At 60.5% G+C, this 115,343-nt stretch carries 100 protein-coding genes, 3 tRNA genes, 1 other RNA gene and 1 riboswitch (2 of these 105 only partly in view); of the genes, 48 read left to right on the forward strand and 56 right to left on the reverse strand.

Translation table 11 applies throughout. The annotated features are described in order from the left end of the window. Together BM234_RS00815 and BM234_RS00820 are read right to left on the reverse strand one after the other, a co-directional pair. On the reverse strand, positions 1-268 hold the start of the coding sequence (locus BM234_RS00815) for a GH1 family beta-glucosidase (RefSeq protein ID WP_092059699.1). 1,055 nt of this gene lie to the left of the window's left edge; 268 of the gene's 1,323 nt are visible here — the first part of the coding sequence; its start codon is at positions 266-268; its stop codon lies off the left edge, out of view. Between the two features lie 10 nt (positions 269-278). Beyond that, the gene (locus BM234_RS00820; RefSeq protein ID WP_092059701.1) at positions 279-1,310 is read right to left on the reverse strand and encodes a LacI family DNA-binding transcriptional regulator; all 1,032 of its coding nucleotides are present in this window, start codon (positions 1,308-1,310) and stop codon (positions 279-281) included. A 261-nt stretch (positions 1,311-1,571) separates the two neighbouring features. Between BM234_RS00820 and BM234_RS00825 the strand changes: the two genes are divergently transcribed. From BM234_RS00825 to BM234_RS00845, 5 genes are all read left to right on the forward strand, one after another. Further along, entirely contained in the window at positions 1,572-2,924 is a 1,353-nt protein-coding gene (locus tag BM234_RS00825; protein ID WP_092059703.1) for an ABC transporter substrate-binding protein, read from the forward strand. Positions 2,925-2,987: 63 nt separating this feature from the next. Then, complete coding sequence (locus tag BM234_RS00830) at positions 2,988-3,968, forward strand: carbohydrate ABC transporter permease (RefSeq protein WP_092059705.1); 981 nt, start codon at positions 2,988-2,990, stop codon at positions 3,966-3,968. Positions 3,969-3,978: 10 nt separating this feature from the next. Then, positions 3,979-5,130, forward strand: coding sequence for a carbohydrate ABC transporter permease (locus BM234_RS00835; protein WP_092059707.1), 1,152 nt, complete (start codon positions 3,979-3,981; stop codon positions 5,128-5,130). A gap of 21 nt (positions 5,131-5,151) precedes the next feature. Continuing rightward, on the forward strand, positions 5,152-6,798 hold the full coding sequence (locus BM234_RS00840) for an alpha-glucosidase family protein (RefSeq protein ID WP_092061260.1): 1,647 nt from the start codon (positions 5,152-5,154) through the stop codon (positions 6,796-6,798). A gap of 21 nt (positions 6,799-6,819) precedes the next feature. Continuing rightward, complete coding sequence (locus tag BM234_RS00845; RefSeq protein WP_092059709.1) at positions 6,820-7,914, forward strand: ABC transporter ATP-binding protein; 1,095 nt, start codon at positions 6,820-6,822, stop codon at positions 7,912-7,914. Positions 7,915-7,921: 7 nt separating this feature from the next. Here BM234_RS00845 and BM234_RS00850 read toward each other — a convergent pair whose 3' ends face one another. Then, positions 7,922-8,476 (reverse strand): LOG family protein, encoded by a 555-nt coding sequence (locus tag BM234_RS00850; RefSeq protein WP_092059711.1) that lies wholly within the window; start codon positions 8,474-8,476, stop codon positions 7,922-7,924. Between the two features lie 83 nt (positions 8,477-8,559). Here BM234_RS00850 and BM234_RS00855 point away from each other — a divergent pair, with 83 nt between their 5' ends. Beyond that, positions 8,560-9,843, forward strand: coding sequence for a LysM peptidoglycan-binding domain-containing protein (locus BM234_RS00855; protein WP_092059713.1), 1,284 nt, complete (start codon positions 8,560-8,562; stop codon positions 9,841-9,843). A gap of 68 nt (positions 9,844-9,911) precedes the next feature. After that, positions 9,912-11,711, forward strand: coding sequence for an ABCB family ABC transporter ATP-binding protein/permease (locus BM234_RS00860; RefSeq protein ID WP_092059715.1), 1,800 nt, complete (start codon positions 9,912-9,914; stop codon positions 11,709-11,711). On the opposite strand, the gene BM234_RS00865 is transcribed toward BM234_RS00860, so the two are convergent. The 4 genes from BM234_RS00865 to BM234_RS00880 are packed head-to-tail and all read right to left on the reverse strand — an operon-like array spanning position 11,708 to position 15,937. Continuing rightward, positions 11,708-12,916, reverse strand: coding sequence for a beta-ketoacyl-[acyl-carrier-protein] synthase family protein (locus BM234_RS00865; RefSeq protein WP_092059717.1), 1,209 nt, complete (start codon positions 12,914-12,916; stop codon positions 11,708-11,710). The two genes, BM234_RS00860 and BM234_RS00865, sit on opposite strands and share 4 nt — an antisense overlap. Positions 12,917-12,929: 13 nt before the next feature. After that, positions 12,930-13,187, reverse strand: coding sequence for an acyl carrier protein (locus BM234_RS00870; RefSeq protein WP_092059719.1), 258 nt, complete (start codon positions 13,185-13,187; stop codon positions 12,930-12,932). A gap of 28 nt (positions 13,188-13,215) precedes the next feature. Beyond that, positions 13,216-14,310, reverse strand: coding sequence for a UDP-3-O-(3-hydroxymyristoyl)glucosamine N-acyltransferase (gene lpxD / locus BM234_RS00875; RefSeq protein WP_092059721.1), 1,095 nt, complete (start codon positions 14,308-14,310; stop codon positions 13,216-13,218). 31 nt (positions 14,311-14,341) lie between these two features. Further along, positions 14,342-15,937, reverse strand: coding sequence for a L,D-transpeptidase family protein (locus BM234_RS00880; RefSeq protein ID WP_092059722.1), 1,596 nt, complete (start codon positions 15,935-15,937; stop codon positions 14,342-14,344). A gap of 328 nt (positions 15,938-16,265) precedes the next feature. Here BM234_RS00880 and mepK point away from each other — a divergent pair, with 328 nt between their 5' ends. Further along, entirely contained in the window at positions 16,266-16,826 is a 561-nt protein-coding gene (gene mepK, locus BM234_RS00885; RefSeq protein WP_092059724.1) for a peptidoglycan L,D-endopeptidase MepK, read from the forward strand. Positions 16,827-16,950: 124 nt separating this feature from the next. On the opposite strand, the gene urtE is transcribed toward mepK, so the two are convergent. From urtE to BM234_RS00950, 13 genes are all read right to left on the reverse strand, one after another. Beyond that, positions 16,951-17,646: an urea ABC transporter ATP-binding subunit UrtE gene (gene urtE, locus BM234_RS00890; RefSeq protein ID WP_092059726.1), complete on the reverse strand. Its 696-nt coding sequence runs from the start codon at positions 17,644-17,646 to the stop codon at positions 16,951-16,953. A gap of 2 nt (positions 17,647-17,648) precedes the next feature. Further along, complete coding sequence (gene urtD / locus BM234_RS00895; RefSeq protein WP_092059728.1) at positions 17,649-18,389, reverse strand: urea ABC transporter ATP-binding protein UrtD; 741 nt, start codon at positions 18,387-18,389, stop codon at positions 17,649-17,651. Beyond that, positions 18,386-19,645 (reverse strand): urea ABC transporter permease subunit UrtC, encoded by a 1,260-nt coding sequence (gene urtC, locus BM234_RS00900; protein ID WP_092059730.1) that lies wholly within the window; start codon positions 19,643-19,645, stop codon positions 18,386-18,388. The genes urtD and urtC overlap by 4 nt, the downstream gene beginning before the upstream one ends. Position 19,646: 1 nt before the next feature. Continuing rightward, positions 19,647-21,608, reverse strand: coding sequence for an urea ABC transporter permease subunit UrtB (gene urtB / locus BM234_RS00905; protein ID WP_092059732.1), 1,962 nt, complete (start codon positions 21,606-21,608; stop codon positions 19,647-19,649). A gap of 121 nt (positions 21,609-21,729) precedes the next feature. Next, a complete protein-coding gene (gene urtA, locus BM234_RS00910; RefSeq protein ID WP_092059734.1) occupies positions 21,730-23,016 on the reverse strand; it encodes an urea ABC transporter substrate-binding protein in 1,287 nt (428 codons plus the stop codon). 491 nt (positions 23,017-23,507) lie between these two features. Continuing rightward, positions 23,508-25,295 (reverse strand): ABC transporter ATP-binding protein, encoded by a 1,788-nt coding sequence (locus tag BM234_RS00915; RefSeq protein ID WP_092059736.1) that lies wholly within the window; start codon positions 25,293-25,295, stop codon positions 23,508-23,510. Further along, entirely contained in the window at positions 25,292-26,251 is a 960-nt protein-coding gene (locus tag BM234_RS00920; RefSeq protein WP_092059738.1) for an acetamidase/formamidase family protein, read from the reverse strand. Before BM234_RS00920 ends, BM234_RS00915 begins: the two co-directional genes overlap by 4 nt. A 4-nt stretch (positions 26,252-26,255) precedes the next feature. Next, positions 26,256-27,875 (reverse strand): ABC transporter substrate-binding protein, encoded by a 1,620-nt coding sequence (locus BM234_RS00925; RefSeq protein WP_092059740.1) that lies wholly within the window; start codon positions 27,873-27,875, stop codon positions 26,256-26,258. Between the two features lie 33 nt (positions 27,876-27,908). Beyond that, the gene (locus BM234_RS00930; RefSeq protein WP_092059742.1) at positions 27,909-28,829 is read right to left on the reverse strand and encodes an ABC transporter permease; all 921 of its coding nucleotides are present in this window, start codon (positions 28,827-28,829) and stop codon (positions 27,909-27,911) included. After that, positions 28,829-29,704 (reverse strand): ABC transporter permease, encoded by an 876-nt coding sequence (locus tag BM234_RS00935; protein ID WP_092059744.1) that lies wholly within the window; start codon positions 29,702-29,704, stop codon positions 28,829-28,831. Before BM234_RS00935 ends, BM234_RS00930 begins: the two co-directional genes overlap by 1 nt. Then, positions 29,697-30,290: an ANTAR domain-containing response regulator gene (locus BM234_RS00940; RefSeq protein WP_092059746.1), complete on the reverse strand. Its 594-nt coding sequence runs from the start codon at positions 30,288-30,290 to the stop codon at positions 29,697-29,699. The genes BM234_RS00935 and BM234_RS00940 overlap by 8 nt, the downstream gene beginning before the upstream one ends. Continuing rightward, complete coding sequence (locus BM234_RS00945) at positions 30,287-31,384, reverse strand: transporter substrate-binding protein (protein ID WP_092059748.1); 1,098 nt, start codon at positions 31,382-31,384, stop codon at positions 30,287-30,289. The genes BM234_RS00940 and BM234_RS00945 overlap by 4 nt, the downstream gene beginning before the upstream one ends. Positions 31,385-31,668: 284 nt before the next feature. Beyond that, entirely contained in the window at positions 31,669-32,676 is a 1,008-nt protein-coding gene (locus BM234_RS00950) for an AraC family transcriptional regulator (protein WP_092059750.1), read from the reverse strand. A gap of 191 nt (positions 32,677-32,867) precedes the next feature. On the opposite strand from BM234_RS00950, the gene BM234_RS00955 reads away from it, so the two are divergent. Together BM234_RS00955 and BM234_RS00960 are read left to right on the forward strand one after the other, a co-directional pair. Beyond that, positions 32,868-33,332, forward strand: coding sequence for a (2Fe-2S)-binding protein (locus tag BM234_RS00955; protein WP_092059752.1), 465 nt, complete (start codon positions 32,868-32,870; stop codon positions 33,330-33,332). Between the two features lie 4 nt (positions 33,333-33,336). Beyond that, on the forward strand, positions 33,337-35,520 hold the full coding sequence (locus BM234_RS00960) for a xanthine dehydrogenase family protein molybdopterin-binding subunit (RefSeq protein ID WP_092059754.1): 2,184 nt from the start codon (positions 33,337-33,339) through the stop codon (positions 35,518-35,520). 41 nt (positions 35,521-35,561) lie between these two features. On the opposite strand, the gene BM234_RS00965 is transcribed toward BM234_RS00960, so the two are convergent. The 3 genes from BM234_RS00965 to BM234_RS00975 all read right to left on the reverse strand — a co-directional run bounded on the left by BM234_RS00965 (position 35,562) and on the right by BM234_RS00975 (position 37,485). Next, complete coding sequence (locus BM234_RS00965; RefSeq protein WP_245752421.1) at positions 35,562-36,110, reverse strand: TetR/AcrR family transcriptional regulator; 549 nt, start codon at positions 36,108-36,110, stop codon at positions 35,562-35,564. A 51-nt stretch (positions 36,111-36,161) separates the two neighbouring features. Then, positions 36,162-36,809: a DsbA family oxidoreductase gene (locus BM234_RS00970; RefSeq protein WP_092059758.1), complete on the reverse strand. Its 648-nt coding sequence runs from the start codon at positions 36,807-36,809 to the stop codon at positions 36,162-36,164. 112 nt (positions 36,810-36,921) lie between these two features. Continuing rightward, the gene (locus BM234_RS00975) at positions 36,922-37,485 is read right to left on the reverse strand and encodes a carboxymuconolactone decarboxylase family protein (RefSeq protein WP_092059760.1); all 564 of its coding nucleotides are present in this window, start codon (positions 37,483-37,485) and stop codon (positions 36,922-36,924) included. A 229-nt stretch (positions 37,486-37,714) separates the two neighbouring features. On the opposite strand from BM234_RS00975, the gene BM234_RS00980 reads away from it, so the two are divergent. Further along, positions 37,715-38,467: a DUF1353 domain-containing protein gene (locus tag BM234_RS00980; RefSeq protein WP_092059762.1), complete on the forward strand. Its 753-nt coding sequence runs from the start codon at positions 37,715-37,717 to the stop codon at positions 38,465-38,467. Between the two features lie 102 nt (positions 38,468-38,569). Here the strand turns inward: BM234_RS00980 and BM234_RS00985 are convergent, their stop codons facing one another. From BM234_RS00985 to BM234_RS01035, 11 genes are all read right to left on the reverse strand, one after another. Then, entirely contained in the window at positions 38,570-38,914 is a 345-nt protein-coding gene (locus BM234_RS00985; RefSeq protein WP_092059764.1) for a cupin domain-containing protein, read from the reverse strand. A gap of 1 nt (position 38,915) precedes the next feature. Beyond that, complete coding sequence (locus BM234_RS00990; RefSeq protein WP_092059766.1) at positions 38,916-39,920, reverse strand: quinone oxidoreductase family protein; 1,005 nt, start codon at positions 39,918-39,920, stop codon at positions 38,916-38,918. A 21-nt stretch (positions 39,921-39,941) separates the two neighbouring features. Further along, the gene (locus tag BM234_RS00995; protein ID WP_092059768.1) at positions 39,942-40,820 is read right to left on the reverse strand and encodes a beta-keto acid cleavage family enzyme; all 879 of its coding nucleotides are present in this window, start codon (positions 40,818-40,820) and stop codon (positions 39,942-39,944) included. Continuing rightward, positions 40,820-41,566, reverse strand: coding sequence for an SDR family NAD(P)-dependent oxidoreductase (locus BM234_RS01000; RefSeq protein WP_092059770.1), 747 nt, complete (start codon positions 41,564-41,566; stop codon positions 40,820-40,822). Before BM234_RS01000 ends, BM234_RS00995 begins: the two co-directional genes overlap by 1 nt. Further along, positions 41,559-42,509, reverse strand: coding sequence for a dioxygenase family protein (locus tag BM234_RS01005; RefSeq protein WP_092059772.1), 951 nt, complete (start codon positions 42,507-42,509; stop codon positions 41,559-41,561). Before BM234_RS01005 ends, BM234_RS01000 begins: the two co-directional genes overlap by 8 nt. 7 nt (positions 42,510-42,516) lie before the next feature. Then, the gene (locus tag BM234_RS01010; RefSeq protein ID WP_092059774.1) at positions 42,517-43,299 is read right to left on the reverse strand and encodes a glutathione S-transferase family protein; all 783 of its coding nucleotides are present in this window, start codon (positions 43,297-43,299) and stop codon (positions 42,517-42,519) included. A 4-nt stretch (positions 43,300-43,303) separates the two neighbouring features. Further along, positions 43,304-44,359, reverse strand: coding sequence for a branched-chain amino acid ABC transporter permease (locus BM234_RS01015; RefSeq protein ID WP_245752423.1), 1,056 nt, complete (start codon positions 44,357-44,359; stop codon positions 43,304-43,306). Further along, positions 44,356-45,234, reverse strand: coding sequence for a branched-chain amino acid ABC transporter permease (locus BM234_RS01020; protein WP_092059778.1), 879 nt, complete (start codon positions 45,232-45,234; stop codon positions 44,356-44,358). Before BM234_RS01020 ends, BM234_RS01015 begins: the two co-directional genes overlap by 4 nt. 13 nt (positions 45,235-45,247) lie before the next feature. Further along, positions 45,248-45,976 carry an ABC transporter ATP-binding protein gene (locus BM234_RS01025; protein ID WP_092059780.1) on the reverse strand — a complete coding sequence of 243 codons (729 nt, stop codon included), beginning with the start codon at positions 45,974-45,976 and terminating at the stop codon, positions 45,248-45,250. Next, a complete protein-coding gene (locus BM234_RS01030) occupies positions 45,976-46,719 on the reverse strand; it encodes an ABC transporter ATP-binding protein (protein WP_092059782.1) in 744 nt (247 codons plus the stop codon). The genes BM234_RS01025 and BM234_RS01030 overlap by 1 nt, the downstream gene beginning before the upstream one ends. 69 nt (positions 46,720-46,788) lie before the next feature. Next, on the reverse strand, positions 46,789-48,069 hold the full coding sequence (locus BM234_RS01035) for an amino acid ABC transporter substrate-binding protein (RefSeq protein ID WP_217645935.1): 1,281 nt from the start codon (positions 48,067-48,069) through the stop codon (positions 46,789-46,791). Between the two features lie 419 nt (positions 48,070-48,488). Between BM234_RS01035 and BM234_RS01040 the strand changes: the two genes are divergently transcribed. Continuing rightward, a complete protein-coding gene (locus BM234_RS01040) occupies positions 48,489-49,529 on the forward strand; it encodes a LacI family DNA-binding transcriptional regulator (protein ID WP_092059786.1) in 1,041 nt (346 codons plus the stop codon). A 132-nt stretch (positions 49,530-49,661) separates the two neighbouring features. Here the strand turns inward: BM234_RS01040 and BM234_RS01045 are convergent. The 5 genes from BM234_RS01045 to BM234_RS01065 all read right to left on the reverse strand — a co-directional run bounded on the left by BM234_RS01045 (position 49,662) and on the right by BM234_RS01065 (position 54,460). Continuing rightward, positions 49,662-49,736 (reverse strand) — tRNA-Glu (locus BM234_RS01045). A gap of 91 nt (positions 49,737-49,827) precedes the next feature. Further along, positions 49,828-51,567 carry a single-stranded-DNA-specific exonuclease RecJ gene (gene recJ, locus BM234_RS01050; protein ID WP_092059788.1) on the reverse strand — a complete coding sequence of 580 codons (1,740 nt, stop codon included), beginning with the start codon at positions 51,565-51,567 and terminating at the stop codon, positions 49,828-49,830. Positions 51,568-51,581: 14 nt separating this feature from the next. Then, positions 51,582-52,556, reverse strand: a complete 975-nt coding sequence (glpX, locus tag BM234_RS01055) for a class II fructose-bisphosphatase (protein WP_092059790.1) — start codon at positions 52,554-52,556, stop codon at positions 51,582-51,584. Between the two features lie 255 nt (positions 52,557-52,811). Continuing rightward, positions 52,812-54,098, reverse strand: a complete 1,287-nt coding sequence (locus tag BM234_RS01060; protein ID WP_092059792.1) for a homoserine dehydrogenase — start codon at positions 54,096-54,098, stop codon at positions 52,812-52,814. A gap of 83 nt (positions 54,099-54,181) precedes the next feature. After that, entirely contained in the window at positions 54,182-54,460 is a 279-nt protein-coding gene (locus BM234_RS01065; RefSeq protein WP_092059794.1) for a hypothetical protein, read from the reverse strand. 102 nt (positions 54,461-54,562) lie between these two features. Between BM234_RS01065 and BM234_RS01070 the strand changes: the two genes are divergently transcribed. From BM234_RS01070 to BM234_RS01085, 4 genes are all read left to right on the forward strand, one after another. After that, on the forward strand, positions 54,563-55,063 hold the full coding sequence (locus BM234_RS01070; RefSeq protein WP_092061262.1) for a hypothetical protein: 501 nt from the start codon (positions 54,563-54,565) through the stop codon (positions 55,061-55,063). Between the two features lie 91 nt (positions 55,064-55,154). After that, a complete protein-coding gene (locus BM234_RS01075) occupies positions 55,155-56,585 on the forward strand; it encodes a Glu/Leu/Phe/Val family dehydrogenase (RefSeq protein ID WP_092059796.1) in 1,431 nt (476 codons plus the stop codon). Between the two features lie 199 nt (positions 56,586-56,784). Then, positions 56,785-57,090 (forward strand): hypothetical protein, encoded by a 306-nt coding sequence (locus BM234_RS01080; RefSeq protein ID WP_092059798.1) that lies wholly within the window; start codon positions 56,785-56,787, stop codon positions 57,088-57,090. Positions 57,091-57,164: 74 nt separating this feature from the next. After that, on the forward strand, positions 57,165-59,507 hold the full coding sequence (locus BM234_RS01085; RefSeq protein WP_092059800.1) for an ATP-dependent helicase: 2,343 nt from the start codon (positions 57,165-57,167) through the stop codon (positions 59,505-59,507). 335 nt (positions 59,508-59,842) lie between these two features. Here the strand turns inward: BM234_RS01085 and BM234_RS01090 are convergent, their stop codons facing one another. Then, positions 59,843-60,061 carry a DUF1127 domain-containing protein gene (locus BM234_RS01090; protein ID WP_092059802.1) on the reverse strand — a complete coding sequence of 73 codons (219 nt, stop codon included), beginning with the start codon at positions 60,059-60,061 and terminating at the stop codon, positions 59,843-59,845. Between the two features lie 828 nt (positions 60,062-60,889). On the opposite strand from BM234_RS01090, the gene mraZ reads away from it, so the two are divergent. From mraZ to mraY, 7 genes are read left to right on the forward strand one after another with little or no spacing between them, the layout of a single operon-like run. Beyond that, on the forward strand, positions 60,890-61,393 hold the full coding sequence (mraZ, locus tag BM234_RS01095) for a division/cell wall cluster transcriptional repressor MraZ (protein ID WP_092059804.1): 504 nt from the start codon (positions 60,890-60,892) through the stop codon (positions 61,391-61,393). A 3-nt stretch (positions 61,394-61,396) separates the two neighbouring features. Beyond that, positions 61,397-62,389: a 16S rRNA (cytosine(1402)-N(4))-methyltransferase RsmH gene (gene rsmH, locus BM234_RS01100; protein ID WP_092059806.1), complete on the forward strand. Its 993-nt coding sequence runs from the start codon at positions 61,397-61,399 to the stop codon at positions 62,387-62,389. Further along, positions 62,389-62,736: a cell division protein FtsL gene (gene ftsL / locus BM234_RS01105; RefSeq protein WP_092059808.1), complete on the forward strand. Its 348-nt coding sequence runs from the start codon at positions 62,389-62,391 to the stop codon at positions 62,734-62,736. Before rsmH ends, ftsL begins: the two co-directional genes overlap by 1 nt. Continuing rightward, entirely contained in the window at positions 62,733-64,514 is a 1,782-nt protein-coding gene (locus tag BM234_RS01110; RefSeq protein WP_092059810.1) for a peptidoglycan D,D-transpeptidase FtsI family protein, read from the forward strand. Before ftsL ends, BM234_RS01110 begins: the two co-directional genes overlap by 4 nt. 28 nt (positions 64,515-64,542) lie before the next feature. Next, complete coding sequence (locus BM234_RS01115) at positions 64,543-66,039, forward strand: UDP-N-acetylmuramoyl-L-alanyl-D-glutamate--2,6-diaminopimelate ligase (protein ID WP_092059812.1); 1,497 nt, start codon at positions 64,543-64,545, stop codon at positions 66,037-66,039. Beyond that, entirely contained in the window at positions 66,036-67,481 is a 1,446-nt protein-coding gene (locus BM234_RS01120; protein ID WP_092059814.1) for a UDP-N-acetylmuramoyl-tripeptide--D-alanyl-D-alanine ligase, read from the forward strand. The genes BM234_RS01115 and BM234_RS01120 overlap by 4 nt, the downstream gene beginning before the upstream one ends. Beyond that, on the forward strand, positions 67,482-68,564 hold the full coding sequence (gene mraY / locus BM234_RS01125; RefSeq protein WP_092059816.1) for a phospho-N-acetylmuramoyl-pentapeptide-transferase: 1,083 nt from the start codon (positions 67,482-67,484) through the stop codon (positions 68,562-68,564). 8 nt (positions 68,565-68,572) lie between these two features. On the opposite strand, the gene xrtE is transcribed toward mraY, so the two are convergent. From xrtE to BM234_RS01135, 3 genes are all read right to left on the reverse strand, one after another. After that, entirely contained in the window at positions 68,573-70,165 is a 1,593-nt protein-coding gene (gene xrtE, locus BM234_RS01130; protein ID WP_092059818.1) for an exosortase E/protease, VPEID-CTERM system, read from the reverse strand. 100 nt (positions 70,166-70,265) lie between these two features. After that, positions 70,266-70,469 (reverse strand): VPEID-CTERM sorting domain-containing protein, encoded by a 204-nt coding sequence (locus BM234_RS17200; RefSeq protein WP_139226753.1) that lies wholly within the window; start codon positions 70,467-70,469, stop codon positions 70,266-70,268. A gap of 135 nt (positions 70,470-70,604) precedes the next feature. Further along, the gene (locus BM234_RS01135) at positions 70,605-74,264 is read right to left on the reverse strand and encodes an SdrD B-like domain-containing protein (protein WP_092059820.1); all 3,660 of its coding nucleotides are present in this window, start codon (positions 74,262-74,264) and stop codon (positions 70,605-70,607) included. A gap of 441 nt (positions 74,265-74,705) precedes the next feature. Between BM234_RS01135 and murD the strand changes: the two genes are divergently transcribed. Continuing rightward, the gene (gene murD / locus BM234_RS01140; RefSeq protein WP_092059822.1) at positions 74,706-76,115 is read left to right on the forward strand and encodes a UDP-N-acetylmuramoyl-L-alanine--D-glutamate ligase; all 1,410 of its coding nucleotides are present in this window, start codon (positions 74,706-74,708) and stop codon (positions 76,113-76,115) included. Here murD and BM234_RS01145 read toward each other — a convergent pair. Together BM234_RS01145 and BM234_RS01155 are read right to left on the reverse strand one after the other, a co-directional pair. After that, positions 76,112-76,726 (reverse strand): hypothetical protein, encoded by a 615-nt coding sequence (locus BM234_RS01145; RefSeq protein WP_175501170.1) that lies wholly within the window; start codon positions 76,724-76,726, stop codon positions 76,112-76,114. The two genes, murD and BM234_RS01145, sit on opposite strands and share 4 nt — an antisense overlap. 182 nt (positions 76,727-76,908) lie before the next feature. Then, positions 76,909-78,300 (reverse strand): diguanylate cyclase, encoded by a 1,392-nt coding sequence (locus BM234_RS01155; protein WP_092059828.1) that lies wholly within the window; start codon positions 78,298-78,300, stop codon positions 76,909-76,911. A gap of 80 nt (positions 78,301-78,380) precedes the next feature. Here BM234_RS01155 and BM234_RS01160 point away from each other — a divergent pair, with 80 nt between their 5' ends. Then, positions 78,381-78,665 (forward strand): DUF3572 domain-containing protein, encoded by a 285-nt coding sequence (locus BM234_RS01160; protein WP_092059830.1) that lies wholly within the window; start codon positions 78,381-78,383, stop codon positions 78,663-78,665. A 298-nt stretch (positions 78,666-78,963) separates the two neighbouring features. Here BM234_RS01160 and rlmB read toward each other — a convergent pair whose 3' ends face one another. Continuing rightward, entirely contained in the window at positions 78,964-79,746 is a 783-nt protein-coding gene (gene rlmB, locus BM234_RS01165; protein ID WP_092059832.1) for a 23S rRNA (guanosine(2251)-2'-O)-methyltransferase RlmB, read from the reverse strand. Positions 79,747-79,877: 131 nt separating this feature from the next. Between rlmB and BM234_RS17400 the strand changes: the two genes are divergently transcribed. Continuing rightward, positions 79,878-79,961, forward strand: a tRNA-Tyr gene (locus tag BM234_RS17400). Positions 79,962-80,125: 164 nt separating this feature from the next. Here the strand turns inward: BM234_RS17400 and BM234_RS01170 are convergent. The 3 genes from BM234_RS01170 to BM234_RS01180 form a co-directional block, all read right to left on the reverse strand. Then, positions 80,126-80,200, reverse strand: a tRNA-Gly gene (locus BM234_RS01170). A gap of 80 nt (positions 80,201-80,280) precedes the next feature. Continuing rightward, on the reverse strand, positions 80,281-80,946 hold the full coding sequence (locus BM234_RS01175) for a YrbL family protein (RefSeq protein WP_175501171.1): 666 nt from the start codon (positions 80,944-80,946) through the stop codon (positions 80,281-80,283). A gap of 142 nt (positions 80,947-81,088) precedes the next feature. Beyond that, the gene (locus tag BM234_RS01180) at positions 81,089-84,523 is read right to left on the reverse strand and encodes a pyruvate carboxylase (protein WP_092061264.1); all 3,435 of its coding nucleotides are present in this window, start codon (positions 84,521-84,523) and stop codon (positions 81,089-81,091) included. 143 nt (positions 84,524-84,666) lie between these two features. On the opposite strand from BM234_RS01180, the gene dnaG reads away from it, so the two are divergent. The 4 genes from dnaG to BM234_RS01200 all read left to right on the forward strand — a co-directional run bounded on the left by dnaG (position 84,667) and on the right by BM234_RS01200 (position 90,118). After that, positions 84,667-86,613: a DNA primase gene (dnaG, locus tag BM234_RS01185; protein WP_092059836.1), complete on the forward strand. Its 1,947-nt coding sequence runs from the start codon at positions 84,667-84,669 to the stop codon at positions 86,611-86,613. A 114-nt stretch (positions 86,614-86,727) separates the two neighbouring features. After that, a complete protein-coding gene (gene rpoD, locus BM234_RS01190) occupies positions 86,728-88,704 on the forward strand; it encodes an RNA polymerase sigma factor RpoD (RefSeq protein ID WP_092059838.1) in 1,977 nt (658 codons plus the stop codon). 129 nt (positions 88,705-88,833) lie between these two features. Continuing rightward, positions 88,834-89,586, forward strand: a complete 753-nt coding sequence (locus tag BM234_RS01195; protein WP_217645936.1) for a Stf0 family sulfotransferase — start codon at positions 88,834-88,836, stop codon at positions 89,584-89,586. Positions 89,587-89,707: 121 nt separating this feature from the next. Next, on the forward strand, positions 89,708-90,118 hold the full coding sequence (locus tag BM234_RS01200; protein ID WP_092059842.1) for a secondary thiamine-phosphate synthase enzyme YjbQ: 411 nt from the start codon (positions 89,708-89,710) through the stop codon (positions 90,116-90,118). Here the strand turns inward: BM234_RS01200 and rnpB are convergent. From rnpB to BM234_RS01215, 3 genes are all read right to left on the reverse strand, one after another. Beyond that, an RNA gene (gene rnpB / locus BM234_RS01205) (RNase P RNA component class A) lies at positions 90,118-90,510 on the reverse strand. The genes BM234_RS01200 and rnpB overlap by 1 nt on opposite strands. Before the next feature lie 43 nt (positions 90,511-90,553). Continuing rightward, positions 90,554-91,345 carry a tryptophan synthase subunit alpha gene (trpA, locus tag BM234_RS01210; protein ID WP_092059844.1) on the reverse strand — a complete coding sequence of 264 codons (792 nt, stop codon included), beginning with the start codon at positions 91,343-91,345 and terminating at the stop codon, positions 90,554-90,556. A gap of 80 nt (positions 91,346-91,425) precedes the next feature. Then, positions 91,426-91,932 carry a hypothetical protein gene (locus BM234_RS01215; protein WP_139226755.1) on the reverse strand — a complete coding sequence of 169 codons (507 nt, stop codon included), beginning with the start codon at positions 91,930-91,932 and terminating at the stop codon, positions 91,426-91,428. 202 nt (positions 91,933-92,134) lie between these two features. On the opposite strand from BM234_RS01215, the gene rpsF reads away from it, so the two are divergent. The 6 genes from rpsF to BM234_RS01245 all read left to right on the forward strand — a co-directional run bounded on the left by rpsF (position 92,135) and on the right by BM234_RS01245 (position 95,831). Beyond that, positions 92,135-92,488: a 30S ribosomal protein S6 gene (rpsF, locus tag BM234_RS01220; RefSeq protein ID WP_092059847.1), complete on the forward strand. Its 354-nt coding sequence runs from the start codon at positions 92,135-92,137 to the stop codon at positions 92,486-92,488. 26 nt (positions 92,489-92,514) lie between these two features. Next, positions 92,515-92,742, forward strand: a complete 228-nt coding sequence (rpsR, locus tag BM234_RS01225) for a 30S ribosomal protein S18 (protein WP_005982441.1) — start codon at positions 92,515-92,517, stop codon at positions 92,740-92,742. A gap of 10 nt (positions 92,743-92,752) precedes the next feature. Then, positions 92,753-93,385 (forward strand): 50S ribosomal protein L9, encoded by a 633-nt coding sequence (gene rplI, locus BM234_RS01230; protein ID WP_092059849.1) that lies wholly within the window; start codon positions 92,753-92,755, stop codon positions 93,383-93,385. Between the two features lie 136 nt (positions 93,386-93,521). After that, positions 93,522-94,619 (forward strand): redox-regulated ATPase YchF, encoded by a 1,098-nt coding sequence (gene ychF, locus BM234_RS01235; RefSeq protein ID WP_092059851.1) that lies wholly within the window; start codon positions 93,522-93,524, stop codon positions 94,617-94,619. Positions 94,620-94,756: 137 nt separating this feature from the next. Further along, positions 94,757-95,182, forward strand: coding sequence for a BrnA antitoxin family protein (locus tag BM234_RS01240; protein ID WP_092059853.1), 426 nt, complete (start codon positions 94,757-94,759; stop codon positions 95,180-95,182). A gap of 88 nt (positions 95,183-95,270) precedes the next feature. Continuing rightward, positions 95,271-95,831 (forward strand): hypothetical protein, encoded by a 561-nt coding sequence (locus BM234_RS01245; protein ID WP_092059855.1) that lies wholly within the window; start codon positions 95,271-95,273, stop codon positions 95,829-95,831. A gap of 119 nt (positions 95,832-95,950) precedes the next feature. Here the strand turns inward: BM234_RS01245 and carB are convergent, their stop codons facing one another. Further along, positions 95,951-99,316 carry a carbamoyl-phosphate synthase large subunit gene (gene carB, locus BM234_RS01250; RefSeq protein ID WP_092059857.1) on the reverse strand — a complete coding sequence of 1,122 codons (3,366 nt, stop codon included), beginning with the start codon at positions 99,314-99,316 and terminating at the stop codon, positions 95,951-95,953. A gap of 321 nt (positions 99,317-99,637) precedes the next feature. Between carB and aspS the strand changes: the two genes are divergently transcribed. Further along, the gene (gene aspS, locus BM234_RS01255; protein ID WP_092059859.1) at positions 99,638-101,491 is read left to right on the forward strand and encodes an aspartate--tRNA ligase; all 1,854 of its coding nucleotides are present in this window, start codon (positions 99,638-99,640) and stop codon (positions 101,489-101,491) included. Positions 101,492-101,548: 57 nt separating this feature from the next. Here the strand turns inward: aspS and BM234_RS01260 are convergent, their stop codons facing one another. Beyond that, positions 101,549-102,154, reverse strand: a complete 606-nt coding sequence (locus tag BM234_RS01260) for a flavin reductase family protein (protein WP_092059861.1) — start codon at positions 102,152-102,154, stop codon at positions 101,549-101,551. 81 nt (positions 102,155-102,235) lie between these two features. Here BM234_RS01260 and BM234_RS01265 point away from each other — a divergent pair, with 81 nt between their 5' ends. Next, a complete protein-coding gene (locus tag BM234_RS01265) occupies positions 102,236-102,721 on the forward strand; it encodes a GNAT family N-acetyltransferase (protein WP_092059863.1) in 486 nt (161 codons plus the stop codon). 56 nt (positions 102,722-102,777) lie between these two features. Beyond that, positions 102,778-103,539: an EcsC family protein gene (locus BM234_RS01270; protein WP_092059865.1), complete on the forward strand. Its 762-nt coding sequence runs from the start codon at positions 102,778-102,780 to the stop codon at positions 103,537-103,539. Positions 103,540-103,541: 2 nt separating this feature from the next. Here the strand turns inward: BM234_RS01270 and BM234_RS01275 are convergent, their stop codons facing one another. Further along, positions 103,542-104,762 (reverse strand): urate hydroxylase PuuD, encoded by a 1,221-nt coding sequence (locus BM234_RS01275; protein ID WP_092059867.1) that lies wholly within the window; start codon positions 104,760-104,762, stop codon positions 103,542-103,544. A 98-nt stretch (positions 104,763-104,860) separates the two neighbouring features. Between BM234_RS01275 and BM234_RS01280 the strand changes: the two genes are divergently transcribed. Beyond that, complete coding sequence (locus tag BM234_RS01280; RefSeq protein WP_092059869.1) at positions 104,861-105,781, forward strand: LysR family transcriptional regulator; 921 nt, start codon at positions 104,861-104,863, stop codon at positions 105,779-105,781. Here the strand turns inward: BM234_RS01280 and uraH are convergent. Beyond that, positions 105,766-106,125, reverse strand: a complete 360-nt coding sequence (gene uraH / locus BM234_RS01285; protein WP_092059871.1) for a hydroxyisourate hydrolase — start codon at positions 106,123-106,125, stop codon at positions 105,766-105,768. The two genes, BM234_RS01280 and uraH, sit on opposite strands and share 16 nt — an antisense overlap. A 155-nt stretch (positions 106,126-106,280) precedes the next feature. Here uraH and puuE point away from each other — a divergent pair, with 155 nt between their 5' ends. The 8 genes from puuE to BM234_RS01325 all read left to right on the forward strand — a co-directional run. Further along, positions 106,281-107,693, forward strand: a complete 1,413-nt coding sequence (gene puuE / locus BM234_RS01290; RefSeq protein WP_092059873.1) for an allantoinase PuuE — start codon at positions 106,281-106,283, stop codon at positions 107,691-107,693. Further along, positions 107,690-108,508: a bifunctional allantoicase/(S)-ureidoglycine aminohydrolase gene (locus tag BM234_RS01295; RefSeq protein WP_092059875.1), complete on the forward strand. Its 819-nt coding sequence runs from the start codon at positions 107,690-107,692 to the stop codon at positions 108,506-108,508. Before puuE ends, BM234_RS01295 begins: the two co-directional genes overlap by 4 nt. Next, positions 108,505-109,002, forward strand: coding sequence for an ureidoglycolate lyase (locus tag BM234_RS01300; RefSeq protein WP_425439208.1), 498 nt, complete (start codon positions 108,505-108,507; stop codon positions 109,000-109,002). Before BM234_RS01295 ends, BM234_RS01300 begins: the two co-directional genes overlap by 4 nt. Positions 109,003-109,039: 37 nt before the next feature. Further along, positions 109,040-110,455 (forward strand): uracil-xanthine permease family protein, encoded by a 1,416-nt coding sequence (locus BM234_RS01305; protein ID WP_092059877.1) that lies wholly within the window; start codon positions 109,040-109,042, stop codon positions 110,453-110,455. Between the two features lie 227 nt (positions 110,456-110,682). After that, a riboswitch (cobalamin riboswitch) is annotated at positions 110,683-110,878 on the forward strand. Between the two features lie 143 nt (positions 110,879-111,021). Beyond that, on the forward strand, positions 111,022-112,902 hold the full coding sequence (locus tag BM234_RS01310; protein WP_092059879.1) for a TonB-dependent receptor plug domain-containing protein: 1,881 nt from the start codon (positions 111,022-111,024) through the stop codon (positions 112,900-112,902). A 43-nt stretch (positions 112,903-112,945) separates the two neighbouring features. After that, a complete protein-coding gene (locus BM234_RS01315) occupies positions 112,946-113,704 on the forward strand; it encodes an ABC transporter substrate-binding protein (RefSeq protein ID WP_175501173.1) in 759 nt (252 codons plus the stop codon). Further along, positions 113,701-114,684, forward strand: coding sequence for a FecCD family ABC transporter permease (locus BM234_RS01320; protein WP_092059883.1), 984 nt, complete (start codon positions 113,701-113,703; stop codon positions 114,682-114,684). Before BM234_RS01315 ends, BM234_RS01320 begins: the two co-directional genes overlap by 4 nt. Further along, a protein-coding gene (locus BM234_RS01325) for an ABC transporter ATP-binding protein (protein WP_092059885.1) crosses the window boundary here: on the forward strand, positions 114,681-115,343 show its 5' portion. The gene runs 90 nt beyond the window's last position; only the first 663 of its 753 coding nucleotides appear in the window; the start codon lies at positions 114,681-114,683; the stop codon falls past the right edge of the window. Before BM234_RS01320 ends, BM234_RS01325 begins: the two co-directional genes overlap by 4 nt.

A 115,343-nucleotide genomic window follows, 5' to 3' on the forward strand; every position in this document is an offset into this window, starting at 1 on the left:
CGTCGGGCTGTACCCGCGCCCAGCTTGTGGAGAAGCGGTAGCAATCGAACCCTGCGGCGGCGAGCAGGTCAAAGTCTTCCTCGTAGCGGTGATAGTGATCGCAAGCGAGGTTGCCATTCTCTGCACGGACAACATTTCCCGGCGTGTCTGCGAAATCATCCCAATGGGTTCGTCCTGCGCCGCCAAACTTGTGACCTTCGATCTGATAGCTGGAGGTCGCGGCACCAAAGAGGAAATCCTTCGGGAAATCGCTACGTGTGAAGTTCATGGGAAATTCCTTACAAAGACGCGGGGGCCGGTCCGGTCGATTGGCCCAGTACGAACTCGGCTTCGAGCATGGTGGTTTGCAGCGGAAGGTCGGGGGAGCTGAGGCTCCGAAGGATCATCTCGGCACAGGTGCGCCCGGCCTCGCGCACGGAAGATTTCGTCGCCGTGAACATAGGTACGTTGCTGCCGTTGCGGAGATAGGAGAGATCGTCATCGTGAGTGATCAGGGAAATGTCCCGCGCCAATTCCAAGCCGGCCTCGTGGATGGCGCGGCGCGCGCCCACCGCTGAGATCATGGATGAACAAAGCAGGGCGGTAGGACGTTCGGATGAGGCGAGCAGGGGGCGCAGCGCTTCGTAGCCATACATCTCCGTCATCTCCCCGCTGCACATCAGCGCAGTATCAGGTTCAATGCCCCGCCGTTGATGCGCATCGAGAAAGCCCTGCCGTCTGCGCTGGGCAAAGTCCATGTCTTCCAACCCGTTCAAAAGGGCGATCCGGCGATGGCCCAAATCAATGAGGTATCCGGTGGCCCTGTCGAAAGCGCGGCGGTTGTTGATGTCCAGCCAGCTATACGGCCCCGGAGTGTCCGACGCGCGTCCGTGCACCACGAAGGGGAGGCCGATCCGATTCAGCATCTCGATCCGGTTGTCGCCCGCCCGCGGTCCATGAACGATGACGCCATCGACCGCGCCCTTGCTGAACAGTTCGGAATAGACGGCTTCTTCGTCGCGGGGGCCGACAACCGACAGGATGAGATCGTATCCGTTGCGTGAATAGGTCTCCCCCGCGCCGGCGATGAAATCGGCAAAGACCGGATTCATCATTTCATGCTGGGTCCGCAACGGGATCACATGCCCGATGGCCATCGAACGCCCCGTCGCGAGCGATCTTGCGCGCCTATTGGGGCTGTACCCGTGTTCACTGGCTGCGCGCTGAACCCGCTCTCGTGTGTCTCTGTTGACTTCGGGATAGCCGTTCAGGGCACGGCTGACCGTTGTCTGGGAAAGCCCGAGATGTGTTGCGAGTTGCTTGAGGTTCATATTTGAGGGGCCAAAGCGCTTTCAATTTCGCTTGGACGGTAAACAGAAGCGCAAGCGAGGTCAAAACGTTTGCGCGCGAGAAATGCCCAAGTCCACTGGGGAGACCGCAAATTGAATTTTGCCCGTGACCCCTCGAACCGATTGACAGGCGTTTACGGATCAACAAGGTTGATATGTATCCAAAGCGCTTTGATGGTTGATTCCGTTGGCGCGAGGGTAAACAGTTCTCGCAACGTGGGTTGCGTTCTAGGGAGGAACCACATGACTTATCGTTTATACGCCACGGCCGCGGTTATCGCGCTGGCCGGGGGAGTAGCTGGCGCGCAGGATTTGAAATTTCCGGTCGGCGAGAGGGATTTCACCTGGGATAGCTACGAAAGCTTTGCCGCCGAACATGACTACAGCGGCGAAACCCTGACGCTCTCCGGTCCGTGGACAGGCGCCGACAAGGCACTGGTAGATAGCGTACTTGCGTATTTTGCCCAAGCGACCGGCGCGAATGTCACCTATTCCGGCTCCGACAGCTTTGAAAACGATTTTGTCATCGCAGCACAGGCCAACACGCCTACCGACATTGCAATCTTCCCCCAGCCGGGTCTCGCCGCTGATATGGCTGCGCGTGGCTATCTGGTCCCCTTGGGCGAAGACACAGCAGAATGGGTCAAGGAAAACTATGCCGCTGGCGAAAGCTGGGTCGATCTGGGCACCTTTGCGGGCGAAGACGGATCCGAGGCGATCTATGGTTTCTTTTACAAAGTCGATTTGAAATCCCTTGTCTGGTTTGCCCCCGAGGCGTTTGAGGAGAACGGCTACGAGGTTCCCGAAACGATGGAGGATCTCAAGGCGCTTTCCGATCAGATCGTTGCCGACGGGGGCACCCCTTGGTGCATCGGGCTGGGTTCTGGTGCCGCGACGGGCTGGCCGGCCACCGACTGGGTCGAGGATCTTCTGCTGCGGACGCAGCCTCCCGAAGTCTATGACGGTTGGGTCTCCAACGAGATCAAGTTCGACGACGAACGTATCGTCGCGGCCATCGAGGAGTTTGGCGAATTCGCTCTGAATGGCGACTATGTCAACGGTGGCACCGAAGCGGTGGCAAGCACGGATTTCCGCGACAGCCCCGGCGGCCTGTTCACCTTCCCGCCCGAGTGCTACATGCATCGCCAGGCGTCCTTCATTCCGACCTTCTTCCCCGAAGGCACCGTGATGGGTGAGGATGCGGATTTCTTCTACTTCCCTGCCTACGAGAGCAAGGATCTCGGCAAGCCGGTACTGGGTGCGGGCACGCTTTTTGCGATCGCCAACGACAAGGAAGTTGCACACGGGCTGATCGATTTCCTCCAGACGACAATCGCGCATGAAATCTGGATGGCGCAGTCGGGTTTCCTGACACCGCTGAAGGCAGCCAACCCGGATATCTATGCGACCGATACGCTTCGCGGACAGGGCGAAATCCTGACCAACGCGACGACCTTCCGCTTTGATGGGTCGGACCTGATGCCGGGTGAAATTGGCGCGGGGGCCTTCTGGACCGGCATGGTCGATTATACCACCGGCAAGGATGCAGCCACCGTCGCGGCGGATATTCAGGCCCGCTGGGACCAGATCGACTGAAACGCTTTTCGGATCGCGGGCACCAGCCCGCGGTCCGGATGACACGAGGAGGGAGAGCTGGCCATGAGTCCCATTCTGCAAGGGATCATCACGATCATCATCGGCGTCGGGGGATGTGTCGGATATTTTTTCCTTTCAAACCTGATCCTCGATACCTTAATCTATCCCGCGCGCGGCAAGAACATTGCCAGCAACATTCGCAGGGCCAACATGGTTCGGCCGTGGCTCTTTCTGTTTCCGGCTATCTTCGCACTCAGCCTGTATCTGGTTTATCCCGTAATAGGCTCCTTCCTGCGCTCGCTCTACAACAGATCGGGCAACGAATTCATCGGCTTGCAAAACTACGTCGAGCTTTTTGCTTCTCCGGAATTTCGCACCGCCTTCCTGAACAACATTCTCTGGGCGCTCGTGGTGCCGGCCGGAGCGACGGCGTTCGGCTTGCTCGCCGCGCAGCTGACCGATCGTCTTTCTTGGGGAAACATCGCCAAGTCGCTGATCTTCATGCCGATGGCGATTTCCTTTGTGGGGGCGTCGCTCATCTGGAAGTTCGTCTATGCCTATGACGCCGATATCGGGCTCATCAACGCCATTCGTGCCGGGCTCTTCGGGTCTGAACCCGTGGATGTGATGCAGATTCCGTTCTGGAACAACTTCTTCCTGATGTTCATTCTGGTGTGGATCCAGACAGGGTTTGCGATGGTCATTCTTTCCGCCGCCTTGCGCGGCATTCCCGAAGAAACCATCGAGGCCGCGATCATCGACGGGGCCAATCCGTTTCAGATTTTCTTCAAAATCAAGGTGCCGCAGATCATGGGGACAATCGTGGTCGTCTGGACCACGATCACCATCCTCGTGCTCAAGGTATTCGATATCGTCTACACCATGACGGGCGGCAACTTCGGAACAGAGATCCTGCCGAGCTACATGATGTCGTTCATGTTCCGCGACGACGGCCGAGCAACGGCCATCGCCTTCGTCATCATGCTTGTCGTCCTGCCCGTGATGGTCTGGAACATCCGACAGGCCCGGGCCGAGCAGCGCTGAGGGAGAAGACATGGATAATATCGCAGGACAAAAAACCGGCCTTGCTTGGGCCACCCATATCTCGGTGCTTCTGCTGGTGCTTATCTGGCTCATCCCGACGGTCGGTTTGCTGATCTCCTCTTTTCGCGACCGGGATCAGATTTCGGCGTCTGGCTGGTGGGAAGCGCCCTTTGCGGTCGAATTGACCGCCCGGGGACGCACAAGCGCCGAGGCAGTGCCGGAAGGGGGCGGCTTTGTCATTACAGGGAACATCTTCGACGACGAAGAGGCGGCCTCCTATTTCGGCGCGTCACCCGGCGCGGTCGTCGCTTTCGGCACCCGCGGCGCGGCCCCTACGGAGTTCGAAGCGGGCACGGTGGCGGATCTCGGGGATGGAGAGAGCCTGTCTATCAACCCAGATGGCACCTATCGCTGGGTCACCCCCGAGGAACCGGGAAGCCGGGGTCAGAGGGTCTATTTTGCGGCAAATTCTCCGCCAAAGTTCACGCTGGACAACTATCGAACGGTGCTGGCAGCGGATAACATGGACCGGGCCTTCATCAACACGCTGACGGTCACGATCCCCGCCACGGTTATTCCAATCCTGGTCGCGGCCTTCGCCGCTTATGCGCTGGCGTGGATGGAGTTTCCCGGACGGGGGCTTTTGATCGCGGCGGTGGTCGGTCTGCTTGTCGTTCCGCTGCAACTGGCATTGGTTCCTATGCTCAATTTCCACAACGCGATCGGTGTGGGCCAGAGCTTTGTCGGCATTTGGTTCGCACATACCGCCTTTGGGATGCCGCTCGCGGTCTATCTGCTTCGCAATTACATGATTGGCTTGCCGCGTGACATCATCGAATGCGCCAAGGTGGACGGCGCCACGGATTTTCAGGTTTTTACGCGGATCGTGCTTCCCCTGAGTTTTCCCGCCCTCGCAGCCTTCGCAATCTTTCAGTTTCTGTGGACATGGAACGACCTGCTTGTGGCGAAGGTGTTTTTGCCATCCTCGGATGAGGCAAAGGTCATGACGGTCAAGATCGCCGATGACCTGCTCGGCTCTCGCGGCGGGGACTGGGGTATTCTGGCGACGGCGGCCTTCGTGTCCATCGCGGTGCCGCTTGTCGTCTTCTTCACGATGCAACGTTTTCTGGTACGGGGCCTGCTCGCAGGCTCTGTCAAATAAGGACCGAACCTTCTCATGACGATGACTTCTACGGATCTGGGCTCCGGGCCCGCGCCCGATCAGGACTGGTGGCGCGGCGCGGTGGTCTATCAGGTCTATCCCCGCAGTTTTCAGGATAGCAACGGCGACGGGATCGGAGATCTTTCCGGGATTATCCACCGCATGGAGTATCTGCGTACGCTCGGGGTGGATGCGATCTGGATCTCGCCCTTCTTTCGCTCGCCGATGCGGGATTTCGGGTACGATGTTTCCGATTACCGCGATGTCGATCCGATGTTTGGCACGTTGGGGGATTTTGATGCGCTGGTTCACCGTGCCCATGAATGCGGGATCCGTGTCATCATAGATCTGGTGCTGAGCCATACCTCCTCGGATCATCCGTGGTTCAAGGAAAGCCGCTCGGGGCGCGACAATTCCAAGTCCGACTGGTACGTCTGGGCCGATCCGAAACCCGATGGCACTCCGCCCAACAATTGGCTTTCGATCTTCGGCGGGTCTGCATGGGAGTGGGACGGGGAGCGGATGCAGTACTACCTGCATAACTTCCTGACCGAGCAGCCCGATCTCAACTTCCACAATGAGGACGTGCAGCAACAGCTTCTGGATGTGTTTCGCTATTGGCTCGACCGGGGAGTCGACGGGTTTCGCCTCGATACGGTCAACTTCTATTTTCATGATCAGAAACTGCGCGACAATCCACCCCTCCCTCCCGAGTTGCAAAACGACAGCACGGCACCGTCGATCAACCCCTATAATTTTCAGGATCATCTCCACGACAAGACGCAGCCGGAGAACCTTGAATTTCTTCGCAAACTACGCGCGGTTATGGATGAGTATCCCGCGATTACCTCGGTTGGCGAAGTCGGCGAGAGCCAGCGCGGGATGCAGGTGCAAGCCGAGTATACCAAGGGTCATGACCACCTGCATATGTGCTACGGCTTTGATTTTCTGTCGAATGCTTTCCCCACGCCCGCGCGCATCGCAGAAGTGCTAGAGCGTTTCGATGTCGAAGCGCCGGATAGTTGGGCCTGTTGGGCGTTTTCCAACCACGATGTTGTGCGCCATGCCTCGCGCTGGAATCTGGGCCACGAACTGGTGCGGACATATGCCGCGATATTGATGAGCCTGCGCGGCACCGTCTGCTTGTATCAGGGCGAAGAGCTTGGCCTGACGGAAGCTTACGTTCCATTTGAGGATCTTCAGGACCCCTATGGCAAACGGTTCTGGCCAAAATTCAAGGGGCGCGATGGGTGCAGGACTCCGATGCCGTGGGTGCAGGACAACGCAAATGGCGGTTTCACGGATTCCAAGCCTTGGCTGCCTGTGGCGGTAGAGCATCTTGAGCGCGCCGTGACGCGTCAGGATGCAGATCAGAACTCCACACTCACGTTTTATCGCAACATGATTGCCTTTCGGAATGCCCACGAGCCCATTCGCAAGGGCACGATCCGCTTTGTCGAAAGAGGCCCCGATATGCTCAGCTTTGTGCGTGAATATGAGGGAAACCGTGTCTTCTGTGCGTTCAACCTCTCGGGCAAGGCGCAGCCTTTGGATTTGCCGGAGGGAGATTGGATGCGCGATCAGGGTGCGCCCTTCACGATCAGCGAGACGGAGCGCGGCATGCACTTGCCGCCCTATCAGGCCTATTTCGGCGTGGCAGCCGAGTAAAAACAAGAACGGGAGGGCGCGATGGCCGATCTGAAACTCAAGGATGTCGCAAAGGTCTATGGCGGCAAGGTCGAGGTGCTCAAGAATATCGACCTCGAAATCACCAAGGGCGAACTCGTGGTTTTCGTCGGCCCTTCGGGTTGCGGCAAATCCACTCTTCTGCGGATGATCGCGGGGCTGGAAAAGATCAGCTCTGGCACGTTGGAAATTGACGGAATGGTGGTCAATGACGTGCCCCCGTCGCAACGCGGCATTGCAATGGTGTTTCAGTCCTACGCGCTCTATCCGCACATGACGGTGCGGGACAACATGAGCTTTGCGCTGAAACTGGCCAAGAAGAGCAAAGAGGAGATCGAGGCCGCTGTTGGGAAGGCCGCGCGCATTCTTCAACTCGATCCCTATCTGGACCGGCTTCCCAAGGAATTGTCCGGTGGGCAGCGACAGCGCGTCGCAATCGGACGCTCGATCGTGCGCGATCCCAAAGTCTATTTGTTTGATGAACCCCTCTCAAACCTCGATGCGGCCCTGCGCGTGGCGACACGGATCGAGATCGCCAAGCTGAAGGAGCAGATGCCCGACAGCACGATGGTCTACGTGACCCACGATCAGGTCGAGGCAATGACGCTTGCCAGTCGGATTGTTGTCCTCGCCAACAAGGGGATCGCGCAGGTCGGCACCCCGTTGCAGCTTTACGAACGGCCGGAAAACGAATTCGTGGCGCAGTTCATCGGCTCTCCCGCCATGAACCTGCTGCCCGGTGAGATCGTGAAGACGGGTCCGCGCACCACGGTCCGCCTTTCGGGTGGTGGTCTTGCCGAAGCCGATGTTCCGACGACCGAAAAGGACCGCGGCTTGCAGGTCAACGTCGGGGTCCGCCCCGAAGATCTGATCGCGGCCGCCGCAGAAGAGCCTGCACTGTATGAAGGCACGGTCGATATCCTTGAGGCGCTCGGTGAGGTGACCGTGCTCTATTTCGTGCCCGAAGAGGGGCGCGATCCGGTTATAGCGAAGCTTCCGGGCATCCATGACAACCTGCGAGGAAATCAGGTGCGCCTGAAAGCGGCCCCGGAAAAAGTTCAGATATTCAACAACGGTCGATCCTTGCACTATCGCTGAGGCGAGGTCACCGCTCCGCTGCGGTGTCCAGCACCTCAAAGAGCGCGTCGACCGTACTCACCACGCTGAACAGGTTCAGCAAGGAGGAATCCGCGAAGCCTTCGTCGACCACATGGTTGACGAGGGACACAAGAGGTTGCCAGTAGCCTTCGGTATCAAGCAGGAGGATCGGCTTTTGGTGCAAGCCAAGCTGCGCCCACGTCAGGACCTCGAAAAACTCGTCCAGCGATCCCGCCCCGCCGGGCAGCACGACAATCGCGTCACAGTTCATGAACATGACTTTCTTGCGCTCATGCATCGTCTCCGTGACGATGAAGCGCTTCAAGTCCGTCTTTCCGACCTCACGTTCGAGAAGGTGGATGGGGATGACGCCGAAGGTATCGGCGCCCGCTTCTTGTGCTGATCTCGCGACCGCGCCCATGAGACCGATGTCGCCCGCACCATAGACAAGGCGCCAACGACGCTCCGCGATTTCCTTACCGACTTGCGTGGCAGCGATCTCATAGGTGGGGCGGGCGCCGGGGCGTGAACCGCAAAAGACACAGACAGAGAGGGAAGCCATCGCGAAATTCCTTTGCTTTTGACCCTTGTTAGCTCTGTTGATACCTTCTCTCAACCACCCATAGAGAGGGGATCCGGCGCCCGATGCGGACGGGAAATACGACTTTACGTGGCATGATGCTTGGCGCAGGCGGGGCACTTCTCTGCGGTATTGTCGCTCTCTACGTCGTGGATGCGTTGCGTCAGGTCGGAAAAGGGGATGCCGAAGCAAACGGAGTGGACCTGGCCCAAGATGGCCTTGCGCTTGTGACCCCAGAAGCCGGTGCTGCCGGTTCAACAACATCGGGGGCGCGGCTGGGCGCTGAGGCTGAGCACCCCCCCGTCGTTACCATGATCGAGATAGAGCCGCCGCGTTTCGACGAAGTGCGGGTGGAGTCTGACGGGCAGGCCGTCATTGCTGGCCGCGCCGAACCGGGTGCACGAGTGGAAATCCTATTGGACGGGGCCCCCGTCGGAGAGGCCGAAGCCGACCCCGGCGGACAGTTTGCTGCGCTTCTCGATCTGCCTGTCGGACAAGCGCCTCAGGTTTTGGGGTTGTCATCGACCGGTGCTGAAGAGACGACGTTCTCCGAGGCGGAGGTCATCCTCGCGCCCCGCGCGCCAGCGTCCGAACCCGCGTCCAACGACGCAGCACAGATCGTCGAGGTGGAGACCGCGGCGCAGGATCCACAGGAAAAACCCGCGATCGCGGTCGCCACGGCGCAAACGGAGCCAGAGGAAATCCAAGCCCCCCCGCCCGAGGCTCAATCGCCTACTGCGGTTGTATCCTTGCCCGACGATAGCGCGCTCGTTCCGCCTTCGGCACCCCCGCTTCCCGATGCTGATCTGGCGGCACCCGTCCTTTTGCTGTCGGACGACAGCGGCGTGCGGGTCCTTCCCGGCTCGCTCGATCCAGTTGCACAGGTGGCGCTCGATGCAATTGCCTATTCATCAACCGGCACATTGATCCTGTCCGGGCGGGGGACCGAGGCGCAGGGGCGGGTCAACGTCTATATCGACAACAGTCCCATAGCTTCTGCCAACATAGGGACCGCTTCCGACTGGCGCTCTGAACTCGATGGAGTTGCGCCCGGGGTCCATACCCTGCGGGTCGACCAGATCGACCCGGCCGGGAAAGTCGTCTCTCGTGTGGAAATGCCATTCCTGCGCGAAGCACCCGAAGACCTCCGCCGTACGCTCGCGCAAAGCGATGGGGCCGCTCCGGTCCGGCGTCTCGCCACAGTTCAACCCGGCTCTACCCTGTGGGCGATTGCGCGGCGCTCTTATGGCGAGGGGACGCAGTTCGTGCGTATTTTCGAAGCCAATCGCGGGCAAATACGGGATCCCGATCTGATTTATCCGGGACAGGTCTTCGACATTCCGCGTTAGCCTCGCCTCTGGCCTTTCATGCATATGCGGCCTATGCCTGCTCCCCGCGAACCAGCCGGATATCCTCCATGCCAGACGCTACCCCAGCCGAACTCGAACGTCGCTCCAATCTTCGCACGATCCGCGAGGTGGTGCCTTATCTCTGGCCGAAAGAGCCGCGATGGGTCCGTGTGCGGGTGGTACTTGCGCTGGTGCTGCTGCTGGCGGCGAAACTTGTCTCGGTTGTGACCCCACTCATTTACAAAGGTGCCGTGGACAGTCTCGAAGGCGTCTCCGACCTAATGCTCGGCGCCGTGGGGCTGACAGTCGCCTATGGCGGGGCGCGCCTCATGAACGTTGGTTTTCAGCAGGCTCGCGATGCGGCGTTCTCCCGCGTGGGCCAACGCGCCTTGCGCCAATTGGCGCGGGAAACCTTTACCCACATTCACCGCCTGTCACTCCGGTTCCACCTGACGCGACGGACCGGAGGGCTTTCGCGGATTATCGAGCGCGGCGTAAAGGGCGTGGATTTTCTTTTGCGTTTCATGTTGCTCTCGGTCGGTCCGCTGATCCTTGAGTTGTTGCTCGTCGCAATCGTCCTCTTCGTGCTTTTCGACTGGCGCTATCTGGCGGTCGTGTCGGGCACAATCGCACTCTATGTCTGGTTCACCTTTCGGGTTACCGAATGGCGCGTTCAGATCCGTCGCCGCATGAATGCCGAAGACACGGACGCCAATCAGAAGGCCGTCGACAGCCTGCTGAATTACGAGACGGTCAAATACTTCGGTGCCGAAAACCGAGAGGCAGATCGCTATGATCGTGCGATGCAGGGTTATGAAACGGCGGCGGTGCAAACGGCAAATTCGCTCGCCATTCTGAATACGGGGCAGTCGCTTCTCATCACGGCGGGGCTTGTCGCGGTCATGGTCATGGCCGCGCTCGGGGTGCAGGACGGCAGCCTGACAGTCGGCGATTTCGTCATGGTCAACGCCTATATGATCCAGATCACCATGCCGCTGAACTTCCTCGGGACCGTCTATCGCGAGATACGGCAAAGCTTGGTGGATATGCGCGAGATGTTCGATCTTCTCGGGCAACCCTCCGAAGTGCAGGAACGCGAGAACGCGAAGCCAATCACCGTACCGGCGGGAGAGATCGTCTTTGACAACGTCCGCTTCGCCTACGATCCCGAACGCCCCATTCTCAAGGGGATCAATCTGACGGTGCCTCCCGGCCAGACCGTCGCAATCGTCGGGGCGTCAGGATCAGGGAAATCCACAATCGGTCGTCTGCTGTTCCGGTTCTACGATGTCACCGGGGGCGCCATTCGGATCGACGGTCAGGATTTGCGCGATGTAACTCAATCAAGCTTGCACGACCAAATCGGGGTGGTGCCGCAAGATACGGTCCTGTTCAACGACACCATCGGATATAACATCGCTTATGGCCGGGGCGGCGCGACCGAAGAGGACGTGATTGAGGCGGCCAAGGCGGCGCGCATCCACGACTTCGTCATGCGACTGCCTGAGGGCTATGACACCGCCGTGGGAGAAAGAGGACTCAAACTCTCTGGCGGAGAGAAACAGCGCGTGGGGATCGCGCGTACCTTGTTGAAGAACCCGCCGATCCTGTTGCTCGATGAGGCGACCTCCGCACTCGACACGCAGACTGAACAGGAGATCAAGGTAGCGCTGGACCGCGCCGGTGAAGGGCGAACGGTGCTCATCATCGCGCATCGTCTTTCCACCGTTGCCGAAGCCGATCTGATCGTCGTTCTCGAAGATGGTGAAATTGTTGAGCTAGGCACCCACGGGGAGCTTTTGCAGCTACAGCGGCGCTATGCTCAACTCTGGGCGAACCAGGCTGCGGAGCGGCGCGAGGCGTCCTAGACCTTTCGCAGCGCGATCACTGCATTGAGGCCGCCAAAGGCGAAGGCATTGGACAGTGCCACATCGACCTTGGCCTCCCGCGCCTCGTTGGGGACCACGTCAAGGGCACATTCGGGATCCGGCTCTTCGTAGCCGATGGTCGGCGCCACGATTCCGTCGCGCAGGGCCATGATACAAGCCAGAAGTTCTACCGCGCCCGTCCCGCCGATCAGATGCCCGTGCATCGACTTGGTGGAGGAGATCATCAAGCGGTCCGCATGATGGCCGAACACATCGGCCACGGCTGCGCATTCCGTCTTGTCATTCGCGGCGGTTCCGGTGCCGTGAGCGTTGATATAGCCCACGTCTTCGCGGTTGATCTGCGCATCGGTCAATGCACCACCGATGGCGCGCGCAGCCCCCTGCTTGGACGGCATGACGATATCCGCAGCATCGGAACTCATGGCATAGCCGATGACTTCGGCGAGGATTTCCGCGCCGCGTTGCTTGGCATGCTCATATTCTTCGAAAACGAAAATGCCCGCGCCTTCGCCCTGTACCATTCCGTTGCGGTTCGCGCTGAACGGGCGACAGGCATCACGGCTCATGACCCGCAGCCCTTCCCATGCTTTCACGCCACCAAAGCACAGCATGGATTCCGATCCGCCGGTGACCATGACCTTCGATCCGCCCGCACGTATAATTTGAAACGCTTGCGCTATCGCGTGATTGGAGGAGGCACAGGCCGTCGAGACGGTGTAGGAGGGGCCCTTGAGATTATACGCCATGCTGACATGGCTGGCCGCGGCATTGTTCATCAGCTTTGGCACGACAAAGGGATGAACCCTGTTCTTTCCCTCCTCGTAGACTGAGCGATAATTTTCGTCCCACGTACTCACCCCGCCGCCCGCTGTACCCAGAACCACGCCGCCATGGGCCGCGAGATCACCGATGAACGTAAGCCCCGATTGCTCTATGGCTTCTTTCGCGGCCAGCAGGGTGAACTGCGTGAACCTGTCATAAAGGGAGATTTGCTGGCGGTTGAAGATCGTTTCCGGGTCGTAGTCCTTGACCTGTCCGCCAATGCGGATCGAAAGCCGTTCCACGTCTCGGAATTCGAGATCGCTGATGCCGCAACGGCCTTCGCGCATGGCCTCGAGCGTGGCAGGTACGCCGACGCCGAGCGCATTGATCGTGCCCGCGCCCGTGATGACTACACGTTTCATGCGTTGGAACCCGTCAAACCCGCTCGTGAATCAATTTCTCAATCCCTGCAACGATTGTCGCCACGGAAGAGATGTCGAAGTCGCTTTCTTCGGGGGCGTTCGCGTTGAAGGGGATTGAGATGTCGAAGGCCTCTTCGATGGCAAAAATGCTCTCCACCAAGCCGAGGCTATCGATGCCAAGATCCTCAAGCGTGCTCTCCATCGTCACATCCGAAGGATCCAGTACCGCCTGCTCGGCGACAATTGCGACGACCTTGTCCTTGACGTTCATAGCTAGGGTCCCTCGTTTTGGGCGTGATTTATTCGCTGTCGTCTGGGTTGAAAACTGATTTCTTGAGCGTCGCGACGTCGCGCAACATCCGGGGAAGACGGCGCAGCGCCTTGTAGCTTTCGATATGCTGCTTCATTTGTACCGCCGGATATCCCAGCATGACGCGCCCCGACGGGACCGATGACAGAACCTTGGTCGCACCACCGGTGATGACATTGTCGCCAATACGCAGGTTGTCCGATACGCCGGTCTGGCCTCCCAGAACGACGTTGTTCCCGATAATAGAACTGCCCGCGATGCCAACCTGAGCACAGATCAGGCAGTCGCGTCCGATGACAACATTGTGCCCGATCTGGGCCAGGTTATCGATCTTCGTGCCAGGGCCGACAGAGGTGTCGCGGATTGTCCCGCGGTCGATGCAGACGTTCGCGCCGATTTCCACATCGTCCCCGATTTCGACACTGCCCAAGGAGTGGATGCGAGCCCAGCTTTGCTCTTGTGCGGCGCCTGCGTCGCCAAGCGTTTCCCGGACACGCTCCACCGCTGAAACCTCCGGGGTGACAAAGGAAAACCCGTCAGAGCCGATGACCGCGGCGGGTTGTACGATCACGCGATCCCCAAGCCGCACACGCGCGCCCACTCTGGTGCCCTCACGCAGAAAGCAGAGACTACCGATTTCTGCATCACGCCCGATGAAACACTGCGGGCCTATGACGGTACCCGCACCAATGCGGGCACCTGCGAGAATGACCGCCATGGGGCCGACTGATACGCCCCTCTCCAACACCGCCGCCGGATCGATGAAGGCGCTTGGATGGTGGCCGTCTTCCCAGCCTTGCCCGAGGTCCATCATGGCGCTCAGCGCGGCCAAGGCATAGCGCGGACGCGGGGCCGTGATGGCGGCGGCAAGGCCAAGGGATTGCCAGTCGGCGCCGTCCCAGAGCATGGCCGCACGCGCGGCACCCTGGCTGATCTGTCCGGCGAAATCTGGCTTGATCGCGAGCGCGAGTTGACCGGCGCTCGCCATGGCCGGTTCGGCGACACCTTCGACCTCGATTCCCACATCACCATGCGCTTTCGCGCCAAGCGCGGCGGCAATGTCGCGGATCGTGTAGGCGGTCATCAGCGCGCTCCCATCCCGGTTGCGCGGAGGCTTACCCCTGAACGGCTCTCAGCACCACCCCTTCGTTGGCCAGTGCACGCCAGATTTTAGCATCCCGCCCATAGACGTCGCGACGGTACTGCATCGGTCCCTTCGCTTGGGTGTAGGCGGTGCGGTAAATAATGTGCACCGGCACCGGTTCCTTGAGGTTTACGCGCTTTTCACGACCGGTATTGAGGATGGACTGGAAGTATTCCTGCGGGTTCGACGTCTGTTTCGCCAAGAGTGCATAGGCAAATTCCATAGGATCGGCGAGCCGGATGCATCCATGTGAAAAGGCGCGCGACTCTCGCGAAAACAGGCTTTTTGCAGGCGTGTCATGCAGGTAGATGTTGTAGTGGTTGGGGAACATGAATTTCACCAGCCCAAGGGCGTTGCCCTGGCTCGGAGGTTCCCGCATCGAGAAGGGAAAGCTCGACTGAGTGAACTGGGTGAAATCGACCGCTGAGCGGTTGATCTGACGGCCACTCCTGTCGGTGATCTCCAGGTGCCGAACCGCATTTGGGTTCTTTTGCAGCATCGGCAGGTATTCTTTGGTCGCGATCGAACGCGGCACATACCAGCTTGGATTGACGACCATGAATTCCATGACGTCGGAGAATTCCGGGCTGCGCCGATCGCTTGTGTTGGCTCCGATGACCGAGCGCGTCTCGAAGGTAACCGCATTGTTGTCGATGATCCGCGCTTTGAAATCCGTGAGGTTCACAAGAACATGGCGCTGCCCCCGAGGGCGATTCAGCCATCGTTCCCGCTCCATCGCGACGATCACCGATTGAAGCCGCACTTCGGTGGAGGTGTTGATTTCCGCCAGTGTTCCGGAGCCGGCGACGCCGTCTTGGCTCAACCCGTGAGCGCCTTGAAAGGCCACCACCGCAGCGGTGAGCGCGCTATCGTAATTCGGCGAAGCGCTCCGCTGCATGAAGCCCATCTCGGTCAACCTGTCGCGGAGTGCCACAACAGCGGGGCCACTCATGCCCGGTTCAAACTTGCTACCAGCCACCTTAGGTCCCCAACCGCCGCGGGCGAGCAGCCGTTCCAGGCGCATTTTTTCCTTCATCAGCCGCGCGTATTCCGGCGTGCGAGGGGCAAGCGCGTTGAAGAATGCGCGCGGACTGCTTTTCGCAAGGTTCGTCAGATAGGAGACGCGCGCACGATAGGGGACTTCGCGCTTGATCCCGTCGTCGATGCGAGAGGGCGTAAGGATCCCAGTCTGCAGGCCGCGGGCATAAGTGAGATAGAGCTTGGACATCTCGACTTCGAGGGCGCCGATCTCTTCCGGTGTCGTCGCGGCGCGCATTCGGGCGGTCAACTGTCCGGCGTCGAACTGCGCCGCAGGCAGGCCATGGTCGGACGCGCGTTCAAAGGCGTCGATCAGCGCAGCCCGGCGCGCTTTATCGTCGGCTCCGGTCCAGATCCCCTCATAGCCGTTGGCCTGATAGAACGCGGCAATGTCGCGATCGCTTGCCGCAGCGGTCGCGAGCGATTGGCTGAATGCCGAAACCTGCGCGCCGGCAGTACCGGGCAGGGCCGTCGCAGCGGACAGGCAAAGAGCAAGGCAGGCATTTGACCACCGGAAAGACAACTTCATACGGGACCTCGGTTTGTTCCTGTCTGGTGCAGTACACGTAGTCTCTTGTGCCCGCTGGGCAATTGTCTACTCACAATGCTGACAAAGCGTTTCCCGTTGCTTCGAAGTTACAGCTTGTCCGCCGTTCCCCGCGAATGGGCGGTAGTCCGCCACCCAAGAACCCTGCATTTTCAGCAGGATTTCGCCGATTAGGAATGTATTAGGGAACCTTCTGCAAAGTCGCGCTTGGCGCTGGAATCAAGTTGTGGCACATCCTTAGAAGTGGGGATGACAAGAACGCGCCGCCAGAAAATTGCGGCCTAGGCAGAAAGCAACAGGATACGCGCGTATGAAGACGTCAAGCATCACGCGAAGAGCGCTATTAGGCGCGTTTGCGGCAACCACGATCACAGCAGCACCAACTCTCACCAACGCCGCAGGCTTCCTCCGAGGAGCGGGCGATATTCGGCGCCTTCGGATGTATTCCGGCAGGACGGGGGAGAACATCGATACGATCTACTGGATCGAGGGCGAGTATATCGGTGATGCGGTGAAGGAAATCTGGCACTTCATGCGCGATTGGCGCACCAACTCGGTGAAACAGATCGACCTTCGTACCATCGATATCATGGCCGCGTCGCACAATCTTCTGGATGCCACTGAGCCTTACATGCTGCTTTCCGGTTATCGCAGCCCGCAGACAAACGCTATGTTGCGTGCCCGCTCAAGCGGTGTGGCCAAGAATTCCTTGCACATGCAGGGGCAGGCAGCAGATCTCCGGCTCGCATCACGCTCTGTTGGCCAGATGGCGCGGGCGGCTCAGGCATGCAATGCGGGCGGCGTGGGGCGGTATTCGCGTTCCAACTTCGTTCACATGGATTGCGGTCCCGTGCGCACCTGGGGCGCGTGAGGTCCATATAAGCTTTGAAATTAGTGCCGAACCGGCGCGAAATCCCAAGCCGAATAGTACTGCGATGGACGCCAAGCGCGCCTGCTACGCACAGGCAAGAGCGCAAAGGTAGTCGAGAGCCTCTTTAAACCGAGACGGCGGAAAGCAACTCTGCGCGATCCAGTTCGGCCTTTCTCCCTGCCATCTTCACGGATCCCCTTTCCAGAACATAGAACTGGTCGGCGATGTCGTAGGCAAAGCTGAAATACTGCTCCACCAGAATGATAGCCATGTCCCCGCGATCCCGCAGGTAGGCGATGACCCGTCCAATCTGCTGGATAATGTTGGGTTGAATCCCCTCTGTCGGCTCATCTAGCAAGAGAACCTTGGGCTTTGTGATCATCGCGCGCGCAATGGCCAATTGCTGCTGCTGCCCCCCGGAGAGATCCCCACCCCGACGAGGCAGGAACTCCTTGAGGATCGGAAACAGCTCGAAGATCTCTTCAGGGATCTTGTGCTCCGGCCTCGGAAGGCAGGCATAGGCGGCCTCGAGGTTTTCCTGCACCGTCAGAAACGGAAAAATGTCGCGCCCCTGCGGGACATAGCCAACGCCCTTCTGTGCGAGCACGTGAGCAGGTGCCCGCCCGATCTGTTCCCCCGCAAGAGCATAGGTTCCACCCGACCGCGGGTGGGTGCCGGACAGTGCCTTGAGCAACGACGTCTTTCCCACGCCGTTCGTCCCCATCACACAGGTGATTTCCCCCGCGCGGGCTTCCATGTCGATCCCATGGAGGATCTGACTCCCGCCATAGTGCAATGTCAGCTTTTCGGTCGTCAGCATCTTCAGCGCCCCAGATAGACGTCGATGACGTCTTGGTTTTTCGTCACATGATCCAGCGACCCTTCGGCCAAGACCGAACCTTCATGCAGGACAGTGACCTTGCAATCGAGCCGCCGTACAAATTCCATGTCGTGCTCCACCACCACAACAGCGCGCGTCTTGGCGGCCTCTTTCAGCAGGTCCGTGGTGTGCTCCCGTTCTGCCGGGGTCATCCCGGCGGCGGGTTCATCCACCAGCAACAGTTTTGGTTCCTGCGCAAGAAGCATTCCAATTTCGAGCCATTGCTTCTGGCCGTGGGAAAGCTCGCCCGCCGGGCGGGGGAGGGAGGCCCGCAACCCGATGCTTTCAGCAAGGGCCGCGACCTTCTCCCGATCCCTTTGGTCCAATCGGTAGAGAAGGGCCGCGATGGGGCCGCGCTTGTTCTTGAGCGCCATCATCAGGTTGTCGAAGACCGTCTGATCCTCAAAGACGGTGGGCCTTTGAAATTTGCGGCCGATCCCAGCCTGCGCAATGCGGCTCTCGCTCATCTTGAGAAGCGATGCGCCCTTGTCGCCATAGACTATGCGCCCTTCGTCGGGCCGGGTCTTGCCTGTTACGATGTCCATGAAGGTGGTCTTGCCTGCGCCATTGGGGCCGATGACTGCGCGCAATTCCCGCTCGCCTATCTGGAAGGAAAGGTTGTTGATCGCCTTGAAACCGTCGAAGGTTTTTGAAACGCCGGATACTTCCAGAAGCGTGGTCATTGGCCCGTCTCCTCTTCGCGTTTGCTGCCCTGATCCGGTCCCAAATCCGCGCCGTGGCGATCAATCAGGTGTCGGTGGAACAGAAGGTCAAACAGCCCGCCAATGCCCTTGGGGGCAAAGAGTGTCACGAGGACAAAGGACAGGCCGAGCAGAACGGTCCACCAATCCACCCACTTGATTGTATAGAACCCGAGGTTCACATCGGGCGCTTGCCCGCCGGTGAACCACGATGACACCAGCGACACGAACGCCGCGCCGATGACCGCGCCGTAGAGTCGTCCACGCCCCCCGATCGCGACCCAGACCGCAAGATAGATCGAGGCGATTGGCGCGATTTCTGCCGGGTTGATGATACCGGCTTGCGGGTAGTAGAGCGCACCCGCGATTCCCGCGATCACGGCGGTCAGCGTGAAGATGAAGAGCTTGTAGCCTTCAACGGAGTAGCCGAGGAACCGCACCCGTGCCTCGTCATCGCGTATGCCGCGAATGACATTGCCGAACTTGCCCGAGATGACCCAGTTGGCAAGGAGATAGCCAAGCGCAAGCGCCAGCGCGGAGGCCCAGAAGAACCAGACCGAGATGATCGATTGCGGCATATCATCCAGCCCGGGAAGGTTCTGAAGCCCGGAGAGACCATTGTTCCCCCTCAGGCCGCTGTCATTCTGAAACAGGTAGAGCGATAGGGCGAGTGTCATCGCCTGCGTCAGGATCGAGAGGTACACGCCGGTTACGCGGCTTCGAAATGCGAGCCAACCGAAGACGAGCGCAAGCAGACCCGGCACGATGATCACGGCAAGCAGTTGCAGCGGCAACGAATGGGCGAAAACCCAGATCGAGGGCAACTCCGAGGCCCCGACCACGCCGAAAATCTGCGAGGCGATGGCGTCGGATACCTCCTGCGATGTCGGGGGGAGTGTGGCGCTGGTGAGGCTTTCCATGACGATGAGTTCAGTGCGCGCGTACATCAGCCACATGCCGATGGCATAGCCGCCGATCCCGAAGAAGGCGAAGTGGCCGAGACTCAGGATGCCGCAATAGCCCCACACAAGGTCCATCGCGATGGCGACAAGACAAAGGCACAGCGTTTTGCCCAGTGTCTTGACGAAGGAGGTGCTGAGCGCTCCGGTGCCCGCGCCTTCGGAGAGGAGCGTCACCCCAAGGGTAAAGAGGCCGAGCAGCGCGAGAAAGACCAACACCGACGGATTCGCCGCGAGGAAAAAGCGGGGGCGTTTGTTCGAGAGGGGAATGTCGGTCATCTCAAGCCTCCGCCGCGCGGCCCTTGAGGGCAATGATGCCCTTGGGGCGGAATTGAATGAACAGAATGATGAACAGGATCATGTAGGTCTGTGCTGCGAGTGTGTTCGACGGGTTGAACCATTCGATGCTCTTTTGCAGGAACCCGATCAGTCCGGCGCCCAGAAGCGTGCCCCAGATATTGCCAACCCCGCCAACGACGACCGTCATGAAGCTCTGAACGATATAGTCGGCTCCTAGCTCTGAGGTTACCTTGGCATAGAGTCCGATGGCGACGCCGGCGATCCCGGCGATCCCGGAGCCAAGCCCGAAGGTCAGCATGTTGATGCGGTCAGGATTGATCCCCATGGACGCTGCCATGCGCGGGTTCTGGGTCACGGCGCGAACCTCAAGGCCGAGACGCGTACGGTTCATCACCAGCAGGAAGAGGCCGAGGAAAATGAGCGCGAGAACAAAGATCGCGATACGAATATAGGAGATGGAGACGACATCGTTGAACGAAAGCGCCCCGCCAAGCCAATCGGGGGCGGTCAGAGGCCGGGCCTGTGTGCCGAAGATGTTCTTGGCCAACTGCTGAAGCGCGATGGAAATCCCGAACGTGGCGAGCAGCGTCTCCAGGGGGCGGTGATAGAGCCAGCGGATCACAAGCCGTTCCATCGCGACGCCGGCGGCGAATGTCACGGCAAAGGCCAGCGGAAGTGCGACGATGATCGAGAGCGTGTAATCCGGGATGAACTGTTGCACCACATAGCCGGTGTAGGCGCCCATCATGATGAATTCGCCATGCGCCATGTTGATGACGCCCATGACCCCGAAGGTAATGGCCAACCCGATTGCCGCGAGAAAATAGATGGAGCCGAGCGACAGCGCGTCGAGCACGAGATCGAAGAACTGGTTCAGGCTGACCGTCCGGTCAATGGAACGGAGCGTGTCGAGCGCCGCGCTGATGATCTCGGGTTCGTCCAGCGTATAGCGTTCGAAGAAGACATGGGCCGCAAGCGCGTCGTCAAGATCGCTCTCGGTTGCCACGGCATCGACGATGCCCGCTTGAGCAAGGTTGGCATAGGCTTGATCCCGTGCGGCGTTGGTATCCAGTTCAGCGATGGCCACGCCGCCCACCATGCCATTGTCAATGTTCGCTTCCAGCGCGGATTTCTGCTCCGCCCTGTCGATCAGCGGCGGCGCAAGATCGGCCCGCACGAGGAGGGTATATGCATCTTCGGCGCTCAGGGTGTCCTTTCCGGGGCGGATCTCCCGTGCCACATCCTCAGGCAAGACCTTCGCCGCCCCGAGTTCCGTGGTGACCAGCGGGTTGAGCGCTCCGCGCACATCGACGCCCAGATCGCCAGCGAAGCTGCGGATGGCGGCAACCCGCGTGGCCGTATCCTCGCCGAAGCGCACCTCAAGAAGGCGCACGAGACGTTCCTTGCGGGCGCGGATTGACGTATCTTCTTCGTCCACTATGGCGGCCCGCAGCGCGGTTAGGTGAGAGGCTTCGGGATCACGCGATATGGAATCGAGGCCAGAAAGGCGTACCTGCGGGTCAGGGTCGGAAAGCTGGAACCGGACGAGCGCGGCGCCGATCATATTGCGAATGCCGCTATTGGGCTTGAGCTGCGCCATGTCGTCTTCGGGCACGACGTCCACTTCCGAAACTTGGTCCAGATCAAAGAGGCGAAGCAGGTCTTCTCCCGCAGGATCTTCGCCAGCTTCTTCGGCATAGAAGAACAGCCCGTCCGCCTCGCGCTGCCAGAGTTCCTTTTCCTGCCAGCGCCGGAGAACCTCGGGCGCTTGCGGCAAACCGCTCGCGGCAATGGCGTCAATGGCCGGTCCGATGGTTCTTCGGGAGCTTTTCTCGATGGCGTCCCGGTGCTCCTGCAAGACCTGCTGGATCGAGGAGGGTTCCTGCGCCGCAGCGATGAAAGGCGCCACCGAAAGCGCCAGCAAAAGGAGTGCTGCTTTCATTAAACGGGCCAAGACCGTCCTCGCTTCTTTACTTTGAATGCGTTGTTTGGGCGTGCACGAGGCTCTTTCGCCTAGGTGCGAGTGTGGGAAAGGGGCGCATGACGCGCCCCTCCCGCCTGCATCAGTAGTTGGATTTCATCTGAACGCAGGTTTCGGTCTCGGTGTTGTACATGCCGCAACCGAGGTCTTTCCAATCGGACTTCAGGACCGCCGATTCCGGCAGGAAGTCCGTCCAGGCGTCGCCGGGAACTTCTTCTGTCTGGCTGAGGATGTCGAATTGGCCGTCTTCGGTGATTTCGCCGATGAGGACGGGCTTCGCGAGGTGGTGATTGGTGCCCATGATAGCAGTGCCGCCCGTGAGGTTCGGATATTCCTGCCCCCACATCGCTTCGCGAACGGCGTCGACATCGGTGGTTCCGGCCTGCTCGACGGCATTCACCCACATGTTGAAGCCGATGAAGTGCGCTTCCATCGGATCGTTGGTCACGCGCGCTTCGTCGCCGATGAAGGCGTGCCAGCTTTCGATAAACTCTTCGTTTGCATCGGTGTCGGCCGACATGAAGTAGTTCCACGCCGCGAGGTGACCGACGAGGTTGGTCGTATCAAGCCCCGAAAGTTCTTCTTCACCCACGGAGAAGGCTACGACGGGGATATCTTCGGCGGAAACGCCTGCCGCCGCCAATTCCTTGTAGAACCCGACATTGGCATCGCCGTTGATCGTCGAGATTACGCCAACCTTCTTGCCATCCGCCCCGAGGGCAACGACGTCGGCCACAATCTTGGACCAATCGGAATGTCCGAAGGGCGTGTAGTTGACGAAGATGTCCTCTTCGGCAATCCCCTTGTCCTTCAGGTAGCTTTCCAGAATGTTGTTCGTGGTGCGCGGATAGACGTAGTCGGTCCCGAGAAGTGCGAACTTCTCGACGCCAAGCTCTTCGAGGAAGTAATCCGTTGCCGGGATAGCCTGCTGGTTCGGCGCGGCGCCGGTGTAGAATACGTTGCGGGAGCTTTCCTCACCCTCGTACTGGACGGGGTAGAAAAGCAGGCCGTTGAGCTCTTCGATCACGGGCAGCACCGATTTCCGGCTCACACTTGTCCAGTTGCCGAACATGACGTCGACTTCGTGCACACTCAGCAGTTCGCGTGCCTTTTCAGCGAAGAGGGGCCAGTCCGACGCGGGGTCAACCACCACGGCTTCGAGTTCACACCCGAGAACGCCGCCCTTTTCGTTTTGCGCTTCCACGAGCATCAGCATCGTGTCCTTCAGCGTCGTTTCCGAAATCGCCATGGTCCCGGAAAGCGAATGCAGCACGCCCACCTTGATCGGGCAATCCTGCGCCATCGCTTGTCCCCCGGCGACCAGCGCAGCCAGTGCGGCGCCGATCTTGAGATACCCTGTTGTCGTCATTTTTATCATTCCCGTCAGTTGCGCCCCGCAAAGGGTCGGGTGCATCCATTCCGGTCATCCCGGCCCCGATGCTACGCTCTCCCCCGGCACGCATGTTGCACCAGCGCGGTGCGGACCCTGTCCCCAGGCAGCGCCCCGCAAATTGCGGTCCCCGTGCGGCGTCGCGTGGGGTCCGGAGGCGACTATTCTCTGAGTTGCTCGTACCAGAAAGCGATGGGGGGTAACGGTCTGGGGTTTGGGTGGAGTGTGCTTAAAAAATATACTCGGCGCGGGTGCCTGCCTATAATGTGACCTTCCGTGGAAGTCTGAGTCGTCTGAACGGGTCACGGTTTGCCGAAAACTTCTGCACGAGAGGGAGCCTCGGACCTCGCGTGTGATTGGAGCAATGAGCGTTGTGCCGTAGCAATCGGAGGGTCGAACCCCATCGAGCATGAGCTGTGGGAGCTCGCCGAGACATTGCTGCGAGGCCCCTTCGTACCACCAGCGAGGCGTTACGAGAGGGCCGCCACCAGATGGCCCGCGCCGATATCGCGCAGCGCGAGTTGCGCGGGGGGATCGCCAAGAGGCCGGATCGGTGAAGGTTGCGCGCCCGCAGGTCGGATATGGGGCCGCCCCTTGCGCGCGGGGTCCGGAATAGGGACCGCATCGAGCAAGCGTTGGGTATAGGGATGGCGGGGATCGCCAAATACCTGATCGCGGGTTCCCATCTCGACAATCTGTCCAAGGTACATGACGGCAAGGCGGTCGACGATATTCTCCACCACGGCCATGTCGTGGCTGATGAAAAGGTAGGAAACCCCCATCTCCTCGCGCAACTCCTCCAGAAGTGCGAGAACCCGCGCCTGAACCGACACATCAAGCGCCGAGACGCTTTCGTCGCAGATAATCAGCTTCGGCTTGAGCGCGAGGGCCCGCGCGACGCAGATCCGCTGGCGTTGCCCGCCGGAAAACTCATGCGGATAACGGGACATCTGATGGGGGGTGAGCCCAACGCGGTCAAAAAGTTCCGCTGCGCGCGCGTGCCGCTCGGCGGCGGTGCCGACCCCGTGGATCAGCAGCGGTTCGGCCACGGCTTCGCCCACGGTCATGCGCGGATCGAGTGCGGCCATGGGATCCTGAAAGACCATCTGTATGTCGCGGCAGATTTGCTTGCGCCCCTGCGCGGTGAGCGAAGACAACTGCTGTCCCGAAACTTCGATATGTCCGTCATGCCGGACGAGGCCGGCAAGCGCCTTTGCTATGGTCGACTTGCCGCAGCCGCTTTCGCCCACAAGACCGAAGATCTCTCCGGGGCGAATATCGAAGCTGACGCCTTCGACCGCGTGTACGCGATGTGTCGGTCGACCAAGAAAATTTGCCCCGAGATCGAAGTGGACTTTGGCATTCACGAGGCGTGCAACAGGAACTTGCGCCGCGGGAGGTTGAGGCGCGCCGCGTTTGGCTCCGGCGCCGAGGCGGGGCACTGCCGCAAGCAGATCGCGTGTATAGCTCTTTGCGGGCCGCGCGAAAACATCCAGGACTTTGCCGGACTCCACCATACGCCCGGATTTCATCACGACCACCCGATCGGCACATTCGGCGACGACGCCCATGTCGTGGGTAATGAGGATAATCGCGGTGCCGGTCTCCTGCTGCAGGTCACGGAGAAGGTCGAGCACCTCCCGCTGTACAGTCACGTCAAGCGCGGTGGTCGGCTCGTCAGCGATGAGAAGGGCGGGCCGCATCGCGAGGGCCATGGCGATCATCACGCGCTGGCGCATCCCGCCGGAAAGTTCATGGGGATATTGCTTCAGGCGCCGCTCAGGCTCTGGGATGCGGACACGGGCGAGTGCTTCGATGGCTTTGGCGCGGGCATCGCGGCGGGATATGGTTTCATGCGCCAGTATCGCTTCGGACAGTTGGGCGCCGATGGTGTGCACCGGATTGAGCGAAGTCATCGGCTCCTGGAAGATCATGGCCACCTTCGCCCCGCGCAGGGGGCGCATCTGAGCTTCGGGGAGGGCGGGCAGGTCGATCCCCTCAAGATCCGCATGGCCTGAAGTCACGGCGACGTTGTTGGGTAGCAGCCCCATGAGGGCGAGTGACGTGATGGATTTGCCCGAGCCGCTTTCCCCCGCGATGGCGAGCGTTTCGCCAGCATGGAGATCAAAGCTCAGGTCCGAAACGAGCGGACGGACGGTGCCCCGATCACGCACGGAGACGGTCAGGTCGCGGACACAGAGCAGCGGGGTGGCCGCCCCCGAAAGGGGGGCGGCGATGGGTTTTGCGCCGACGATCATTCGAAGACCGACCGAGGAAAGTAGAAGGAGACGACCCAGTTGGGCGCATCCACGATCTCGGAGATCCGCAGATCGCCGCAGGTGGACACAAGCATATAGGCGTCGACCGCTGACATGCCCTGTTGCGCACAGAGCAGATCGACCATGCCCGCCACCGCGTCGCGCGCGCCTGACATGAGATCGGGGCCAACGCCCGTGGTGACCTCATAGCCCTTGGTGTCGAGATGGCGCGTGACGGGGCCCGGCGTGGTGAAGCGCGGCATCTTGAGGTTTGCGCCCTTCACAAGATCAAGGGTCAGGGTCACGTCCATCGGGCTTTCGATCGCCGTGCCACAGACTTCGCCGTCACCCTGCGCCGCATGAGTGTCACCTACGGAGAAGAGCGCCCCGGCTACCTCGACAGGCAGATAAAGCTCAGTCCCGGTTGAGATGTCGCGGATATCGAGATTGCCCCCCGTCCGCCGTGGCGGAACGATGGAGTGCAGCCCCGGTTCGGCCTGTGCAACGCCGATCGTGCCGGTGAAGGGCTTGAGCGGCACCTTGCCCGTCGTGCCCCAGAGAGCGGGGTCCATGGTCTTGGCGTCATATTTCCAGATGGTCAGCGCCGGATCGGTGAACTGGTCAGCGAGTAGGCCAAAGCCCGGAATATTCGCCGTCCAGCCCCAGGCGCTGCCCTCTTGCTCTCGGGGGGCGAACCCCTCAAGCGTGATCTTGAGTGCATCCCCCGGCTCCGCCCCGTCAATGAAGATCGGGCCGGAGACGGGGTTGATCTTGCCGAAGTCGAGCGCCTCGACATCGGAGACGTTGCTCGACGGGCCAAGCTGGCCCGCCGAAGAATCCATGCAGTTGAAAAGGATCGTGCTCCCCGGCGCCACGGTTTCGATCGGAGCAATGGAATTGTCCCAGCCGAAATGGTGCTGGGCGCCGTGGATCGTATAGTCGCAGTGCTTGCACATGGAATTACTCGGTCACAAAGACATAGTCATAGTTCACTGGGATGGAGACCGGATCGACATAAAGCGCGTCTTCCCCGCCCATGCGTTCGGACTTCATTGTGTAGCGCTGTTCGTTGAAGACCGGGACCCACGGCGCCTGTTCCATCACCTTCTGATAGACCTCCGACCACATCTCGAGCCGTTCCGGAGCGGACGGGTCGGTGAAGCTGTCGGCTTCGGTTGCCATGGTGTCGATGCTCTCGTCGCAGAACTTGGACCAGTTCCAGCCGCCTTCGCCTGCACCGGCACAGCCAAGGATGGGGCCGTAGAAGTTGGATGCGTCGGGGAAGTCCGCGATCCAGGCCATGCCGCCGGACCAGATCATCGGGGCCTGGCCCGCGCCGCCGGCTTCGATCACGTTGGCTTGGGCAAGGCTGCGGATCTCCACGTCGACACCGATCGCCTTGAGGTCCTGCTGGATCGCTTGGGCAATACGCGGGTTCGGATCGGTGTTCATCACGTAAAGCTCGGTGGTGAACCCATCCTCAAGACCCGCCTCGGCAAGCTTGGCCTTGGCACCGTCCACGTCGAAGGCGTAGCCTTCGTAACCCTCGGTATAGCCGGGCATTGAGGGCGGGAGCGGTTGGGTCGCGGGCACAGCGCGGCCGTTGATGATCTGGGTGATGCGCTCCTTGTTGATCGCCATGTTGATGGCCTCGCGCACCGGCAACTGATCCAGTGGTTCCATGCCAACGTTCAGGGTGATGTAGCCGGTGTGCAACTGCCCACCCTCGACCACGCGGCTCGCCTGTGCGGGATCGCCCATGACTTCCTGGAACTTCGCGGGGGGGATGCCGTCGCCGGGTACGTCCACCTCACCCTGTTGCAGCCGCAGAAGGGCGACGATCGGTTCTTGCCCGACCTCGAAGGTCACGCCATCAAGATAAGGCACGCCGTCGCGCCAGTAGTCGGCGTTCTTTTCGAAGACGAGGCGCTGACCGATGGTCCATTCCCCAAGCTTGAAGGCGCCCGTGCCAACTGGATGCTTGCCGAAGTCGGTGCCCCATTCCTCAATCGCTTCCTTCGGCACGACAGAGGCAAAGTTGAGCGCGGCAACGTGCAGGAACGTCGCGTCGGGGCGCGACAGGGTGATCTTTACGGTGAGCGGGTCGATGACTTCCACGCCAGAAAGACTGTCGGCCTCGCCGCTTGAGATTTCGTCGAACCCGGCGATGGAGGCGAAGAAGCCCGCGCCCGGCGATTGGGTTTCAGGGTTGGTCACGCGGTCGAGGGAGTATTTCACGTCCTCGGCGGTCATCTCGCGGCCGTTGTGGAAGGTCACGCCGGAGCGCAGCTTGAAGGTAAAGACAGTACCGTCCTCGCTGACATCATAGCTTTCGGCAAGGCCGGGGCGCAGCTCGGTCGTGCCGGGGACATAATCCATCAGCCCGTCGAAAAGCGACTTGATCATCGACCAGTTCTGCCAGTCGTAGCCGATGGCAGGATCGAGCGTGGCCACGTCGTCCTTGTAGGTGACGGTGATCATCCCGCCGGGCGTGGCGTTGGGATCGGGAGTATAGCCTTGGGCAAAGCTCGGAAGCGCAGTGGCTGCGAGCATGGCGGTGGAGAGGAGCAGTTTTTTCATTTTTGAGGTCCCTGTTGGTGGTTGGTAATTGCTTCACCGCAGCTTGATGCGCGGGTCGATAAACGGTGTGACGAGGTCGGCAATCAGGTTGCCGAGCACGATTGCTGCGGCGGAAACCATCGTGACGCCCATGATGATGGGGATGTCGACGCGTTGGATCGCCTGCCATGCCAATTGCCCGATGCCGGGCCAGCCAAAGACGCTTTCCACCACGACGATCCCGCCCATGAAGATGCCGATATCGATGCCGATCATGGCGATGATCGGCAGAATCGCATTGGGAAGCGCATGGCGCAGAAGAACGCGGCGGCGGCTCAATCCCTTGGCGCGGGCGGTGCGGATATAATCCTGGCGCAGCACGTCAATCATGGAGGAGCGCATCATGCGGCTGTACCAGCCCGAGCCCATGATCCCCAGCGTGAGAGCGGGCAGCACAAGATGCGCGAATGTGCCGTAGCCGCCAATTGGAAACCAGCCGAGCCGTACCGCGAAGAGGTAGAGCAAGAGCAGGCCCACGACGAACTGCGGCGCCGAGACGGCCACGAAACTGGTCACCATCAGGCCTTGATCGAGCGGGCGTCCGCGATAGATCGCGGCGACAATCCCGAAGGTCAGGCCAATCAGCAACTCGCAAGCGATGCCCCCCGCCATCAGCAGGAGAGACGCGGGAAGGCGCGCGGCGATAAGAGAGGAAACCTCTGTTTTTTGTAGATAGCTGCGGCCCATATCGCCTTGTACGAGGCCGGTGAGATATCTCCCGTACTGCACGAGCATCGGCTGATCCAAGCCAAGTTGCTCGCGAATGTTCTCGACCGTTTGGGCGGTGGCCGAGCGGCCCGCGATCTGGCGCACAGGATCGGCGGGCAGCACATAGAGCAGCAGGAAGGTGATGAAGCTCACCCCCAACAGGATCAGCGCCGATTGAACAAGCCGCCGGAACAGATAACCAGCCATCAGTCAGCCCCCCGCTGTGTCGGGTCGAGCACATCGCGCAGTGCATCGCCCACCAGGTTGAACGCCAGTGCAAGCAGCAGGATCGCGGCACCGGGGATAAAGACCAGCCAGGGCGCGGCCTGAAAATATGTCTGGTTCTCGAAGATGATGTTGCCCCAGCTTGGGGTCGGGGGCTGCACGCCCACCCCGAGGAAGCTGAGCGTCGCCTCCAGCAGAACAGTGACGGAGATGCCCAGCGTGCCCCAGACAATCAGGGTCGGCACGAGATGCGGCAGGATATGCCGGAAAAGGATGCGCGTGCGGGAGGCACCGAGGGTCTTTTCGGCGGCGATGAATTCACGCTCCGCTAGCGACGTGGTTTCGGTATAGACCACGCGGGCCGTCTGAACCCAGTTCACCAGCGCAATGACCATGGCGACGATCCAGAGCGAGGGCTGGAAGATTGCGGCGAGGCAGATCGCGAGCAGCAGTGCCGGGAATGCCATCATCAGGTCGGTGAAACGCATGAGCACCGCGCCGAACCAGCCGCGGATGAACCCGGCGAGCACGCCGACCAGCGTGCCGATCACCAGCGCCACGCCATTGGCGACGACCCCGATGATCAGGGACGTTCGCGCGCCGTAGAGTATCCGGCTGAACAGATCGCGCCCCAGAAGGTCGGTGCCCATCAGGAAATCGCCGCCCGGCGGCATGGGTTCACCGAACAGCGTCAGCCCTTCGAAGAGTTGCTCGTCTGGAGGAAACGGCGCGATCAGAGGGGCGAAAACGGCACCTCCCACCACGAGAAAGATAATCGCGAGGCCGAACAGCGCGAGCTTGCGGCGCAAGAGCCTTCGCAACGGGCCTGCGTGCGGTATTGCGGTCGCTTCAACCATTGTCGGTCTCCTCGCCGGGGGCGGGGGCCACGATCCGTTCGGCAGCCTCTTCGAAGCTCACGCGCCATGCCATGGCCAGCCCGCGTAGCTGGGCATATGCCTCGTCCTCGGACTTTCCACGTGTGGCGAGCATGGCAACGGCGCGCACGACCGTCTGACGTTGACCAAGTCGCCGTCGGAGCGCCTCGATCTCACAAGCCAGTTCGGCGCGCGCATCGAATGTCGCGCGGGCGATCAAGAGGGCTGAGTAAGCGCCTCCATCCCCGACGGGTTTGAGGATCTGGGCATCGGCCCCGAAATTCATGAGCCATTCGATCCGGCCTGGAGCTTCGGAACCTACGAGCGCGATCATCGGCATCGGGGCCTCCCCCGGAGCCCAGGGAAACTGATCCTCATGGGCGGTATCCACGTCAATGAAGAGATAGTCGGCGGCGCGCGCGGACGGCGGCAACTCTGGCCAGTGGCAATCTACGTCCAACCCGATTGCCTCCAACTGGCGGGTGAGCGCGCTTACGGTCGGGTGCGGCCGATGCAGGATTGCGGCCCGCGCCCCGCCAAGGTCAGGTATGCGAAGCTTCCGTCTCATTTGACGACCCGAAGTGGCGCCGGGACGGCGATGTCGCGTGTCAGATAGGGGTCGCCATCGCGCGGGGGCGCACTCCGCAAAAGGTGGAAAGCCCCTTGCCGAACCTGTGCGATCGCGACGGGCAGGCGGCTGTGGTGGGTCCGCGCGCTCAACCCCATCTGCGCAGCTTCCGGCCGTGACAGCAGCAGTGATAACGGGAGCTTTTCACCACCGGGGTTGCCCGAGAGAAGATGCGCCAGCATCATCACGGAGGCATGGGCGGCGGCCTCAAGTGAGGAGATGAAATCATCCCGTCCGAAGTTTCCGGGCATCGGTTGCGGCAACCCGCGGAACCAAGGACCGGCAGAAATCAACCCCTCGGCAGGAGCGCCAATCGCGGGCAGTTCGCATTCCGTGAGATTGCACGACAGAACGGGGCAGTTGGCCGCGCCAAAGAAGGGATCGCGATGGCGCAATTCAGCCATGGCGGCAAGGAACGCATATTGCGAAGGACCAATAAGCTGGTTCAAAACGAAATCGGGCTTGAGGTCGGCAATCTCCTCGACGATCCGGCCCACTTCGGTTGACCCGAGGGGCAGGTAGCGCTCCCCAAGCACAGAGCCGCCTCCGCGAAGCACGATCTCCCGGGCAAGGCGGTTCATTTCCCAGCCCCAGATATAGTTTGACCCCGTCAGATAACCGCGCATCCCGTACTGCGAGAAGGTGTATTCCATGAGGGGGAGCAAATGCTGATTGGGGCAGCCGTGGGTATAGACGATGCGGTCGGAGGCTTCGAAACCCTCATAGGGGGTCGGATACCACAAGGCGCCGTCCATACGCTCCAATGCGGGAATGACTTCCTTCCGGCTCCAAGAGGTGGTGCAACCGACCACATGGCGCACATCTTCATCCCGCAGAATTTCCTCGCACAGGGGAGCGTAGGCATCGACGTTCCCACCCGGATCACGTTCGATCGGGTCAAAGGCCACATCCAGAGTCGGATCCCCATTGACCTGCGCGATCCCTTTCAATGCGCCAGCACGGCTGGCCTCGCCGAGCAGCGAGTAGGTGCCGGACCGTGAAAATAGGATGCCAAGGCCGATTTTGCGCTTCAAAGCGGTCTCCCAGAACGAAAAAACCCCGCAGATCCCTACCTCCCCAAATGGGGCGCTGCGGGATCGCGGGGCGTGAATGCCAACTATGTTCGTATGTCAGGCTTTTCCGGGCGAGGGCCCACTGTCAACCTCCCGCATGGGATTTCTCAGGTCCGTTTGCGTGCAGGCTCGACAGCTGCACATATTTTGGGCTTCGTTCTGCGAGAGGTTGTGTGGGGTCGACCAGCGGTCTTCCATAGGGGGCCTGAAGGGCGCTCCCATTGAGAAGGGTTCCGTCGCGCGTCTCAGGAAACGGGATCGGCCTCGGACATTTCCCGCGCCTGCGCAGGGGTCATCCCGGTCCAGCCGTGAAACGCGCGATAAAATGAGTTTGGATCTCGATAGGCGAGGAGATAGCTGGTCTCCTCCGCGCTGAGCTGCTTTTCCCTCAAGTAGGTCAGGGCTAGTGATGCGCGGGTTTGCTCAAGGATCGCTTGGAACGACGTGCCGGTTTCCTTGAGTTTGCGTTGCAGGCTCCGTTTGCTCAGGCCCAATCGCTCGGCAACCCTATCGGTTGAGATCTGGCCCGAGGGCAGCAGTTCGGTCACGCAGCGTTGCACGCGCTGAACGATGCCGCCCTCCTGTTCCAGACAGGACAATCGGCTGAGCAACTCTCGTTCGATCAGAGCGTAAAATTCCGTATCGGCGGAGATAAGTTTGCGCTGCGCATCGTGTGCGGAGAAGGACAGCATGGTTCGCCCGCCCGCGCGGATGGGTACGCCGACAAATGCCTCATAAGCCTCGCTGACCCGAGAAAGCTCCGGAAGCTCAACCGCCAGAGGCACAATGCGATGGGCAGTAAAGGTCCGGACGAATTCCAGAAAGAAGATGATCTCGGTCGCGGCCATGATGTCAGGCACAGGCGCAGGTCCTTCGGGATGAAAGACGACGTCGAGCCTGCTCTCTTGCTCGGTGATCTCCAGACGGATGGGTGCAACAAGTGGTTTGAAAAGCGCAAGCCTTTGCAGGCCCGTCTGAACATCCGGACTGCTGGAGAAGGCGAGCAAGGCCGGTTGGAACGGACCCCGCGCTGCGCCTTGTCCAAGTCGAAGCGGCAGGTCTGCATCGCCGTATTCTGCCTCGAACGCTTCCCATAGGGCAAAGTAGGTTTGAGCATCGACGCCTTTGCCCTCGTTCTCAAAAAAATCTGCGGACCGGCCGATCCTCGCGAGGACACGCCCAGGGGAGACATCGAGCAGGGTGCAAATCTGAAGCCAGACGGCGGCGACGGGAAAGTGGCTTGAAGCTGACATAAGTGTGATCGTTCCGAGGGAGCGCGAATGGGCCGGACTTTGCACTGCGTAGCGGGCCGGTCACGTGCATTGGCTTGCGTGGCGCAATTTGCTGAATAATTGGCGCGAATTGCAAGTTTTTTATTGGAGGCATGCGGCGTATTCTGGGCGGGAATTGCGGCCACAGGCCGGCAGCCGATGGAGATACTCTGATGACACGCGAGTTGAAGATCAACGGAAAGACCATGGTGGTCGAAGCCGAAGAGGGCACTCCCCTGCTTTGGGTGATCCGTGATGAGTTGAAGATGACAGGGACCAAGTTCGGTTGCGGCGTCGCTGCTTGCGGGGCCTGCACTGTTCATGTGGACGGCCAGCCGATGCGTTCGTGCCAAACCTATGTCGAAGACGTCGAGGGGGCTGAGATCACAACCATCGAAGCCATGTCGGGCGACCGCGTGGGTGCCGCAATCCAGCAGGCATGGACGGAGCTTGATGTGGTGCAGTGCGGCTATTGCCAGTCGGGACAGATCATGTCCGCGGCAGGTTTGCTCGCAGAGAACCCCAAACCCTCCGCCGATGAAATCGACGCCTACATGTGGGGCAACGCCTGCCGCTGTGCCACCTATCAACGTATTCGCGCGGGCGTGCAGCGCGCCGCCGAAATTCTGGAGGGTTGATCGTATGACCATGACCACATCCCGCCGCGGGTTTCTTCAGAGTGCTGCTGCGGGGGCCGCCGTATTGCTCGTAGGTGTTCGCGCCGATGGTGTTCTCGCCGCCGGAACGGACACGGCGCAGGACCTCAACCCCTTCGTTCGCATCAGCGCGGACGGCCGCGTGACCGCAATCGTCAAGCATTTCGAGATGGGGCAGGGGCCGACCACCGGGCTCACCACGCTGATCGCCGAAGAGCTTGGCGTCACGATGGAGCAGATCGACTATGCGTTCGCTCCGTCCAACCCCCAAGTCTACAACAACCTGCTTTTCGGACCGTTTCAGGGCACTGGCGGCTCGACCGCCATGGCTAACAGTTATGAGCAGTACCGCAAGGCGGGGGCCGCCGCGCGGGAAATGCTGATCGCAGCAGCCGCGCAGGAGTGGGGCGCCGAGGCAGCGGAACTTGATATCGTGGATGGCCAGATTGCCGGTGCGGGGCAAAGCGCACCGCTTTCCGATTTCGTGACTCGCGCCTCCGCGATGACAGCCCCTACGGAGCCGCGCCTTCGCCAACCCGAAGAGTGGCGTCTCATCGGCAAGGAGGGCGCCGTTCGCCGGAAGGATACCCCGTCGAAGATCGATGGCTCAGGTCTCTTTGCGATGGATATCCAACTCGACAACCAGCTCGTGGTTGTAATCTCTCATGCGCCGCGCATGGGTGCCAAGGTTGCCGGTTTTGACGCGAGCGGTGCCGAAGGCATGCGCGGTTTCGTCATGGCAAAGGCGTTGCCAGATGCGTCTGGGGTTGCGGTCTATGCTGAGAGCACATGGGCCGCGATCAGCGCCCGCGATATGATCAGTGTCGATTGGGACATGAGCAATGCCGAAAACCGGTCTTCGGATCAGATCCGGGAGGAGTTGCTTGCCGGGGTAAACGGTGAGAGCACCTATCAGAATTGGGGGGATCAGGCCGCTACCGCCGCCAATGTGGACGGCGCAGCCAAAGTGATCGACAAGACGTTCTATTTCCCCCTGCTGGCCCATGCCCCGATGGAGCCGCTCACCTGTACCATAGAGCCGAGGGAAGATGGGGGCGCGATCCTGCATGACGGGGCCCAGTTCCCAACCTTCGGGCATATGACCCTATCGCAGGTACTGGACCTGCCGATGGAAAAGGTGGAGGTCCGCACGGTTCTGGCGGGTGGGTCTTTCGGTCGGCGCGCCAATCCGACTGCAGACTATAACCTCGAATGCGCCATGGCCTTTGCGATGACGGATCGCACCCGCCCGGTGAAGCTGGTCTGGACTCGCGAGGACGACGTTCGCGGCGGATACTACCGGCCCGCTTTTGCCCACCGCGTCCGGGTCGGGCTGACCGAAGAGGGCAAAATCCTCGGCTGGGATCATCGCATTGCGGGTCAGTCGATCATGAAGGGCACTTCGATGGAGCAGATGTCCGTAAAAGACGGGGTGGATCATTCCTCTGTCGAAGGTGTGGCGGACCGCCCCTATGCGATCCCCGGTATGGCCGTTGGGCTAACCGATCATGAAAAGGCGACCTCTGTGCTTTGGTGGCGTTCGGTCGGGCACACGCACACGGCTTATGTCATGGAAAGCATGATGGACCTTATCTCAGAGGAGACGGGAGTGGATCCCGTGGCTCTGCGCCTGTCGCTGCTGCCGGGTGAAACCCCGGCGCAGACCCGGATGGCGGGCGTGCTGCGCCGCGTGGCGGACATGACCGATTGGGATGCGGGGGCACCCGAGGGGCGTGCGCGGGGGCTGGCTGTCCACCATTCGTTCGGCTCCTTCGTGGCGGAGGTCGTGGAGATTTCCGGCGGAGAGGCGGAGCCGGTCAAGATCGAGAAGGTCTTTGCCGCCGTGGACTGCGGAGTGCCTGTCAATCCCGATGTGATCCGCGCCCAGATCGAAGGCGGAATCGGCTATGGGCTGGGCCATGCCATGCGCAACGAAATCACTCTGACAGAGGGCGAGCCGGACCAGTACAACTTCCCGGACTATGAGCCGCTGCGGATCTCCGATATCGGCGGGATCGAGGTCGCAGTCTTCCCTTCAATGGAGGCACCGACCGGCGTTGGCGAGCCGGGCACTCCGCCGTCCGCTCCCGCACTGGCGAATGCGATTGCGCGGGCCGGGGGCGAGCGTGTGACTGAACTACCCATGTTGACGCAGGTTGATTTCGTCTAAAAAAGGTCGCGCCGCTTTTGCCATAAGAGATGAAGGCGGCGCTATTTGACGCGGAGCGCTTCGATGGCGCCTGCCATGTCTTCGGCAAGCGCTTCGATCTCATCTTGCGGGCTCCCGAGATGTAACTCGAACCGCAGGGCGGAAACATAGGCCTGAAACAAATGCGCCAAACGCGAGGTATCGACGTCTGTCGCGATCTCGCCCTGCTCCTGCGCAGCGTCGAAAGCCGCAGAGATTTCGGAGCGCATCGCAGAAAAATATGCCTTAGACTGCTCCGCGATCGCGGGCTCCGTGTTGCGTGTCTCAACGAATGATTTGACGATCATGCACGCTTGTCGCGTGCCGTCTTCGGGTGACAGCAAAGCATAGGCACGAAGGTGATCTGCCAGCCCCTGAAGCGGGGAGGACGCCTCCGAAATCTGGGCGCGAAACTGCTCGCGGAACGTCTCGAAATAGCGTTCAAGCGCGAGCAGATAGAACGCTTCCTTGCTCTGGAAAGCGGCATAGATACTGCCCGGCTTCATCGCAAGCGTGCCTTCGAGGTCCTTGATGGAGGTCGCGTGATACCCTTTGCACCAAAAAAGTGACATCGCCGAATCCAACGTCTTGGCGCGATCGTATGGGGCGGCACGCGCCATGCCTCAGGCGTCTTTCTCGGTCAGTTGACGCAGGATGCTTGCGTAGGTGTCGCTGCCTTGCGCGCCGGTCACGAGATGCTGGCCGGCAAATACGATGGCGGGCACGCCGCGCACGCCCTGCTGCAGCCAGAAGTGCTCATGCTCCCGCACCACATCCGCAAAGCGCCCGTCGGCAAGCACCGCTTGAGCCTCGTTGCGATCCAGCCCGGTCTCGGCGGCGATGTCCAACAGCACCTCTGTGTTAGAGAGATCGCGGTTGTTGGTGAAATGTGCCGTGAAAAGAGCGAGTTCGAGATCGTGTTTCCGCCCTTGTTCGCCCGCCCAGTGCAAAAGTTGATGCGCGGCAAAGCTGTTGTGCATGCGCATATCCCCGGAAAACCGGAAGTCGATCCCAAGATCTGTGCCGAGAGTGGTCATCTGGGCGCGGTTCTGTGCGGATTGCTCTGGTGTTGCTCCGTATTTCTCGGCGATGTGCTCGCGCATGTTCTGGCCTTCGGGCGCCATCTCTGGGTTTAGCTCAAACGGGTGCCAGTGGATTTCATGGGCGACACCCTCGGAGTCGAGCGCGCGTTCGAGTTGCCGGAAGCCAATGATGCACCACGGGCACATTACATCCGAGATGATATCAATGCGAAGCGGCGTCTGAGTCATCTGTGGTCCTTTCTCGGCCTTGGTACGGCAGATATCGTGTTACCGGAGCCTAGATCAACCTGAGGCCCGGTTGGAGTGGGTGCGGCCCCCATTGGGGGACCGCAATCATGGGTCACGCTGCTTTGTCGGCCGGAGACCATGCAAACTTCTGGAACACCTTGTCCACCGGCGTTTCTGCCACGTGGTTGGTATAGTTCGACATGACTTTCTGGCTGTAGCCGAGGATCACTTCGAGGATGTTGCGTTTGGTAAACCCTGCGTCGAGGAACGTGTCGACATCTGCCTCCGACAGGTTGCCATGCTGCCGCACGAGCTTGAGCGTAAAGGACCGCAACGCCTCGAGCCGTTCATTCGGCAGCGCGGTTCCCTCGCGCAGTGCGTCGGTGATCGCATCATCCACATTCATGCTTTTCGCGATCCCAGTATGGGCCGGGACGCAGTAGTGGCAGGCGTTTTCCACGTTTACCGTTTGCCAAACGACGGTCTTCTCATCCGCATCGAAGCTCGAATTCAGGAAGAGCTCATGCACACGTTGGTAGGCTTCAAGAAGCTCGGGCGACTCGGCCATCACGGCATGCAGGCCTGGAACAAAGCCGAATGCTGATTTGGACGTTTCGAGAAGCGGCTTGGCGGCATCGGGTGCAGTGTCTTCGGTGTGTAGAGTAAAGTCCGTCATGGGATCTCCTTGTGAGTGGCAAGTCGTTTGGTCACTCGGCCATCGCGGCTAAGCATGAGGGGGAGATAGGTACTTTGAGCGATCACTCAATGGGGACGTTTGAGTGAACACTCAAACGTGAGGCGCGCGTTAGGCTGTCCGGGTACTTTCGTGAGGGGAAACCCGAAGGAGCGGAGGCTGCTGGAACGGCCGTGTTGACCCGCGAGCGCCGCGCAGAAGATCATGGCTTATGATTCGACGTATTAGCCCTTTGATCCTCGTCGCCGCGTTTGGGCTCCTTTTGGGTGGTTGCGCGGTGGTGGACTACGACAATGTCCCGCGCGGAAATTTCGAAGGGGAAGCAGTCGTTGTCTGGGTCGGTCCGGGCCAAGATTCCAATGTCGGGGATGGCAGGTTTCTCTACGTTCCCGTCGAAGGAAACGAATTGGTTTTCTGGCGATCGGGTGCTGATGGAAAGACCCGTGAGATCCGGCCAGAGGCCTTCTATACCGATGGCGGATCCGTGCCGCGGTCCGTGCAGTCTCTGCGGGGCTTCAACGCATGGGGCTATGGCCCCGCATATGTGATCCACGACTGGATTTTTCGCGCACGCAAATGCTTGAACGACGAAGCGATTGCCGCAAACCTCATCACGGATGAAATGCGCAAGATAAATGGGATGAGCTTTCGCGAGAGCGCGATCATCATGGCAGAGACGATCCGTACCTTGGTTGACGATTATGAGATTGACGGCGGGCATGAGCTATCCGGACCGATCATATCCAACGTCACCGCCGGGCCGCTGACCCACGCATATTGGACTGCAAAAGGCACCTGCGCGAGTGAGGATCTGACCGCAAGCCACCGCGCGGTCGTCGAAGAGCTTCAGGGCCGGCGCTCTGCCCTTCGTACCCGCTCCCCGCTTGACGCGGCAAAGGGTGCCGAGTTGATGCAGGCCGGCAGCGCGGCTTATCGGGTCATTGGAACCTTCAGCTTCGAGTGACGTCGCCAAGGGCCGGGGTCGGCAAGCGCGCGCCCTCGATGTCCGGCGGTGCGAAGAACGCCCGAGGCGCGACTCAGCGAACAGGCGGATTACCGGGAGAGTCTAGGACGCGGACGTTTCCTGCATCACCAGAAGGATCGTCGCGGGAAGCGTGGTGTCATTTCGCAATTCACGTCCCTCACCCGGCGCGATCAGGCAGGAATCGCGGGGGGAGAGTACTGCCTCGTCACTACCGTTGCTGATGGTGACCAGTCCTTCGACCACGAAATAGAGCTTCTCCTGATCAGAGGCCTTCAGGGAGGTACGCCCCCCCGGAAGCAGGTGCGACAACGCCATCCACATGGATTTAGCGCCGGTGGCCTCTTTTCCCTGAAGCCGCAAGCAGGCCATCCCGAAGTGTCCGGGCGCGTCGTACGGCTGCGCCTCTGTGATACGTGTGATCTCCATTTCAGGGCCTCAGAATGACGCGGTCGCTCGTAGAGCGCAGCACCGAGGCATAGGCCGTCGCTGCATCCTCAAGCCCATAGATCGCGGCCGGGTTGATCGGAAACGGTTTGAGCAATCCGGTTTCGAATTTCGGCTTGAGCTTGTCGAAGATCTTGGCCCCGTAGACGCTGTCGAGCGCCAAGGTGTCGATGCCGATGAATTTGTGACGCCCGCGAAAGAAGGTGAAGATGTCAAAATCCACAGGTCGCTCGAAGGTGGAAATGAGGATCTGTCGCGCTTGCTTGGCCATCACGGCGTTGCCCAATTCGAAGTAGGGGCTACCGACGGTATTGAACACGATGTCGACTCCGTGGCCGCCCGTCTTCTCCCGGATCAGCGCCGCGACGTCCTGCGAAGACTGGTCGAACATCTCGACCTCGCCGCTGGCATGGCCCAAAAAGGTCGACGGCTTGTAATCAACGCAGAAGACGCGTGCGCGGGCCAATGTCGCAAGCTGCACCGCTGCTTGGCCGACTTTGCCGTTGGGGCCGCAGATCAGAACATTGTCCCAAGGCTGCACCCCGCCCGCCTCGCGAAACCCTTCGAACGCGGTGATGAAGGGCACCCCGATTGAGCCAGCTTCCTCGAAGCTGAAGTTTTCGGGTTTGGCGCGGACTGCCGCTTGCGGCAATACCATCCAGCGTGCGTGACTTCCGTTTTGCGTAATACCCAACTCACCGCCGCCGCCCCAGACTTCGGTTCCTATCAGCGAGGCGGGTCCTTCGCGCACAATGCCGCCGAAATCCCGCCCCGGTGTACGCGGCCAGACCGCGTGAGGCATATGGCCAAGCGACGCCTTTACGTCGGAGGGATTGACCCCTGCGGCGACGATTTCGACAAGGACCTGACCGGGACCGACGACCGGTTTCGGCGCGTCGTGCAAGATGATCTTGAGGTTGTCGAGGTCGGGAGATTTCTCATCGACGCGAAGCGCCGGACCAGAGTTGAGCGAAGTCTGCACATCCATTCGTGTGTCTCCTGTATTGTTCTAAGCTGCGAGGCCGAGCAGGGCGCGGGCCTCGTCCGGGGAAGCGGGACGGGCTCCGAGCTTCACGATCAGATCGCAAGCGCGTTCGGTCAGCTCGCCGTTGCCCGCGGTCAGCTTGCCCTTGGCGATGTAACTTGTGTCTTCCATGCCTATGCGGACGTGTCCGCCCAGAAGCCAAGACTGCACCAGCATGGGAAAGGCCATTCGGCCGATCCCGAAGCCCGTCCAGGTGCTTCCCTGCGGCAGCATCCGCGCCGCTACGGAAAGTGCGTCCGCTGTGGCCGGGAGTCCGTATTTGACGCCGGTTACGATCGAGCACATCAAGGGACCGTCAAGCGATCCATCGCCAAGCATGTCACTGGCAAGCCCGATGTCTCCGGTATCGAAAAGCTCGATCTCTGGCTTCACGCCCGCGTCGCGGATGATCTCGGCCATGATCCGTGCGTTCCGCGGGGTGTTTATGACCACCTGGCCGCCGGAGTTCATGGTGTTGAGGTCCAACGTGCAAATATCGGGCTTGAGCGCAGTGATGTGCTCCACCCGCCGCTCCGGCGCCACCAACGTTGTGCCAGTGCCGGCGATGGCCGGATCGTCGTCAGACGGAACATAGCGCCCACCCGGTCCAGTCGTGAGGTTCAGGATCAGGCTGGAATTACTTGCTCTGATCAGATCAACGACCTCGCGATAGAGAGAGAGATCCATCGACGGGCGCGCGGTGACGGGGTCCCGCACGTGGATATGGGCGATTGCCGCCCCTGCGTCCGCGGCCTCAAGGCACGCGGTTGCGATCTCTTCGGGTGTCGCCGGGAGATCGGGATGGTTCTCGCGGGTGGCAAGGTTGCCTGTCACCGCGCAGGTTACAATGACGCGCGATTGCATCAGAGGGCCCTGCCTGCGTCTACCGCGATGCGGATACCGGTGCTGAGCGGCATGTGCGCCACGGCGGCATAAATCGTATCGGCCACATGCTCAGGGGTCGCTACCTTGCCCAACGGCGTCGCAGCGCCTGCCTTGGCTATCTGTTCTTCGGTGCGTCCCGGGACAAATCCGGTCGACACCATGCCGGGCGAAACCGAGAGAACGCGGATTTCGGGGGCAAGGGCAAGGCTGAGCGTGTGCGTCATGGAATCGAGCGCGGCCTTGGCGCCGCAATAGGCTACGGATGAGCCAAACCCCTTGTAGGCTGCAATCGAAGAGACGTTGATGATCACCCCGTCACCAGTGGCCTTCAGCAGGGGCGCAAAGGCCCGGATCGTCGCAAAGACACCGCGCCAGTTCGATGCGAAGACCTCATCAATGATCTCGTCCGACAGACCGACAAGATCCCCATGGGCAACGGGTGTGGTCGTCCCGGCGGCATTGACGAGGATATCTGCGTGGCCGATGCGCTCCGAAACGTCCCGCGCAAGGGCATCGATACTGGATGTGTCCATGACATCGACCTGATGCACACTGTGACCTTCGTCGGGCAGTTCGACCGCGAGTTTATCCGCCGCGTTTCGGTTGCTGCGATAGCCGATCACGATGCGGGCACCGTTCCTTGCAAGCACGTGGCATGTGGCTGCTCCGATGCCGCCCGATCCACCGATGACCACTGCGGTCTTTCCCTTGAGGCTATCAGTCATGGTGGTCCGCCTTCGCTTTGCCGGAGATCGGCGGGATCGGGAACGTCGGTGTTCCGGGTTTCAGGATGAAGTCGTAATCGCACGTGAAGAAGGGCAGTTCGGCGTCCGGATATTCGGGGTCTGGTTCCTTGCGCTCGACAAGATCCCCGCAAATCTGCCTCTTGGCCCCGAACACCACATCAGCCGCCATCATCTCTTCGGTGTCGGTGAAGATTTGTGTGATCAGCGTCTTGTGGCCGGGGGCCGAAACGATGAAGTGCACGTGTGCGGGCCGCATCGGATCGCGGTTCTGCGCAAGCAAAAGATCACCGGCTGGCCCGAAGGTCGGAACGGGATAGCCCGCAGGGCGGACCGAACGAATGAGGTACCGCCCGTCCGGTCCTGTGGTCTGAACCCCGCGCAGGTTATAGTCCGCCTGCTCAGGGTCCTGATTTTCGTAAAGTCCAGCGGGCGAAGCTTGCCAGATATCAAGCTTTGCACCCTCGATCGGAGAGCCGTCCACATCCACGACGCGCCCGCGCAGGAACAGCGTCGCCCCCGGCGTATCAGAGCGCGCTATTGTCCCGCCAAAGGCACAGACGGGGCTCTCCCCACGATAGAACGGCCCGAGAAGCGCCGACATCGTCTCACCCTGCATCCCGTCATTGTTGATCAGGTCGATCAGGGTGGAGATGCCAAAGACATCCGCCGCGAGAACCGTTTCATTGTGGGTTTCATCGGTGGTCTGGCCCAGCCGGGTGATCCAGCGAAGCCCGCTTTCAAACTCTTCCTCCGTGGGGCGCGTCTCGCGCACAAAGTCGTGCATGTGACGGACAAGGGAGGTCATCAATTCCTTCAGGCGCAGGTTGTCAGTATCCTGCATCGCGTTGAGGACCTTGGGTGTGACCTCCGCTTCCTTGGAGATGATGAGGTTGGAGAGTGCTTGATCTTTCTCATTTGTCATGGCGCACCTAGTTCGACAGTTCGTGCGCGGCTGACTTGCCTTGCGCGAGATGGGGGTATTTTTCCGTCAGCAGCGAACCGTGGTAGTAGGTCTTGCCGAATGGGGCGCTGGCCCGGATGGCTTCCAGCCAAGCGGAGATGGAGGGTTTGTCGGACCACATCTCGTCGAGGTTGATGTCGGCCATGCGAACCACGACGGGCATGATCGCGATATCGGCAAGCGTCATCTCGGGGCCCATGAGCCATGGCCCCCCGCTCGCGGCGATCCATTGGGCCATCCGATCAATGCCCCGGCGCAACCGCCCGTTCGCCTCGTCCATTTCCGATTGGGCAAACCCGGTCCGACCCATTTTCAAGAGGAACTCACGGCGAAGAGGTTTGCTGTCGGCAAGAGCCTGAAACGCCTCTTCGGTCATGCTTTGGAAGTGGGGCAGAAAGGCGAGGTTGTAGGACGGAACGCGTATTGCGGGCGTCGGGACTTCGTCGATGAACCGCATCATCGACCGCATCTTGGCGATCTCTGCGGGATCGGTCGGTCGAAGCGGTGCCACGTCGGGGCGGATGTCTTCGAGATACTCCATGATCACGGCGCTATCGATTACCGAAACACCATCATGGACAAGGGCGGGAACAACTCCGTTGGGATTGATCGCAAGGTATTCGGGTTTGAGTTGGTCGCCGCTGAAGAGGTCGAGCTTGTGCTCTTCGAATTCTGCGTTCTTCGCGTGAAGCGTAAAGCGAACGCGCTGCGAGCAGGTCGATTGCGGGGCGTTGTAGAGCGTGAAACCCATTTTTTCAGTCCCAGTTCAGGATGCGCGGAAGTTTGTGGTGCTTGGCGAGCGTGCCGACGATTCCTTGTGGAAAGAACAGCAGCACGATGACCATCAGCAGACCTGTCGCGAGAATATTGATCTCCGACGCGCCCAGGGTCGCCACGAAGAGTTCATTGAAGGCGATGATCATGATCGCCCCGATGACGGGCCCGGCGATGGTGCCCTTGCCGCCGAGAATGCACATCAGCACCATGTTCACGCTGACAAGAATGATCAGGAAGATGTTGGGGCGAATGTAGGTGAGATATTCTCCCCAGATCGCACCTGCCATTCCGACAAGCGCGCCCGAAATAGCAAAGGCGAGAACCTTGTAGGTACGTGTGTCGATGCCCGCGCTCTCTGCCTTGATCTCATCCTTGGAAATCGCGCGCAGCCCGAGGCCGAATTTTGAGTGTTTGATCTTGTAGGAGAGCCAGACGGAAAACGCGGCGAGTACCACGAACGCGTAGTAGTAGGGCAGTTTTGCCCACTCTACCGAAAGGTCATTCGCAGGAAGCGCAACGCCATTCGCCCCGCCCACAAACTTCCAGTGATCAAAGAGGATCCGTGCAATCATCACCAGCGCCAGGGATGAGATGATGAAGCTGGGACCCCGGGTTTTCAGCGTGACGCGCCCGATGAGGTAGCCCACCGCCGCGCAAAGCAGGCCGGCGAAGGGTGCCATGAGGATCGTCGAGATCCCGTAGCGGGCAAGGATCATACCCGCAAAATAACCCCCGATGGCAAAGAACACGTTGTGCCCGAGGCTGATGTACCCGGTGAACCCACCCAAGATATTCCAGCCCGAAGCCATCGTGACATAGCAGGCGGTGAAGAGCACGAGGTGCAGCACATAGTTGAAGTTTCCGATGACCTGCAGAGCCGGTAGCGCGAGCAGGAGCAGCAGAAGAGCGATAGGAAACCAGATCGCGCGCGCCTTGTCAGACTTTGCGGCCAGTTTTTCATTGTGTGCGCGGCGCGCCTCCAGAACTGAGGAGGCCGCATCGCCGGTGAGAGTTTCGGAAACGACGGACATCATGCAAGCTCCGGTTTTTCACCAAACAGCCCCTGAGGACGGATCAGCAAGATGAGGAAAAGCGCGAGGAAGAAGGTCATCGTTGACCAGGTCGCGCCGACATAGGCCCCGACGAAGGCGGCGACGACGCAGAGCATGAAAGACGCGATGACCGTGCCGAGGATGGAACCCATCCCCCCGAGAACGACCAGAGACATCAGCACCGCGACCCATTCCCAATGCTTGGCTGGAAAGAATGAGAAGACGAAGGAGACCAGTGATCCCGCAGCCCCGGCAAGCCCGATCCCGATAGCAAAGCTCATGATGCAGACGAGGTTCACGTTGACGCCCAGCAACTCTGCCGCCTCCCGGTTCTGCGTCGTTGCACGAATGGCGTTGCCGAAGCGGGAGTACTTCAGGAAGAGGGCCAGCGCGGAGATGATGAGCAACGAGACGATGCCGGCATAAAGTTGTCCCGTGGGGATGAAGATATTGCCGATAAAGATCGCGTCTGTGGCATAACTCGGGGACGTGACCCGCTGTGTATTGGTGAACATGCCGCCCAATGCGCCCTCGACGATCATGGCCGTCGCAAAGGTCAGCAGGACGGTCATCTCGGAGTATTTCGCGGACCGCGCCTCCCGCTCAAAGACCAGCTTGTAGAGCAGCACGCCAATCGCCGCGAGGATAATGGCCGCGACCGGCAACATCACAAGCGGATCGATCCCCCACAGTTTGAAGGCCCAGTAGGTTGCATAGGCGCCCGCAATGATCAGGGAGGGGTGCGCGAGGTTGACGATGCGCATGACGCCGAAAACGAGGCTCAGGCCCGATCCCATCAACGCAAAGACACCGCCCAGGGCGAGCCCCAGAATGAGTGTTTGAATGATCTGTTCCATGGTTGCTTCCCGGTCAGGCGGCTTTCTTGCCGCCGAGGTAAAGTTCCTGAATGCGCGGGTCGGCCATCACCTCTGCGGCGGGGCCTTCAAAGAGGGTACGCCCGAGGTCGAGCACGACTCCCCAATCGGCGTTCTTTAGCCCCATCAGCGCGTTCTGCTCGACCAGCAGGATCGTGATCCCTTCGGAGGCCATCACTTTCATGATGTCGAACATTTCTTGAACGATCTTCGGCGCGAGCCCGAGCGATGGCTCATCAAGCATGACGATATCGGGCTTGACGATGAGCGTTCGCGCCATTGCAAGCGTTTGCTGCTGGCCTCCGGACATCGTACCCGCATGTTGGTCGCGGCGTTCCCTGAGGATGGGAAAGCGCTCTTCAATCTCGTCGATAGCGCGTTCCAGCCCGCTTTTGTCGGCTAGCGAATAGCCCCCCATCCGCAAGTTCTCACGAACGGTCATTTTGGGAAACAGGGCCCGTTCCTGTGGGACGAAGCAGATCCCCTTGCGCAGAATCTGATCGGGTCGCAGTCCCTTGAGGCTTTCGCCCTTGAACTTCACATCGCCCTTGCGGATCTTGAGCATCCCGCAGATCGCCTTCAGCAGGGTCGATTTGCCAGCACCGTTTGGCCCGATGATGCAATGGACCTTTCCGGGTTGCACCGTCAGATGGGCCCCATCGAGAATGGCAGGCCCGTCGCCATAACCTGCTGTGAGGCTTGAGACATCGAGTAGCTCGGGCATCAGACTGCCTCCTCCAGAACACCGCCCAGATACGCGTCGAGGACAGCGGGGTTTTCACGAATTTCCGCGGGCGCGCCGTTGGCAATCACCCGGCCTTGGGCCATGACCACAATCCGGTGGCTGAGCCGCATGATCAGTTCCATGTTGTGTTCGACGATAAGTACTGTGAGCCCTTGATCGTTGAGCTTGCGGATATGTCCGACGATCTCTTCGAGCAGCGTCGGATTCACCCCACCCGCAGGCTCATCGAGCAGGATGATCTTTGGATCGCTCATGAGAAGCGCCGCCAGATCCATCAGCTTCTTTTGCCCATAAGAGAGATTGGAGCCGTCTTCGTAGGCAATTCTCGTAATTCCGAGGAAGTCGAGAATACCCATGGCCTTGTCGATTTCATCTGAACTCATCGCGGGTTTCATGAGATCACGCCAGCCGCCGATACGTGACTGACAGATCACGTTTTCCAGTACGGTCATATCAGCGAGGTTTCGGCTGATCTGGAACGTCCGGCTCAATCCGCGTTGCGTGATCTGATGGGGGCGAAGTTTGTCGATGCGCTCACCGTCCAGCCATACGGAACCCTTCGTGGGCATCGCGGTGCGGCTGATACAGTTGAAGGCAGTTGTCTTCCCGGCACCATTCGGCCCGATCAGTGCGGTGATCGAACCTCGTTCGACGCCGAAATTGCAATCGTCGACGGCCTTGATCCCACCGAAGTATTTGCACAACCCCTTGATCTCGAGCATTGGCCTGACCTTTCGTTAGTTGGGATTGGCCCCGGATTTGGTCTTCCCCAAACCGGGGCCGGTGTCAGATCAGAAGCTGCCTTTGGGGTAGCTCATCGCGCTTACGCCCTCGAATTCGTCCGTGGGGTAAATGAACTGGAGTTCTCCGTCATTCCACTGGGTCATGAGGAATGGCTTTTCGACAGGCAGGCCGCGATCATCCCAGGAAAAGCGCCCCAGAATTGTACGCACCGCGTCTTCCTTGGTGCGGGCGTCGAGCCAGTCTCCCATCGCGGCATTGTCGGTTGTTCCCGCGCCGACCATTGCCTGTTCGATACCCTGACAAACTGCGAAGGGAATTGCGCTGTCTTCATCAGGGGGGGACCCATAGGCGGCTTCATAGGCGCCTACGAAATCCTGATTTGAAAACTCCGAACCGGCAAGGAGCGATTGGAAAGGCGCATCCGAGTGCCACGAAGTGTGAACCAGTACACCCTGAGCCGAGTCTCCGGTCCCTTCTAGGTATTCGGCTTGCGTGCCTTGGCTGAAATAGACCATCTGCGGAGTCGCGCGAACGGTATCGAAGGCACGGGTCAGTTGTACCGCTTCCTCGGCCGAAGCTGTGAGCCCGATGATGAGATCCGGTTCGGTTTGGCGCACTTGGTTGGCAAGGTTGAGCCAGTCGTTGAAACCTTCTTCGGGCCAACGCTCCGAATAGACAACTTCAAGTCCCAGTTCAGCAAGGTAGCCGGGCGACAGGTCCGCGACCTCGCTGCCGTCCGCCGGGTCAGTGACGATTTCTCCCATCAGACCAGACCAGACGCCGTTTGCGAAAAAGTCATCTGCGGAAATGATCGCAACCGTTTTGGGAGCCTCTTCAGCCGGGACGAGGTCTCGGACCACACCCGCGAGGGAAGCCCCGACATATTCAGCGGCATTCGGCTGGAAATAAAAGATATTGTCGTGTCCCTGCTCGTAGATACGCAAGGCACCGCCAGCGGGAAGCGCATGCACCATCCCGTTGCGCGCAAGTATATTGGCCACAGGGAAGGACAGCCGGGAAGAGAAGGTTCCATATACGGCTTCGACGCCGTCGACGTTCAGGAACCGCTCATACTGGTTGATCGCAGTTGCCGGGTCGGAGCGGTTATCAGAAACGATCAACTCGACCTCACGGCCCAGTATACCGCCTCGTTCGTTGATGAGATCAACGCAAAGCTCGTATCCTTGTTGGTGCTTCTGTCCGGCGATCGAGAAGCTGCCGGTAAGGGGCAGGGATGCGCCGATCTTGATGGGGCCGTCCTGCGAGAACGCAGGTGCGCCGAGGCTCGCGACAATGGACGCAAGACCGAGGGCTAAATTGGTTTTCATATCTTTCCTCCTCATTGGCTTCATCGCGCAATCGTTTGCGCTTTGTTGGAAGTTCGGGCCTTTGGCCTCTCAACTCCTGCCCGCGTTTGTCGCGGATCTGTGAAACGTCTTTTCGTTCGGCGCGGGATCACCCGGACTTCGAGTATATGATGCGCCTGCGGTTTTCAGCGCGAGAACGGGTGCTCTACCTTACCCATGCGATCCCCGGCCAATTTATAGCCGTCGCGGACCGCCTGCGCGCGCCTAGTCAAAGGATCCCCCCTCTTCGAGATCGCATCAGACGTCCTCCAAACGTATTAATGCAATCGATTGCATTAACGGTAGACAGCGTTCTCCCCTACGTCAACGAAAAATACGCAATCGTTTGCACGCTAACTAAACCTGAACTATCATCCCAAAGCAGATGAGTGAGAGGTTTCATGAATAAACGCGCGACCTTGAAGGACATAGCACGCGAAACTGGGGTGCACGTCTCCACAGTCTCGCGCGCGCTCGATCCCAAGCGTGATACGCCCCTGAGCGAGGATGTCGTCGTACGGGTGCGGGATGCCGCAGAGAGGCTCGGCTATCGGCCGAACCGAATCGCATCTAGCCTGCGCACGCGGAAAACGATGACGATCGGCGTGGTGATCCCGGATATCACGAACCCGATTTTCCCCCCGATCGTGCGTGGCATCGAAAGCGTGATGGAGCCGAGAGGATACGCCTCGATCATCGTGAATACCGACAGTCAGAGGGGGAGGGACAAGCGTCTGATCGAGATTCTCCTGGATCGAGGAGTGGACGGCATCATTCATACTGCGGTGCTGCTGGAAGATCCCACAATCGTCAAAGTGGCGCGGTCTGGCCTGCCCGTCATTACGCTTAACAGGAAAATCGAAGGGACAGGCATTCCCTATCTTATCAACGATGAGGAGGATGGGATCAGGAAAGTCTTCTCGTTATTGTACAATCATGGACATCGCAGGATCGCGCATCTCGCTGGTCCGCTGGAACTCTCCACCGGTCAACTTCGCCTAGATGCTTTCCGCAAGGCCGCCACCGACATGGGGCTCGATAGTGGAGCGCTCGCCATCGCCGAGGCTGAGCAATTCGACGAGCAAGGCGGACGCGAGGCCACCGCCAAAATCTTGGCCCAAGATCCCCACACAACAGCAATTCTGTGCGCCAATGATCGGTTGGCGCTCGGAGCGATCGATCATTGCGCTGCTGTCGGGCTTGCCTGCCCGGATGATATTTCGGTGACTGGCTTTAACGACATGCCGTTTCTCGACATGATACCGCCGCGGCTCACAACCGTGAGAATTCAGCAATTTGAGGCAGGGGCCGCTGCTGCGGGGCTTTTGGTGAAGATGTTGAGTGGGCAAGGGGGGGATGTACCGGGTGAAACAATACTTCCCGTTCAACTGATGGAACGGGACAGTGTTTCGGCACCTAGGGCGGACGGAATTCGCAGTTGAGGCTCTAGATTGTGATGTTCTCTCGAAGGGGGAGTGTCATCAAATGCATTCCACAGTTCGAAGAAAACTGAGAGAAACTTGCTTGAGTATCTGAGGTCTAGCCATCCGGCCCTTGATCAGCGCGTCATGAAGTGGCAGCCCGTAGGGGAATCGAACCCCTCTTTCCAGGTTGAAAACCTGGCGTCCTAACCGATAGACGAACGGGCCAAGCGCTGTCGTGAGGCGCGTTCTAGGCAAAGCAGCAGGGGGGCGCAAGAGGATTTTTCAGGCTTGAGAGATAAAATTTTCCTGCCGGGGTTCATGCGGGAGATGCGTCTTCGAGGCGAAGCTGTGGGCTGCGCCGACCGTTCCACAAATTGATCTCCAACCGCCCGGCAAGGTGGAACCGCGCGCCGCCATGGTTATCGAGGGCCGGGCCGAGCGGGCCGTCGAAGGCGCCGAATGCGATCGCATCGATCTGGGGGCCATGCCCATCGCCGAAACGTACCTTCAGATGGTTCTCGCCGACGCGGCGGCAGGAATGAATTCGGCAGTCCGGGAAGGCGAATCTAGGGGCTGGGGCAGAAGCCCCGAAAGGGCCCGCCTCTTCCAGTTGTTCGATCAGCTCAACCGACGTCGCACCGGGCATGAGCGCGCCGTCGAGCAGCAGGTCGCGCGGACCCAAGGCCCCTGCGCCTTGCTTGTCCAGCAACTCCGCCAATCGCGCCATCGCCGCATCGAGGTTTTCTCGTGCGACCGTCAGACCTGCCGCCATTTTGTGACCACCGCCCTTGAGAAGAAGACCCTCGCTTGCCAATCGTTGGATTTGGGCCCCAAGGTCGATACCGGTCACGGATCGGCCAGAGCCTTTGCCCTCGTTCCCTTCAAGGCCAATGACGATGGCAGGGCGGTTGGTAGCTTCTTTCAGGCGGCTGGCGACGATGCCGACCACACCGGGGTGCCATCCTTCGCCTGCTGCCCAGACCAGCGGTGCATCAAGCCCTCGTTCTTCAGCCTGTGCCATCGCGGCGGCGCGTACCGAGGTTTCAATCTCGCGGCGCTCGCGATTCAGCTCATCCAGCTTCTCCGCCATGGCCTTGGCTTCATTGTTGTCCGCCGTGGCCAGAAGGCGTGCGCCGAGATCGGCCTTGCCGACCCGGCCGCCAGCGTTGACGCGCGGCCCCAACAGAAACCCCAAATGATGGCAGGTCGGGGCCTGATCCAGCCCGGCAACGTCGGCCAGAGCGACAAGGCCCGGCCGTTTTCGCTGGGCCATGACCTTGAGGCCCTGTCGAACAAAGGCGCGGTTTATGCCGATGAGCGGAGCTACATCGGCCACTGTGGCAAGCGCGACGAGGTCGAGAAGGGAGAGAAGATCCGGGCCGCTGGTGCCTCCCTCTCGCAACTGGCGGTTTGCCTCCACGAGCATGAGAAAGACCACGGCAGCAGCGCAAAGATGGCTCAGATCGCCGCTCTCGTCCTGTCGGTTGGGGTTGACCACGGCAAGCGCGGGGGGGAGGGTTTCTGCCCCCAGATGGTGGTCGAGCACGATCACGTCGGTGCCTTTGGCGGCGCCGATGGCCTCATGGCTGAGGATGCCGCAATCCACGCAGATGATCAGATCGTGCCCATTGGCCAAGGCGCGCATGGCAGTCGGATTGGGGCCGTAGCCCTCGTCGATCCGGTCGGGCACATAGAGCGTGGCCGTGCGGCCCATGTCCCGAAGCCAGCTCAACAGCAGCGCGGCGGAGGAGCCTCCATCAACGTCGTAATCGGCAAAGATGGCGATGCGTTGGCCCGTCCGGACTGCGTCCAGAAAGCGGGTGGTGGCGCGTTCCATGTCGCGCAAGCCGCGCGGGTCCGGCAGGAGATCGCGGATCTGGGGCGAGAGGAATGCACCGGTTTCCGCACTGGAGATTCCGCGCTTGGCGAGCAGGCCCGCCAAGGCGATGGGGAGCGTGGTTTCCTGCGCGAGCGCTTCGGCCAGCCGTGTTACTTCGGCGGTCGGCCCAAGCCATCGCCGACCCGTGATCGACGCCTCAACATCCAGAAAACTCACGCAAATCCTCCGCCTTATTGCGGCATGTCTGTCGGGTTGCGATATATCATACGCCGCACCGAGCCTGTCTTGGAACGCATCAGCAAGGTCTCTGTCGTGGTGTAGCCGGGCTCCCGCTTGATGCCGGGGAGCAGCGATCCGTCCGTGACGCCGGTGGCGGCAAAGATGACGTGATCCGTCACGAGATCGTCGCGCAGATAGACCCGATCAAGGTCGGTGATCCCGGCCTTCGCGGCGCGGCCCCGTTCGTCGTCGTTGCGGAACAAGAGGCGTCCAAAGATCTGTCCGCCCATGCATTTCAGCGCGGCCGCGGCCAGAACGCCTTCGGGCGCGCCGCCGGATCCCATGTACATATCGATGCCGGTCACGGCGGGTTCTGCGCAGTGCATCACACCGGCCACATCGCCGTCGGTAATAAGGCGGATGGCCGCGCCGGTCTTGCGCACTTCGGCGATCATCTCATCATGGCGGGGGCGTTCGAGGATACAGACGGTAATGTCGCTCTCGGAGCAATTCTTGGCCTTGGCGAGCGCATGCACACGCTCAGAGGGGCTCATGTCGAGGGTCACGACGCCGTCGGCAAAGCCAGGGCCGATGGCGAGTTTATCCATATAAACATCAGGGGCATGCAGCATTGAGCCGCGCGGACCCATGGCGATCACGGTGAGGGCGTTGGGCATGTCCTTGGCGGTCAGCGTCGTGCCTTCGAGCGGGTCGAGCGCGATGTCCACACCGGGGCCTGTGCCACTGCCGACTTCCTCACCGATATAGAGCATGGGGGCCTCGTCACGCTCCCCCTCCCCGATGACCACAACCCCTTTGATATCGAGCTTGTTGAGCTGTTCGCGCATGGCGTTGACGGCGGCCTGATCGGCGGCTTTCTCGTCGCCGCGGCCTACCAGCTTGGCGGAGGCGATGGCGGCGGCTTCGGAGACGCGGGCGAGGCCCAGCGACAACATGCGGTCATTGAAATCGAGGGGTTTGCTCATCACGGGGGTCTCCTGCCTTACTCCGGTGGTCAAGGGTTAAGGGGGGCAGGGCCGGATCACAAGCGTGATTGCGCTAAAGGCGGGGGTTAGCGTGATCTTGTGCCGCCGAACGGGGCGCGGCGGCGAATCGATGGGCGCATCAGGTAAACAAGGGAAAATGCCCGATCGGGGCGGTATGACATGCGTATGACTTTTGTATGACTCGTGTATGACACGATGTATGCCGCGGCCCCGATTAACAGGGCGCGCGGGGGATCAGACCTCTTCGATGCGCAGGGCCACCGGCGTATCGGCCACCACGTCCAGAGCGGTGATCGCATCAAGCGCCAGCGCCAGCGGCTTGGGTGTCGTGCGATGCGTGACGATGAGCACCGGGGCGGCGCTGCTTTCATGGCTGTACTGGCGCATGCGGTCGATGGAGATGCCCGCCTCGCCGAGTTTGGTCGCAACCTTGGCCAGCGCGCCGGGTTTGTCGTCCAGCGTCATGCGCAGGTAGTAGGCGGCGGGCGAGGTGCCCATCGCGGGGGCCGCTTTGACGAGGCCGGTGGCGGGGCGTCCGAAGGTGCTGAAGCGGATGCCGCGCGCGATGTCGATCACATCGCCCATGACGGCGGAGGCGGTGGGGCCTTCGCCCGCGCCCGCGCCGCGCAGCACGATCTGGCCCACGTGGTCGCCTTCGATCACGACCATGTTGGTGCCGCCTTCGAGTTGGCCGAGCGGGGAGGTGTCCGGCACGAGGCAGGGCGACATGCGCTGTTCCAGACCGCGGCCTGTCATCTGGGCCACGCCGAGCAGCTTGATGCGATAGCCCATGTCGGAGGCCTGCTTGATATCCTCCTTGGTGATGCGGTGGATGCCTTCCAGCGCGACGGAGGCGAAATCGACCTGAACGCCGTATGCGATGGCGGCGAGCAGAGACAGCTTGTGCCCCGCGTCGATCCCGCCGACGTCAAGCTCCGGATCGGCTTCGAGATAGCCCAGCTTGTCGGCCTCGGCAAAGACTTCATCATAGGGCAGGCCCGCGCTCTGCATCCGGGTGAGGATATAGTTGCAGGTGCCGTTCATGACGCCCATCACCCGCGTGATCTCATTCCCGGCGAGCCCTTCGGTCAGGGCCTTGATCACAGGAATGCCGCCCGCGACGGCCGCTTCGAAGCGGATCACGGAGCCGGCCTGTTCGGCGGCAAGGGCCAGCGCGTGCCCGTGGTGGGCGAGCATGGCCTTGTTGGCGGTGACCACATCCTTGCCTGCGGCGATGGCGGCCTCCGTGGCGGCCTTGGCCGGGCCGTCGCTGCCGCCCATGAGCTCGACGAGCACATCGACGTCGGGGCGGGTGGCAAGGGCGACGGGATCGTCTTCCCAATCATAGCCCGAGAGCGAGACGCCGCGATCCTTGTCGCGGTTGCGGGCAGATACGGCGACAATCTCGATCGGACGGCCAGACCGTTCGGCAAGCAGGTTTGCCTTCTGGCGCACGATCTTGATGACGCCGGCACCGACCGTACCAAGACCGGCAATGCCGAGGCGGAGCGGTTCACTCATCGGGGGACCTCCGGAGGGGGGGGACATTCAGGGTTGGGGCGGCATGTAGCGGGTTCGGCAGGGGGGTGCAATCCGCGCCGGGATCAGGGCTGTACGGCCGTGCTCAGACGGTCGCGGGTGGGCGTGTCGATCACCGGGCCGCGCAGGGCGCCGGCGCGGGCCTCCAGCGCGGCGCGGCGTGCGGCGAGGCTTTCGCGCTCTGCTTCGGGCTCAGAGGCGGGTGTGCCGGTCAGAAGCTGGTCGAGGGGCAGCAGGTCGGGATAGGGCGCGGAGGCCACATCGGGGCCGATCCGTGCATCCAGTTCGGGCACATTGGCGCAGGCCCCCAGAGCGAGGCAGGCGGCAAGCAACAGGCATCTCATTGGCGGTCCCCCTTCGTGCCGGGCGCAGTGTAGCCTTGCACGCGGGGCTGGCAAGCGGGCGGTTCCATGCTATCGGGCACGGTGATCAACGAGGGAGCGACGATGGAAGACGATGTTTTGGCGATTGTGGCACCGTCACCGGTGCGTCGCGCGCTCGGGGTCGGGATGTTCTTCGGGCTTGGGGTGCTGTTGGTGGTGATCGCGCTTGGCCAGAATTTCGGCGGGTTCGGTTGGCAGGCCTTTACGCTGCTATGCGGCGCGGGGGCGTTGGCCTTGGGGGAGAAGATGCGGCGCGCGACGCGCAACCATGTCATTTTGCGGCCCGAGGGGCTGTTTGATGCGCAGGGCCGCGAGATCGCCCGGCTCGACACCATTGCGCGGGTCGAGAGGGGGGTCTTTGCCTTCAAGCCGTCCAACGGGTTCACCATCGTCACCAAAGTGCCGCAGGGCGCGAATGCCTGGGCGCCGGGGCTTTGGTGGCGGCTTGGGCGGCGGATCGGGATCGGCGGGGTCACCCCGTCGGGGCAGGCCAAGTTCATGGCCGAGATGATCGCCGAATTGCTGGTGATCCGCCCCGGAACGGAGCCCGAGCCGCGGCCGTAAACTTCGGCGCGCAGGGGGTGGTCACCCTCGCGCGGTCGGACTACCGTGGGGGAACTGACGCCGAAGCGGCGCAATTCCGGGAAGGATAGTCATGGCCCAGCATCAAGAGCCGAGTTTCCGCCAATCCGTAGACATGATGTTCAATCGCGCTGTGTCGCTGATGGACCTTCCGCCGGGGCTCGAGGAAAAGATCAGGGTCTGTAACGCGACCTATACGGTGCGTTTCGGTGTGCGCCTGCGGGGACAGATCCACACCTTCACCGGCTATCGTTCGGTGCATTCGGAGCATATGGAACCCGTCAAGGGCGGTATTCGCTATGCGCCCGAGGTCCATCAGGACGAGGTGGAGGCGCTTGCCGCGCTGATGACCTATAAATGCGCGCTGGTCGAGGCGCCGTTCGGTGGCTCCAAGGGGGGGCTTCGGCTCAACCCGCGGGACTATGACGAGCATGAGCTTGAACTGATCACCCGGCGCTTTGCCTATGAGTTGATCAAGCGCGACCTGATCCACCCCAGCCAGAACGTGCCTGCGCCCGACATGGGCACCGGAGAGCGGGAAATGGCGTGGATCGCGGATCAATACGCGCGGATGAACACCACCGACATCAACGCCCGTGCCTGTGTCACCGGCAAGCCGCTCAACGCTGGCGGGATCGCCGGGCGGGTCGAGGCAACGGGGCGGGGTGTGCAATATGCCCTGCGCGAGTTCTTTCGCCACCCCGAGGATGTGGCCAAGGCGGGCCTGTCGGGCAAGCTCGATGGCAAGCGGATCATCGTGCAGGGGCTCGGCAACGTGGGCTATCACGCGGCGAAGTTCCTTGCCGAAGAGGACGGGGCGCGGATCACTGGGATCATCGAACGGGACGGGGCGCTGCTCGACGAGGACGGGATTGATGTGGAGGCCGTGCGCCAGTGGATCGTGCGCCACGGAACCATCACCGGATATCCCGACGCGGCGCATCACGCCGAAGGGGCGGCTGTGCTGGAATCGGCCTGCGACATCCTGATTCCGGCGGCGCTGGAAGGGGTCATTCACACTGGCAACGCGGCGCGGATTCAGGCGCCCTTGATTATCGAGGCGGCGAACGGCCCGGTGACGGCGGGGGCGGACGATATCCTGCGCAAGAAGGGCACGGTGATCATCCCCGACATGTATGCCAACGCGGGTGGTGTCACGGTATCCTACTTCGAATGGGTCAAGAACCTCAGCCATATCCGTTTTGGCCGGATGCAACGCCGTCAGGAAGAGGCGCGCCACCAGCTTGTCGTGGATGAGTTGGAGCGGCTCTCGGCGGATCGGGGGCTTGGGTGGACTCTCTCGCCGGGGTTCAAGGAACGCTATTTGCGCGGGGCCGATGAGCTTGAGCTTGTACGCTCCGGGCTCGATGACACGATGCGGATCGCCTATCAGTCCATGCGGGAGACATGGCACGGACGGGAGGATGTCGAGGATCTGCGAACAGCCGCTTATCTCGTGAGTATCTCCAAGGTGGCGGCGAGCTACCGGGCCAAGGGTCTTTGATCCATGCCCCGGGGCGCGGCGGGAAACCACGCGCCCCGGCGGCTGAATGCGCCTTAGTAGGCTGGCCAAGGCCCGCAGGGGTGCGCCGACCTCTCACCTTTACCCTGACAGACTTATCCTGACGGTGGGAAATTTCCCCGGGTTGGTCATCTGCGGCGAATCCCACTAAGGGAAGCGGGCCAAAAAGGGAGAAGTACCGATGATCCGTTTTCTGATTCCCCTCATCGCCGCTACGAGTTTTGTGCCCGTTGCGGTCGCCGCCGCGCCGGATAGCTGTGCGATCCAAGGGGATATCGTCGGACAGGCCCGCACGCTGCGTCGGGGTGGAACCGATGAAAAGACCACCTCAGCCCGTATCTCGGCGGAATTGTCCGGAGCAGGGGCGGCGTTTCGTCCGGCCGTACCATTGTTGGTCGATTGGGTGTTTTCGCTTCCCGAGGGACAACTCGCGGCGGACGTGGCTGAAGAGTACGAAGCGACCTGCCGAGCAGAGACGGCGGGCTGAACCGGCGGGCGAAATCGCGGAACATTCGCGGAACATCTCTTTTCCTCAGGCGTCCAAACCGTTAGGGTCAAGGCATGAGCAACTTCGACGATACCGATGCATTCGAGGGCGCGTCCCTTTCCGCGCGTGCGATGGCCGCTCGGCCCGCGCGCTATATGGATGGCCTGAATCCCGCCCAACGTTCTGCGGTAGAGGCGCTTGACGGGCCGGTCCTCATGCTGGCGGGGGCCGGTACGGGCAAGACCAAGGCGCTAATGGCTCGTCTAGCACACCTTATTACTATGGAACGAGCTCGCCACGATCAAATCCTAGCGGTCACATTTACCAATAAGGCCGCTCGAGAAATGCAGACCCGGCTTCAAAACACTCCATTCCAATTGAACGGGCCGGTTAGATGGCTTGGCACCTTTCACTCGATCTGCGCGAAGCTGTTGCGGCGGCACGCGGAACTTGCCGGGCTGAAGTCCAGCTTCACCATCCTCGACAGCGATGATGTTCAACGTCTGCTCAAACAGCTTATCCGTGCGGAGAATATCGATGAGAAACGCTGGCCGCCGCGTATGCTGGCCGGGATCATTGACGATTGGAAGAACCGCGCGCTGACGCCCGAACAGGTGCCTGCGGCGGATGCGGGCGCGTTCAATGACCGGGGCGTTGCGCTCTACGCACAATATCAGACGCGCCTGAAAGAGCTTAATGCCGTCGATTTCGGCGATCTGCTGCTCCATATGGTCACAATTTTCCGCCAGCACGACGATGTGCTGGAGCATTATCAGAGATCCTTCCGCTACATTCTCGTGGACGAGTATCAGGATACCAACGTCGCCCAGTATCTCTGGCTGCGCCTGCTCGCTGCGAAACACCGCAATATCTGTTGCGTTGGGGATGATGACCAATCGATTTATGGTTGGCGCGGGGCCGAGGTGGGCAACATCCTGCGCTTTGAGAAGGATTTTCCGGGGGCAAAGGTGGTCCGGCTTGAGCAGAATTACCGCTCCACCCCGCATATCCTCGCGGCGGCGTCCGGTGTCATTCGCGGCAATCAGGGGCGGCTGGGCAAGGAACTCTGGACCGAAGCCGAAGATGGGGAAAAGGTTCGTCTGATCGGCCATTGGGACGGCGACGAAGAGGCCAGATGGATCGGCGAGGAAATCGAAGCGATGCAAGGCGGCACGCGCGGCATGCCGCCCATGTCGTTGGACCACATGGCGATTTTGGTGCGCGCCTCGCACCAGATGCGGGCTTTTGAGGATCGATTCCTGACCATCGGGCTTCCATATCGGGTCGTCGGCGGGCCGCGATTCTATGAGCGGATGGAGATTCGCGACGCCATGGCGTATTTCCGGGTCGTCGTGAGCCCCGATGATGATCTCGCCTTTGAGCGGATCGTGAACACGCCAAAGCGGGGGCTGGGCGACAAGGCGCAGCAAACGATTCAACGGATGGCGCGGGCAAACGGTGTTTCGCTTGTCGAAGCCGCGCGACTCGCGGTTCAGGCCGGGGAAATCAAGGGCCGGGGCGGCGCCGCACTTGGACAGCTCGTCGAGGGAATCGGCCGTTGGGGCCGCCTGACCGGGGACAAAACGGTAAGCCACGTGGAGCTTGCCGAGATCATTCTCGACGAATCCGGCTATACGGGCATGTGGCAGAACGACAAGACGCCGGAAGCGCCGGGGCGACTCGAAAACCTCAAGGAACTGGTCAACCATCTGGACGCATTCGAGAATCTCACCGGGTTCCTCGAGCATGTCAGTCTGGTCATGGACAATGAGAGCGACGATGGTGGCGCGAAAGTGTCGATCATGACCCTGCACGCCGCCAAGGGGCTCGAATTCCCGGCGGTGTTTCTGCCTGGCTGGGAAGATGGGCTTTTTCCCTCGCAACGCTCGATGGATGAAAGCGGGCTCAAGGGGCTCGAGGAAGAGCGGCGGCTGGCCTATGTGGGCATCACGCGTGCGGAAGCGATCTGTACGATTTCCTTTGCGGCGAACCGCAGGGTGTTCGGGCAGTGGCAATCCGCCCTGCCATCGCGGTTCATCGACGAATTGCCTGAGGCGCATGTGGATGTTTTGACCCCACCGGGACTCTATGGCGGCGGATATGGCGCGGCCGGAATGGGAAGCGGGCTGGAGTCGGCGGCCGCTTCGGCAAATGTCTATAACTCGCCGGGATGGAAGCGCCTGCAATCCCGCGCGTCTTCGCGGCCAATCAGTCAGCCGAAGGAAAGCCGCGCACAGGTCATCGACCTTACAGCGGTTTCAAGCTTTTCCTTAGGGGACCGGGTTTTCCATCAGAAATTCGGATACGGCGCGATCACCGCGATTGAGGGTGACAAGCTGAATATCGATTTCGAGAAGGCTGGCGAGAAGAAGGTCGTGGCAAAGTTCGTGACCGCGCCCGACGATATTCCCTTCTGATCCCATACGCGCCCAAAGGCGGCGCAATCCTCAACATTTGTCAGGACATAAAAAAAGGCGGCGCCCAGGGAGGAGGAGGGGCACCGCCTTAAAAGACCGTTCTGCCAAGGGAGGAGGAGGCAGAGGGCCATTCTGGTTCGCGATGGCGGCGCCCAGGGAGGAGGAGGGGCGCCGCCATGCTGAACATCGGACCCCCTAGGGAGGAGGAGAGAGAGCCCGAATGTCTGAAGCCTTGCGACTTCGGTGTAGCGGTCAGCGGCACCCAGGGAGGAGGAGGGGTGCCGCTGCCATGTCACGGTTGGCCAGGGAGGAGGAGGGCCAACCGATTCAGAAACTTAGTGCCGGTCGTAGGCGGCTTCCATAGCGATCGCGTGGATCATGGAGCGGCTGATGCCCAGATCATCGAGATCGCGGTTGCTCAGGTTGGAAAGCTCATTGCGGGTTTTCCGGTAGAGTTGGTACTTGGTCCAACGCTCGGCGAGGTTTGTGCGGGTCTGGAACAGGCGATCAAAGAAAGAGCCCGACCGGATGTTCGTTGTGTTTGCGTATGCCATTTCATATCCATTTCTGCTCTGGCCGCGTTTTCGGTGCGGCGTGTTCAGCGCTGTTGAGACTGAAGATAGGGAAATGCTGCGATTGCACAATACACGATGCTGCAATGCAGCTTTGCAAGTTTTGCAACCGTCGAGCATACCACATGTTGTGGTTACTAAATGGTTAATGCGTATATGCGCTATATCTATGGGCACTCAGAAGATAGGGTTCCATGTGACGTTAGGTCATTTGCTAACTGTTAACGTCTGAGTAATCATCTCGTAGTTGAGCAATTGCCCCGCATTTCCCCTAACAATGATCTGACGGGCCAGCACCCCGACCGACTCTCCCTAGAAATGATGTTTTAGCGACTCGTGACTATGTAGTGGGAAGTCATGGGAAAAATTTTGCATCTCGCCTGAGGTCCAAAAACCCCGATATCTGGTGTCCGCTGAGCTGCCATTCTACATATTGTGGTAAATCCGAGGGCGCTGATCCTCTCCTCGCAGAGTTCTCTTGGTCACGCCGCCCCATGATTTCCCATATTTCTTCGCCGATAGCGTTGATTTCCACGATTTCCCATGCTATCCCATTTTTGCGATGAGAGGGATCAGTAAGGGGCATCAAGACCCCGCACGGCGATCCAGTCAGGTTTCATACAGGCCCCCACTCATCGAACGAAAGATCCGGCGCGCGAGCGAGCAGACATCCCCCCAGGTGGCGTGCGCAGTCGGACATACCCGCTCTAGCGGGGCGAGGGCGGCGGATAGGGCAGTGGCAGCAGTCCTATCCGCCGTTTCGCTTCCAAGGGTCCGATTTCAGTTTGGGGGACGAGGGCTGAAGGGACAGTGGCACGCAGGTTCAGAGGTGAAAGTCACCACAAGGTCGATGCGAAGGGTCGGGTTTCCATTCCGGCCAATTTTCGCCGCGTCCTTGAACAGGGTGACCCGAACTGGACCGAGGGCCTCAATCCGGAATTTGTCATCGTCTATGGCGACCATCGTCGCTCATACCTCGAATGCTATACTATGTCGGCGATCGAAGAGGTCGACGAGAAGATAGACGCCCTGCCGCGCGGGGCCGTTCATCGCAAGATGCTGCAGCGGCTGTTCCACGGCCAATCCCTCCTGACCACTGTCGATGAAACCGGGCGCATTGTTTTGCCCGCCAAGCTCCGCACCAAGATCAACCTCGGCGCGGAAGCGTTCTTCATTGCGGCAGGGGATACATTCCAGATCTGGAAGCCCGAAACCTATGAGACGGAAGAGGCGGCGAAGACAGAAGCCTGGCTCGATGAGCTTCCGGATGACTTCGACCCACTGATCTTTCTTGATTCTGCGGAGGAGGGCTGAGCAATGACGCGGCGCGAGGACGGTTCAGCTGAAGCCCCCCATATTCCCGTCTTGCTCGACCCGCTTCTTGCTGCGGTTTCACCTATAGCTGGAACGTGGCTCGACGGAACGTTTGGCGCGGGCGGCTATACAAGAGGCTTGCTTGCGGCTGGGGCAGACAAGGTCATCGCGGTCGACAGGGATCCGCTTGCATTTGAGTTGGCGGCGGAATGGGCCGCTCCGTTCGGTGACAGGTTGGAGATGGTCGAGGGGGTCTTCTCCCAGATGGACAGCTTTGGGACTGATCTCGACGGAGTCGTTCTGGATCTCGGTGTCTCTTCTATGCAGCTTGATCTCGCGGAGCGGGGCTTCTCCTTTCAAAAGGATGGCCCGCTCGACATGAGAATGGGGCGCGAGGGCCGAACGGCGGCCGACATCGTGAACGAAAGCGATGAAGCGGAGCTTGCCGACATACTCTATCTATATGGGGAAGAACGGGCGAGCCGGCGTATCGCGCGGGCAATCCTGCGGGCGCGGGCGGAAGAGCCGATCACGCGCACGAAGAGACTTTCGGAAATTGTCGAAAGCTGTTTGCCACGGGCCCGGCCGGGCCAGTCGCACCCTGCCACGCGAAGTTTTCAGGCGTTGCGCATCGCCGTGAACGATGAATACGGCGAGTTGGCGGCGGGTCTGGAGGCGGCAGAGCGGGCCCTGCGACCCGGTGGCAAGCTGGCTGTGGTGACGTTCCATTCCGTAGAAGATCGCATGGTGAAGCGGTTTCTTCAGTCGCATTCCGGAGGGCAGGGGCAGGGCAGCCGCCACGCCCCGGTCTCGGAGCCCCCCCCTGCGCAATTCAAGCTGTTGTCCCGAAAGGCGATTGGTCCGGACAAGACGGAACTCGCCCGGAACCCACGTTCGAGAAGCGCAAAGCTTCGTGTTGCGGAACGTACGTCTGAGCCATCGCGCGAGGTTGATCGAAAAGGCCTTGGTATGCCCATGATTACGAGGAGATCCTGATGCGTAGTCTTTTGTATGTCGCCACTGCTCTTTGCGTCATGGGGCTGGCATTCTGGGTCTATCATGAGAATTACGAAACCAAGCATGCCTTGGATGAAACGCAGGAGTTGCAGCGCGAGATTGGCAAGATGCGCACCAAGCTTGCCGTTCTGCGCGCCGAATGGGCCTATTTGAACCGGCCCGAGCGGTTGCGCGAACTTGCGGACATAAACTTCGACCGGCTTGGCCTGCTTCCTTTGCGCCCGGATCAATTCGGTCTGGTCGATCAGGTCGCATATCCCCAACCGGACGTGGTTGAGGCAGGGCTAGACCTTTCCGAGTTTTACGGCGAGGAACAGATGCCATGATCCGCACTCCGCTTCGTCCCTTGGCGCGCATCCTTCAAGCCCGTGAGAAGGGAGAGAATACCGACGCTATCGAGCGGGAAAATCTACGTATTCGCCACGAACAAATGCGTGATGACGCGCGGCGCAGAGCCGAAGGGCGGCTGTTGGTGCTGGGCGGTCTGTTCTTCCTCGCATTCTCGGTGATCGGGCTGCGCATGGGGGTGCTTGCCTCTACCGAACCTGAAGAACCCCGTGCCGCGGTCGCAGGTGCCAGCATCGTTGCGCAGCGCGCCGATATCGTCGACCGCACCGGCCGCATTCTGGCGACGAACCTTGAAACCCATTCGCTCTACGCCCAGCCGCCCCAGATGGTCGACCCAATTCAGGCCGCCCGCGAACTCGCGGCGATCTTCCCGGACCTTGAGGAAGAGCGCTTGATAAAGGATTTCACAGGGCCGCGGAAGTTCCTGTGGATAAAGAAAAAGATCAGCCCTGAGCAAAAGCAAGCCGTCCACGATATCGGAGAACCCGGGCTGCTGTTTGGCCCGCGAGAGATGCGCCTCTATCCGAATGGAAAGCTGGCGGCCCATATCCTAGGCGGTGCCAGCTTTGGCCGCGAGGGCGTGCATGCGGCTGAGGTTGTTGGTGTGGCCGGGGTTGAAAAGACCTTTGACCAATGGCTGCGAGATCCCGCGAATGGCGGTGCGCCACTGGAGTTGTCGCTCGACCTGACGGTACAGGCTGCGGCAGAACGTGTTCTTTGGGGTGGCATGAAGCTGATGAACGCCAAGGGCGCCGCTTCGGTCCTGATGGATGTGCACACCGGGGAGATCATCTCGATGGTTTCTCTCCCGAATTTTGACCCCAATGAGCGTCCGCGCCCACCAGCGCGGGGAGATGCCGCCGACAGCCCCCTGTTCAATCGGGCGGTTCAGGGGCTGTATGAGCTTGGATCGACGTTCAAGATATTTGCCGCGGCGCAGGCGATTGAGCTTGGCCTCGTCAATCCCGATACCATGATCGATACCAAGGGGCCTTTGCGTTGGGGACGTTTTGCGATCCGCGACTTTCACAACTACGGGCCGGAACTCTCTGTTTCCAAAGTGATCGTGAAATCCTCCAATATCGGGACGGCGCGTATGGCGATGGACATCGGGGCAGAGCGCCAGCGTACATTCCTCAAAAAACTTGGTCTGCTTGATCCAACCCCAGTGGAACTGGTGGAGGCCACAACCAGCCAACCGCTCCTCCCCCCAAATTGGTCCGAGCTGAGCGCCATGACAATCTCCTATGGTCACGGCCTGTCGTCGTCGCCTCTGCATCTCGCTTCGGCGTATGCGTCGTTGCTCAACGGTGGCCGATCCGTTGCTCCCACACTTCTCAAACAGACTGGTCCACGCAAGGGCGAGCGGATCGTCAGCGGCGAAGTTTCCGCCCAAGCCCGGCAGATGCTGCGCCGGGTCGTGACAGAGGGAACTGCCAGCTTCGGTGAGGTGCCGGGTTACCGTGTCGGGGGCAAGACAGGCACCGCGGACAAGCCCATGCCCCGCGGCGGCTATTACGATGATCGGGTTATCGCGACCTTTGCCAGCGTTTTCCCAGCCGATGCACCGCGCTATGTGCTGATCGTTTCGCTCGACGAGCCGGTTGAAACTTCCGGGGCGGAGCCGCGCAGGACGGCGGGGTGGACGGCTGTTCCTGTTGCCGCCGAAATGATCACGCGGGTTGCTCCGCTTCTTGGCCTCAGACCGCAGATTGAACCCGAACCGATGACGGGTGTAACACTGACCGCGAATTGAAACGTATCTAAGCGGTAGGAGCGGCTGTATGACCGGAAAAACCCAAAAGGAGACGCGCAGCCTCGGCGAATTGGGGCTGCACGCTCGGGCCGGACGAGAAGCCAGCATTCACGGGATCGCCGTAGATAGCCGCGAGGTCCGGGAGGGGTATCTCTTCGCCGCTTTGCCGGGAGTGAAGGCGCACGGAGCGTCTTTCGTAGCGGCCGCATTGGCCGCTGGTGCCTCTGCTGTGCTGACGGATGCCGATGGCGCGCGGTTGGCTGCTGATGTCCTCGAAGGGTCAAAGGTCGCGATGATCGTCGTGGAGGATCCACGACAGACTTTGGCCTATACCGCGGCGCTTTGGTTCGGGTCGCAACCCGGTACCGTCGTTGCGATCACGGGCACCAACGGCAAGACCTCGGTCGCGAGTTTTTGTCGGCAAATCTGGGTTGAAATGGGGCGGGAGGCGGTCAATATCGGCACCACCGGTGTCGAGGGAGTCTGGACCGCACCGCTCGCCCATACCACGCCTGAGCCGATCACGCTCCATCGGGCCTTGTCCCAAGCTGCTGCGAATGGCGTGACGCATGCCGCCATGGAGGCATCATCGCATGGGCTGGCACAGCGTCGCCTTGACGGCGTGCACCTCAAGGCGGCGGGGTTCACAAATTTCACGCAAGATCACTTGGACTACCACACAAGCTTTGATGACTATTTCGCCGCGAAGGCTGGACTTTTCGACCGCGTCCTTCCGGATGATGGCATCGGTGTGTTGAATATCGACGATCCCAAGGGCGCTGAACTGGCCGGTATCGTGGCAGATCGCGGGCAGGATCTTTTGACCGTCGGGCGCAGCGCAGGCGCGGATTTGCGGCTTCTGGCACAGCGGTTTGACGCGACGGGGCAGGAGATCCGGTTCAGTTTCGAAGACCGCGCCTATCTGACAAGATTGCCCCTCATTGGGGGCTTTCAAGCTGAAAATGTCCTTTTGGCGGCTGCACTGGTGATATCATGCGGTGCGGAACCCGCCCGAGTGTTCGAAACGCTGGTACATCTGGAAACCGTCCGAGGCCGGATGCAACTCGCCGCGACCCGCGATAACGGCGCGGCAGTGTTCGTCGACTATGCTCATACTCCCGATGCTGTACGCACGGCACTTCACGCGATGCGACCGCATGTGATGGGGCGTTTGATTGCGATCGTCGGAGCCGGGGGCGACAGAGATGTGACCAAACGCCCGCTGATGGGGGAGGCCGCCTCAGAAGCTGCCGATTTGGTCATCGTGACGGACGATAATCCGCGAAGTGAGGATCCGGCCGCGATACGGCAGGCGGTCTTGCTGGGAGCTCCAGACGCACTCGAAGTGGCAGATCGCGCCGAGGCCATCTTGCGCGGCGTCGACGCTCTGGGGCCGGGCGATGCGCTACTGATTGCTGGAAAGGGTCATGAAAACGGGCAGATCGTCGGCGACGCTATCCTCCCCTTCGATGATGTCGAGCAAGCCAGCGTCGCGGTCGCCGCCCTCGACGGGAGCGGGGCATGAGCTTGTGGACGGCATCAGAGGCCGCAGAGGCGACAGGCGGACGAACAACCGCCGATTGGGCGTGCTTTGGGATCAGTATCGACACACGGACCATACAGAAAGACGACCTTTTCGTCGCTTTGACCGCTGAACGCGACGGACATGACTTTGTTGCTGACGCTCTGGCGAAAGGCGCCGCTGCGGCGCTCGTCTCTCGTAGGCCAGATGGCGTTGTCGAAGATGCGCCCCTCCTTTTCGTGGATGACGTCCTCGATGGGCTGGTTGCTTTGGCTAAGGCCGCGAGGGCCAGAAGCCACGCTCGCGTCGTCGCTGTCACGGGGTCAGTCGGAAAAACGTCGACCAAGGAAATGTTGCGCTGCGTGCTCTCTGGCCAGGGCCGTACGCATTGCGCCGAAGCGAGCTACAACAACCATTGGGGCGTGCCACTTACCCTCGCGCGTATGCCGGCGAATACCGAGTTTGCCGTGATCGAAATCGGCATGAACCATCCGGGAGAGATAGCGCCGCTCGCCAAGTTGGCCCGGCCCCATGTCGCCGTTGTCACGACGGTCGCTCCGGCCCACATTGAGGCGTTCAAAGATCTCGAAGGCGTTGCGCGCGAGAAGGCATCGATTGTCGAAGGGCTCGAACCGGGCGGTGCGGCAATCCTGAATGGTGACTTGGCAGTATCCTCGATCCTTATCGAAGCCGCGGAGCGGAACGACAAACGTGTCATTTCATTTGGTGAAGACCCGAGCCTGCACCACGTACTTACCAGTGTCGGTCAACACGATGCCTGCGTCGTGGCGCGGGCGCGCGCTTGGCGAAGCCCGTTTGTCTACAAGGTTCATTCACCGGGGCGGCATTTCGCAACCAACGCCCTTGCCGTGTTTGCCGTCTGCTGGGTGCTTGGATTGGACAGGGCCTTGGCGATCTCGGATCTCGGGCAATGGACCCCTTACAAGGGGCGCGGGGTGCGGGAGCGCATACAGCTTGATCGGGTTGAGACAAACCTGTTCCTCGATCTTGTCGATGATAGCTATAATTCCAACCCGGCCTCGCTACGTGCCGCGCTGGAGGTTCTCTCGCAGGCAAGGGTTATCGATGGCGTTGGCCGGATATCGAAAGGCCGCCGGGTTGCGATCCTGGGGGACATGAAGGAACTGGGTGAATTGGGTCCGGCGCTTCACGAAGAAATTGCCGGTTGGTCCCCAGTCGCGGAGATTGACAAGGTTCATGCCGTCGGCCCCTTGATGCGAATGTTCTATGAGGCCCTTCCAGAGCACCAAAGGGGACTTTGGGTTGAAAGCGCGGAGGACCTGTTGAAACACCTCCATGGCCTCGTTGATGCAGGCGATGTCGTACTGGTCAAAGGATCGCTCAGTACCGGGTTGGGCCGCGTCGTTGACGCGATCAGGAAACTCGGTCATGCCCCGTTGGACATGAATCTTGAGGATGAGTGAATGCTCTATTGGTTAACCAGCCTGTCCGACGGCGGTGATATGTTCAACCTCTTTCGGTACATCACCTTCCGGGCGGGCGGTGCCTTTATGACCGCCCTTATATTCGGTTTCCTCTTTGGCCCGCCCCTCATCAACGTCTTGCGGCGTCGTCAGGGCAAGGGGCAACCCATTCGGACGGACGGTCCGGAAAGCCATTTCTCCAAGGCCGGAACGCCGACCATGGGGGGGTTGCTGATTGTGGGCGCGCTACTCACGGCGACATTGCTTTGGGCGCGTTGGAGCAATCCTTATATCTGGATGGTGCTTTTCGTGACTGTGTCCTTCGCGGCGATCGGGTTTGCCGATGATTTCGCGAAAGTCTCCAAACAGAACACCAAGGGGGTTCCCGGTAAGCTGCGCCTTCTTCTGGGCTTTTTGATCGCGGGCATCGCGGGGGCATGGGCTGCTGCCTATCACCCCCCGGAACTTGCCGGCCACCTTGCGTTTCCTGTCTTCAAGAACACGCTTTTGTACCTGGGAATTTTGTTCATCCCGTTTGCCATGATTGTCATCGTGGGGGCCGCAAATGCGGTGAACCTGACGGACGGCCTCGACGGACTTGCCATCATGCCTGTGATGATCGCTGGCGCCGCGCTAGGGATCATCGCCTACGCTGTTGGACGTTCCGATTTCACGGAATACTTGGACGTTCATTATGTTGAGGGGACGGGAGAGATCCTGATTTTTTCCGCGGCCCTCGTGGGCGGGGGGCTGGGATTCCTGTGGTACAACGCGCCGCCGGCAGCAGTTTTCATGGGAGATACCGGATCTCTGGCGCTCGGTGGTGCACTAGGGGCGATTGCGGTGGCGACCAAACATGAGATTGTTTTGGCAATCGTTGGCGGGTTGTTTGTGGTTGAGGCCCTGTCCGTCATCATTCAGGTTCTCTATTTCAAGCGGACGGGAAAGCGGGTCTTTCTTATGGCCCCGATCCACCACCACTATGAGAAAAAGGGGTGGGCGGAGCCACAGATCGTAATCCGATTTTGGATCATTGCTTTGATCCTCGCGATGGTTGGTCTTGCGACGCTGAAGGTTCGCTAACAGCAGGGTCAGATGATGTGAACCGCGCCGGTTGCTGCCGCATAGCCGAAGACAACGGCGTTGGCGGTGGCATGGGCGAGAATGGCATCGGTGACCCGTTTGCTGCGCCACATGAGAAACGAGAAAATCAAACCAGCGAAGAACGCCTCGACGTAGCGGTCGTGAAGCGCCGCGAAGAGGCCCGCGGATAGGATCGCAGCCGGTATTATCCCGATGACCGCGCGAAGGCGCCCTTCAAGATAGTCCCGAAAGAATAGCTCTTCGAGGATGGGAACGAGGACGATCGTGCCTAGCCCGCGCATGATGAACCAAACCACAAGGGGAAACCCTGCAAGCGCGCCGTAGGGGGCCGCTCCACCCTCTTCTGCAGGGACCACGATCCAGACAAGCCCGACCGCGAGGCCGAGCAGGATCGAAAGCGGGTCGAGCCGCCATGGAAGTGCACGTAGCAGGGGGAGGAACAACACCATTGTCATGCCCACAATCACGACGCGAAGCGGATAAACGAGGGCAGGGGTAGATACCAGTGTGGCGGCGAGCAACGCAGTAAGCATGAAGACGGCGAAGGGTAGAATACGTGCCGCTGTCCAATCATTGCGGAGCGCGGGTGGGGCGATGGTGGCGGTCGGCGTCGCGGTATCTTTTCTCAGGATCGGAAACTGCCGTGCCCCGAGCACAATACCCAAGGCGATGGCCGTGAACATGAGCCAGCCCGCGTGACTGTGGAAACCACCGACTGCCAGTTCCGGATTGCCGCGAAGCCCGATTGCCAGAAGGAGCGTGATCCGTACCACGTTGAGCAGCGCGCTGATGATGATCCCTATGGGGAACAGCAGGAGCGCACGGGGGAAGCGAAGTTCCTGCCTGAATAGAACGAGGAAGATCGTGACGAAGATCGTCACAAGAGCGATGCCCTCGACGCCCGAGCAGACGGGCGCAATATTGATTGCGAAATTTTCCGATCCAATGGTTTTGGAAGGCGCGTCAGCTTGAACCGTGAACCCAAGCAGCTCAATCAGCCAGGAAACCGCGGTAAAAGTCAGCGCCGCGATCGTGTCGAGCCGCCAGATCGGCCGCAATTCTGCCGCGAGAAGAGGTGCGAAGGCCCCGGCAAGGATCAAAAGAGAGAAGGTCCAGAAGTTTGCGACGAAAAAGTCGCGCCATCGGGGAGCAGGGGCAAGGTAGAGTAGCAGCCCGCCTATCAGGAGGATGAACCCAACCGTCCAACAGAGGAAAGCAGGAATTACCGTGGCCGAGTTTCCTTGCTCCATAAATGCCGCAGGGAGGAGGGCAATCCCGAACCCCGCAATATTGACGAACAACGGTTGACGGGTCCGTCCCGCCGCAGCGAACAGAGTCCGCGGAATATCTGGCCTGACAACCGCAGCGAGGATGAAGAGTGCAAACACGACGTAGGTGCTCACCATTGCTCCACTCGCGGTGCGACACGCCTGCGGGGGCCAGCTTTCGAGACAGGTGAAATCGATACCGTGTTTGAACAGAACGCCGATCACTCCCAGTTCAATGACCAGAAGCAGGGCCGCAGCAACAAGTGGTTGGAGCGGAACGGGGGTCTCAGTTGAATGGGCCGTGGTTGTCATCGTATCTGATTCAAATTCGAGCTAGAGTTTGCGTGAAACAAGAACGGGTCCGACCGAAGCCGGACCCGTAGAAGTCTTCATCAGAACAGATGTCCTGAGGTTACGCCGCGCGACGACGACGTTCCCATGTCAGCAGGACAACGGCGGCAACTGCTGCAAGAGCGGCTGTGCCTTCCATCGCGCTGATTTCAGGAACGGAGCAAGGCGGTGACGTCGGACCGACGCCGCAAGAGGCGGCACTAGCGACTGACGCGGCGAACATGCCTACGCTGGAGATGAAGCCGCCGAGAGCAAATTTCTTCATGGAAATGCTTCCCTTATCTGGTGACGGGTGCCCAAAAACCCGTAAATATACTTAGCGCTCTTTGGCGCACTACTCAGCGCTTGGGCTCGCCGAACTAAACCCGACTGGATGCACTTAGTGTGCATCCAAATCGTTCTACGAACACAGACAATCTTCTGAAAGACTGTCAAATGGAACCGCGATGATGAAAGGTTGGACGTTTCCAGCCAATTCTGCCGCCTCAGTGGGGTCAAGTATGAGCCCGACGAGCTGCCCCGCAGACGGGACGAAGCCCTCAGCTTCAGCAGAAGCAACCGCCATATCGAAAATTTCCTGAGCGTTTTCTTCTGTTCCGAAGGCTGGATTTGTTTCGTTCACGAAAACAATATCATCAGTCAGGCCCCATATAGCACCTTGAATCTCAGCTTCAGTGTAGGTTTCGCCTAGACCATCGCCGTTGTCCATGGACCCGAAATCTTGGTTCAGTACCCAGTTGACCAAGTCAAGGTTCTCAGGATTTCTGATAAGACCGGGTGGTACGCTGGTTTCATCTGCCAAGTGGAACTCGAAGGGTACGGTGACATCGGTATCGATCGGGTCATAAGCTGCAACGCAGTAACCCTGTTCGAAGGTGATGCCGTCAAATCGGGCATCTCCAGTATTAGAGATTGTTACATTGTAGAACTGTCCGCCGATGCTATCGATGGTCAGAAACATGTCGCCCCCGGCCGGAAGGCTATCGGCAATAGTTTCAACGGTATTCAGCGCACCACAGATCTTGACATCGACTTCCGCCATGGCCGCGCCACCATTCCCATCGGAGATTCCGTAGGTGAAGCTGTCGACGGCATCCGTCCCGATAATCAGATCCTCGGCCGCGATCCCTCCGTAGGTGGCACCGTCGCTGTTGTAGTTCAGGGAGCCGTCGAGGTTGAGCGTCACGCTTGCACCCGAAGACAGGACAACCGTGTCACCAGCCATCACGGTAACGCCATCGATGACAGCGACAGTCAGGGGATCGGAATCTGCATCACCGTCGTTGGCGAGTACGTCGATGATCACCGCCTCGGTAGCGCAAACCTTTCCATTATCGTCTGCGGCCTCGGGGTCGATGTTTTCCGCAAAAACCCCTGCGTCAACGGTCAGATTTTCTTCGCCGATTGCCAAAGTGTATGTCCCGGTGCGTCCGGTGGTCGGGTCGGCATCGCTATCGTCGGCATCGCTGCCTTGATCCATCAAGGTGAAGTCGAACCCGTCCGGTTCAGCAAAGCCAACGGAATATTCCCCAGCTGTCAGGTTCTCAAACAGATAGTTCCCGTCGCCGTCCGTAATCTGCGACCCGATTGAGGAACCCGTCTCATCATAGAGAGTGACGACGACTCCTCCGAGACCAACTTCTCCAGCGTCCTGTACCCCGTCCTTGTCGGTATCGACCCACACTCGGTCGCCAAGTGAAGCAGTGCCGGGATCGCGGACCCCTGCATCGTTGTCGGGCGTGTCTTGACCGGCTTGAACGACGATCCCGGTGATTTCCGACATGCCACTTCCCAAATCGGTTGCGTCACTGTCGATCGTGTCATCGGTTCCCTGGTTCGGTGCGACGAGTGTCAGGCCGGAGACGGCATCGGTGAATTTGACACCATATGTTCCAGGCTCAAGCCCAGTGAACTGGTAGAACCCAGTTGCATCCGTCTGGGTGGTGATGCCGGTGCCGGCACCGGTCGCATCGAGGAGTTCGACGATGACGCCTTCGACACCGGGTTCTGCGTCGTCGACGTCATTCGCGTTGTCATCAACGAAATAGCGCCCCGAAAGCGAGCCTGGGATTACGACCACACCTGCGTCAACGGTAAGGTTGATCTCACCTTCGGCGAGCGTAATGATCCCTGATTCACCCGATGTGACATCTGCGTCGCTGTCGTCGGCATCGTCGCCTACGTCTTGGGTTGTGAAGGCATAGGCGCCATCTGGCAGGTCAAAGGATACCACGTAGTCGCCCGCTTCGAGACCCTCGAAGAGATAGGTGCCATCGTCTGCGGTAACTTGGCTTGCAATGAACACACCAGCGGACGAGAGCAGAGTGACGGTTACGCCGCCAATGCCATCTTCGTCATCATCCTGCACGCCGTCACGATCCGCGTCGAACCAAACCGTGTCGCCGATTGCGCCAAGCTTGGGTGTATCATCCTTGCAGATCTTGATCTTGTCCAAGCGGACGAATTCACCGCCGTCGCCTTTGGCGTGCAACGTGATTTCGTCACCATAGGAAAGATCGAGCCCGGCGAGGGTGATCTCAGAGAACGGACCGCGATCACTACCAGACCCGTCGGTATCCTGGTCAAGCATGACTGTGCCGACCTCGACGCCGTTGACCTTCACGACGATCATCGATTGCCCGTCGTTCTCATCCTGAGCGAAGATCTTGAGAGTGTAGGATCCTTCGCCGCCTTTGAACGTGGTGGAAAGCTTGCCTTCGGTCGCGCAATACAGCTTGACGGCCATACCCTCGGAAGCCTGCTCAGCACAGTATGCCTTGAAGCCGTAGGCGCACATGTCTTCGGCTTCGATGGTGATGCAGGGATCGTCGTCTTCGCACAGTTCAATCTTGTCGATCCGGGCAAACTCGCCGCAATCGCCGACCCCTTTGAGGGTAATGACATCACCCGAGGTAAGGCCGAGCCCGTCGATTGTAACCGTCGACCAATTGCTGCCGCTTACGCCGCCCGCGCCGCCATTGTCAGAATTGAGATGGATCCACTCGACGAACTCGCCGTTGACGTAGACCTTGATTTTTCCTTGGCCGTCGCTCTCGTCGAGGTAGGTAAGCTTGAGGTCGTATACCCCGGCCTCGCCCTCGAATGTCGTTGACGCATAGCCGGAACTTTGGGTGAGCTTGATGCCGGCACCACCGGACGCGTCGCCGCGATCCTCAGTCGTGTACCCGTGGAGATCCATGGACTCTGCTTCGATTACGATGCAGTCGCCCGTGCCTTCGGTCACGTCTTCAACACAGACTTTGAGCAGTTTGGTTTCTTCGCCACCTTTTCCGTCAGAGACGGTAACCGCGACTTCGTAGATGTTGTCGCCGTCGTCGTCGGTAGGCGCTTCATAGTCGGGAGGCGCGATGAAGCTCAGAACACCGGTGTTCGGGTCAATCACAAAAGAACCGGAATCCTCGCCACCGGAAATGGAGTAGCTCAGGTCGTCGCCATCTTCGTCCGATGCCTCGAGATCAATGACGAAGGTGGAGTTTTCATTGACACAGATCTTGCCTTGATCGGGATCGTTGGTGAAGGTCGGCGGAGTGTTCTCGGGGGCCTTGTCGCCCGCGCCGAGGCACCTGTAGTCGATCCAGCAACCACTGACGTCACAAGTTTGCACCACATCAAGCTGAGTACCAGCTGGGGGAACCTTGCCGTAGAATGTGAAATAGTCGTCGCCTGCGCCGGGGGCGTCGTACCCTTCTACTTCGATCTCGATCAAATAATAATATTGGCCATCGGAGCCGCGCAGCACGTGATAGCTTTCGGCGTACATCTGCGCGCCGGTGGCGGCGCCATCGATTGTCGCCTTTTGCCCGGACCCGTCCGTTGCGTTCTCATAGTGATCGCCGGACAAAGTGGAATCGTTGTCTTTCGTAGAGATGCAAACCGTGGCAGCGCCGGGCATTGTGAAGCTGTCGCCACACCCGATTGAACTTCCGTTCGTGCTCTGAAGTAGATCCGCTTCGGTAAAGGCGGAAAATTCAAATTCCTCATAGGAGTATGAAGAGCTGCTGTAAGATGAGGAGCTGTAGCGTGAAGTATGGTAGGTCATGTGTTCATGGCCCTCGCTCGGGGCCCGAAAAGCGCGGCCCGAATTGGAGAGGAAACGTTCGTGGGCCAGACCGGCTCTTGCAGCAATGCGCTGCTAAAATGACCAAGACCCCATCCGGGTCCATACTCGAAAAACAATTTGGTCACGGTCCAAGTCCTACAAACAGGCGATCAATAATATTAGTGGAGCAGCCTGCCCCCTAAGGCACGCCTCCCCCAATTTCCGCCTGAACCAGCACAGGTCCAAGCAAGTCGTTGATGCCATGATGATTAATAAATTGCTACTAAAAAGCTCCCAATTTTTTGAAATTGCTTAACTCAGGGTGCAGACTTTTGTTTACTTATTTTGTCGGGATGTTCGGGACATCACATCTTGGTAGCGCTTTGGCGGGAGCTTGTGATACGCGCCATTCGAGGTGTTTGTCGCAGGAGCTCGACGAAAATGATCCCTGTTTGCGGTCTTGAAGCGCGAAAGGTTGCCGTTCTGGGGCTGGGCCGGTCCGGGCTCTCTGCGGCGCGGTCTCTCAGGGCAGGGGGGGCTATCCCGGTTTGTTGGGATGACAACGAAAGCGCTCGTGATGTTGCCGCAAGCGAAGGTTTCGCGGTGCGTGATCTGGTAGCGCAAGGGGCCTTGGACGACGTTGCCCGGTTGATCCTCTCTCCAGGGATCCCGCACCTCTACCCGGTGCCGCATCCGATCGTACGGTTGGCTTTGACCTTGGGGGTTCAAGTCGACAACGATATAGGTCTGTTCTTTCAGTCCTTTGCGCAAACCGATTGGGATCGATTTGACACGATGCCCAAAGTGGTGGCCGTTACCGGCTCTAACGGTAAATCCACGACCTCCGCGCTGATCCACCATGTGCTGGACGAAGCGGGCAGGCCAGCGCAACTTGCCGGCAACATCGGGCGCGGTGTCTTGGATCTGGAGCCGCCAGAGGATGGGGCCGTGGTCGTGCTTGAGTTGAGTTCTTATCAAACAGACCTCGCCCGTGCGCTGACGCCCGACATCGCGGTTTTCACCAACCTCAGCCCGGATCATCTTGATCGCCATGGCGGAATGGGCGGATATTTCGCGGCCAAACGGCGTCTGTTTGCCGAAGGTGGCCCGGATCGCGCCATAATCGGTACCGACGAAGACGAGGGGCTGTTTCTCGCGGGGCAACTCTCTGAAGGGCCTACGGATGATCGTGTTATCCGGATCGGGTCTGGGCGCGCCGAGGGGCCGGGGTGGTCCGTCAATGCGCGAAAGGGGTTTTTGTCAGAATGGCGCAAGGGGAAGCAGGTTGGGTCCGTGGACTTGCGCCAGATTCCTGGATTGCCGGGGGCGCATAACCACCAGAATGCCTGCGCAGCCTATGCCGTCTGCCGTGCCTTGGGGCTTAGCCCACGTAACATAGAGGCTGGGCTCAAGACTTACCCGGGGTTGCCGCACCGAAGTCAGGTACTGGGAACCCGTGGCGGGGTGACCTTCGTGAACGACAGCAAGGCAACCAACGTCGATAGTGCCCGGAAAGCGTTGCAAGCGTTTCCCGCGGTGCGATGGATCTGTGGTGGGTTGCAAAAAGAAGGGGGGCTGGCCGGATTGGAACCCGCTCTTGGCACCGTGGTCAAAGCCTACGTGATTGGTCGCGAAGCTGCGAACTTTGCGCTTCAACTACCCGGGATAGATGTAGCAATCTGCGGCGACATGGCCACCGCGGTCAACCTTGCCAGTGCTGACGCCGTTGCAGGCGAAACAGTGTTGTTGGCACCGGCTGCTGCGAGTTTCGATCAATATGATAATTTCGAAGCGCGCGGAGCCGATTTCGAACGGCACGTCAAGAATGTTTTGCAAAGCTCGGCGAACTAGGTCGAAATCGCTCTCTCGGGGAAGGCGCTCCCCTGCCTCAGTTCTGTAAGGTGTCCGGCCTCGAAGGCCTCTTTATGAAGCACCCCGAGTTGAACCGGAATTCGAGGTAGCTTCAGGATGCGTGCGATCGCCATACGGTGATTGCCGATCATCCCGAATATCGGATGACCGTCCCGGCCAAAGTGAATGAAGATACCGTCGCCTTCTCTGGGGACGCCAAGGACATGATGCGCTCTGCTTCGGATGACGCCCGCACGGCGAATTGACTCATAAAGCGCGTCGATCTGCCTATAACGTTCATGCACATCGTCCAAATTGTGGCAAGAATCGAAGGGTTTTCCATTCTCTATGCGCGCCATCATGTAGTCGAATATGCCTGTGTCTTCCCAACTTTGCCCTTCTTCGAAATGAAGCCGGCAGGCGCGCATCTTCGGGCTGGCCTCGATGTCGCGGGTCGCACGATCCCAATCGCCGCCGACGATCGCGCCACTATGCCGCCGAGAAAAAGAGGGAACATCTGGCAAATGCTTGCAGTAACTGAGTTGCACATCTTGGGGATCGACGTAGAGCCGTTCGTAACTTTGAGGACCCCTCGCGCCAAAGCGAAGCAAGTGTGCGACGTCTCGCAAATGTCGAATCAACCTGCTTCCCCCTTAGAAAAGCCTACGAAGTTCCGCCGTGGCGCGGCCCTCGCCTATCGGTGAGTGTATGCACCGAATGAGAGTGCGCGTCATCCGATATGACAGATTTGTGACGGAAGGGGGTGGTTCTTTTGGGGAAGACTTCAGCTGGCTCAGGCCGCTTGGGGGCTTACGGTAAACTTGTTTCGACCCTGACTCTTTGAGCCATAAAGGGCTGAATCCGCCTCCGCCATCAGCCTCGCGATGGTCGATGGATCGCCATCGCTGTTGGCTGAAGAAACCGACACACCGATGGAAACCGAGACAGGTACCTCTTCCCCGATCTCGTCAAGGCGAACGGGCGAGGAATTTACAACATGGCATAACCGAGCAGCGGCGCGTTTTGCCTGTTCTCGGCTGGTGTCGGGCAGAACAACGAGGAACTCTTCTCCCCCAATCCTTGCGATCAGATCCTTGGCACGCATGTTTTCTTTGAGACGGGATGCCACGGTTACGAGTACAGCATCGCCTGCGGCATGCCCAAACCGGTCGTTGACCGATTTGAAGAAGTCGATATCGATCAACATCACAGCAAAATCGCGGTTTTGGCGCAGCGCGGTATCCCTGACACGTGATAGGTGAGGCAGGGCATAGCGACGGTTATAGAGCCCAGTGAGCGGATCTGTGACAGCCGCGCGCAGCCCGTCCCGGACATTTGCGCGCAGCGCATCCCCGAGGCGCTTGCGGCGGATCTGCGTTTGGATGCGCTGTGCAAGTTCCCTAGGGTCCGTCCCCGCACGGAGCAGGTCGCTCGCCCCGAGGTCAAAGGCACGCGCGGCGATGGCCAGATCACAGGTAGCATTGGCAACGACGATGGAGCTGTGCCGGGTTGCTGCTCTGGACCGCAGTTCAGACATGAGTTCCAGCCCGTCGTTCTCCTCCTTGAGCGATGCGCCCACCACAAAAACTTCGGGTGGGGCATCGCCAAATTCCGTTCCCAGCGTGTCATCGCGGCTCAGCACCCGCAGGTGATCGTTGGGCAAAAGGGAAGTGAGCGTATGCTTCCAATGGATCGCTTGGGCCCGTTCGCCAGCGACGAGCGCGATCGTCGCGGGGGCCTGGATTGGGGAAGTCGGCTCAGAAAATCCGAGTGCTGCGTGGGTGCCGTCGCGCAAGCGAAGTTCCTGTTCAGACTCGCGTGCCCGAAGCAGGTTGCGAACGCGCGCGAGCAAAACCGTTTCCTCAACAGGTTTGTCGAGGATATCGTCCGCGCCCGCCGATAATGCCTGGAGCCGAAGCTCGATATCATTGTCGTTTGCCAGCAGTACCACGGGAATATGCATGGTCGACGGATCCGCTTTCATCGCACGGCAGAGCGTCAATCCCTCGGTGCCGCCGAGCCGGGCGTCCGCGATGACAATGTCCGGTGCCGCACGGCGTAACGCGCTGCGCGCCTCTTCAATGCTCTCGGCAAGTACGACATCATAGAAAGCTGCCGAGAGCTTGACCTTGAGGACGATACGGTTTGTTGCCACTTCGTCTGCGACCAGAATTCGTCCGCCCATCGCGCCCTTCCACTCCGGAGACCATTTCGGTTAAGAATAACGGTGGAAGTAGTTAATAATTTGTTGCGGAAATGAGGAAAATGCAGACTACGCAAGAAAGTGCCGAACTCGTTGCCGCGCTCGCTCTGGAATGGATTTCCTCGCAAAAAGACCTTCTGGAGGTCTTTCTTGGCTCTACCGGACTTGATCTCGAGACGCTCATTGCGCGTGCCTCTGAGGCTGAAATTCTCGTCGGCGTGTTGGACTTCATCATGCTTAATGAGGAATGGGTCGTCGGGTTTTGCAATGCCGCGAGCCTTCCATACTCAAGAGTTCAAGAGGCGCGGGCGGCGCTTCCTGGAGGGGAGCAGGTTCATTGGACATGATTTGCGTCTGCTGCACGGGGAGCCACCCGCTAGCGAGGCCCAATCCTTGGTACGCCAAGTGTAGGGCAACACTCACCTAGGTAAAAAAACGCCCAGGCGAAGCCCGGGCGTAAGTGCGGAACGAGGGACAGTGAATGAAACGCGGGGAGTTCCGAATTCCGCGCTTCTCGATACATCTAGGCAGCGCTTTGATGCTTTAAAGATATTGTAAGCAGAACGTGAACGAATCATTAAGCTTGATTGGTGAGGCCCTCGCCTCCGGAAACCGACCGACACGTCCATTTCGTGCATGCCGACGTCACTGCGAACGCCCTGAAGCGTAGAGCGCCACGGCCGCGGCATTCGACACGTTGAGTGAGCCGAAATCACGGGCAAAGGGAATCCGGACCAACTCGTCGCAGGTTTCACGGGTCTTTTGGCGCAACCCCGGGCCTTCCGCGCCCAGTACGAGGCCCACGGCGCGGTCATGTCGCCCTTCAAGAGCTGTTTCGACCGTATTCTCCGCAGTGCCGTCCAGCCCGAGCAGAAGATAGCCCATCGCGCGAAGACGTTCCATCGCGTCGGCGAGGTTTCCCACACGCAGATAGGGTTGCCGCTCGAGCGCTCCACTTGCCGTTTTCGCGAGCGCGCCGGTTTCAGGGGCTGCGTGATGGCGCGGCGCTATAACGGCCAGTGCGCCAAAGACTTCTGCGGAACGAAGGATCGCCCCTACATTGTGGGGATCGGTTACACGATCCAGAAAGAGCACTCGTGGTGGACGTTGGCCATCGCCAAGGCAGACGTCCTCCAGCGTTCCCCATTCCAACGGGCGCACCTCTAGGGCGGCCCCTTGATGGACTGATCCCTGATCAAGTGGAGCTGAAAACTTGCGGGGGTCAGCGATTTCCGGCTCGATTCCGCTCTGAGCTACGGCTTCTGCCAGACGTTCGCGCGCGTTGGGGGTGAGAATGAGGCGCAGTTTCTCGCGCCGTGGATTCAAGAGCGCATCCCGAACCGCGTGCAGTCCGAATAGCCAGACCGTCTCGCGCGCGGTGACCTTTTGCCCGCGCTCTTTTTCAACCACCCACTTGGGCTTTTTCATGATATTTGATCCCCTTGGCTGTGACCGCAGTAAATGGTCTTGCAAGACGTCGCGCGCAAGGGATTTTCCTGTTGACGCCCCAGAGAGCCAATTGTAATCAGCGCCACACGCACGGGCCGAGGCCCTGCAGTGGGCGACAGGCCGCAAGGTGTGGCAGGGGACTGTAACTCCCTCGCGGAGACGCACGCCTGGTTCGATTCCAGGGTCGCCCACCACGTACTCCTTCCTCAGAAATTTGTTCGGAATATGCTCTGCGGTGCCGTGGGCACGCTTTGCGCGATCATTGCGCGGTTGATCGAAATGGGAGGGATTTTAGAATGCAAAACAACGGGTAGCCTTGCGGCCCCCGTGTCATGCATCACCGGAATTCCGGGAAAGTTGGAGCGGGCGAAGAGATTCGAACTCTCGACCCTTACCTTGGCAAGGTAATGCTCTACCCCTGAGCTACGCCCGCGTCCTTGGGTGAGACGTCGTTTATAAATGTCTTGGCCGGGCTGCAAGGGGAAAATTGCTCGAAAACTGACTTTTTGATTTTCAACTGTTCGGAGGCGAAATTGGCGTGGCGAATGAAAAAGCACGGCGCTCTGCATCCCAAGTCAGGCCGGGATAAAATGCGCTGTAGTGGGCGAAGTTCCGGGACAGTTCTCGGGCGTTGATCCGGCGGCTCCATAGGCGCAAAGGGATCGCCGTGCGCTCGCCAACCCCGTCGACCATCACGAACTGTTGGCTTCGATCCTCGAAGACGAGATTATCGGGCTTGAGGTCGTTCGCGATAAGGCCAAACTCGAAGGCTGCACCGACAAACTGGTTGAGGCGTTCGAGGTGCAGTTCCTTAAATGTGCCCGAGTTCAACATCTGCCGCAAAGTCGGCGCAAGTTCTCCCTCTGCGTTGCAGATCTTCTCCACACACAACCCGAGTCCCAGCGTCGTGCGAACCAGCCCGATGCAATCACATACTGGCAGGCGGGTGACATCCGAATTCATCCTGCGAGCAAGCTCATAGGTCATCCGGATCTCTTTCATGAACTGCCATGTGTAGGGAGGCTTTCGCAGTCGCTCTACCCAGCCACGCAGGGGTTCCTTGTCCATCTTTCTGGGCAAGATTGTTTTGATCAGCTTTCCCGCATCGCTCGGATGCTGGAAAACTGCTCGGTTGCGCCCGTGGGCAACTGGCGCAAGGCCGGAAAGATCAATCAGCAAAACAAAATCCCTCTTAACACAAACCAAGCGGCTCCACGGCTTGGGAGGTCTCTTGAGAACTCAAGACCTTTGTGAGGTAGGGCGAGACCGCTGCTCGATCAACTCCAACGCTCAAGGTAATATCTGGTCCTGTCCGCTGTACTCATGAAAATTCGATGAGGAGGTCCTTGGCATCGATCTGCGTCCCGGGCGTTACGTGGATCGCCTTGATCGTGCCGTTCTGTTCGGCATGGATGCCCGTTTCCATCTTCATTGCTTCGATGGTCAGCAGTAAATCACCCTCCTTGACCTTTTGGCCCAATGCAACGGCGACTGTGGCAATGGCGCCGGGCATCGGTGCACCGACATGGCCGGGGTTAGCTGGGTCTGCTTTCGGGCGTGCAGCGACCATCCCCTTTGCGCTTCTGTCTGCTATCCGTATGACGCGCGGTTGGCCGTTCAACTCGAAGAAGAGGCGAACGCTGCCGTCGGCATGGGGCTCGCTCACAGCCTGCAGGCGAATTTCCAAGGTCTTGCCGGGGTCGATTTCTGCGCTGATCTGATCGCCTGGTTTCATGCCGTAAAAGAAGGTAAGGGTCGGCAAGGCGCGAACTGGCCCATAAAGTGCATGTCGTTCCAGATAATCGGCAAAAACCTTTGGGTACATGAGAGCACCATTCAGGTCTTCGTTGTCGATCTCCTGTTCGAATTGCGTTGCAAGCTCCGCCCGAACTTTCTCAGGATCGACCTTGTCGGCGTGAAGTCCCGGACGGTCGGTATATGGTGCGGCACCTTTCAGAACCTTTTCCTGGAGCGCTCGCGGGAAGCCGCCTGGAGGCTGGCCCAGAACGCCCTTCATCATTGCGACCACGCTTTCCGGAAATGACAGGTCAACGTCGGGATCTTCGACTTGGTCCCGCGTGAGCCCTTGGGTCACCATCATCAGCGCCATGTCACCCACGGTCTTGGAGGATGGGGTTACCTTGATAATGTCGCCGAACATCTGATTGACCTCTGCATAGGTCTTGGCCACCTCGGGCCAGCGATCCTCAAGCCCCATGGAGCGTGCTTGCGCCTTCAGGTTCGTGAATTGGCCGCCGGGCATTTCATGCAAGTAGACCTCTGAGGATGGAGCCTGCTGCGCGCTTTCAAAGGCGGCATACTGCCTGCGCACCTTTTCCCAATAGTCTGAGATTTTGCGAACTTCCGAAATGTCGAGTTTCGATTGGCGCTCTGTATGCCGCAGCGCCTCTACGAGCGTGCCAAGCGTCGGTTGGCTTGTATTGCCGGAGAGCGCGTCCATCGCAGCATCAGCAGCGTCCGCCCCGGCGGAGGCTGCCGCCAGTATTGTGGCAATGCCCGCCCCTGACGTGTCATGCGTATGAAAATGAATAGGAAGACCCGTTTCCTCTTTCAGGGCCTTCACGAGGACCGGCGCCGCGGCGGGCTTGAGCAGGCCGCCCATATCCTTGAGGCCAAGAATATGAACTCCGGCCTCCTTCAGCTCCCGCGCGAGGCCGACGTAATACTTGATGTCGTATTTCGCGCGGTCGGGATCGAGAATGTCGCCGGTATAACAAATCGACCCTTCGAGAATCCTGCCCTCTTCGAGCACGGCATCCATGGCCACCCGCATTTGCTCGACCCAGTTGAGCGCATCAAACACGCGGAAAAGGTCAACGCCGGTGGCAACGGATTGCCGGACGAAGCTTTTTACGACGTTATCGGGGTAATTGGTGTATCCAACGCCATTGGACCCGCGAAACAGCATTTGTAGGAGGTGATTGGGCATCGCGGCACGCAAATCGCGCAATCGCTGCCATGGACACTCCTGCAAGAACCGGTAGGCCACGTCGAATGTCGCGCCGCCCCAGCATTCGACCGAAAAGAGGCCGGGCAGGTTGGACGCATAGGCGGGGGCCACCCGGATCATATCGATGGACCGCATACGAGTTGCGAGCAAACTCTGGTGCGCGTCTCTCATCGTCGTGTCGGTCAAAAGAAGCTCGCGCTGAACCAGCATCCAGTCCGCGACCGCTTGCGGTCCTTGTTCCAACATGACCTGCCGCAGCCCGTGTGACGGCGCATCGGTCGGCGCGGGTGCTTTCGGTTCATGCTCGATCTCGGGGCGTGCGCGACCTGCGGTTTCGGGATGACCATTGACGGTGATGTCGGCAATGTAGGTCAGGATCTTCGTTGCGCGGTCTTGCCTCTCGGGGAAATCGAAAAGCTCTGGTGTCGTGTCGATGAACGTCGTTGTGTAGGTATCGTTCAGGAAGGTCGGGTGTTTCAGGAGGTTGGCAACGAAATCGATGTTCGTGCTCACCCCCCTGATGCGGAACTCGCGAAGGGCGCGATCCATCCGTCTGATGGCGGCATCGGGCGTTTGGGCGTGAGCGGTGACCTTCACGAGCAGGGAGTCGTAGTATCGGGTGATCACTCCCCCCGCATATGCCGTGCCCCCGTCGAGACGTATGCCCATACCGGTGGCAGTTCGATATGCGGAAATACGTCCGTAGTCGGGGATGAAGTTGTTTTGGGGATCTTCTGTGGTGATCCGTGTCTGAAGGGCGTGGCCGTTCAGTGCGATGTCTTCTTGCCGCGTCTTGCCAGTTGCTTCGGCAAGGGTCCTTCCTTCGGCAATGCGGATTTGCGCCTGTACGATGTCGATCCCGGTCACCTCCTCGGTTACCGTGTGTTCGACCTGCACGCGCGGGTTCACCTCGATGAAGTAGAACTGCTCGGTTTCCATATCCATCAGGAACTCGACCGTTCCGGCGCATTCGTAGTTCACGTGCTTGCAAATGCGGTAGCCTAGCTCGCACACCTCTTCGCGCTGCTTCTGCGTGAGGTAGGGCGCAGGGGCGCGTTCTACGACCTTTTGGTTGCGCCGCTGAACCGTGCAGTCCCGTTCGAACAGGTGATAGAGGTTTCCGTGTTTGTCCCCAAGAATTTGTACTTCGACGTGACGCGCGCGGGTGATCATCTTCTCTACATAACCTTCGCCATTGCCAAATGCGGCTTCGGCTTCGCGGCGGCCTTCTAGAACTTTGGTCTCAAGCTCTGCTTCGGCGAGGATCGGGCGCATTCCTCGGCCCCCGCCGCCCCAACTGGCCTTGAGCATCAGCGGATAGCCGATCTCGGCGGCCTCTCGTCTGATCGCATCCATGTCATCGCCAAGGACTTCAGTCGCCGGGATGACGGGAACGCCCGCTGCGATGGCAACCCGCCGAGCGCTGGCCTTGTCGCCCAGTTTTCGCATCGTTTCCGCCCGCGGACCGATGAAGGTGATGCCGCTGGCGACGCAAGCATCGACCAGATCGGGGTTCTCGGACAGGAGGCCATAGCCGGGATGGATGGCATCCGCACCGCACTTCTTGGCGACGCGTATGAGCTCCGAGATTGAGAGGTAGGCCTGTACCGGACCCAGACCCTCGCCGATCCGATATGCCTCGTCTGCCTTGAAGCGATGCAAGCTGAGCTTGTCTTCTTCGGCATAGACCGCGACTGTGCGTTTGCCCATCTCGTTGGCCGCGCGCATGATGCGGATCGCGATTTCGCCCCGGTTGGCTATGAGGATTTTCGAAAAATCGGTCATCTGGATCTCCTGCGACATATATTGAACGCTACCCTTTCCCTTGTGACAGTCCACGATTATTTTGCACACGCAGCATTTGCGCGGCGCTGCAGCGCGTGCGCAGGTGGCTGGACACCCGTATCGTAGAGAGGGATATTACAGCCATGAGCATGCCTCCCGGCTTTTTGGACGAGTTGCGCAACCGACTGAGCATGGCTCAGGTCGTCGGTCGCAAGGTCATGTGGGATACGCGCAAATCCAATCAGGCCAAGGGCGACATGTGGGCCCCGTGCCCCTTTCACCATGAAAAGACGGCATCGTTTCACGTAGATGATCGCAAGGGCTTTTATCACTGCTTCGGCTGCGGGGCGAAGGGAGATGTCTTCGGGTTTGTTCAGGAAACCGAGAATGTCGGCTTCATGGAGGCCGTCGAGATTTTGGCCGGCGAGGCGGGGATGCAAATGCCCCAGCGGGATCCGAAGGCAAAGCAGAAGCAGGACCGGGCGGCCCAGCTCGCGGAGGTGATGGAGCAGGCCGTCTCTTGGTATCGCCTGCAACTGAAGACGGGTGCCGGTAGCGAAGCGCGCGCTTATCTGGAGAAGCGTGGTCTTGAGGACCCGGCACTCGAACAGTTCGAAATCGGATTCGCTCCACCGGGATGGCAGGGAGTATCCGAGCATCTTGCGAACAAGGGCGTGCCCCAAGATCTCATTCTCGGCGCGGGTCTCGTGCGGGAAGGTAAGTCGGGAAATCGGCCTTACGATGTCTTTCGCAACCGGATCATGTTCCCGATCCGGGACGCACGGGGGCGTTGCATTGCCTTTGGCGGGCGGGCGATTGATCCGGACGACAACGCCAAATACCTGAATTCAAGCGAAACATTATTGTTCGACAAGGGGCGAAATCTCTACAATCACGGTCCAGCACGGGCCGAGGTGGGGAAGGGGGCGCCCCTCATCGTCGCCGAAGGGTACATGGATGTCATCGCGCTTTGTGGTGCGGGATTTGGCGGCGCGGTTGCACCCCTTGGTACGGCAGTCACAGAAGCCCAACTCGAACTCCTCTGGCGGATCGCGCCGGAGCCGGTATTCGCGCTTGATGGGGATGCTGCGGGCCTGCGCGCGGCGTATCGGGTCATCGACCTTGCCCTGCCGCTGCTATCGTCGGGGCGTTCGCTTCGATTTGCCCTGATGCCCGCCGGGATGGATCCGGACGATCTGATCAAAACGAAAGGCGCTGGCGCTATGGCGACTGTTCTGGAGGCCGCGATTCCCCCAGTCAGGCTGCTGTGGCAGCGTGAAACTGAAGGAAAAGTCTTCGATAGCCCCGAACGGAAGGCCGGGCTTGAAAAAGCTTTGCGCGACGCGACGCAAAGGATCGCCGATCCGTCCCTTCGCCAACACTACGAGATGGAACTGAAGGACTTCCGGTGGCAATTGTTTCGGCGCAAGCCACAAGCAAAGTCACGACGCGGGGGCGGGAAATTTCGCCCAGAAGTGGAATTCCCGCGTGCGAATACGAAGGCTTCGTTGCTGGCCACAGGTGAAGATAGCGGAGAGGAACGACTGCGTGTGGCGGTTATTCTGGCGACGCTCATCGCGACGCCGAGCGTGATTGTCGAATTCGAAGACAGGATCGAAGATTTGCCCTGTGTCGACCCCGAACATGGCCGTTTGAGGGAGGCGATACTGCGTCGTGCGGAGGCAGATCCCGAGGCTTTTCGCGGCGCGCTTGTCAGGGAAATAGGGCCCGATGCCCTTGAAACGCTGCTTCGGGTGAACCATGTGGCCATAACACCCGCCGTCAGGAACCCAGGAAATGCCGAGCTTGCTCGGATGACGTTGTCTGAAGAACTGGCCAAAATGGATGCCCGCCGCGGACTCGAGGCGGAAGTTGCCGAAGCTGCAGAGGATCTCGCAGGGTTCGCCGATGAAGCCGTGACATGGCGGCTCGGGCAAGCCGCGCAGGCGGCTCTGCGGACAAGCCGAAGCGAGTCGCAGGACAAGGCCGAATACGACATCGCGGAGAATGGAACACGAATCAATCGCGATGAACGCATGGCACTCGACGCACTTCTAGGGCAAATTGGCTTCACCAAGGGGCGTAAATAGGAAACTCGCGGGGAAAAGTTTGGACTTTTCGCGTATCCGGGAGTGCGAATCACTCTGAAACGCGACATGATTCGAGTTTATCGAATCACTCCGCCTCTCAGCCAGGAGCACTGCATGGCCGCTAAAGATACTGACGACCAGAAGCCGGAGACGAGCGAAGAGGATGTCTCGCTCGACATGAGCCAGACTGCGGTCAAGAAGATGATCGCCGAGGCTCGCGAGAGGGGGTTCATCACCTACGACCAACTCAATCAGGTTTTGCCGCCCGATCAGGTCAACAGCGAGCAGATCGAAGACGTGATGTCGATGCTGTCGGAGATGGGCATCAACATCATCGAAGACGATGAGGTCGAAGAAGAAGAGCAAAAGAGCACCGCCGTGGTCGAAGCCGGCCGGGGTGGGGATGTCGCGGTGTCGTCTGCCGCGTCCGAAAAGCTTGATCGCACGGATGATCCGGTGCGGATGTACCTGCGTGAAATGGGGTCTGTCGAACTGCTGTCGCGTGAAGGCGAGATAGCCATTGCGAAGCGGATCGAAGCTGGCCGGAACACCATGATCGCCGGGCTATGCGAAAGTCCGCTGACCTTTCAGGCGATCACGATCTGGCGCGACGAACTCCTGTCAGAGGACATTTTGCTTCGCGATGTGATCGATCTTGAGACCACATTTGGCAATCAGCTTGGTGAGGAAGGCGCGGAAACCGCTGTCGTCGAGCCAGCAGAAACACAGCCCGCTCAGCAGCGCGATACCGGCCCTGAACTCGATGCTGACGGCAATCCGATTCAGAAGGACGACGACGAAGAGGACGAAGAGCAGGCGAATATGTCGCTCGCCGCGATGGAAGCCGCGCTCAAGCCGCTCGTGCTGGAAACGCTGGACCGTATCGCGGAGGATTTCGTTCGCCTCAGCGAAATGCAGGACAGCCGAATTTCGGCGACGATCAACGAGGATGGCACCTTCAGCGCCTCGCAAGAGGGCGAATACCAGTCGTTACGCTCGGAGATCGTGAAGCTTGTGAATGAGCTTCATCTCCACAACAACCGTATCGAAGCCCTGATCGACCAGCTTTATGGCATCAACCGGCGCATCATGCAGATCGACAGCGCCATGGTGAAGCTTGCGGATCAGGCGCGCATCAACCGGCGCGAATTCGTTGACGAGTATCGCGGCTATGAGCTTGATCCCGGCTGGCTTGATCGGATGGCGGAGAAATCCGGTCGCGGCTGGCAGATGTTTATCGAACGTTTCCGCGGCAAGGCAGAAGAACTGCGCTCCGACATGGCGCAAGTTGGTCAGTATGTCGGTCTCGATATTTCGGAATTCCGGCGCATCGTCAGCCAAGTCCAGAAGGGCGAAAAAGAGGCGCGTCAGGCCAAGAAGGAAATGGTCGAAGCCAACCTGCGGCTCGTGATATCGATCGCCAAGAAGTACACGAACCGGGGGCTTCAGTTCCTCGATTTGATCCAGGAAGGCAACATCGGCCTGATGAAGGCCGTGGACAAGTTCGAGTATCGTCGAGGCTACAAGTTCTCCACCTACGCGACATGGTGGATCCGGCAGGCGATTACGCGAAGCATCGCGGATCAGGCCCGGACCATTCGGATTCCGGTGCATATGATCGAGACGATCAACAAGCTTGTTCGGACCGGTCGGCAAATGCTTCACGAGATCGGCCGAGAGCCGACGCCGGAGGAATTGGCCCAGAAGTTGCAAATGCCGCTGGAGAAGGTTCGCAAGGTGATGAAGATCGCCAAAGAGCCTATCTCGCTTGAGACCCCGATCGGGGATGAGGAAGATAGCCAGCTTGGCGATTTCATCGAAGACAAGAATGCGATCTTGCCCCTCGACAGCGCCATTCAGGAAAACCTCAAGGAGACGACCACTCGGGTCCTGTCATCGCTCACGCCTCGTGAAGAACGTGTGCTGCGTATGCGCTTCGGGATCGGGATGAACACCGACCACACCCTCGAAGAGGTTGGCCAACAGTTCAGCGTGACCCGAGAGCGGATTCGCCAGATCGAAGCGAAAGCTCTTCGAAAGCTCAAACACCCGAGCCGCAGCCGCAAACTGCGGAGCTTCCTCGACCAATAGATGCTGCGCACGGGTCTGCTGGCTCGGACCGGCGTTGCAGGGTTCATTCGACAGAGGCGTCGGGCTTATTTGGCCCGGCGCCTTTGGCGTGACTACCCAGCGGGCCAACGGGACCGCTTCGAGGCGTTGATGGAAATTCCTGCTCCTCAGCAGATCTATGTGATTTATTTCACGCCGCGCTCAGGCAGCAGCAGGGTTACCGAGATTGCATCGGCGACCGGTACGCTCGGCAGTCCGCAAGAGTGCTTTCACCCGCGCCAAGTGCCCCGTCTGGCAGCGAGAAACGGTGCGCGGTCTCTTGATGAATACGTGCAAGCTGCGATGCGGGAGCGAGCGCCCGGCGGCGTATTCGGATGCGAAGTCAACGCTGTGATGATAGAGCAGACGTTCGGTGGCGCGGCCCAGTTCATGAAGTACTTCCGCGATGCGCCATGCTTCTGGCTGATACGCAAGGACATTGTCGCACAGGCGGTATCTTTGGCCAAAATGGTAAAAACGAAGGTAAGCCACGCACCACTGTCGACCGAAGAAGAGCGGGCCGCCGCGGATAGCGTGTTTGAGTATGATCCCGAGAACATACGTCATTGGCTCTACCATCTGCGGGAGATGGAGGTGACGTGTGAGAAGATATTCGCGCGCTTCGGGGTGTCACCCACGCGGCTATCTTATGAGCGGCTTTCGGGCATGGCTGATCTCCATATCGCTCAGCTTATCGCCCGAAACATCGGCGTTGCTGAACCCCATGCGTTGCCACTGGTCCCTAAGCACACAAAGATCGGCACGGCGCGCAATATCGAGTTCGCCGATCGGTTTGAAGCGGAACATCCGCGCCTCATGGCGCGTCTTGCACGCGAGCGCGCCACCATTCTGGAAAGTTGCTGACACCTGCGTGCAGCTTCCCTGCGCCAGAGGGGGGGGCCTGCGGGTGTTGTGCCCCTCGTCCGTGACCGCTGAAAATGCAGAGATAGGGCGGAACGCTTCGCCAAATTGAGAAGGGCAGGCCATGCAAACCAACTTCACAATCGCGACCCAAGGGCCGGGCTTCTATGAGTTTACCGACGAGGTGGCTCGCTGGACCCGGGGAGATGGGGTGGTTACGCTCTTTGTTCGGCACACGTCCGCGTCGCTGCTGATACAGGAGAATGCCGATCCGGATGTGCAGGCGGACTTGATGGCCTATCTCAACCGGATTGCGCCGCCCGCGGATGACCCGTCCATGTCCTATCTGCGCCACACGTTGGAGGGGCCCGATGACATGCCCGCGCATATCAAGGCGGCACTGCTGCCGGTGTCGCTGCAAATCCCGGTGAGGGATGGGCGGCTGCTGCTCGGGCGTTGGCAGGGGATCTATTTGGTGGAGCATCGGCGCCGGCCCCACCACCGCGACGTGGCGGCGCATTTCATGGCAGGATAACGCGCGGAAGGGCTGTAAGCCGGATTCTGTCCCGGGGGTCGAAACCCCCATGGATGACCATTCCTCTGGCCCCTTCGTTACCGAAGAGGCTCAAGCTGCCAACCCGGATCGCCGGGCCAAGGCCGGCCCTGCGGAGGTTTCGGCGAACCGACCATCCCGCGTGCGATCCCTATTCGGCATTGCTCCCGGTGGGGCTTGCCGTGCCGGTCCGGTTACCCGTCCCGCGGTGGGCTCTTACCCCACCGTTTCAGCCTTGCCGTGCATGCACGGTGGTCTCATTCTCTGTGGCGCTTTCCCTGGGGTTGCCCCCGCCGGGCGTTACCCGGCACCGTTGCCTTGTGGAGTCCGGACTTTCCTCGACGCATACGCGCCGCAGCCATCCGCCCTTCCGCGCTCGCCGGACGTAGCGATACGAGGCGCGTCGGTCAATGAAATTCAAGCGCGGTGGGCACCATCGGAGAGGGAGCGGACGAATGCCAAGACTTCCGATGCCGGTTTACCCTCAGCGATTTCCGCTACGATCGCGGAACCGACAACGCATCCGTCGGAGACCGAGGCGATCTTCTCCGCAGCTTCGGGCGTGCGAATGCCAAAGCCCACGATGACCGGCAAATCCGTCTTGGCCTTGATCCGTGCGACCTCGGGGCCAACATCGGTCGCCTCGGCGGCCGCCGCCCCGGTGATACCGGTGATCGATACGTAGTAGACGAAGCCGGAGGTGTTCTGCAGCACCTTTGGCAGGCGCTTGTCATCAGTGGTGGGGGTGGCGAGCCGGATGAAGTTCAGACCCGCGTTCTGGGCCGGGATGCACAGCTCCTCATCCTCTTCAGGGGGAAGGTCCACGATGATCAGCCCGTCGATCCCTGCATCCGTGGCATCCCGCAGAAAAGTCTCTACACCACGGGAATAGATCGGGTTGTAATAGCCCATCAGGACGATCGGGGTCGTAGTATTGGTCTGGCGGAAGGTTCGCACCATATCCAACGTGCGTTGGAGCGTTTGCCCCGCCTCCAGCGCTCTTTGCCCGGCGCGTTGTATGACGGTCCCGTCTGCCATGGGGTCAGTAAAGGGCAGGCCGAGCTCGATGATGTCGACGCCTGCTTCGGGAAGACCTGCGAGGATTTCCGACGATCTTTCGAAATCCGGATCACCGGCCATGATATAGGCGACGAAGGCTTTACGTCCCTGCTGCTTCAATGCGGCGAATGTCGTGTCGATCCGGCTCATGGTGCCCCCTGCAACGGTTTAAGCTGACATGCAGAAAGTTGCGCCGGAAATCAATGCGATTTGCCGCAGAGGCACCGGGATCAGGGGAGCATCGCCTCTAGTTTGGCGCGCGTTTTGCTGTTCGTGATGCCGGACCGGAGCACTTCTCTACGCTCTACATCGAAGATCACAAGGTCCGAGCCGTCAAGGCGCACATCGCCCAATGCGTCCAAGCTGCGGTGCAGATATCGCTGAGAGCCTTGTTCATCGTGTGAGATGATCCGGATTTCATTCTTCGGCATATCGAGTTGGATCTCGGGCCGGGGTGTTGTTCGAGTGCCCCTATAGATCGTCCAGGCGGCATAGATCATCAGAACGCAGATCGTCAGGCCCAAGGGGGCAAGACCGGCATCAGGCGTCAGGAGCACGAGGATGAGCAAACCCACGCCCGTAAGCGCGCAGAGCACCGAGACGGCCATAGGGCCACCCGAGGGTGTGGGCGCCAAGGTCTGTTTGGAGCGTGGACGCACTGTCTCTTCGAAAAATGCCGCTTGCAACTGCATGGGCTTCACCTCGTACTTGCCGGGACAGGTCAGCCCCTGAGACAACGATTATATCCAAAAAGGGACGAGAATGAGGCAACCCCGAGGAAATCGGGTGACTGCCGCCGGGAGGGGGGCTTGCGAAAAACGCGTGACACTGTATGAGAGGCGCTCCTTCCGCGGCATTTTCGAACCGCGCGGTCTCTCGTGGGTGGGGGCGGAAGGTGATCCCGCCCTATGAAACGCGCTTGCAATGATAGGAGTGCACATGCCGCTTTACGAGCATGTCTTCATCTCGCGCCAGGACCTTTCCAGCGCACAGGCCGAGGGCCTCGTCGAACATTTCTCCACCATTCTCTCCGACAACGGCGGCAAGCTGGTCGAGAGCGAATATTGGGGCGTGAAGACCATGGCCTACAAGATCAACAAGAACCGCAAGGGGCACTATGCCTTTCTGAAAACCGACGCACCCGCGACGGCTGTTCAGGAAATGGAACGCCTCATGCGTTTGCACGACGATGTGATGCGGGTTCTGACCATCAAGGTCGACGAACACGCCGAGGGCCCCTCCATCCAGATGCAGAAGCGTGACGAACGCGACAGCCGTCGCGAACGTCGTTGATCAGGTACAGGAAAGGACGCTAAGATATGGCTGCAAAACCATTTTTCCGTCGTCGTAAGGTTTGCCCCTTCTCCGGCGACAATGCCCCGAAAATCGACTACAAGGACACGCGTCTGCTGCAACGCTACATCTCTGAGCGTGGCAAGATCGTGCCCTCCCGTATCACCGCCGTATCGGCAAAGAAGCAGCGTGAACTGGCCCGTGCAATCAAGCGCGCCCGTTTCCTCGCCCTTCTGCCCTATGCTGTGAAGTAAGGAGAAAGACATGCAAGTCATCCTTCTGGAACGCGTGGCCAAGCTTGGCCAGATGGGCGAAGTGGTCGAGGTGAAATCCGGCTATGCGCGCAACTTCCTGCTGCCTCAGGGCAAGGCGCTTACCGCCTCGCAGGCAAACATCGCGCAATTCGAGACCCAGAAAGCTCAGCTTGAGGCCAACAACCTCGAGACCAAGAAAGAAGCCGAGAAGTTTGCCACCACGCTCGATGGGAAACAGTTCGTCGTGATTCGTCAGGCGTCTGACTCCGGCTATCTCTATGGCTCCGTCACCACGCGCGACGCCGCGGATGCCGCGACGGAGAACGGCTATACGCTTGATCGCAAGCAGATCGTTCTGACCCGCCCGATCAAGGAACTCGGTCTGCATGACGTTCACGTGACGCTGCACCCCGAAGTCGAAGTGACGATCCAGCTGAACGTCGCCCGCTCCAACGAAGAGGCTGAGCTTCAGGCTTCCGGCAAGTCCATTCAGGAACTCGCCGCAGAAGAAGAAGCCGCAGCTGATTACGAGATCGCGGAACTCTTCGACGATATCGGTGCTGCTGCATCGGACGACGACGATCTTGCCGAAGTGGTCGAGACGCCCGAGGACAAGGCCGCCGAGGAAAACGACCGCGGCTAAGCGCTTGAGCGAAGACAGTATTCGGGGCCGTGCGGGAATTCTCGCGCGGCCCTTTTCATGACCAGATACCGCCAGCTTGCGCCCCGCTCACCGGGGGACTAGAAGCGGCGCGACATCAGTACGAAGGAGAGCCGGCATGGGCTTCAAGATGGGCATCGTCGGGCTTCCCAACGTGGGAAAGTCGACTCTTTTCAACGCGTTGACCCGTACCGCAGCGGCGCAGGCCGCGAACTTTCCCTTTTGCACGATCGAGCCGAACGTCGGCGAGGTGGCGGTGCCGGACAAACGCCTCGATACGCTGGCGGAAATTGCGAAATCGCGGTCGATCATCCCGACCCGCATGACCTTTGTCGATATCGCGGGCCTCGTGAAGGGGGCCTCCAAGGGGGAGGGGCTGGGCAACCAGTTTCTCGCCAATATCAGGGAGGTAGATGCCATCGCGCATGTCTTGCGCTGCTTCGAGGATGGCGATGTGACCCATGTTGAGGGCCGGGTAGATCCGGTTGCCGACGCGGAGACCATCGAGACCGAATTGATGCTTGCCGATATCGATTCCATTGAGAAGCGGATGCAGAACCTGACCCGTAAGGTTCGGGGCGGCGACAAGGACGCGGTGCAGCAGGAGCGGTTGCTCAAGGCGGCGCTCGCCGCGCTTGAAGAAGGCAAGCCGGCGCGGGTGGTCGAGATCGACGAAGATGACGCCAAGGCATGGAAAATGCTGCAACTTTTGACCACGAAACCGGTGCTCTACGTGTGCAACGTGGCCGAGGATGAAGCCGCGGAGGGCAATGCTCAGTCTGCGCGCGTGGCGGAGATGGCGGCATCGCAGGGCAACTCCCACGTGGTGATTTCCGCCAAGATCGAAGAAGAGATCAGCCAGCTTGATGCCGAGGAAGCAGAGATGTTCCTCTCGGAAATGGGGCTGGAGGAACCGGGGCTCGACCGGCTCATCAAGGCGGGATACAACCTTCTGAATTTGCAGACTTATTTCACCGTGGGGCCAAAAGAAGCGCGGGCCTGGACCGTGCGGACGGGCGCGCTTGCGCCGCAGGCCGCGGGGGTCATTCACGGCGATTTCGAGAAGGGATTCATCCGCGCGGAAACCATCGCCTATGACGATTATATCGCGCTCGGCGGCGAGCAGGGGGCGAAGGAAGCCGGCAAGATGCGGTCCGAGGGCAAGGGCTATACGGTGCAGGACGGCGACGTGCTCCACTTCCTCTTCAACACCTGAGCGGTTCGGCTAACCCCCTGAAAAGTGGGTATGACTTTTGTATGACAAGTGTATGACTTCGCGGCATACGCTTGTCATACCGCTCGTTTACCGATCTGCGGCAGGCTGTACGGGTGATCCTCAGGAAGGAGTGCCCGATGGCCGACATGATGCAGGACCCCCGCTCGGGGACGAAAACCCAACGTGAAAATTTCCGCCATATGGCGAGCGCCGTGGAGCGGATCTATTGGGATCTCTACTCGGCCGACGGGCGGGCCGAACTCATCCCCGAGGAATGGCATGAGATCAGCGAAGGCGAACGATTCTCGGCCAAGGAGCGGGTGACGCTGCGGGTCGAGAAGGACGTGCTGAAATTCTTCCGCAGCATCGGGCCGGGCTATCAGACGCGCATGAACGACGTGCTCAAGGCCTTCATGCATGCCCGTCTCTCCGGGCTGCTGCGCACGCCGGATCAACTTGACCCGCTGAAATTCGAGATGTCGGAAGGAATGAGCGAACTCGCCGCCGCCCGAGAAGAGCGCGTGGCGCGAAAGCTGGCGGAGATGCGGGGGGAGGAGGAATAGAAAATTTTGGTGTGTAATTTTCCCCTACGTAAATATGCAAGAATCGTGATATATTATCTTTCTTGATAAGGTTTTGGGAGGATGGAAGATGAGCAATTGGATTCGAGCTTTGGCGGTTCTGGGGCCTCTCACGCTGGCGTCTCCTGGGTTTGGGGCCACGCTCCATGGCCATTGGAGCTTTACCGCACCGAAGAATGCCACTGATCTGCACTTCGACTTCAATACCCCGGACGACCTCACTGTCGGGGGGGAGTCGGACCAATTCGATTTCCATGTGTTTCTTCCGACCGACAGCGACGGGAATACGATCAACGAAATGATGTTTGCGCGATCAACCGGTTCGTTTTCCGGCGGCGAGACAATCGTCGTCACGTTGCGCGCCACGGCGAACGATATCTTCAACCCAGCCATTGTCGATGCTTGGTGGACCTTTGGTTTCAAGCAGCCCGATACGGGGGAGGATCCCAAACCCGGCAAGCGCATGAAGTCGCCCACGATTGACGTTCGCGATCTAGGGCTGTTTCTGACCCGTCCCACGGACCCGATCGTGGTAGCGAACCATGCCGTGGTGCCATTGCCCGGTGCGGGGGGCGCCCTCGCGGCTGGGCTTGCGCTGTTGGGCTTGGTGGCTCGGCGGCGAAACGCGTAAAGCTAAAAAAGATAGGCCGGAGCGCTGGCTCCCGCCGCCATACCCTTTCGAAACATATGGCCGGATGCCCACCCAAGCCGCGCTGAAAACGCTCCGTTGGAGCGTTTTCTGGCGTCATTTTACCCCTGCAAACTCATCACCTCGATTTCGCCTTCCTCGCGGGCCTTCATGGCGAGGGCGGTGGCGTGGGCGGCGGCGGCGGTGGTGTAGTAGGGGATCTTGTCGAAGAGGGCGACGCGGCGGATTTCGCGGCTGTCCTCGACGGCTTGGGCGCCTTCGGTGGTGTTCATGACGAGGTGGATGCCGCCATCCTTCATCATGTCGACCACATCGGGGCGGCCCTCATAGACCTTGTTGACCACCTCACAGGCAAGGCCACGGGCCTTGAGGAACTTCGCCGTGCCGCGGGTGGCGACGATCTCGAAGCCGAGGCCGACGAGGATTTCGGCGGTCTCCGCAATCTCGTCCGTCTTGTCGGCGTCGCGCAGGGAGAAGAAGACGCGGCCCTCGGTGGGCAGGATCACCCCGGCGCCAAGCTGAGACTTGAGGAAGGCGCGGGCAAAGGAGCGGTCGGCACCCATGACCTCGCCGGTGGAGCGCATCTCCGGCCCGAGGATCGTATCGACACCGGGGAAGCGCGCGAAGGGCAGGACGGCCTCCTTGACGGCGAAGGTGTCGATCATCGGATCAACGAGGTCAAAGGCATCCAGCGTCTCGCCGGCCATGACGCGGGCGGCGATGGTGGCGATGGGCGAATTCACGGCCTTGGCCACGAAGGGCACGGTGCGCGAGGCCCGCGGGTTCACCTCGATGAGGAAGATCTCATCCTCGCCCGCCTCGTTCGGTTTGACCGCGAATTGCACGTTCATCAGCCCGACCACGCCAAGCGCCAGCGCGAGCGCCTCGGTCTGGACCTTGATCTCGTCGATGATTTCGGGGCCGAGAGAGTAGGGCGGCAGCGAACAGGCGGAATCGCCGGAATGCACACCCGCTTCCTCGATATGCTGCATGATTCCGGCAACATGCACGGTCTTTCCGTCACATAGCGCATCCACATCCAGTTCGACTGCGCCCGCGAGGTAGCTGTCGAGCAGGACGGGGCTTTTGCCGGAGACGACCACGGCCTCGTTAATGTAGCGCTCCAGCTGGGCCTGATCGCGGACAATCTCCATCGCGCGGCCCCCCAGAACATAGGAGGGGCGGATCACCAGCGGGAAGCCGATGTCTTCGGCAATCTTGAAGGCCTGTGCCTCGGTGGAGGCGATGCCGTTGTGCGGCTGCTTGAGGCCGAGCTTGTTGACCAGCGCCTGAAACCGCTCGCGGTCCTCGGCGAGGTCGATGGCGTCGGGCGTGGTGCCGAGGATCGGGATGCCTTCGGCCTCAAGGTCATTGGCGAGCTTGAGCGGGGTCTGGCCGCCGAACTGTACGATGACGCCGTGCAGGGTGCCGTTCTGCTGTTCGACGCGGAGGATCTCCATCACGTGCTCAAAGGTCAGCGGCTCAAAATAGAGGCGGTCGGAGGTGTCGTAATCGGTGCTGACCGTCTCGGGGTTGCAGTTGATCATGATCGTCTCATAGCCCGCGTCGGTCAGCGCGAAACAGGCGTGACAGCAGCAGTAGTCGAACTCGATCCCCTGACCGATGCGGTTCGGCCCGCCGCCAAGGATGACGACCTTCTTGCGATCCGAGGGGCGCGCTTCGCATTCCACCTCGCCCATCATCGGGGCCTCATAGGTGGAGTACATGTAAGGGGTTTGCGCTTCGAATTCGGCGGCGCAGGTGTCTATCCGCTTGAAGACGGCGCGAACCCCGGCGTTGAGCCGCCGCTTGCGCACCTCAATCTCCGTCATGCCGGAGAGCTTGGCGAGGCGCATGTCGGAGAAGCCCATCATCTTGAGCGCGCGCAGCCCTTCGGTATCGGCGGGCAGGCCGTTTTCGATGAGCTGGGTTTCGGTGGCAATGATCTCGCGGATACGGGCGAGGAACCACGGATCGAACTTGGTGATCTCAAAGATTTCCTCGTCCGAGAAGCCGAAGCGCATGGAATGGGCGATGACGCGGATCCGGTCGGGCGTTTGCTGCGCCAGCGCGCGGGTCAGGGCCTTGTCGATGGCCTGCTGCGCGTCGGGGTCGGTGCCCTTCAGGATAAAGGAGAGGCCCTGTTCGGCGTCGAATTTGGCGATCTTGGTATCGGCGGGCATGCCCTCGACCTTGATCTCGTCAAAGCCGGTGAGGCCGGTTTCCATGGAGGCAAGCGCCTTTTGCAGCGACTCGTGGATCGTGCGGCCGATGGCCATGGCCTCACCCACGGATTTCATCGCCGTGGTGAGGAAGGGCTCTGCGCCGGGGAATTTTTCAAAGGCGAACCGGGGGATCTTGGTCACGACATAGTCGATTGTCGGCTCGAAGCTGGCCGGGGTCACCTTGGTGATGTCGTTGTCCAACTCATCGAGGGTATAGCCCACGGCGAGCTTGGCGGCGATCTTGGCGATGGGGAAGCCGGTGGCCTTGGAGGCCAGAGCGGAGGAGCGCGACACCCGCGGGTTCATCTCAATGACGACCATGCGGCCATCCTCGGGGTTGATCGCCCACTGCACGTTGGAGCCGCCGGTTTCCACCCCGATCTCGCGCAGGACGGCGATGGAGCCGTTGCGCATGACCTGGTATTCCTTGTCCGTCAGCGTCAGGGCAGGGGCGACGGTGATGGAATCGCCGGTATGCACGCCCATCGGATCGACGTTTTCGATGGAGCAGACGATGATGGCGTTGTCCGCGCGGTCGCGAACCACTTCCATCTCGTATTCCTTCCAGCCCAGAAGCGATTCATCCACGAGGATCTGGCCCACGGGGGAGGCATCCATGCCAGAGCGGCAGAAATGCTCATAGTCCTCGCGGTTGTAGGCGACGCCGCCGCCGGTGCCGCCAAGTGTATAGGCGGGGCGGATGATCGCGGGCAGGCCGATATCCTCCAGCGCCTCAAGCGCTTCGGCGACGCCGGCCTTGAGGTCGAACTTGCCATTGGGCAGCTTGGGGGCGGATACGATGGTGGCGCGCGGGTTCTCGATGCCCAGCCGGTCCATCGCCTCGCGGAACAGCTTGCGGTCCTCTGCCATTTCGATGGCGTCGCGGCTCGCGCCGATCATCTCCACGCCGTATTTCTCCAGCACGCCCATTTCCTCGAGCTTAAGCGAGGTGTTGAGCCCGGTCTGGCCGCCCATGGTGGGCAGGAGCGCGTCGGGGCGTTCCTTTTCGATGATCTTGGCGACGATCTCGGGGGTGATCGGCTCTATATAGGTGGCATCGGCGAGGCCGGGATCGGTCATGATCGTGGCGGGGTTGGAGTTCACCAGAATGACCCGGTACCCTTCTTCGCGCAGCGCCTTGCAGGCCTGTGCGCCGGAATAGTCGAACTCACAGGCTTGGCCGATCACGATGGGCCCTGCTCCGATGATCATGATGGACTTGATATCGGTACGTTTGGGCATTGGGGCACCTTCCGAGTCTTGGGCGTCATGTGAAAATGGCGCGGGGAGGAGTCGCCCCGGCCTGCAAATTGTTGCGGGTTATAGACATGCGCGTGAGCGGCGCAAGGCCCAGCCCAAGTGTCGGGGGACGGATTTTCGTGGCAGCGGCCCCGCGCGCACGTGGCGGGCCGGGGCGGAGCGCTTCGAATAGCGGGCAAGGGGGGCGGGGGCGAGGGATCCGGCGCCGCGTGATTGGCGGCGGTTTTGCCCCCCGTACTTGACTTCCCGCGCCCTTCCATGTGTATCGGCGCTTCGTGAGCCCGAACCTGTCAGGAGCCTTCCATGCACGCCTTTCGCAGCCATACCTGCGCCGATCTGACCAAAGCGAATGTGGGAGATACGGTCCGTCTGTCCGGCTGGGTCCATCGGATCCGCGACCACGGCGGCGTGCTCTTTGTCGATTTGCGCGATCACTATGGCATCACCCAGGTGCTTTGCGACAGCGACAGCCCGGTTTTCGCCGAGGTCGATAAGCTTCGCTCCGAATGGTGCGTGCGCATCGACGGGGAAGTGAAGGCGCGCGATGCCTCGCTGGTGAACCCCAAGCTGCCGACCGGGGAGATCGAGGTCTATATCCGTGACATGACCGTTCTTGGGGCGGCGGAAGAGCTTCCGCTTATCGTCTTTGGCGATCAGGAGTATCCCGAGGAAACGCGCCTGCGCTATCGCTATCTCGACCTGCGCCGCGAGGTGATGCAGCGCAACATGACAATGCGCTCCGACGTGGTGTCCAGCATTCGCCGCCGCATGTGGGACAAGGGTTTCCGCGAGTATCAGACGCCGATCATCACGGCCTCTTCCCCCGAAGGCGCGCGCGATTTCCTCGTGCCCAGCCGTCTGCATCCGGGCAAGTTCTATGCGCTGCCGCAGGCCCCGCAGCAGTTCAAGCAGTTGATCATGGTGTCGGGCTTCGACAAGTATTTCCAGATCGCGCCGTGTTTCCGCGATGAGGACCCGCGCGCCGACCGCTCCCCCACGGATTTCTATCAGCTCGACATGGAAATGAGCTTTGTCGAGCAGCAGGATGTGTTCGACACGATTCAGCCCGTGATCGCGGGGATCTTCGAAGAGTTCGGCGGCGGCCGCAAAGTCGATCAGGAGTGGCCGCAGATTTCGTATCGCGATGCGGCGCTCTGGTACGGCACGGACAAGCCCGACCTGCGCAATCCGATCAAGATGCAGGTGGTGAGCGAGCATTTCCGCGGCTCGGGCTTTGCGATCTTTGCCAAGCTGCTGGAGCAGGACGGCACCGAAGTTCGCGCCATTCCCGCGCCGGGGGGCGGCAGCCGCAAGTTCTGTGACCGGATGAATGCCTTTGCCCAGAAAGAGGGCCTGCCGGGGATGGGCTATATCTTCTGGCGCGAAAAGACCGCCGATGCCGTGGCGCAGGAACTGGGGATTTCCGTCAAGGAAGCGCAGGCCAAGCTGAAATCCGGCGAGGTCGAAGGCGGCATGGAAGCTGCTGGCCCGCTGGCCAAGAACATCGGCCCCGAGCGGACCGAGGCCATTCGCCAGCAACTTGGCCTTGGTGTCGGCGATGCGGCCTTCTTTCTTGGTGGCAAGCCCAAGGCGTTCGAGGGCGTGGCGGGCAAGGCGCGCACCGTTATCGGCGATGAGCTTGGCCTGACCGACAAGGACCGGTTCGCCTTTGCGTGGATCGTCGATTTCCCGATCTATGAGAAGGACGAGGAAAGCGGCAAGATCGACTTTGAGCATAACCCCTTCTCGATGCCGCAGGGCGGGATGGATGCGCTGAACGGCGATCCGCTCGACGTGCTGGGGTATCAATACGACCTTGCGTGCAACGGATACGAGCTTGTCTCGGGGGCCATTCGGAACCACCGGCCGGAGATCATGTTCAAGGCGTTCGAAATCGCGGGCTATGGCAAGGACGAGGTCGAAAAGCGGTTTGGCGGCATGGTCAACGCGTTCAAATTCGGCGCGCCCCCGCATGGCGGCTGTGCTGCGGGGATTGACCGGATCGTGATGCTGCTTGCCGATGAGGCGAACATCCGCGAGGTCATCATGTTCCCGATGAACCAGCGCGCCGAAGATCTGATGATGAAGGCCCCATCAGAGCCGACATCGGATCAGTTGATGGAGCTTGGCCTGCGCGTCATTCCGCAGGAAGACTGAGCTATGACCATATGACCAGCAGGAGCGCAGCCCATGGCGGGCCGCGCTCTTTTTTTGTCACTGGCCCGGGCGGCGCAGGCTGAATTTTTCGCGGATCACGGAATAATCCTGATACCCCATGCGGGTCAGTGGGTTGTACCGCAGTACGTCGAAAATCCCGTCCACGATGCAATCGTCGCGCATATGTACGCCGACGACCTCTCCGAAAATCGCGTAATTCGCCGGGCCTTCGAGCCGGACAATCTGGGTCAAGCGGCATTCCAGCGAGGCCGGGGCATTCGCCACGCGGGAGCAGGGGATCGCCTCACACGGGGCCTTGTCGATACCTGCGAGATCGAACTCATCGACGTCCTTCTCCCACGGACCTGAGGTCGCATTCATCGCATCCTTCATCGCAAATTCCACGATATTGGCACAGAACACGCCCGTTTCGCGGATATTTGCGGCGCTGTCCTTGGTTCCGTCCCGATCCGGTTTGGCCGAGGTGGAGCAGAACATGACCTGCGGCGGGGTATAGGCGACCGCGTTGAAAAAGGAATAAGGCGCAAGGTTTTCCGAACCATCCGCCCCCCGCGTGGAGATCCAGCCGATGGGGCGGGGCGTCACGATGGCGTTGAACGGGTTGTGGGGCAGGCCGTGGCCGTCTTGGGGGCGATAAAACATGTGGCTCTCCGCGTTGGTTTGCGCGCTACCTAGCGCCATGCTAGGGGCGGGGCCACCCCGGGGGAGAGGAGCGCTTGAGGCTTGTACACGATCCGAAGTGAGACGCCCGAGGACTGGTGGGAGGTCGAGGCGCTGTATGACTTGTGTTTCGCGCCCGGCCGCGAGGCGCTGTCCTCCTACCGATTGCGGGACGGGGTCGACCGGGTGGTGGGCTTGTCGATGCTGGCGCGCGATTCGGGGGGCATCCTTGCGGGGGCGATCCGATATTGGCCGGTGCGCGTCGGCGGTGCGCCGACCTTGTTGCTGGGCCCCGTGGCGGTCCACCCCACCCGGCAGGGCGAGGGGATCGGCGGGGGACTCATCGCGGAAAGCCTTGGCAAGGCGCGCGAATTCGGCTGGTCGCGGGTCATGCTGGTGGGCGATGCGCCCTATTACGCGCGATTCGGATTCACCCGGCTCAATGGCGTGGAAATGCCGCCCCCAACCAACCCCGACCGCGTGTTGGGGATGGAGTTGGAAGATGGGGCATGGCGCGGGGTCACGGGCGAGGTCACGCGCGCGCTATGACTTGAAACCGGCGGGCGGAAGACTGATCTTCTAGGCAGGTACTTCAGGAGATTTCCATGGCTCATCCCCTTCCCATGTCGCTTGAGGCCGAGATCGAGGCGCTGGCCCGGCGATACCGGCGCGCCAATTCCCCCGGAATGCAGGTGCTCAACCTCGTTGGCGGGCGGGCCGAAAGTTTGCTTGACCGGTTGCCCACCGCGGTCCGGACCCGGCTTGACGAGTCGGCGAAGGGCGCGCTGACGGTCGCGCTGGATGCGGCGACGCGTTCGCGCGGCGTGATCGGGGATCAGCCCGATTGGCTCAATACCGCCGTAACCTCGGCGATGGGCGCGGCGGGGGGCTTTGGCGGCCTGCCAACGGCCTTGGCGGAGCTTCCGGTCACCACGACCATCCTGCTGCGCGCAATTCAGGGCGTCGCGGCGGAACAAGGGTTTGATCCGGCGGAGGAAAATGTTCGTTTCGATTGCATCGAAGTATTTTCAGCCGCAGGTCCGCTTACCAGCGACGATGGGGCGGACATGGCCTTCCTGACGGCGCGGATGGCGCTCTCAGGGCCCACGATGCAAAAACTTGTCGCGTCAATCGCGCCGCGTCTTGGCGCGGTGTTGGGGCAGAAGCTCGCCGCACAGGCGATTCCCGTGATCGGGGCAGTCGCAGGGGCGGCGACGAACTATGCCTATACGAGCTATTATCAGGAGGTCGCGCGCGTGCAGTTCGGCCTGCGCCGACTTTCCATTGAACATGATCGCTCTCATGCGGAGCTGGTGTCCGACCTGCGGGAAGCGGTGCGCGATGTTCCGATCCGCAAGGCGGGCTAGGCCTAGTTCAGCGCCGATTCGTACCAATCAACGATAAGCGCGCGTTCTTCGTCTGGCATCGAAGTTAAATTAGCCGGTGGCATGGCGTGACTTAGCCCTGCCTGAAGGTAGACGGCGCGCGCGCTTGCCGCGATGGTGCCCGGCGAGTCAAGGCGCAGCCCCTTCGGCGGCCAGAGAAGATTGCCAAAGACAGGCTCCGCCGTATGGCACATGGAGCAGCGGCCCAGCACGATATCGTGCACCTGCTCGAATCCTTCGGCCTCGGCAAACCGCAAGGCGGCCCCGCTGGCCTCTTCGGGATCGCTCGTGCGGAACATGGGCGCGGTGGACAGCCACATGATCAACAGGAAGAGGATCGCCGTCGCGGCCCAAGTCCAGTGCGCATACCCCTTGCGGGCATGCATGGTGTTGAAGAAATGCCGGATGGTCACTCCCATGAGGAAAACAAGGCTGGCGATGGCCCAGTTGTGCTCCGTCGCGAAGGCGAGCGGATAGTGGTTCGACAGCATCAGAAAGACGACGGGCAACGTGAGATAATTGTTGTGGGTGGAGCGTTGCTTGGCAATCTTGCCGTATTTGGCATCCGGAATCCGGCCCTCCTGCAGGTCCGCCACGACGATGCGTTGGTTCGGCATGATAATGAAAAAGACGTTTGCCGACATGATTGTGGCGGTAAATGCCCCGAGATGCAGCATCGCCGCACGCCCCGAAAACACCGAAGTATAAAAGACGGACATCAGCACCAGCACGCCGAACAACGCGACCATCAAAAGCGTCTGGTTCGCGTTGACGAAGACCCGGCATAGCGTGTTGTAGGCGAGCCAGCCGAAGGCGAGCGACGCAAGGGACAGCCCGATGGCCTGCCACGTGGCAAGATCCATGACGGCGGGGTCGATGAGGTAGAATTCCGCCCCGAGGTAGTAGACGAGGAACAGCAGGGCAAAGCCCGAAAGCCAGGTCGCATAGCTTTCCCATTTGAACCACACCAGGTCGCCGGGCATCCTGTCGGGGGCCACGAGATACTTCTGGATATGGTAAAAGCCCCCGCCGTGGACCTGCCATTCCTCGCCATCCGCGCCGGAGGACAGATTTCGATCGCGATGCAGACCGAGATCCAGTGCGATGAAGTAGAAGGACGAGCCGATCCACGCGATTGCGGTGATGACGTGAAGCCAGCGCACTGCGAATTCCAGCCAGGCGCCCATGGCGGCGAGATCATACATACTGAGGACTCCTTTTGCAGGCAGGCTATACCGGGGTGGCCCAATATGTGTATTCAGACAATGCCGCAACAGCTTCAAGAAATGCCGAATAATCCCCGATGGCCTATATCAACAACATCCGCATGTTTGTCCGTGTCTATGAATTGGGCAGCATGAGCGCTGCCGCGCGGGATCAGCGCACTTCGCCTGCGGTGGCATCCTCGCGGATCGCGGAGCTTGAGCGGCATCTTGGGGTGCGGCTTTTCAACCGAACAACGCGGGCCTTGCAGCCGACCGAGCAGGGGCGGGTGTTTTACGAAGGGGCAAATCGCATCCTCACCGCCATAGAGGAAGCAGAGGCCGACGTCATGCAGATGGCGCAAGCGTTGAAGGGCACGCTCTTTGTGGCCGCCCCACTCGGGGTCGGGCGGCGGTTTATCGCGCCGGCGGTGCCCGCCTTCAAGGCGCGCTATCCCGAGATCGACGTTCGTTTGCGCCTGTCGGACCGGGGGATTGATATTCCGGCGGAGGGACTTGATCTGGCGTTTCACCTGGGGCCGCTCGTCGACAGCGACCTGAAGATGCGCATGATCGCCGAATGCCGCCGGGTGCTATGCGCGGCACCAGATTATATTGCGCGCCGGGGTCAGCCCACCTCGGGCGCGGATCTGAAGGATCATGACTGTCTCAACCTCAGGTTTCCGGGCGCGATCGAATTTCAATGGACGTTGGAAACTGAGCTGGGCCCGCGACGGTTCGAGGTGACGGGCCCATTTGAATCCGACGACGGCGACGTGCTGACAAGTTGGGCGCTCGAAGGCTGCGGCATCGTCATGAAACCGGTCTTCGAAGTGGCGGAGCATCTCGGCTCCGGGGCGCTTGTGCCCGTGGCCATACAGACGCCGCCGGTGTCAACGCAACTGGCCTGCCTGTCCCCAAGCCGGCGATTGCGCGATCCCAAGGTGCAGGCTTTTGCCGAGTTCATGGTCGCGCGATGCAAGGCCGAATTGGACGCGGCGGAGGCTCAGCTTCCGCGATAGGTGCTCATCCCATAGGCCGAGAGCAGCAGGGGCACATGATAATGGGCATCTGCGTCGGAAATGCCGAACCGGATCGGCACAATGTCGAGAAAGCGCGGCGATTCTGGGGCCTCTCCCACGGCATCGAGATAGGCGCCGGCCTCGAAGACAAGTTCATAGACACCTGTCGCGAAGCGATCTTTTGGCAGGATCGGGCTATCGGTGCGGCCGTCAGCGTTGGTCACCATGCGGGCGAGTTCCGTGCGTGCCCCTCCCTCAATCCGATACAGCGTGACACCAAGGTTCGCGGCCGGACAGCCCCGAGCCGTGTCGAGTACGTGGGTTGTCAGATATCCGTCGCTCATACCGTGCCCTCCGTAGCAGCGGACTGCCCGCGCTATGAGCAGACCATGGCCGCACCGTCACCTGGAGACTACCCCGAAAGTGCTTTCGGGTTTTCTTGAAAATGAGCCACCGTCATTTGTCGTAGGGTACGCGGACATAGCGAGAAGAGGGCAAAATGCAGCGCTACGAACGCAACATGCTGGGATACGGGCAAACGCCCCCGGATCCGCAATGGCCGGGCGACGCCAAGATCGCCGTGCAATTCGTACTCAATTACGAAGAAGGCGGGGAGAACAACATTCTCCATGGCGACGCTGCATCAGAGGGATTCCTGTCGGATATTCCCGGCGCTGCACCATGGCCGGGCCAACGGCACTGGAACATGGAATCGATCTATGAATACGGCGCACGGGCTGGATTCTGGCGGCTGCACCGGCTTTTCACGGGCGCCCAGATTCCGGTGACAATTTATGGCGTGGCAACGGCACTGGCCCGCTCGCCCGCACAGGTCGAGGCGATGAAAGACGCAGGGTGGGAAATCGCGTCGCATGGGCTTCGCTGGGTCGAACACAAGGATATGCCCGAGGAGGAGGAGCGCGCGGCGATTGCCGAAGCGGTTCGGCTTCATACCGAAGTTATCGGGGAGCGGCCCCGCGGATGGTATACCGGGCGATGCTCGGTCAACACCGTGCGGCTTGTCGCGGAAGAAGGTGGATTCGATTATATTTCAGACACCTATGATGATGACCTGCCATACTGGTTGAAGGTTGGATCACGGGATCAGCTGATCATTCCCTATACGTTGGAAGCCAACGATATGCGTTTCGCCACGGCGCCGGGATGGAACACGGGCGAGGATTTCTTTGTCTATCTGCGGGATGCGTTCGACACGCTCCATGCCGAAGGGATGGCGGGGCGGCCTGCGATGATGTCCGTCGGGTTGCATTGCCGGCTGGTCGGACGGCCGGGGAAAATCGCCGGGTTGAAGCGCTTCTTGGAATATATCGCGGGGTTTGAAGGGGTCTGGTGCCCGCGCCGCGCGGAGATTGCAGAGCACTGGAGGAACGTACATCCGCCCATATCCGCCGCGCGTCCCAGCGAGATGGATCAGGCAGAGTTTGTTTCCCGGTTTGGCGGGGTGTTCGAGCATTCCGCTTGGATCGCAGAGCGGGCTTGGGCGCTTGAACTGGGGCCCGCCCATGATTGCCCGGCGGGGGTCCATAACGCGCTTGCCCGCGTCTTTCGGACAGCTTCGGAGAAAGAACGTTTGGGCGTGCTCAAAGCGCACCCCGATCTCGCGGGGAAACTCGCCGCCGCGCACCGGCTGACCGCGGAAAGCACGACGGAGCAAGCGAGTGCGGGATTAGACGCCCTGACCGATGCGGAACGTCAGAGATTCGAAGAGTTGAACGATGCCTATACGGCGCGCCACGGGTTCCCCTTCATCATCGCGGTTCGCGATCATGACAAAGCCAGCATCTTGGCGGCCTTCGAGCGACGCTTGGGCAATGATCGAAATGTGGAATTCGCGGAGGCCTGCCAGCAGGTCGAGCGTATCGCGCGTATCCGTTTGGAGGATTTGGTATGAGCTATGCCTTTCCCCCGGGTGGGTTGCCCGACCAGTCCGTTTCGCCCGATGGCAAAGCGATCTTTACGACCGCCTATGCCTTCATCCCCGCCAATACCATGCGCGATATCGTGACCTCGAACTTGCCGGGCTGGGAGGGGACGCGGGCCTGGATCATTGCGCGCCCGCTTTCGGGTTTTGCTGAAACCTTCGCGCAATATGCGGTGGAGGTTTTGCCGGGCGGGGGAAGCCGCACACCCGAGCCTGACCCAGAGGCAGAGGCGGCGATTCTGGTGGCAAACGGCCAGATGACCCTGTCGATAGGCGATGAGGTTCACACGCTGAAGCCGGGTGGGTTTGCCTACATTCCCTCCGGAACCCCGTGGACCATCGCAAATTCAGATCGCGACCCTCTGCAGTTTCATTGGATACGCAAGCGGTATCAGGAGGCGCCGGGTGTGGATCGACCCTCTGCCATCGTCACGTCGGATGCGCAGGTTGCGCCAACCCCGATGCCGGACACGGACAACTGGGCGACGACACGCTTTGTCGATCCGTCGGATCTTCGGCACGACATGCATGCCAATATCGTCACCTTTCAGCCGGGCGGTCTCATTCCGTTCGCAGAAACACACGTGATGGAGCACGGGCTCTATGTGTTGCAGGGAACGGCGCGGTACCTGCTCAACACCGATTGGGTCGAGGTCGGGCCGGGAGATTTCATGTGGCTTCGCGCCTTCTGCCCGCAGGCCTGCGTCGCCACTGGATCAGAGCCGTTTCGCTATCTGCTTTACAAGGACGTCAATCGCCACCCGGCATTGACGCTCGCATCGTGAGGGGCATCGCGACAGAGACGATCACCGCGCAGGCCTTTGCGCCTTTCGGTGATCTGATCGAGGTGGAGGGCCCGCCGGACAAGATCATCAATCAGGGGCTTTGCGGCCGCTTTCATGATCGGGCAAAGCTGGACTTCGGGCCGCAGGGACAGGCCGGGATCAGCCTCTTCAAGGCGGAGCCGCGCAGCCTGCCGCATACGCTCGACATGCTCGAACGGCACCCCGAGGGCAGTCAGGCGTTCATTCCGATGTCGCTCGATCCATTCCTCGTGGTTGTCGCGCCCGACGCGGGTGGTGCGCCCGGCGTACCGCGCGCCTTTCTCACGCGGGAGGGGCAGGCGGTGAATCTGCATCGGGGCACTTGGCACGGGGTGCTGACGCCGCTGCACGCGCCTGGCCTGTTCGCAGTGGTGGATCGGATCGGCGCCACGCCCAACCTTGAGGAGCACTGGCTCTCCTCCCCCTACCTCATTCAAGAAAATACTCCCGCATAAGAACGGGACCCACGCCAACCAGACAGGGAACGACACGATGAACGACAGCTCACTCGGGACCGTGGAACAACTCCGCGATCCAAACTACACTCCGCCGCTGACCCAAGCTGTTCCGCTTGGGATTCAGCATGTCCTGGCCATGTTCGTTTCAAACGTGACGCCCGCGATCATCGTTTGCGGCGCTGCCGGGTTCGGGTTCGGCTCCAATTCGCCGGACTTCCCGCAGATGATCTACATGATCCAGATGTCGATGTTCTTCGCCGGTCTCGCGACGCTGTTCCAGACAATCGGCGTGGGACCGGTCGGCGCGAAGCTTCCCATCGTGCAGGGGACCTCTTTCGCATTCATCCCGATCATGATCCCGCTGGTTGCGGGCAAGGGGGTCGATGCGATCGGCGCGCTGATGGGCGGCATCCTCGTGGGCGGTCTTTTCCATGCCTTCCTGGGGCTCTTCATCGGGCGGCTGCGGTTTGCCCTGCCGCCGCTTGTCACCGGTCTCGTCGTGACGATGATCGGGCTCGCGCTGGTCAAGGTGGGCATTCAGTATGCCGCCGGGGGCGTTCCGGCCATCGGCACGGAAGAATACGGCAGCCTGCAGAACTGGACCGTGGCGGGAATCGTCATTCTCGTGACGCTTGGCCTCAAGTTCTTTGCCCGCGGTATGCTGTCTGTTTCGGCCGTGCTCCTCGGTCTTGTGGCGGGGTATGTCGTCGCGTTTCTGATGGGAATGGTGAGTTTCGCCAGCGTCGGACAGGCGGCGAGCTTTGCCCTGCCTGATCCATTCCACTTCGGTCTGGATTTCACGTTTGCGGCTATCCTCGGGTTCTGCCTGATGTCGTTTGTCTCGGCGGTTGAGACTGTCGGCGATGTATCGGGCATCACCAAGGGCGGAGCAGGGCGCGAAGCCACGAATGCGGAAATTCAGGGCGCGACCTATGCCGATGGCCTTGGCACGGCGATTTCGGGACTGTTTGGCGCGCTGCCGAACACGTCGTTCAGCCAGAATGTCGGACTTATCGCCATGACTGGGGTCATGTCGCGGCATGTGGTGACAATCGGGGCGTTGTTCCTGATCCTGTGTGGCCTCGTGCCAAAGGTTGGCGCGATCATTTCGACCGTCCCGATCGAAGTGCTGGGCGGGGGCGTGATCGTAATGTTCGGCATGGTCGTCGCAGCGGGCATTTCGATGCTCTCGGACGTGACGTGGAACCGGCGCAACATGGTGATCTTTGCCATCGCGCTGTCACTGGGCCTTGGGCTTCAGCTTGAACCCGGCGCGTTGCAGCATCTTCCGTCGACGCTTCGGGTATTGGCAACGTCGGGCATCCTGCCGGCCGCGCTTATCGCCATCGTCCTCAACCTTGCTCTGCCCGAGGAACTGGCCGCCGAGGCCACCGAAGAGGTGACCGGTGGGCTTTCTGGCCGCCAAACGGGCAGCTTCACCAAGGACTGAGGCTTCCCATGCTCAAGGATCCCGCGCCTCGGCGCGGGACCTACTCCTGCGTGAGTGCAGGTCCCCGACCCGACGGCAAAGCGCACCCCTTTCCCGTGGTGTCTGTTGATCCGGGCACGCTTTGATCCCTCATATGACCGCAGCAATCGCTTCGCCTATCGGCGTTACATCCGTGCAGCACCGCGTCCGCTGATGCATCTTGGCCGTTGACTTCCCCGCGGGGGCCACTAATCGGGGGGCACTTCGGTTCGCCCTCGGGCGATGAAAAGGGAATGCGGTCAGGGAACGTCCCGATGCCGCGGCTGCCCCCGCAACTGTAGGCGGAGAGCGACGCCAATAACGCCACTACCCCCAAAAGGGGCGGGAAGGCAGGCCGAGCAAAGACCCGCGAGCCAGGAGACCTGCCGAAGCCGATCACCCTGAGTACATGCGGGGCGCATGTGCGAAACGGCAAGTCCGTTGTGGTGGCGCTTCACAAGGCGGCCGCGTCGGAAATCTCCCGTATCGGTCGCCTAGTCAAAAGGCTCCGCGCCGCAAAGAACGGCGCACCGCGAAGGGACAGAACTATGACCAAATCAGCATATCTCCGACGGGGAATCTCCGCCGCAGCCCTCCTTGTCGGAACCACTGCAAGCGCGCAGGAGGTCTATGACCTCGGCACGATCCTCGTGCGTGGCGGGCTCAGCCCGGTCGAGGCCGGCACATACGGGCGCAGTGCAAGCGTCGTGACTTCGGACGAGATCGAAGCGCGCGGCTATCAGACCGTTTATGATGCGCTCCGCGCCGTTCCGGGGCTTTCCGTTTCCACAGGCGGTCTTTCGGAACTTCGTATTCGCGGCGGGGAAGCCAACCAGTCGGTCGTCCTAATCGATGGCGTCGAAGTCGCAAAGGATAGCTTCGGAGGCTATGATCTGTCGCTGCTGGACCTTGCGGATGTGGAGCGGATCGAAGTGCTGCGCGGGCCGCAATCGGCAATTCATGGGGCGGATGCGGCGACCGGGGTGATTTCGATCACCACCCGCGCAGGCGGGGATGCGTCCCGGACCACGGCTATGGTGGAGGTCGGCAGCAACGAAAGCCGTCAGGTCGCGCTGAATACGTCAAGAGTGACTGATCGGGGCCGTGTCGCGCTTTCCTTCGCGAACCGCACAACCGCTGGCTATGACATCTCCGACGACAAAAAAGGTAACAACGACGCGCAATCAAGACGGTCGCTGCAATTCAGCGCTGAAGGAGAGCTTATACCCGGTGTGCGTGTGGGTTTGGTGGCGCGCGATGTCGCCTCCAGCAGCGAGTTCGACAGGACGACCTATCCCTTTGGTGCCGGCAGCGCCAAGGAGGATTACGTAATTGACGGCGACGAATTGCGCGAGGACGAAGAGACTTCGACGAGCCTTTATGCTATCACCGAGGGTGCGGATGGGCGTTTTCGCGGAGAGCTTCGGTTCAACAATGCCTACCTTGAGCAAGCGTTTCCGTACTATTCGTCCTTCTCCAAGATGGGCCGGGCACAGGCGCAAGCCAAGGTTGCCGTCGGTCTTGATGGGGCGCTTGATGGGGCGGATCACATCTTGACCGTTCTGGCAGAGCGCGAACGCGAGGATTACTCCACCAGCGGGGGCATCTCGCGTGCTCGCCAGACCGACAGCGTAGCCGCGGAGTATCAGGGCCACATTCTGGACGCTGTAGCGCTGCAACTGGGGCTGCGTCAGGATTGGAATGAGGATTTCGGTGACGCGACGAGTTGGAACGCCGGTCTGTCATACGAACTGCCGAACCGGTCGACACGTCTGCATCTATCTGCGGGCAAGGGAACGGTGAACCCGACATGGTACGAGCTTTATGGTTTCTCAGGAAGCTTTCGGGGCAATTCTGATCTCGAACCGGAAGTGGTCCAAAGCTGGGATATCGGGTTCGAGCAGAGGATCGGCGACACTGCAGTGTTGGATCTGACCTACTTTGAGCAAACCGTGACGGACCGGATCGTCACCGTCACTTCGGGGGGGGGCGGCACGACAAGCAACGTCAAAGGCGATAGCGAGTCGCGCGGCGCAGAGGTTACCTTGGCGCTTCGGCCGGTCGATATGGTGAAAGTAGATCTTGCTTACACGTGGCTGGATGCGCGCGACCCCGACGATAATCGGCAGATACGCCGCCCCGAGCATACGCTCTCGCTGAACGCTGCGGTGGATCTGTTCGATGGGCGCGGGCAGGCAGTTTTGGGGGTGCGTCATGTTTCCGGCCTGTTGGGCACGGATCAGTCGCAGAGCGCCACCACCAAGCTTGATGATTTCACCGTCGTGGACCTCGGCGCCTCTTACGAAGTGCGAGATGGTTTGGTCCTGACCGGGCGTGTCGAGAATCTCTTTGACACTGAGTACGAAGAACAGTGGGGCTACACCGCCGAGCGGCGCAGCGCCTATGTGGGCCTTCGTGCGTCCTTCTAGGATCATCGCATGTGCTGCCGCCCTGCTTTGTGGGGCGGCGGCATTGGCAGAGGCGCCGGCGCGGGTCGTCAGCATGAACCTCTGCGCAGATCAATACGCCTTGCTTCTCGCCGGTCCGGGGCAACTCGTGTCGGTGAGCCATGTGTCGCGCGATACCGTCGCCTCTCCCTATGCGGCTCTCGCGGCGGAGGTTCCGGTCAATCATGGCGGGGCCGAAGAAATATGGCTGTTGCGCCCCGATCTGGTTCTTGCCCACGAATGGAGCGATACACGGGTTCTGGCCATCCTTCGGCGTCTCGGGATCGACGTTCTGCAAATTCCGGTCCCTGAGGCCATCGCCGAAATCCCCGATACCGTGCGGGCCTATGGCGATGCCTTGGGCCAGAGCGCGACGGCGGAGTTGCTGGCCACCGCGTTTGAGCAACGCTTGGCGGATTTGGAGTTTCGGGCGGCGGCCCTCCCGCCGGGGAAAACGGCGACGCTTTATGGTGCGAACGGCTATAGCGCCGGGATGACGGGGATGGCGGGCGATATCCTGCGGCACGCCGGGTTGCTCCCCGCGGGCGGGGCGCTTTTTGCGGGCGGGAGCGTGCCGCTCGAAACGCTCGTGATGGAAGCGCCGGACATGATCATCACGGGCGCGCGGTACGCGGGGTGGTCGCGGTCCGAGGCTCTGCTCGATCACCCCGTCTTTGATGCGCTTCCTGCGGCGCGCCGTCTCAGCGGACCCGCCTGGGCATGCGGCACACCGCGCGTTCTCGATGCCGTCGAGGCGCTGTTGGCGGTCCGGGAAGCGTCATGAGTTATCGGTTGGAATTGCTCTTGGGCGCAGGTGTCATTCTGGCGCTGGCCGGATCGCTGTTGATTGGGCCGGCGGGATTGCTTCCGGCGGAGAGTTTCGCAGCACTGCTTTCGGGGGAGGGTCCCGCCGGGCTGGTCATGCGGGAAATCCGTCTGCCCCGCGCGATACTGGGCGCGCTTGTCGGTGCGGCGCTTGGTCTTTCCGGGGCCGCGTTGCAGGGATATCTTCGCAACCCGCTCGCGGAGCCGGGGCTTATAGGCGTAACCGGTGCCGCCTCCTTGGGGGCGGTGATCGCGCTTCAGACCGGGCTCGCCGCCGCGTTTACGCTCGGGCTGCCGCTGGCGGCGCTTGCCGGTGCGCTTGCGGCGGTGCTGCTCATTCTGGCGCTGGCGGGACCGCGCGGCGCGGCGCTGACACTCATTCTTGCAGGTATCGCGATCAGTGCGCTTGCCGGGGCCTTCACCGCACTGGTGCTGAACCTCTCTCCCAACCCCTATGCCACCTATGAGATGGTCTTTTGGATGATGGGATCACTGGCGAACCGCTCCTTCACGCATGTCTGGCTGGCCGCGCCGTTTGTCGTCGTTGGCGGGGCGGTGCTGTTGTCCTTGGGGCGTTCCCTTGATGCCTTGGCTCTGGGGGAGGACGCGGCGGAATCCATGGGTGTGCGGCTCAGCCGGCTTCGTCTGGCGCTGGTGCTTGGGGTTGCGTCTTCGGTCGGAGCGGCGACCGCCGTGGCGGGCGGGATCGGGTTCGTCGGGCTGGTGGTGCCGCACCTTCTGCGCCGCGCCGTCGGCTCGCGTCCTTCACGGCTGCTTGGCGCCTCGGCACTTGGGGGCGCGCTTCTGGTTCTGCTGGCGGATATTGCCGTACGCCTCATCCTGCCGGAGAAGGATCTGAAGCTTGGGGTGCTCATGGCCATTATTGGCGCGCCGCTTTTCCTGCATCTCGTCTATCGCACCCGGAGGGAGTTGGGATGACCCTGCTGACGCTGACCGACCTGACGGTTCGGCGCGGGGATTGCCCCGTGGTCGATGGCGTGAGCTTTACTCTCGGGGCGGGGGAGTTCGTCGGTCTGATCGGGCCGAACGGCGCCGGAAAGACCTCTCTTCTGCGCGGCGCACTTGGCTTGTTGCCTCACGAGGGGCACTCTTCCGTGGCCGAGCTGCCCCCCGGCCCGCGCTCCCGCCATGTCGCCTTCTTGCCCCAAGCGCGGGAGATCGCGTGGCCGATGCAGGTTGCGGATCTCGTGCGACTTGGTCGGCATCCACATGACGCCCGAGCGAAGGCGGATGCTGATGCGGTTGACCGCGCTCTGCGGCGAATGGGCCTTGCGGACTACGCGCCGCGCCTTGCCACGCAACTCTCTGGCGGGGAACAGGCCCGCGTGTTGATCGCCCGCGCGCTGGCTCAGGAAACGCCGCTGATCCTCGCGGATGAACCTGTGGCGGGTCTTGATCCGGCGGCACAAATCGCGGCGGCGCGCGTGTTCGCGGATCTCGCGGGCGAGGGGCATGCCGTGCTCGCATCATTGCATGATCTGGGCCTCGCAGCCCGGCATTGCACGCGGCTTTTGTTGATGGATCGGGGCCGACTTGTGGCTGATGGACCGCCGTCAGAGGTTTTGACCCCCCAGAAT

This window comes from Poseidonocella pacifica (genome assembly GCF_900111875.1).
In the GTDB taxonomy this organism is placed as follows: domain Bacteria; phylum Pseudomonadota; class Alphaproteobacteria; order Rhodobacterales; family Rhodobacteraceae; genus Poseidonocella; species Poseidonocella pacifica.

Bases quoted from the DNA above. Each gene is read 5' to 3' on its own strand.
- BM234_RS01240 (WP_092059853.1), top strand. From the start codon at position 94,757: ATGGCCGACATGATGCAGGACCCCCGCTCGGGGACGAAAACCCAACGT.
- BM234_RS00930 (WP_092059742.1), bottom strand. From the start codon at position 28,829: ATGGCTGGTTATCTGTTCCGGCGGCTTGTTCAATCGGCGCTGATCCTG.
- BM234_RS01080 (WP_092059798.1), top strand. From the start codon at position 56,785: ATGATCCGTTTTCTGATTCCCCTCATCGCCGCTACGAGTTTTGTGCCC.
- BM234_RS00985 (WP_092059764.1), bottom strand. From the start codon at position 38,914: ATGGAGATCACACGTATCACAGAGGCGCAGCCGTACGACGCGCCCGGA.
- BM234_RS00925 (WP_092059740.1), bottom strand. From the start codon at position 27,875: ATGAAAAAACTGCTCCTCTCCACCGCCATGCTCGCAGCCACTGCGCTT.
- BM234_RS00870 (WP_092059719.1), bottom strand. From the start codon at position 13,187: ATGAACGTCAAGGACAAGGTCGTCGCAATTGTCGCCGAGCAGGCGGTA.
- BM234_RS00845 (WP_092059709.1), top strand. From the start codon at position 6,820: ATGGCCGATCTGAAACTCAAGGATGTCGCAAAGGTCTATGGCGGCAAG.
- murD (WP_092059822.1), top strand. From the start codon at position 74,706: ATGATCCCTGTTTGCGGTCTTGAAGCGCGAAAGGTTGCCGTTCTGGGG.
- puuE (WP_092059873.1), top strand. From the start codon at position 106,281: ATGCAGCGCTACGAACGCAACATGCTGGGATACGGGCAAACGCCCCCG.
- BM234_RS01030 (WP_092059782.1), bottom strand. From the start codon at position 46,719: ATGCTCGAGATCAAGGGGTTGTGCAAATACTTCGGTGGGATCAAGGCC.
- ychF (WP_092059851.1), top strand. From the start codon at position 93,522: ATGGGCTTCAAGATGGGCATCGTCGGGCTTCCCAACGTGGGAAAGTCG.
- BM234_RS01090 (WP_092059802.1), bottom strand. From the start codon at position 60,061: ATGGCATACGCAAACACAACGAACATCCGGTCGGGCTCTTTCTTTGAT.
- dnaG (WP_092059836.1), top strand. From the start codon at position 84,667: ATGAGCATGCCTCCCGGCTTTTTGGACGAGTTGCGCAACCGACTGAGC.
- aspS (WP_092059859.1), top strand. From the start codon at position 99,638: ATGCACGCCTTTCGCAGCCATACCTGCGCCGATCTGACCAAAGCGAAT.
- mepK (WP_092059724.1), top strand. From the start codon at position 16,266: ATGAAGACGTCAAGCATCACGCGAAGAGCGCTATTAGGCGCGTTTGCG.
- urtC (WP_092059730.1), bottom strand. From the start codon at position 19,645: ATGACCGACATTCCCCTCTCGAACAAACGCCCCCGCTTTTTCCTCGCG.
- BM234_RS01085 (WP_092059800.1), top strand. From the start codon at position 57,165: ATGAGCAACTTCGACGATACCGATGCATTCGAGGGCGCGTCCCTTTCC.
- BM234_RS00920 (WP_092059738.1), bottom strand. From the start codon at position 26,251: ATGTGCAAGCACTGCGACTATACGATCCACGGCGCCCAGCACCATTTC.
- rlmB (WP_092059832.1), bottom strand. From the start codon at position 79,746: ATGAAAAAGCCCAAGTGGGTGGTTGAAAAAGAGCGCGGGCAAAAGGTC.
- BM234_RS00990 (WP_092059766.1), bottom strand. From the start codon at position 39,920: ATGGATGTGCAGACTTCGCTCAACTCTGGTCCGGCGCTTCGCGTCGAT.
- urtD (WP_092059728.1), bottom strand. From the start codon at position 18,389: ATGACCACGCTTCTGGAAGTATCCGGCGTTTCAAAAACCTTCGACGGT.
- BM234_RS01310 (WP_092059879.1), top strand. From the start codon at position 111,022: ATGACCAAATCAGCATATCTCCGACGGGGAATCTCCGCCGCAGCCCTC.
- BM234_RS01015 (WP_245752423.1), bottom strand. From the start codon at position 44,359: ATGATGTCCGTCGTTTCCGAAACTCTCACCGGCGATGCGGCCTCCTCA.
- BM234_RS01075 (WP_092059796.1), top strand. From the start codon at position 55,155: ATGGCCCAGCATCAAGAGCCGAGTTTCCGCCAATCCGTAGACATGATG.
- ftsL (WP_092059808.1), top strand. From the start codon at position 62,389: ATGCGTAGTCTTTTGTATGTCGCCACTGCTCTTTGCGTCATGGGGCTG.
- rpsF (WP_092059847.1), top strand. From the start codon at position 92,135: ATGCCGCTTTACGAGCATGTCTTCATCTCGCGCCAGGACCTTTCCAGC.
- xrtE (WP_092059818.1), bottom strand. From the start codon at position 70,165: ATGACAACCACGGCCCATTCAACTGAGACCCCCGTTCCGCTCCAACCA.
- BM234_RS00940 (WP_092059746.1), bottom strand. From the start codon at position 30,290: ATGAGACGGAAGCTTCGCATACCTGACCTTGGCGGGGCGCGGGCCGCA.
- BM234_RS00840 (WP_092061260.1), top strand. From the start codon at position 5,152: ATGACTTCTACGGATCTGGGCTCCGGGCCCGCGCCCGATCAGGACTGG.
- BM234_RS01060 (WP_092059792.1), bottom strand. From the start codon at position 54,098: ATGAGTGAACCGCTCCGCCTCGGCATTGCCGGTCTTGGTACGGTCGGT.
- BM234_RS00880 (WP_092059722.1), bottom strand. From the start codon at position 15,937: ATGAAGTTGTCTTTCCGGTGGTCAAATGCCTGCCTTGCTCTTTGCCTG.
- BM234_RS00915 (WP_092059736.1), bottom strand. From the start codon at position 25,295: ATGATCGTCGGCGCAAAACCCATCGCCGCCCCCCTTTCGGGGGCGGCC.
- BM234_RS01270 (WP_092059865.1), top strand. From the start codon at position 102,778: ATGGCTCATCCCCTTCCCATGTCGCTTGAGGCCGAGATCGAGGCGCTG.
- BM234_RS01135 (WP_092059820.1), bottom strand. From the start codon at position 74,264: ATGACCTACCATACTTCACGCTACAGCTCCTCATCTTACAGCAGCTCT.
- BM234_RS01195 (WP_217645936.1), top strand. From the start codon at position 88,834: ATGGAAATTCCTGCTCCTCAGCAGATCTATGTGATTTATTTCACGCCG.
- BM234_RS01035 (WP_217645935.1), bottom strand. From the start codon at position 48,069: ATGAAAACCAATTTAGCCCTCGGTCTTGCGTCCATTGTCGCGAGCCTC.
- BM234_RS00980 (WP_092059762.1), top strand. From the start codon at position 37,715: ATGATTCGACGTATTAGCCCTTTGATCCTCGTCGCCGCGTTTGGGCTC.
- rpoD (WP_092059838.1), top strand. From the start codon at position 86,728: ATGGCCGCTAAAGATACTGACGACCAGAAGCCGGAGACGAGCGAAGAG.
- BM234_RS01200 (WP_092059842.1), top strand. From the start codon at position 89,708: ATGCAAACCAACTTCACAATCGCGACCCAAGGGCCGGGCTTCTATGAG.
- BM234_RS00935 (WP_092059744.1), bottom strand. From the start codon at position 29,704: ATGGTTGAAGCGACCGCAATACCGCACGCAGGCCCGTTGCGAAGGCTC.
- rplI (WP_092059849.1), top strand. From the start codon at position 92,753: ATGCAAGTCATCCTTCTGGAACGCGTGGCCAAGCTTGGCCAGATGGGC.
- BM234_RS01115 (WP_092059812.1), top strand. From the start codon at position 64,543: ATGACCGGAAAAACCCAAAAGGAGACGCGCAGCCTCGGCGAATTGGGG.
- lpxD (WP_092059721.1), bottom strand. From the start codon at position 14,310: ATGACCGCCTACACGATCCGCGACATTGCCGCCGCGCTTGGCGCGAAA.
- BM234_RS00850 (WP_092059711.1), bottom strand. From the start codon at position 8,476: ATGGCTTCCCTCTCTGTCTGTGTCTTTTGCGGTTCACGCCCCGGCGCC.
- BM234_RS00820 (WP_092059701.1), bottom strand. From the start codon at position 1,310: ATGAACCTCAAGCAACTCGCAACACATCTCGGGCTTTCCCAGACAACG.
- BM234_RS01295 (WP_092059875.1), top strand. From the start codon at position 107,690: ATGAGCTATGCCTTTCCCCCGGGTGGGTTGCCCGACCAGTCCGTTTCG.
- urtE (WP_092059726.1), bottom strand. From the start codon at position 17,646: ATGCTGACGACCGAAAAGCTGACATTGCACTATGGCGGGAGTCAGATC.
- BM234_RS01275 (WP_092059867.1), bottom strand. From the start codon at position 104,762: ATGTATGATCTCGCCGCCATGGGCGCCTGGCTGGAATTCGCAGTGCGC.
- BM234_RS00825 (WP_092059703.1), top strand. From the start codon at position 1,572: ATGACTTATCGTTTATACGCCACGGCCGCGGTTATCGCGCTGGCCGGG.
- uraH (WP_092059871.1), bottom strand. From the start codon at position 106,125: ATGAGCGACGGATATCTGACAACCCACGTACTCGACACGGCTCGGGGC.
- rpsR (WP_005982441.1), top strand. From the start codon at position 92,515: ATGGCTGCAAAACCATTTTTCCGTCGTCGTAAGGTTTGCCCCTTCTCC.
- BM234_RS01065 (WP_092059794.1), bottom strand. From the start codon at position 54,460: ATGAGATGCCTGTTGCTTGCCGCCTGCCTCGCTCTGGGGGCCTGCGCC.
- urtA (WP_092059734.1), bottom strand. From the start codon at position 23,016: ATGACGACAACAGGGTATCTCAAGATCGGCGCCGCACTGGCTGCGCTG.
- mraY (WP_092059816.1), top strand. From the start codon at position 67,482: ATGCTCTATTGGTTAACCAGCCTGTCCGACGGCGGTGATATGTTCAAC.
- BM234_RS01180 (WP_092061264.1), bottom strand. From the start codon at position 84,523: ATGACCGATTTTTCGAAAATCCTCATAGCCAACCGGGGCGAAATCGCG.
- BM234_RS01155 (WP_092059828.1), bottom strand. From the start codon at position 78,300: ATGGGCGGACGAATTCTGGTCGCAGACGAAGTGGCAACAAACCGTATC.
- BM234_RS00855 (WP_092059713.1), top strand. From the start codon at position 8,560: ATGCGGACGGGAAATACGACTTTACGTGGCATGATGCTTGGCGCAGGC.
- BM234_RS00995 (WP_092059768.1), bottom strand. From the start codon at position 40,820: ATGCAATCGCGCGTCATTGTAACCTGCGCGGTGACAGGCAACCTTGCC.
- BM234_RS00830 (WP_092059705.1), top strand. From the start codon at position 2,988: ATGAGTCCCATTCTGCAAGGGATCATCACGATCATCATCGGCGTCGGG.
- BM234_RS01260 (WP_092059861.1), bottom strand. From the start codon at position 102,154: ATGTTTTATCGCCCCCAAGACGGCCACGGCCTGCCCCACAACCCGTTC.
- BM234_RS00960 (WP_092059754.1), top strand. From the start codon at position 33,337: ATGACCATGACCACATCCCGCCGCGGGTTTCTTCAGAGTGCTGCTGCG.
- BM234_RS01020 (WP_092059778.1), bottom strand. From the start codon at position 45,234: ATGGAACAGATCATTCAAACACTCATTCTGGGGCTCGCCCTGGGCGGT.
- glpX (WP_092059790.1), bottom strand. From the start codon at position 52,556: ATGAGCAAACCCCTCGATTTCAATGACCGCATGTTGTCGCTGGGCCTC.
- BM234_RS01110 (WP_092059810.1), top strand. From the start codon at position 62,733: ATGATCCGCACTCCGCTTCGTCCCTTGGCGCGCATCCTTCAAGCCCGT.
- rsmH (WP_092059806.1), top strand. From the start codon at position 61,397: ATGACGCGGCGCGAGGACGGTTCAGCTGAAGCCCCCCATATTCCCGTC.
- BM234_RS01120 (WP_092059814.1), top strand. From the start codon at position 66,036: ATGAGCTTGTGGACGGCATCAGAGGCCGCAGAGGCGACAGGCGGACGA.
- BM234_RS00835 (WP_092059707.1), top strand. From the start codon at position 3,979: ATGGATAATATCGCAGGACAAAAAACCGGCCTTGCTTGGGCCACCCAT.
- BM234_RS01245 (WP_092059855.1), top strand. From the start codon at position 95,271: ATGAGCAATTGGATTCGAGCTTTGGCGGTTCTGGGGCCTCTCACGCTG.
- BM234_RS01025 (WP_092059780.1), bottom strand. From the start codon at position 45,976: ATGCCCGAGCTACTCGATGTCTCAAGCCTCACAGCAGGTTATGGCGAC.
- BM234_RS01010 (WP_092059774.1), bottom strand. From the start codon at position 43,299: ATGGGTTTCACGCTCTACAACGCCCCGCAATCGACCTGCTCGCAGCGC.
- BM234_RS01280 (WP_092059869.1), top strand. From the start codon at position 104,861: ATGGCCTATATCAACAACATCCGCATGTTTGTCCGTGTCTATGAATTG.
- trpA (WP_092059844.1), bottom strand. From the start codon at position 91,345: ATGAGCCGGATCGACACGACATTCGCCGCATTGAAGCAGCAGGGACGT.
- BM234_RS00865 (WP_092059717.1), bottom strand. From the start codon at position 12,916: ATGAAACGTGTAGTCATCACGGGCGCGGGCACGATCAATGCGCTCGGC.
- BM234_RS01070 (WP_092061262.1), top strand. From the start codon at position 54,563: ATGGAAGACGATGTTTTGGCGATTGTGGCACCGTCACCGGTGCGTCGC.
- BM234_RS01040 (WP_092059786.1), top strand. From the start codon at position 48,489: ATGAATAAACGCGCGACCTTGAAGGACATAGCACGCGAAACTGGGGTG.
- carB (WP_092059857.1), bottom strand. From the start codon at position 99,316: ATGCCCAAACGTACCGATATCAAGTCCATCATGATCATCGGAGCAGGG.
- BM234_RS00950 (WP_092059750.1), bottom strand. From the start codon at position 32,676: ATGTCAGCTTCAAGCCACTTTCCCGTCGCCGCCGTCTGGCTTCAGATT.
- BM234_RS00860 (WP_092059715.1), top strand. From the start codon at position 9,912: ATGCCAGACGCTACCCCAGCCGAACTCGAACGTCGCTCCAATCTTCGC.
- BM234_RS17200 (WP_139226753.1), bottom strand. From the start codon at position 70,469: ATGAAGAAATTTGCTCTCGGCGGCTTCATCTCCAGCGTAGGCATGTTC.
- BM234_RS01005 (WP_092059772.1), bottom strand. From the start codon at position 42,509: ATGACAAATGAGAAAGATCAAGCACTCTCCAACCTCATCATCTCCAAG.
- BM234_RS01305 (WP_092059877.1), top strand. From the start codon at position 109,040: ATGAACGACAGCTCACTCGGGACCGTGGAACAACTCCGCGATCCAAAC.
- BM234_RS01320 (WP_092059883.1), top strand. From the start codon at position 113,701: ATGAGTTATCGGTTGGAATTGCTCTTGGGCGCAGGTGTCATTCTGGCG.
- BM234_RS01160 (WP_092059830.1), top strand. From the start codon at position 78,381: ATGCAGACTACGCAAGAAAGTGCCGAACTCGTTGCCGCGCTCGCTCTG.
- urtB (WP_092059732.1), bottom strand. From the start codon at position 21,608: ATGAAAGCAGCACTCCTTTTGCTGGCGCTTTCGGTGGCGCCTTTCATC.
- BM234_RS00965 (WP_245752421.1), bottom strand. From the start codon at position 36,110: ATGTCACTTTTTTGGTGCAAAGGGTATCACGCGACCTCCATCAAGGAC.
- BM234_RS00975 (WP_092059760.1), bottom strand. From the start codon at position 37,485: ATGACGGACTTTACTCTACACACCGAAGACACTGCACCCGATGCCGCC.
- BM234_RS01000 (WP_092059770.1), bottom strand. From the start codon at position 41,566: ATGACTGATAGCCTCAAGGGAAAGACCGCAGTGGTCATCGGTGGATCG.
- BM234_RS00955 (WP_092059752.1), top strand. From the start codon at position 32,868: ATGACACGCGAGTTGAAGATCAACGGAAAGACCATGGTGGTCGAAGCC.
- BM234_RS00970 (WP_092059758.1), bottom strand. From the start codon at position 36,809: ATGACTCAGACGCCGCTTCGCATTGATATCATCTCGGATGTAATGTGC.